This is a genomic window from Stutzerimonas sp. VN223-3 (assembly GCF_045999685.1).
GTDB lineage: Bacteria > Pseudomonadota > Gammaproteobacteria > Pseudomonadales > Pseudomonadaceae > Stutzerimonas > Stutzerimonas stutzeri_AR.
The window spans coordinates 1,146,660-1,258,964 of sequence record NZ_RBEC01000002.1; the positions used below are offsets into that span (position 1 = coordinate 1,146,660).

General features: G+C 62.0%; 111 protein-coding genes, 1 pseudogene and 2 riboswitches (2 of these 114 running past the window's edge). Of the genes and pseudogenes, 53 read left to right on the forward strand and 59 right to left on the reverse strand.

Features of this window, described 5'->3' with window-relative positions:
- The 4 genes from D7241_RS13895 to D7241_RS13910 form a co-directional block, all read right to left on the reverse strand.
- Positions 1-1,724: the 5' portion of a molecular chaperone gene (locus tag D7241_RS13895; protein ID WP_408102004.1), read on the reverse strand. Its footprint begins 94 nt before the window's first position; the window shows 1,724 of its 1,818 coding nt (coding positions 1-1,724); it begins with the start codon at positions 1,722-1,724; the stop codon falls past the left edge of the window.
- A gap of 160 nt (positions 1,725-1,884) precedes the next feature.
- The gene (gene asd / locus D7241_RS13900; protein WP_255977555.1) at positions 1,885-2,787 is read right to left on the reverse strand and encodes an archaetidylserine decarboxylase; all 903 of its coding nucleotides are present in this window, start codon (positions 2,785-2,787) and stop codon (positions 1,885-1,887) included.
- The gene (locus D7241_RS13905) at positions 2,784-3,614 is read right to left on the reverse strand and encodes a rhodanese-like domain-containing protein (protein ID WP_408102005.1); all 831 of its coding nucleotides are present in this window, start codon (positions 3,612-3,614) and stop codon (positions 2,784-2,786) included. The genes asd and D7241_RS13905 overlap by 4 nt, the downstream gene beginning before the upstream one ends.
- A gap of 45 nt (positions 3,615-3,659) precedes the next feature.
- On the reverse strand, positions 3,660-5,171 hold the full coding sequence (locus D7241_RS13910) for an HDOD domain-containing protein (RefSeq protein WP_408102006.1): 1,512 nt from the start codon (positions 5,169-5,171) through the stop codon (positions 3,660-3,662).
- Positions 5,172-5,336: 165 nt separating this feature from the next.
- Here D7241_RS13910 and motA point away from each other — a divergent pair, with 165 nt between their 5' ends.
- Entirely contained in the window at positions 5,337-6,188 is an 852-nt protein-coding gene (gene motA, locus D7241_RS13915) for a flagellar motor stator protein MotA (protein WP_408102007.1), read from the forward strand.
- An 11-nt stretch (positions 6,189-6,199) separates the two neighbouring features.
- Positions 6,200-7,219, forward strand: coding sequence for a flagellar motor protein MotB (gene motB / locus D7241_RS13920; protein ID WP_408102008.1), 1,020 nt, complete (start codon positions 6,200-6,202; stop codon positions 7,217-7,219).
- 59 nt (positions 7,220-7,278) lie between these two features.
- On the opposite strand, the gene rsgA is transcribed toward motB, so the two are convergent.
- Positions 7,279-8,301 (reverse strand): small ribosomal subunit biogenesis GTPase RsgA, encoded by a 1,023-nt coding sequence (gene rsgA / locus D7241_RS13925; RefSeq protein ID WP_408102009.1) that lies wholly within the window; start codon positions 8,299-8,301, stop codon positions 7,279-7,281.
- A 128-nt stretch (positions 8,302-8,429) separates the two neighbouring features.
- Between rsgA and D7241_RS13930 the strand changes: the two genes are divergently transcribed.
- Both D7241_RS13930 and orn read left to right on the forward strand, forming a co-directional pair.
- On the forward strand, positions 8,430-9,236 hold the full coding sequence (locus D7241_RS13930; protein ID WP_408102010.1) for a class I SAM-dependent methyltransferase: 807 nt from the start codon (positions 8,430-8,432) through the stop codon (positions 9,234-9,236).
- Between the two features lie 28 nt (positions 9,237-9,264).
- Positions 9,265-9,807, forward strand: coding sequence for an oligoribonuclease (orn, locus tag D7241_RS13935; protein ID WP_408102011.1), 543 nt, complete (start codon positions 9,265-9,267; stop codon positions 9,805-9,807).
- 86 nt (positions 9,808-9,893) lie between these two features.
- Here orn and D7241_RS13940 read toward each other — a convergent pair whose 3' ends face one another.
- The 3 genes from D7241_RS13940 to D7241_RS13950 form a co-directional block, all read right to left on the reverse strand.
- A complete protein-coding gene (locus D7241_RS13940) occupies positions 9,894-10,535 on the reverse strand; it encodes an oxidoreductase (RefSeq protein WP_408102012.1) in 642 nt (213 codons plus the stop codon).
- A gap of 19 nt (positions 10,536-10,554) precedes the next feature.
- On the reverse strand, positions 10,555-12,234 hold the full coding sequence (locus tag D7241_RS13945) for a C13 family peptidase (protein WP_408102013.1): 1,680 nt from the start codon (positions 12,232-12,234) through the stop codon (positions 10,555-10,557).
- Between the two features lie 77 nt (positions 12,235-12,311).
- On the reverse strand, positions 12,312-12,767 hold the full coding sequence (locus D7241_RS13950; protein WP_255977534.1) for a MaoC family dehydratase: 456 nt from the start codon (positions 12,765-12,767) through the stop codon (positions 12,312-12,314).
- A gap of 183 nt (positions 12,768-12,950) precedes the next feature.
- Between D7241_RS13950 and D7241_RS13955 the strand changes: the two genes are divergently transcribed.
- The 3 genes from D7241_RS13955 to D7241_RS13965 are packed head-to-tail and all read left to right on the forward strand — an operon-like array spanning position 12,951 to position 14,629.
- Positions 12,951-13,313 carry a CidA/LrgA family protein gene (locus D7241_RS13955; protein ID WP_255977532.1) on the forward strand — a complete coding sequence of 121 codons (363 nt, stop codon included), beginning with the start codon at positions 12,951-12,953 and terminating at the stop codon, positions 13,311-13,313.
- Positions 13,310-14,029, forward strand: a complete 720-nt coding sequence (locus D7241_RS13960; RefSeq protein WP_255977530.1) for an LrgB family protein — start codon at positions 13,310-13,312, stop codon at positions 14,027-14,029. The genes D7241_RS13955 and D7241_RS13960 overlap by 4 nt, the downstream gene beginning before the upstream one ends.
- Positions 14,030-14,038: 9 nt before the next feature.
- Positions 14,039-14,629 (forward strand): LON peptidase substrate-binding domain-containing protein, encoded by a 591-nt coding sequence (locus D7241_RS13965; RefSeq protein ID WP_408102014.1) that lies wholly within the window; start codon positions 14,039-14,041, stop codon positions 14,627-14,629.
- Positions 14,630-14,659: 30 nt separating this feature from the next.
- Here the strand turns inward: D7241_RS13965 and D7241_RS13970 are convergent, their stop codons facing one another.
- Positions 14,660-15,979 (reverse strand): bifunctional DedA family/phosphatase PAP2 family protein, encoded by a 1,320-nt coding sequence (locus D7241_RS13970; RefSeq protein WP_408102015.1) that lies wholly within the window; start codon positions 15,977-15,979, stop codon positions 14,660-14,662.
- A 280-nt stretch (positions 15,980-16,259) separates the two neighbouring features.
- Here D7241_RS13970 and D7241_RS13975 point away from each other — a divergent pair, with 280 nt between their 5' ends.
- The 11 genes from D7241_RS13975 (at position 16,260) to lipB (ending at position 26,392) form a co-directional block, all read left to right on the forward strand.
- On the forward strand, positions 16,260-17,525 hold the full coding sequence (locus tag D7241_RS13975) for a glutamate-5-semialdehyde dehydrogenase (RefSeq protein ID WP_408102016.1): 1,266 nt from the start codon (positions 16,260-16,262) through the stop codon (positions 17,523-17,525).
- Entirely contained in the window at positions 17,525-18,184 is a 660-nt protein-coding gene (gene nadD / locus D7241_RS13980) for a nicotinate-nucleotide adenylyltransferase (RefSeq protein WP_408102017.1), read from the forward strand. Before D7241_RS13975 ends, nadD begins: the two co-directional genes overlap by 1 nt.
- 14 nt (positions 18,185-18,198) lie before the next feature.
- A complete protein-coding gene (gene rsfS / locus D7241_RS13985; RefSeq protein ID WP_021209688.1) occupies positions 18,199-18,558 on the forward strand; it encodes a ribosome silencing factor in 360 nt (119 codons plus the stop codon).
- Positions 18,559-18,567: 9 nt separating this feature from the next.
- Positions 18,568-19,035 carry a 23S rRNA (pseudouridine(1915)-N(3))-methyltransferase RlmH gene (rlmH, locus tag D7241_RS13990; protein ID WP_255977517.1) on the forward strand — a complete coding sequence of 156 codons (468 nt, stop codon included), beginning with the start codon at positions 18,568-18,570 and terminating at the stop codon, positions 19,033-19,035.
- A gap of 16 nt (positions 19,036-19,051) precedes the next feature.
- Positions 19,052-20,941, forward strand: a complete 1,890-nt coding sequence (mrdA, locus tag D7241_RS13995) for a penicillin-binding protein 2 (protein ID WP_408102018.1) — start codon at positions 19,052-19,054, stop codon at positions 20,939-20,941.
- A complete protein-coding gene (gene rodA, locus D7241_RS14000) occupies positions 20,938-22,083 on the forward strand; it encodes a rod shape-determining protein RodA (RefSeq protein WP_408102019.1) in 1,146 nt (381 codons plus the stop codon). The genes mrdA and rodA overlap by 4 nt, the downstream gene beginning before the upstream one ends.
- Before the next feature lie 14 nt (positions 22,084-22,097).
- Positions 22,098-23,108: a lytic murein transglycosylase B gene (gene mltB / locus D7241_RS14005; RefSeq protein WP_408102333.1), complete on the forward strand. Its 1,011-nt coding sequence runs from the start codon at positions 22,098-22,100 to the stop codon at positions 23,106-23,108.
- A complete protein-coding gene (locus D7241_RS14010) occupies positions 23,105-24,088 on the forward strand; it encodes a septal ring lytic transglycosylase RlpA family protein (protein ID WP_408102020.1) in 984 nt (327 codons plus the stop codon). Before mltB ends, D7241_RS14010 begins: the two co-directional genes overlap by 4 nt.
- Before the next feature lie 70 nt (positions 24,089-24,158).
- A complete protein-coding gene (locus D7241_RS14015) occupies positions 24,159-25,316 on the forward strand; it encodes a D-alanyl-D-alanine carboxypeptidase family protein (RefSeq protein WP_408102021.1) in 1,158 nt (385 codons plus the stop codon).
- Between the two features lie 61 nt (positions 25,317-25,377).
- A complete protein-coding gene (locus D7241_RS14020) occupies positions 25,378-25,662 on the forward strand; it encodes a DUF493 domain-containing protein (protein ID WP_408102022.1) in 285 nt (94 codons plus the stop codon).
- Between the two features lie 73 nt (positions 25,663-25,735).
- Entirely contained in the window at positions 25,736-26,392 is a 657-nt protein-coding gene (lipB, locus tag D7241_RS14025; RefSeq protein WP_408102023.1) for a lipoyl(octanoyl) transferase LipB, read from the forward strand.
- 92 nt (positions 26,393-26,484) lie between these two features.
- Here lipB and lipA read toward each other — a convergent pair whose 3' ends face one another.
- The 6 genes from lipA to leuS all read right to left on the reverse strand — a co-directional run bounded on the left by lipA (position 26,485) and on the right by leuS (position 33,791).
- Complete coding sequence (lipA, locus tag D7241_RS14030; protein ID WP_408102024.1) at positions 26,485-27,537, reverse strand: lipoyl synthase; 1,053 nt, start codon at positions 27,535-27,537, stop codon at positions 26,485-26,487.
- A gap of 289 nt (positions 27,538-27,826) precedes the next feature.
- Positions 27,827-29,128, reverse strand: a complete 1,302-nt coding sequence (locus D7241_RS14035) for a lytic murein transglycosylase (protein WP_408102025.1) — start codon at positions 29,126-29,128, stop codon at positions 27,827-27,829.
- Between the two features lie 60 nt (positions 29,129-29,188).
- Positions 29,189-29,347, reverse strand: a complete 159-nt coding sequence (gene arfA, locus D7241_RS14040; protein ID WP_255977501.1) for an alternative ribosome rescue factor ArfA — start codon at positions 29,345-29,347, stop codon at positions 29,189-29,191.
- Between the two features lie 117 nt (positions 29,348-29,464).
- On the reverse strand, positions 29,465-30,493 hold the full coding sequence (gene holA / locus D7241_RS14045; RefSeq protein ID WP_408102026.1) for a DNA polymerase III subunit delta: 1,029 nt from the start codon (positions 30,491-30,493) through the stop codon (positions 29,465-29,467).
- Between the two features lie 43 nt (positions 30,494-30,536).
- Positions 30,537-31,139: an LPS assembly lipoprotein LptE gene (lptE, locus tag D7241_RS14050; protein WP_255977497.1), complete on the reverse strand. Its 603-nt coding sequence runs from the start codon at positions 31,137-31,139 to the stop codon at positions 30,537-30,539.
- A 45-nt stretch (positions 31,140-31,184) separates the two neighbouring features.
- On the reverse strand, positions 31,185-33,791 hold the full coding sequence (gene leuS / locus D7241_RS14055) for a leucine--tRNA ligase (protein WP_408102027.1): 2,607 nt from the start codon (positions 33,789-33,791) through the stop codon (positions 31,185-31,187).
- 257 nt (positions 33,792-34,048) lie between these two features.
- On the opposite strand from leuS, the gene D7241_RS14060 reads away from it, so the two are divergent.
- Positions 34,049-34,501 carry a hypothetical protein gene (locus D7241_RS14060; RefSeq protein ID WP_408102028.1) on the forward strand — a complete coding sequence of 151 codons (453 nt, stop codon included), beginning with the start codon at positions 34,049-34,051 and terminating at the stop codon, positions 34,499-34,501.
- 72 nt (positions 34,502-34,573) lie between these two features.
- The gene (locus tag D7241_RS14065) at positions 34,574-35,353 is read left to right on the forward strand and encodes a YdcF family protein (RefSeq protein WP_408102029.1); all 780 of its coding nucleotides are present in this window, start codon (positions 34,574-34,576) and stop codon (positions 35,351-35,353) included.
- A 38-nt stretch (positions 35,354-35,391) separates the two neighbouring features.
- Here D7241_RS14065 and lnt read toward each other — a convergent pair whose 3' ends face one another.
- From lnt to D7241_RS14115, 10 genes are all read right to left on the reverse strand, one after another.
- On the reverse strand, positions 35,392-36,903 hold the full coding sequence (gene lnt, locus D7241_RS14070) for an apolipoprotein N-acyltransferase (RefSeq protein ID WP_408102030.1): 1,512 nt from the start codon (positions 36,901-36,903) through the stop codon (positions 35,392-35,394).
- A gap of 105 nt (positions 36,904-37,008) precedes the next feature.
- On the reverse strand, positions 37,009-37,857 hold the full coding sequence (locus tag D7241_RS14075; RefSeq protein WP_255977486.1) for an HlyC/CorC family transporter: 849 nt from the start codon (positions 37,855-37,857) through the stop codon (positions 37,009-37,011).
- Between the two features lie 38 nt (positions 37,858-37,895).
- Positions 37,896-38,363, reverse strand: a complete 468-nt coding sequence (ybeY, locus tag D7241_RS14080; protein WP_408102031.1) for an rRNA maturation RNase YbeY — start codon at positions 38,361-38,363, stop codon at positions 37,896-37,898.
- Positions 38,356-39,363, reverse strand: coding sequence for a PhoH family protein (locus D7241_RS14085; protein WP_408102032.1), 1,008 nt, complete (start codon positions 39,361-39,363; stop codon positions 38,356-38,358). Before D7241_RS14085 ends, ybeY begins: the two co-directional genes overlap by 8 nt.
- 146 nt (positions 39,364-39,509) lie before the next feature.
- Positions 39,510-40,850: a tRNA (N6-isopentenyl adenosine(37)-C2)-methylthiotransferase MiaB gene (miaB, locus tag D7241_RS14090; RefSeq protein ID WP_408102033.1), complete on the reverse strand. Its 1,341-nt coding sequence runs from the start codon at positions 40,848-40,850 to the stop codon at positions 39,510-39,512.
- 149 nt (positions 40,851-40,999) lie between these two features.
- Entirely contained in the window at positions 41,000-41,542 is a 543-nt protein-coding gene (locus D7241_RS14095; RefSeq protein WP_408102034.1) for a tetratricopeptide repeat protein, read from the reverse strand.
- Between the two features lie 121 nt (positions 41,543-41,663).
- Positions 41,664-42,293, reverse strand: coding sequence for a hypothetical protein (locus D7241_RS14100; RefSeq protein ID WP_408102035.1), 630 nt, complete (start codon positions 42,291-42,293; stop codon positions 41,664-41,666).
- Positions 42,293-43,582: a glutamate-1-semialdehyde 2,1-aminomutase gene (gene hemL / locus D7241_RS14105; protein WP_408102036.1), complete on the reverse strand. Its 1,290-nt coding sequence runs from the start codon at positions 43,580-43,582 to the stop codon at positions 42,293-42,295. Before hemL ends, D7241_RS14100 begins: the two co-directional genes overlap by 1 nt.
- Before the next feature lie 70 nt (positions 43,583-43,652).
- Positions 43,653-44,294, reverse strand: a complete 642-nt coding sequence (gene thiE, locus D7241_RS14110) for a thiamine phosphate synthase (RefSeq protein ID WP_408102037.1) — start codon at positions 44,292-44,294, stop codon at positions 43,653-43,655.
- 7 nt (positions 44,295-44,301) lie between these two features.
- Positions 44,302-45,096, reverse strand: a complete 795-nt coding sequence (locus D7241_RS14115) for a hydroxymethylpyrimidine/phosphomethylpyrimidine kinase (RefSeq protein WP_408102038.1) — start codon at positions 45,094-45,096, stop codon at positions 44,302-44,304.
- Between the two features lie 266 nt (positions 45,097-45,362).
- Between D7241_RS14115 and D7241_RS14120 the strand changes: the two are divergent.
- From D7241_RS14120 to amn, 3 genes and pseudogenes are all read left to right on the forward strand, one after another.
- Positions 45,363-47,288 (forward strand): annotated as a pseudogene (locus D7241_RS14120) (7TM diverse intracellular signaling domain-containing protein); the annotation flags it as partial.
- Between the two features lie 281 nt (positions 47,289-47,569).
- Positions 47,570-49,219, forward strand: coding sequence for an acyl-CoA dehydrogenase family protein (locus D7241_RS14125; protein ID WP_408102039.1), 1,650 nt, complete (start codon positions 47,570-47,572; stop codon positions 49,217-49,219).
- Between the two features lie 186 nt (positions 49,220-49,405).
- On the forward strand, positions 49,406-50,878 hold the full coding sequence (amn, locus tag D7241_RS14130; protein WP_408102040.1) for an AMP nucleosidase: 1,473 nt from the start codon (positions 49,406-49,408) through the stop codon (positions 50,876-50,878).
- Between the two features lie 97 nt (positions 50,879-50,975).
- Here the strand turns inward: amn and D7241_RS14135 are convergent, their stop codons facing one another.
- The 5 genes from D7241_RS14135 to D7241_RS14155 form a co-directional block, all read right to left on the reverse strand.
- Complete coding sequence (locus tag D7241_RS14135) at positions 50,976-51,548, reverse strand: HupE/UreJ family protein (RefSeq protein ID WP_408102041.1); 573 nt, start codon at positions 51,546-51,548, stop codon at positions 50,976-50,978.
- A gap of 181 nt (positions 51,549-51,729) precedes the next feature.
- Positions 51,730-52,344, reverse strand: a complete 615-nt coding sequence (ureG, locus tag D7241_RS14140; protein ID WP_255977462.1) for an urease accessory protein UreG — start codon at positions 52,342-52,344, stop codon at positions 51,730-51,732.
- A gap of 232 nt (positions 52,345-52,576) precedes the next feature.
- Positions 52,577-53,254, reverse strand: coding sequence for an urease accessory protein UreF (locus D7241_RS14145; RefSeq protein ID WP_408102042.1), 678 nt, complete (start codon positions 53,252-53,254; stop codon positions 52,577-52,579).
- Positions 53,251-53,751, reverse strand: coding sequence for an urease accessory protein UreE (ureE, locus tag D7241_RS14150; RefSeq protein WP_255977457.1), 501 nt, complete (start codon positions 53,749-53,751; stop codon positions 53,251-53,253). Before ureE ends, D7241_RS14145 begins: the two co-directional genes overlap by 4 nt.
- 165 nt (positions 53,752-53,916) lie before the next feature.
- On the reverse strand, positions 53,917-54,399 hold the full coding sequence (locus D7241_RS14155; RefSeq protein WP_408102334.1) for a GNAT family N-acetyltransferase: 483 nt from the start codon (positions 54,397-54,399) through the stop codon (positions 53,917-53,919).
- 319 nt (positions 54,400-54,718) lie between these two features.
- Between D7241_RS14155 and D7241_RS14160 the strand changes: the two genes are divergently transcribed.
- The 3 genes from D7241_RS14160 (at position 54,719) to D7241_RS14170 (ending at position 57,756) form a co-directional block, all read left to right on the forward strand.
- Entirely contained in the window at positions 54,719-55,591 is an 873-nt protein-coding gene (locus D7241_RS14160; protein ID WP_408102043.1) for a DMT family transporter, read from the forward strand.
- Positions 55,592-55,688: 97 nt separating this feature from the next.
- Positions 55,689-56,552: an oxaloacetate decarboxylase gene (locus tag D7241_RS14165; RefSeq protein ID WP_408102044.1), complete on the forward strand. Its 864-nt coding sequence runs from the start codon at positions 55,689-55,691 to the stop codon at positions 56,550-56,552.
- 52 nt (positions 56,553-56,604) lie between these two features.
- Complete coding sequence (locus D7241_RS14170; protein ID WP_408102045.1) at positions 56,605-57,756, forward strand: MFS transporter; 1,152 nt, start codon at positions 56,605-56,607, stop codon at positions 57,754-57,756.
- A 13-nt stretch (positions 57,757-57,769) separates the two neighbouring features.
- Here D7241_RS14170 and D7241_RS14175 read toward each other — a convergent pair whose 3' ends face one another.
- Entirely contained in the window at positions 57,770-58,489 is a 720-nt protein-coding gene (locus D7241_RS14175) for a TorF family putative porin (protein ID WP_408102046.1), read from the reverse strand.
- Between the two features lie 307 nt (positions 58,490-58,796).
- Here D7241_RS14175 and D7241_RS14180 point away from each other — a divergent pair, with 307 nt between their 5' ends.
- Entirely contained in the window at positions 58,797-59,063 is a 267-nt protein-coding gene (locus D7241_RS14180; RefSeq protein WP_255977446.1) for a DksA/TraR family C4-type zinc finger protein, read from the forward strand.
- Here D7241_RS14180 and D7241_RS14185 read toward each other — a convergent pair.
- From D7241_RS14185 to D7241_RS14215, 7 genes are all read right to left on the reverse strand, one after another.
- Entirely contained in the window at positions 59,060-60,532 is a 1,473-nt protein-coding gene (locus D7241_RS14185) for an NCS1 family nucleobase:cation symporter-1 (RefSeq protein WP_408102047.1), read from the reverse strand. The genes D7241_RS14180 and D7241_RS14185 overlap by 4 nt on opposite strands.
- 433 nt (positions 60,533-60,965) lie before the next feature.
- The gene (gene ureC, locus D7241_RS14190; protein WP_408102048.1) at positions 60,966-62,666 is read right to left on the reverse strand and encodes an urease subunit alpha; all 1,701 of its coding nucleotides are present in this window, start codon (positions 62,664-62,666) and stop codon (positions 60,966-60,968) included.
- A gap of 148 nt (positions 62,667-62,814) precedes the next feature.
- A complete protein-coding gene (locus tag D7241_RS14195) occupies positions 62,815-63,120 on the reverse strand; it encodes an urease subunit beta (RefSeq protein WP_408102049.1) in 306 nt (101 codons plus the stop codon).
- Positions 63,117-63,626: an N-acetyltransferase family protein gene (locus D7241_RS14200; RefSeq protein ID WP_408102050.1), complete on the reverse strand. Its 510-nt coding sequence runs from the start codon at positions 63,624-63,626 to the stop codon at positions 63,117-63,119. The genes D7241_RS14195 and D7241_RS14200 overlap by 4 nt, the downstream gene beginning before the upstream one ends.
- A gap of 55 nt (positions 63,627-63,681) precedes the next feature.
- Positions 63,682-63,984, reverse strand: a complete 303-nt coding sequence (ureA, locus tag D7241_RS14205) for an urease subunit gamma (RefSeq protein ID WP_102837432.1) — start codon at positions 63,982-63,984, stop codon at positions 63,682-63,684.
- 78 nt (positions 63,985-64,062) lie between these two features.
- Positions 64,063-64,896 carry an urease accessory protein UreD gene (locus D7241_RS14210; RefSeq protein WP_408102051.1) on the reverse strand — a complete coding sequence of 278 codons (834 nt, stop codon included), beginning with the start codon at positions 64,894-64,896 and terminating at the stop codon, positions 64,063-64,065.
- Between the two features lie 307 nt (positions 64,897-65,203).
- Positions 65,204-67,447, reverse strand: a complete 2,244-nt coding sequence (locus tag D7241_RS14215) for a DUF6351 family protein (RefSeq protein ID WP_408102052.1) — start codon at positions 67,445-67,447, stop codon at positions 65,204-65,206.
- Between the two features lie 412 nt (positions 67,448-67,859).
- On the opposite strand from D7241_RS14215, the gene D7241_RS14220 reads away from it, so the two are divergent.
- The 5 genes from D7241_RS14220 to D7241_RS14240 are packed head-to-tail and all read left to right on the forward strand — an operon-like array spanning position 67,860 to position 72,378.
- On the forward strand, positions 67,860-68,723 hold the full coding sequence (locus D7241_RS14220; RefSeq protein WP_168424288.1) for a branched-chain amino acid ABC transporter permease: 864 nt from the start codon (positions 67,860-67,862) through the stop codon (positions 68,721-68,723).
- Positions 68,723-69,751 carry a branched-chain amino acid ABC transporter permease gene (locus D7241_RS14225; protein WP_408102053.1) on the forward strand — a complete coding sequence of 343 codons (1,029 nt, stop codon included), beginning with the start codon at positions 68,723-68,725 and terminating at the stop codon, positions 69,749-69,751. The genes D7241_RS14220 and D7241_RS14225 overlap by 1 nt, the downstream gene beginning before the upstream one ends.
- Positions 69,744-70,511 carry an ABC transporter ATP-binding protein gene (locus D7241_RS14230; RefSeq protein WP_408102054.1) on the forward strand — a complete coding sequence of 256 codons (768 nt, stop codon included), beginning with the start codon at positions 69,744-69,746 and terminating at the stop codon, positions 70,509-70,511. Before D7241_RS14225 ends, D7241_RS14230 begins: the two co-directional genes overlap by 8 nt.
- A complete protein-coding gene (locus D7241_RS14235) occupies positions 70,498-71,205 on the forward strand; it encodes an ABC transporter ATP-binding protein (protein ID WP_408102055.1) in 708 nt (235 codons plus the stop codon). Before D7241_RS14230 ends, D7241_RS14235 begins: the two co-directional genes overlap by 14 nt.
- A 24-nt stretch (positions 71,206-71,229) precedes the next feature.
- Positions 71,230-72,378: an ABC transporter substrate-binding protein gene (locus D7241_RS14240; protein ID WP_408102056.1), complete on the forward strand. Its 1,149-nt coding sequence runs from the start codon at positions 71,230-71,232 to the stop codon at positions 72,376-72,378.
- A gap of 121 nt (positions 72,379-72,499) precedes the next feature.
- Here the strand turns inward: D7241_RS14240 and urtE are convergent, their stop codons facing one another.
- The 5 genes from urtE to urtA all read right to left on the reverse strand — a co-directional run bounded on the left by urtE (position 72,500) and on the right by urtA (position 78,521).
- Entirely contained in the window at positions 72,500-73,198 is a 699-nt protein-coding gene (urtE, locus tag D7241_RS14245; protein ID WP_255977419.1) for an urea ABC transporter ATP-binding subunit UrtE, read from the reverse strand.
- A 105-nt stretch (positions 73,199-73,303) separates the two neighbouring features.
- The gene (gene urtD / locus D7241_RS14250) at positions 73,304-74,158 is read right to left on the reverse strand and encodes an urea ABC transporter ATP-binding protein UrtD (protein ID WP_408102057.1); all 855 of its coding nucleotides are present in this window, start codon (positions 74,156-74,158) and stop codon (positions 73,304-73,306) included.
- The gene (gene urtC, locus D7241_RS14255; RefSeq protein ID WP_408102058.1) at positions 74,155-75,234 is read right to left on the reverse strand and encodes an urea ABC transporter permease subunit UrtC; all 1,080 of its coding nucleotides are present in this window, start codon (positions 75,232-75,234) and stop codon (positions 74,155-74,157) included. Before urtC ends, urtD begins: the two co-directional genes overlap by 4 nt.
- 163 nt (positions 75,235-75,397) lie before the next feature.
- Complete coding sequence (gene urtB / locus D7241_RS14260; protein ID WP_408102059.1) at positions 75,398-76,969, reverse strand: urea ABC transporter permease subunit UrtB; 1,572 nt, start codon at positions 76,967-76,969, stop codon at positions 75,398-75,400.
- A 283-nt stretch (positions 76,970-77,252) separates the two neighbouring features.
- Positions 77,253-78,521, reverse strand: coding sequence for an urea ABC transporter substrate-binding protein (urtA, locus tag D7241_RS14265; RefSeq protein WP_408102060.1), 1,269 nt, complete (start codon positions 78,519-78,521; stop codon positions 77,253-77,255).
- Between the two features lie 338 nt (positions 78,522-78,859).
- Here urtA and D7241_RS14270 point away from each other — a divergent pair, with 338 nt between their 5' ends.
- On the forward strand, positions 78,860-79,489 hold the full coding sequence (locus D7241_RS14270; protein WP_408102061.1) for a pseudouridine synthase: 630 nt from the start codon (positions 78,860-78,862) through the stop codon (positions 79,487-79,489).
- A gap of 21 nt (positions 79,490-79,510) precedes the next feature.
- On the opposite strand, the gene D7241_RS14275 is transcribed toward D7241_RS14270, so the two are convergent.
- From D7241_RS14275 to D7241_RS14290, 4 genes are all read right to left on the reverse strand, one after another.
- A complete protein-coding gene (locus D7241_RS14275) occupies positions 79,511-79,729 on the reverse strand; it encodes a DUF2788 domain-containing protein (RefSeq protein WP_255977409.1) in 219 nt (72 codons plus the stop codon).
- 161 nt (positions 79,730-79,890) lie between these two features.
- On the reverse strand, positions 79,891-80,370 hold the full coding sequence (locus D7241_RS14280) for an Lrp/AsnC family transcriptional regulator (protein WP_255977407.1): 480 nt from the start codon (positions 80,368-80,370) through the stop codon (positions 79,891-79,893).
- A gap of 305 nt (positions 80,371-80,675) precedes the next feature.
- Positions 80,676-81,608, reverse strand: coding sequence for a cation diffusion facilitator family transporter (locus D7241_RS14285; RefSeq protein WP_255977405.1), 933 nt, complete (start codon positions 81,606-81,608; stop codon positions 80,676-80,678).
- Complete coding sequence (locus D7241_RS14290; RefSeq protein WP_408102062.1) at positions 81,608-82,024, reverse strand: polyribonucleotide nucleotidyltransferase; 417 nt, start codon at positions 82,022-82,024, stop codon at positions 81,608-81,610. The genes D7241_RS14285 and D7241_RS14290 overlap by 1 nt, the downstream gene beginning before the upstream one ends.
- 169 nt (positions 82,025-82,193) lie before the next feature.
- On the opposite strand from D7241_RS14290, the gene hrpB reads away from it, so the two are divergent.
- Positions 82,194-84,725 (forward strand): ATP-dependent helicase HrpB, encoded by a 2,532-nt coding sequence (hrpB, locus tag D7241_RS14295; RefSeq protein ID WP_408102063.1) that lies wholly within the window; start codon positions 82,194-82,196, stop codon positions 84,723-84,725.
- Positions 84,726-84,802: 77 nt separating this feature from the next.
- On the opposite strand, the gene D7241_RS14300 is transcribed toward hrpB, so the two are convergent.
- The gene (locus tag D7241_RS14300; protein WP_408102064.1) at positions 84,803-85,546 is read right to left on the reverse strand and encodes a substrate-binding periplasmic protein; all 744 of its coding nucleotides are present in this window, start codon (positions 85,544-85,546) and stop codon (positions 84,803-84,805) included.
- Between the two features lie 216 nt (positions 85,547-85,762).
- On the opposite strand from D7241_RS14300, the gene D7241_RS14305 reads away from it, so the two are divergent.
- Complete coding sequence (locus D7241_RS14305) at positions 85,763-86,605, forward strand: SDR family oxidoreductase (RefSeq protein ID WP_408102065.1); 843 nt, start codon at positions 85,763-85,765, stop codon at positions 86,603-86,605.
- Here D7241_RS14305 and D7241_RS14310 read toward each other — a convergent pair.
- Entirely contained in the window at positions 86,602-87,036 is a 435-nt protein-coding gene (locus D7241_RS14310; protein ID WP_408102066.1) for a VOC family protein, read from the reverse strand. The genes D7241_RS14305 and D7241_RS14310 overlap by 4 nt on opposite strands.
- A gap of 65 nt (positions 87,037-87,101) precedes the next feature.
- Positions 87,102-87,782 (reverse strand): YciC family protein, encoded by a 681-nt coding sequence (locus D7241_RS14315; RefSeq protein WP_408102067.1) that lies wholly within the window; start codon positions 87,780-87,782, stop codon positions 87,102-87,104.
- Positions 87,783-88,047: 265 nt separating this feature from the next.
- On the opposite strand from D7241_RS14315, the gene D7241_RS14320 reads away from it, so the two are divergent.
- From D7241_RS14320 to D7241_RS14330, 3 genes are all read left to right on the forward strand, one after another.
- Positions 88,048-88,524, forward strand: a complete 477-nt coding sequence (locus tag D7241_RS14320; RefSeq protein ID WP_408102335.1) for an NYN domain-containing protein — start codon at positions 88,048-88,050, stop codon at positions 88,522-88,524.
- A gap of 243 nt (positions 88,525-88,767) precedes the next feature.
- Complete coding sequence (locus D7241_RS14325) at positions 88,768-90,093, forward strand: DEAD/DEAH box helicase (protein ID WP_408102068.1); 1,326 nt, start codon at positions 88,768-88,770, stop codon at positions 90,091-90,093.
- A gap of 232 nt (positions 90,094-90,325) precedes the next feature.
- Positions 90,326-90,631: a DUF2845 domain-containing protein gene (locus tag D7241_RS14330; RefSeq protein ID WP_408102069.1), complete on the forward strand. Its 306-nt coding sequence runs from the start codon at positions 90,326-90,328 to the stop codon at positions 90,629-90,631.
- A 96-nt stretch (positions 90,632-90,727) separates the two neighbouring features.
- On the opposite strand, the gene D7241_RS14335 is transcribed toward D7241_RS14330, so the two are convergent.
- On the reverse strand, positions 90,728-91,963 hold the full coding sequence (locus tag D7241_RS14335) for a TIGR03862 family flavoprotein (RefSeq protein WP_408102070.1): 1,236 nt from the start codon (positions 91,961-91,963) through the stop codon (positions 90,728-90,730).
- Between the two features lie 46 nt (positions 91,964-92,009).
- Entirely contained in the window at positions 92,010-92,930 is a 921-nt protein-coding gene (locus D7241_RS14340) for a histone deacetylase (RefSeq protein WP_408102071.1), read from the reverse strand.
- 78 nt (positions 92,931-93,008) lie between these two features.
- Between D7241_RS14340 and D7241_RS14345 the strand changes: the two genes are divergently transcribed.
- The 3 genes from D7241_RS14345 to D7241_RS14355 all read left to right on the forward strand — a co-directional run bounded on the left by D7241_RS14345 (position 93,009) and on the right by D7241_RS14355 (position 95,108).
- Complete coding sequence (locus D7241_RS14345; RefSeq protein ID WP_408102336.1) at positions 93,009-93,572, forward strand: GNAT family N-acetyltransferase; 564 nt, start codon at positions 93,009-93,011, stop codon at positions 93,570-93,572.
- A 76-nt stretch (positions 93,573-93,648) separates the two neighbouring features.
- Positions 93,649-94,518: an acyl-CoA thioesterase II gene (gene tesB, locus D7241_RS14350; RefSeq protein ID WP_255977311.1), complete on the forward strand. Its 870-nt coding sequence runs from the start codon at positions 93,649-93,651 to the stop codon at positions 94,516-94,518.
- A complete protein-coding gene (locus D7241_RS14355; protein ID WP_408102072.1) occupies positions 94,515-95,108 on the forward strand; it encodes an HAD family hydrolase in 594 nt (197 codons plus the stop codon). The genes tesB and D7241_RS14355 overlap by 4 nt, the downstream gene beginning before the upstream one ends.
- A 213-nt stretch (positions 95,109-95,321) precedes the next feature.
- On the opposite strand, the gene trxA is transcribed toward D7241_RS14355, so the two are convergent.
- The 4 genes from trxA to D7241_RS14375 all read right to left on the reverse strand — a co-directional run bounded on the left by trxA (position 95,322) and on the right by D7241_RS14375 (position 97,985).
- A complete protein-coding gene (trxA, locus tag D7241_RS14360) occupies positions 95,322-96,191 on the reverse strand; it encodes a thioredoxin (RefSeq protein ID WP_408102073.1) in 870 nt (289 codons plus the stop codon).
- A gap of 88 nt (positions 96,192-96,279) precedes the next feature.
- Complete coding sequence (gene thpR / locus D7241_RS14365) at positions 96,280-96,810, reverse strand: RNA 2',3'-cyclic phosphodiesterase (protein ID WP_408102074.1); 531 nt, start codon at positions 96,808-96,810, stop codon at positions 96,280-96,282.
- Positions 96,811-96,876: 66 nt separating this feature from the next.
- Positions 96,877-97,560 (reverse strand): class I SAM-dependent methyltransferase, encoded by a 684-nt coding sequence (locus D7241_RS14370; RefSeq protein WP_408102075.1) that lies wholly within the window; start codon positions 97,558-97,560, stop codon positions 96,877-96,879.
- Positions 97,557-97,985: a YbaY family lipoprotein gene (locus D7241_RS14375; RefSeq protein ID WP_408102076.1), complete on the reverse strand. Its 429-nt coding sequence runs from the start codon at positions 97,983-97,985 to the stop codon at positions 97,557-97,559. The genes D7241_RS14370 and D7241_RS14375 overlap by 4 nt, the downstream gene beginning before the upstream one ends.
- Positions 97,986-98,099: 114 nt before the next feature.
- Here D7241_RS14375 and nrdR point away from each other — a divergent pair, with 114 nt between their 5' ends.
- Positions 98,100-98,567, forward strand: a complete 468-nt coding sequence (gene nrdR, locus D7241_RS14380; RefSeq protein WP_255977298.1) for a transcriptional regulator NrdR — start codon at positions 98,100-98,102, stop codon at positions 98,565-98,567.
- Positions 98,564-99,673, forward strand: coding sequence for a bifunctional diaminohydroxyphosphoribosylaminopyrimidine deaminase/5-amino-6-(5-phosphoribosylamino)uracil reductase RibD (gene ribD / locus D7241_RS14385; protein WP_408102077.1), 1,110 nt, complete (start codon positions 98,564-98,566; stop codon positions 99,671-99,673). The genes nrdR and ribD overlap by 4 nt, the downstream gene beginning before the upstream one ends.
- Positions 99,674-99,709: 36 nt before the next feature.
- Here the strand turns inward: ribD and D7241_RS14390 are convergent, their stop codons facing one another.
- The gene (locus D7241_RS14390) at positions 99,710-100,459 is read right to left on the reverse strand and encodes a hypothetical protein (protein ID WP_408102078.1); all 750 of its coding nucleotides are present in this window, start codon (positions 100,457-100,459) and stop codon (positions 99,710-99,712) included.
- 394 nt (positions 100,460-100,853) lie between these two features.
- Positions 100,854-101,130: riboswitch (FMN riboswitch) on the forward strand.
- Positions 101,131-101,248: 118 nt separating this feature from the next.
- Here D7241_RS14390 and D7241_RS14395 point away from each other — a divergent pair.
- From D7241_RS14395 to D7241_RS14440, 10 genes are all read left to right on the forward strand, one after another.
- Positions 101,249-101,911 (forward strand): riboflavin synthase, encoded by a 663-nt coding sequence (locus tag D7241_RS14395; protein WP_408102079.1) that lies wholly within the window; start codon positions 101,249-101,251, stop codon positions 101,909-101,911.
- A gap of 13 nt (positions 101,912-101,924) precedes the next feature.
- Positions 101,925-103,004: a bifunctional 3,4-dihydroxy-2-butanone-4-phosphate synthase/GTP cyclohydrolase II gene (gene ribBA, locus D7241_RS14400; RefSeq protein WP_255977290.1), complete on the forward strand. Its 1,080-nt coding sequence runs from the start codon at positions 101,925-101,927 to the stop codon at positions 103,002-103,004.
- 236 nt (positions 103,005-103,240) lie between these two features.
- The gene (ribE, locus tag D7241_RS14405) at positions 103,241-103,717 is read left to right on the forward strand and encodes a 6,7-dimethyl-8-ribityllumazine synthase (protein WP_408102080.1); all 477 of its coding nucleotides are present in this window, start codon (positions 103,241-103,243) and stop codon (positions 103,715-103,717) included.
- Positions 103,714-104,199: a transcription antitermination factor NusB gene (gene nusB, locus D7241_RS14410; RefSeq protein WP_168424258.1), complete on the forward strand. Its 486-nt coding sequence runs from the start codon at positions 103,714-103,716 to the stop codon at positions 104,197-104,199. Before ribE ends, nusB begins: the two co-directional genes overlap by 4 nt.
- A 13-nt stretch (positions 104,200-104,212) precedes the next feature.
- Positions 104,213-105,172, forward strand: a complete 960-nt coding sequence (gene thiL, locus D7241_RS14415; protein WP_408102081.1) for a thiamine-phosphate kinase — start codon at positions 104,213-104,215, stop codon at positions 105,170-105,172.
- A 39-nt stretch (positions 105,173-105,211) separates the two neighbouring features.
- Positions 105,212-105,712, forward strand: coding sequence for a phosphatidylglycerophosphatase A (locus D7241_RS14420; RefSeq protein WP_408102082.1), 501 nt, complete (start codon positions 105,212-105,214; stop codon positions 105,710-105,712).
- 87 nt (positions 105,713-105,799) lie between these two features.
- Positions 105,800-106,447, forward strand: a complete 648-nt coding sequence (locus D7241_RS14425) for a TIGR02281 family clan AA aspartic protease (RefSeq protein ID WP_408102083.1) — start codon at positions 105,800-105,802, stop codon at positions 106,445-106,447.
- 146 nt (positions 106,448-106,593) lie between these two features.
- Positions 106,594-107,211 carry a GTP cyclohydrolase II gene (ribA, locus tag D7241_RS14430; RefSeq protein WP_255977279.1) on the forward strand — a complete coding sequence of 206 codons (618 nt, stop codon included), beginning with the start codon at positions 106,594-106,596 and terminating at the stop codon, positions 107,209-107,211.
- Entirely contained in the window at positions 107,208-107,627 is a 420-nt protein-coding gene (locus tag D7241_RS14435; RefSeq protein ID WP_408102084.1) for a hypothetical protein, read from the forward strand. Before ribA ends, D7241_RS14435 begins: the two co-directional genes overlap by 4 nt.
- On the forward strand, positions 107,624-108,427 hold the full coding sequence (locus D7241_RS14440) for a cobalamin-binding protein (protein WP_408102085.1): 804 nt from the start codon (positions 107,624-107,626) through the stop codon (positions 108,425-108,427). Before D7241_RS14435 ends, D7241_RS14440 begins: the two co-directional genes overlap by 4 nt.
- A gap of 23 nt (positions 108,428-108,450) precedes the next feature.
- Here the strand turns inward: D7241_RS14440 and D7241_RS14445 are convergent, their stop codons facing one another.
- Both D7241_RS14445 and dxs read right to left on the reverse strand, forming a co-directional pair.
- Positions 108,451-110,340 (reverse strand): TonB-dependent receptor domain-containing protein, encoded by a 1,890-nt coding sequence (locus tag D7241_RS14445; protein WP_408102086.1) that lies wholly within the window; start codon positions 110,338-110,340, stop codon positions 108,451-108,453.
- A 99-nt stretch (positions 110,341-110,439) separates the two neighbouring features.
- A riboswitch (cobalamin riboswitch) is annotated at positions 110,440-110,655 on the reverse strand.
- Between the two features lie 335 nt (positions 110,656-110,990).
- Positions 110,991-112,305, reverse strand: the 3' portion of a protein-coding gene (gene dxs / locus D7241_RS14450) for a 1-deoxy-D-xylulose-5-phosphate synthase (RefSeq protein WP_408102087.1). It continues 596 nt past the right edge of the window; only the last 1,315 of its 1,911 coding nucleotides appear in the window; the start codon falls outside the window, past its right edge; the stop codon is at positions 110,991-110,993.

The following is a 112,305-nucleotide window of genomic DNA, read 5'->3' on the forward strand; positions in this document are numbered from 1 at the left end:
AGCCCGACCAGCTGGTATTCAAACTGGTTATAGCTGCCGGAACCTGTCTGGCGCCGGCAAAGTAGTGCGCGGTGTTCTTCTCCATTCTGGTTGATCTGTACCTTCTGCCCTTCCTGGAACGGTAGGCTCGGAACGATGAGCGCCGCCGGACGTGAAATCACGCTGATTTCCGGTAGCAGCAGGGCGCGCAAATATTCGCTGCCTTGATCGACCTTGCGTAACAGGCGCAAACCGCAAGGTTGCGCATAGGGAGCGATCAGCTCCACACCGATCTGCGGACCACCGCCGCGCACCTGGCGAATCCAGCGTACTACCGCGATGCTCCAGTTCTGGCTGGTGCCATCCTGCAGGCCGAGCAGTTCGCCCGCCTGGAGCTGCGCCGGGACCTCGCCCGCCCAGGAGAGGCAGAATCCGCCAGGGCTGTGGTTGACCAGTTGCACCTCGAACGTTGGATAGGGATTGTCGACGGCTGGTGGCGCTGACGCTTCCTCTTCCTCTGCGTTTGCAATGACGGGGCGGACGAATTCGATATCTTCGCGCGGCAGGAGAGCGTCCTCGTTGACTACCTGCGCATCGAACGCAATTGCCCAGATGTCGGGCTCAGCGTTGTTCAGTTTGAATACAGCGGATCGAGCGGCTTCCGGTCGTTTCAACAGCTCGCCAAACAGGCGCTGCCCAGCGAGATAGTAATGTAGTGCGCTCATGCCGATGCAGATGTTCATCTGGCCTTGCGCGGGGGTGCGCTGGAAGCTGCGCTCGGAGATGTCGCCCCAGGCCGCACTTACGTGTTGCATCAGGTCGAGGCTCAGCCCCTCGGGCACCGCAAGCGCTGACTCTCCGGGCGCATTTGGCGTGGAGTCCAGATGCGCCCGGAGCGCTGCAACCAATGCATGCGGATCAATGCCGAGCAGGTTTGGCAGCTCCTTGGGCGTAAACATGGATCGATAACGCGGCGGCCCGTCGATCCGGGGCGACACGCCGAACAGGCTGGACGAATTCTGTGCCGATTGCAGGCGAACCAGCGCGCTCCAGGGTTCGAGTACCTGCGCCAGTTGCGCGATGTTTTGCTGGCGCATCTGGTTGCAGCGGGCGCTGCCGATCATCAATGCGACGATATAGCTCTGCTCAGCGCTCAGGCCATTGATCTGATAAGCCAGGTCGTCACGCACCAATGTGCGGTGCACGCCATGCTCGGCGGCGATGGCGTAGAGCTGATGGAGCTCAAGCCATAGGCCATTGGGTGTCGGACTGTATAGTTGGGTGGAACGAACCAGCATCGCGCAGAGGCTGCGGATCGCTCGCTGCAGCGAGATGGTGAGTAACTGCAGGCGTTCACGACCGGCCTGCGGAGCCAGTTCGACCGATATCAGTTTGTAGCCGATGGCCAGGTGATTCTGCAGCGCCTGGCATAAGCTGGCCACCTTGCGCGGGCGCTCGCTGAGAACGATCGGCTGGTTGACGAAGTAACGTTCCAGTTCTCTGCAGACGAAGTGGATTTCCGGTCGCAGCAATTCGAGCAACTGCAGACGATCTTGGGCAGTCGTACGCAGCTGGTTGAGTTCCAGTACTGCCTGATACAGCAGGCGCGCAGTTTCGCCGAGGTTTGCTTTGGGCAGCCCGGCAAGCCAGCGTCTGACGCCGCGCACGCTGGCCTCGCAGAAAGACAGCCCCTGGCAATCCGGCGTCGGTACGCGCAACAGCAGTGGCTGACTGTGGTTTTCCAAACTACGAACTCCGCGACATGATCCCTGGCGCTCCGCCTACGACTCTGGCAGTGCGTCCACGCACTCGTCGCCCTCGATGATGGCAATATGCAATCGGGACGACGATATCATAACGGACACGAAGGGCTTGGCTAGCGGCAACCGACCACTGGTTTAGGTTCTATGGCTGAGCCTGGCCAGGATCCGGTGCGACAAAGTGCTGGGCCGGCGTGGCCTGACCGAGCCCCTCGCCCATGCACACCGGCGTCAACGGGGACAGTTGTTCGGCCCAACTGACCTGATCCGGCCCGAACAGTAGGATCACTGTGGAACCCAGTTTGAAACGGCCCATCTCGGCGCCTTTTTCCAGATGGATGGGGGCTCGGCTGGCTTCGTCGTAGCGCATCGTCTTGAGGGTGCGCTTGGGTGGCGTTACCAGTCCGGCCCACACGGTTTCGATACTGGCGACGATCATTGCACCGACCAGCACCATGGCCATCGGGCCGCGCTCGGTATCGAACAGGCAGACCACGCGCTCGTTGCGGGCGAACAGCTCCGGCACGCCTTCAGCGGTGACGGTATTCACCGAGAAGATGCGGCCCGGCACATAGACCATCTCGCGCAGGGTGCCAGCCAACGGCATATGCACCCGGTGATAATCCTTGGGCGACAGGTATACGGTGGCGAAATCGCCGCCCATGAAGGGCGCGGCACGCTCATGGTCGCCGCCGAGCAGCTCCGTCACGCTGTAGCTGTGGCCCTTGGCCTGGAAGATGCGGCCCTGCTCGATCCGGCCGAGCTGACTGATTGCGCCATCACAGGGATTGAGGATCGCGCCGGGTGTCGGGTCCAGCGGTCGCGCGCCGTCTTTCAGTGCGCGGGTGAAGAACGCGTTGAAGTGCTCGTAAGCGGTCGGGTCTTCAGTCTGAGCTTCACGCATATCTACCTGAAAATGCCGAACGAACCACTTGATGAAGGTGTTCTTCACCCAAGGTAAGCGGCTCTCGGCCAGGCAGCCGGCGAGACGCGAGATCAGGTGATGCGGGAGCAGGTACTGGCTGAATACGAACAAGCGATCTTTCATGGGTGACCTTTTGATTGCTGGATCGGAGTGTCGGGCAGGTTGCCCCATTCGCCCCAGGAGCCGGGGTATCCCTTGATTCGCGGATAGCCCAGGGCTTTGACCAGCAGGTAGGTGAAGCCGGAGCGGTGATGCGTCTGGCAGTGAGTGATGATTTCTTTGTCTGGACTGATGCCGAGCGCCTGCAGCCGTTCGGCGATGTCTTCGCGGATACGCATGGCGCGCGCCGGATCCATCGCCGCGGTCCATTCGAAGTTGATCGCGCCGGGGATATGCCCGGCGCGCGCGGCAAGCGCCTTCTCGCCGTGATATTCCTCAGGTGATCGGGCGTCCCATATGACCAGATCCGCAGCGCCGAGCCGGCTCTCGATGTATTCGCGGGTCGCGCTGGGTGCGTCGTGAAGCTGCAGCGTTACCGGCTCGGACACTGTGGCGGGAATGTCGTGTGATAACGGTCGTTGCTCAGCCAGCCAGGCGTGCAGGCCGCCATTCAGATAGTGGTAGCGATGATGGCCGATTACATCCAGCAACCAGATGAAGCGCCCGGCCCAGCCACCACCTTCATCGTCGTAAACCACATAGGCTGCGTCGGAGCGATGCCCGATTGAGCCAAAAAGGGCTTCCAGCTGGGCCTTGCCGGGCAGCCGTCCCGGTGCCGGCGGTTGGCCGAGTTGGGTCAGCTTGGGATCAACGAATCGTGCGCCGGGCAGATGACCTTCGGCATAGCGGGCCGCACTGGTCAGGTCGACCAGTATCAGCTCGGGGGCGTTCAGGCGCTCGGCCAGATCGGTCGGTTCGATTACCAGGGGCAGGGTTGAAAAGGCGGACACGGCAAGCCTCGGTCGGACGGAAAGAGCAAAGTCTAGCGAAAAAGATCAACGCCCGCGCTTGCTGAACGTCGCCAGCGCACGCTCGATGCACTGCACCGTCTTGGTGAACGCTTGCAAACCCATTTCGCTGAACGCCGTGTTGTCTTGATCGGCCATTACCAGCATGACTACGCGGCCGTCGTGACCGATGGAGCGCAGCAGTACGTGTTCGCTTGGGAACAATGCCTTCAGCGCTCCTGGCAACAGCGCAGAGAACTGCGCCATGTTGTCCGGGTTGAGTCGCAGCAATGCAGGCTTTTCCAGCAATCTGCGCAGCACTTGGCTCTGCTCCGATTCGACTGACAGCCTGGCAGCCTCGCGTGGGAGGCCAAAGGTTTGCTGGCTGACCAGGCGATTGTGCTTGCGGTCGACGAGCATCAGCAGGACTCGTTGCATTCCGGCGCAGTTCAGGGCTTTAGCGGCGGTCGCAGTTAGTTGCACCACGTTGTCGTACGGGCAGCGTTCGCTGAGCAGTTCGCGACAATGCGCACGCCATTCCGTCAGTGTTTCGGTGCTGGGCAACTTCGCCGCCTTTTCTACCTGAAACACACTCTCCCATGGCCACAGCAGGCCTTGGGCCGGGTGCCAGAGGTCTGTATGGCCGATTGCTTGCGCACTGGCGGCGGCGTGCTGATGCACCATCTGCTGTAGTTCAGCCAGTGGAATCTGGAGGTATAGCCCGGCGAGTCGCTGCCAGCGGAGACTATGAATGCCGCTCCAGCTGTTGTGCGCCGAAAGCGCCAGGCCATTGGCAAGCACGATGGTGTTGCTTGGCAGGGTGAGCCAGCGACGTAGATCGGGATCGGCATCGAGCATCTGCTGCTGGTGCAGCGGGTGCTCGTTGTCACGGGCAATGTGTAGCGCCTTTATCAACATTCGCCGATTGTCGCTAAGCAATCGATACCCCTGGACGATCCAGCCGGGCAAACCCCAATGTTCAGCAACCGCCACGCAGAGATCCAGCAGCGCTACGCCCAGCAGCGATTGTTCGACCTGGCGGGCTGGTTCGCGCTTGACCAGCACACGCTGTTCCCAGGCTTCGAGCAGTTCAGGGTGAGCCGCGACCAGCGCCCAGACCGGCGAGAGGAATAGCAGACTGCTCCAGTGGATTTCCTGCCAAAGGCGTGCAAGGCGGGAGGCAAACAGCCCGTTGGCCTGCTGGCTGGCATGGCGGCTGATGAGTACCATCTGCCGCAGCGGTGCAGGAATGTCCCGAGGCTGGGCCGCCGGAATACGGGCAAACAAGGCTTCGGCGCGTTTCAGGCCGATGCGGCTGAGCGCAACTTCCAGACTCTCGGCCGGCCTGGTCGCGGCGGCGTTGCGATTGGCTTCGCGGATCACGCTGAGCGCCATGACCGGGCTTTCCTGGATCAGCTCGGCGATCTGCCGCATCGACATGCTGCTGTCGCGCAATGCCAGCTGGACGCGCGCGTACGGATCGGCAAACACAGGCAGCACAACGGCGTCTAGCGCCTTGATCCAGGCGGGAAGCGTGCGGGGAAGTGGGGTCGTTGTCATTATGCCGCCGAACTAGCATTTCATCGGGATGGCCTTTAGTCTGGCGCAAAAGTTCCGATAACCAGAACAATTCTTTCATACGCCCCGCCTGTAACCCATGCGAGCGCGCGATGTAGCGCGGCTTGTCCCAGGTGCCCTGCGATCAGGTTTTAGACGTACCTTTCTATGGCAAAAATTATTGGCATCATCGTGGTATTCGCCAGCGTTCTGGGCGGATTCGTACTGTCTGGCGGCAAGATCGGGGCGCTCATGCATCCTTTTGAGGTCATGATCATCGGCGGCGCTGCGCTGGGCGGTTTCTTGCAGGCCAACCCCGGCAGCACAATCAAAATCGTTTTCAAAAAATCGCTGCAGATGTTCAGCTCGCGGTTTACCCAAAAGTACTACTTGGAAGTGTTGGGGCTGCTGTACGAGATTCTCAACAAGAGTCGTCGGGAAGGCATGATGGCCATCGAGGCGGACCTTGAGGACCCCTCTGCGAGCCCGATCTTCAGTAAATACCCGGCGATTCTCAAGGATGAGCGGATGACCGCATTCATCTGCGATTACCTGCGCATCATGTCCTCCGGCAACATGGCGCCGCATGAATTGGAAGGCTTGTTCGATATGGAATTGAACAGCCTGAAGGAAGAACTCGAGCATCCTTCCCACGCAGTCGCGCGGGTCGCAGACGGACTCCCGGCCATGGGTATCGTGGCGGCGGTGCTGGGCATCGTAATCACAATGTCGATTCTCGCCGAAGCGAACAACGCGATGATTGGAGAAAAGGTCGCCACCGCGTTGACCGGTACGTTCCTGGGGATTCTTGCGTCCTACGGTTTCTTCGGCCCGCTGGCCGCCGCGCTGGAGCATGACGCCAAGGAAGAGCTGAATCTCTACGAGGGCATCAAAGCGACCCTGGTGGCTTCGGCCTCCGGCATGCCGCCGACCTTGGCGGTTGAGTTCGGCCGTAAAGTCCTGTTACCCGCGCACCGGCCAAGTTTCGCCGAGCTCGAACAAACCATGCGTGGTAGCTAGGTAGCCTAACCATGGACAACAACCAGCCGATCATCGTCAAACGGGTCAAGAAAACCGCTGCGGGCCATCACGGCGGCGCCTGGAAGATTGCTTTTGCCGATTTCGCGGTAGCGATGATGGCGTTCTTTCTGGTGATGTGGCTGATGAGTTCGGCGACACCCGAGCAGAAGAGGGCTATTTCCGGTTACTTTCAGGACCCGATCGGCTTTACCGAGAGCGCCAGTCCGCATGTGATCGATCTTGGCGGTACGCCTACACCATCGCGGGATCGGACGCTCAACGAAGAAGTCGATCCGGTGATCGAGCAGAGCGAGTCGAAGATCGACGCCGACCAGGCGGAAACCTTTGCCGAGCAACTGGAACGCGAGCGACTGGAATTGCTGTTGCAGGAGTTGCAGAACAAGGTTGACGAGGATCCGGACCTGACCCGCTTCAAGGACCAGATCCTATTCGAAATCACTCAAGATGGTCTGCGTATCCAAATCGTGGATGCGGAGAATCGCCCGATGTTCGCCTTGGGCAGCGCCCAGCTGCAGCCTTACTTCGAAGACATTTTGCTGGCTATGGCAGACACCATTCGGGCAGTGCCGAACAAGATCAGCATCAGTGGGCACACCGATGCCAAGCCTTACGCTGGGCGCGGCGAGTTCGGTAACTGGGAACTGTCCGCTGGGCGCGCCAATGCGGCCCGACGTGCACTCGTCGCTGGGGGCTATCCAGAAGATCAGCTTGCCCGTGTGGTGGGTTATGCATCGTCGGCCTTGTTTGATCGCGCTGACCCGCTGAACCCGGTCAACCGCCGCATCGACATCCTGGTGCTGACCAAAAAGGCACAGCGCGACATCGAAGGGGAGCAATCGGACACGGGCGCGGCTGGCACCTCCGCTGATTCGCCAGCGCCAAGTGCTACGCAGGCCGGTCTCGACGAGGCACCGGCGATCGATACAACCGAACCGCTACCACCGACGCAGTTGCGCGAGCGACTGAACATCTTCGAGGACGGAGTGCTGAAGTTCGATGAGCCAGGCTAAGAGTTGCAAGTCCTAAGATTGTAAGAAAAGCCGCCCGGCTACGTGGCTTGACGCTGCTGCTATTTCGGCAGGCCGCTGATGATATGGCGGTAACTGGCCATCCGTTGTGGTTGGATCTGCCCTTGCTCCAGTGCGTTCAGCAGCGCGCAGCCAGGCTCGCGATCGTGCTTGCAGTCGCGAAAGCGGCAATGCCCCAACAGATCCTGAAACTCGATGAAGCCGGCTTCGACATCGGCGCGGCTGACGTGGCCCAGGCCGAACTCCCGAATGCCGGGTGAGTCGATCAGCTCGCCGCCGCCGGGAAAGTGAAACAGCCGCGCGGTGGTGGTGGTGTGGGTGCCCTTGCCGGTCATTTCCGACAACGCGCCGACGCGGGTATCGACACCCGGCAACAAACTGTTCACCAGCGACGACTTACCAACGCCGGACTGGCCGACGAATACACTGACGTGGCCGTCGAGTCGAGCTTTCAGTGCGTCCATGCCGGCGCCGTCATGAGCGGATACTTCCATCAGCGGGTAGCCCAGCGTTCGATAGACCGATAGCAGTGCGTTGAGCGCGCGTTCATTCTGCGCATCGATCAGGTCCGCCTTGTTCAGTAGCAGTAACGGCGTGATGCCCGCATGCTCGGCGGCGATCAGATAACGATCGATGAGATTGGCGTGTGGCTCCGGCAAGGGCGCGAAGACGATGACAATGAGGTTTACGTTGGCCGCTACCGGCTTGAGCTGGCCGCGAGTGTCGGGCCGGCAGAGCTCGGATTGGCGCGGTAGTTGCGCGACGATGACGCCGATGCCCTGATTGCCCGGTCGCCAGACCACTTGATCGCCCGTGACCAGAGCCGGCAGGTTGGCGCGCAGATGGCAGCGAAATATCTGGCTCTGATGCTCGCCCTCCTGCGCCTCGACTTCAACCTGTACGCCAAAGTGGGCGATGACCAGGCCAGTCTGCTCCGGGCCGAGATCGCCGCCCTCCAGCTCTTCGATCGCACGTGATTCCCGGCGCGCTGCACGCGAGGCGCGCTCCTCCTGGATCTTCTCGATGCGCCAGCTTTGCCGGCGGTTGAGTTGGCGTTTGGCCATTTGAATGCGGTGCCCGGGCTGGAAAAGTAGGCGAGTCTAGCATGCCGATTACCCCTCGCTGCCGGCCTGTATGCGGTACTTGAGGACAGTTAAACTCGGCGTCGTATCCCGTCGACAAGCGAGCTTCCATGCCTGCTTCTGCATCACGATTCCCGGCGTTGCTGGCGCTGTTCAGCCAGGTGACGTCGCTGCTGCTCACCTGGCTTCTGTTGCTTGCGTTGGCACGAGTGGCGGGTTGGCACGTCACCTCGCTGATCGCTGCTTGCTTGCAAGGCTTGCTCGCCGCGTTGATGGGACAGTTGCTAGGCCTTTCGCGCTGGTGGCTGCCGATCAATGCGGGCTTCGTGCCGGGCCTGGTGCTGTTACAGGACCACACCCTGCCGCCCTGGCTGTTGCTGTCCGGCTTCATCGTGCTGCTGATGCTGAACTGGAATGCTTTGGTTGAGCGGGTGCCGCTTTATTTGACCGGTACGGCGGTCGAGAAGCGTTTGATCCAGCGGCTGGCACAGCTGCCCGACGGCTTTCGCTTCATTGATTTGGGTAGTGGTTTCGGCGGGACGTTGCTGCGGTTGGCGCGGGCTTATCCGGAGGGGCGCTTCGTCGGTGTCGAGACCGCACCGCTGACCTTCGCCCTGTGCTGGTTGCGCTGCCTGTTTCAGCGCAATTGTCAGGTGCGCTATCGCAGTCTCTGGCGCGTGTCGCTGGCCGAATATGACGTGGCCTACTGCTTCCTTTCTCCGGCGCCCATGCCGGCGTTGTGGCAGAAGGCATGCACCGAGATGCGGTCGGGGGCGTTGTTGATCAGTAATAGTTTCGAGGTGCCGGGTGTCGAGGCGCAGGAAATACTTCCGGTCGATGACTGGCGTCATTCGCGCCTGCTGGTCTGGCGGCTTGGGGCTGATGCGCCACCTGACGGCTATCATGCGAGCGGCTAAACTGCGCGCCACAGTCAAGGAGTTCACCATGCAGAACCCGCAGAATCTCATCTGGATCGACCTGGAAATGACCGGTTTGGATCCGGATAACGACGTCATTATCGAGATGGCGACCATCGTTACCGATAGCCAGCTCAACGTCCTCGCTGAGGGGCCGGTCATTGCCATCCATCAAAGCGACGAGATTCTTGCCGGGATGGATGAATGGAACACGCGCCAACATGGCGGCTCCGGGCTTACCCAGCGAGTTCGCGAGAGCCGGATCTCCACCGAGAAGGCCGAGGCGCAGACGCTGGCGTTTCTCGAGCAATGGGTGCCCAAGGGCAAATCGCCGATCTGCGGCAATAGCATCTGCCAGGACCGCCGTTTCCTTTACCGGCGCATGCCCGGCCTGGAAGCCTATTTCCACTACCGCAACCTGGATGTCTCCACCCTCAAGGAGTTGGCCGCGCGCTGGGCTCCGGATGTGCTCGCCAGCTTCAAGAAGGGCGGCACGCATCTGGCGCTGGATGACATTCGTGAGTCAATCGCCGAGCTGCGTCACTACCGCGAGCATTTCATTAAAGGCTAAAAACAGCTGCAAGCGGCAAGCTAGGAGCTGCAAGCAAGGCGGAAAGCCATAGCAGCTTGGCTAGTCCTTGCCAGGTTTGCAGCTGTTTACCGTCCTAGTCGTCTCAATTCGTCCGACTCGACCACTCGCGTGCCGTCGTCTTCTTCCAGCGCCAGGCGCCAGAGCGCGCGGGCGAGGATGCAGGCCGAGATGCCGCGGTATTTGCCAGGTAGAAGGTATGAGAGCGGGGCGGTCAGGCGCTCCACCGGCCGTACTTCCATACGCGGACCCAATAGCTGTGAAGGGCGCACGATGGTCAGTTGCGGCCAGTCCTGAGCGCGAAGGGCGTCTTCCATCTCGCCTTTGACTCGGCAGTAGAAGATCGAACTGTCCGGGTTGGCGCCCAGCGCGCTGATCACCAGCAGATGCCGCGCGCCCAGTTCACGGGCCCGTTTGGCAAAGTCCACGACCAGGTCATGATCGATGGCGCGGAAGGCTTCCTGGCTTCCCGCTTCTTTGATTGTGCTGCCCAGGCAACAAAACGCTGTGTCGATGCCCTCTGGGAGCTGCGGCAACAGAGCCTGCAGCGGGCCGACCGGGTTCTCGAGCCGAGGGTGCTCGGCCAGAGGCTTGCGACTGGGTGCCAGAACGCATTCCACGGTGGGTTCGTTGAGCAGGCGGTCGAGCAGGTGCTCGCCGGTCAGCCCGGTGGCGCCGGCAAGCAAAATACGCTGTGGCGTCAAATACATGGTTTGGCTTCCTGTGCGATCAGTCGGTCGGCGTCGGCTGTTGTTCATGCAGCATCCGCCAGTGTTCGACAACCTGGTCCGGTGCCCAGAGCTGGGGCTCCGAAGCTTGATAGTGGTCGGCCTGCTCTCGTTCGGCAACCCTCGCCTGCGCCAGCGTGAAGGCCTGCACAATATCGTTGGTTTCCTGTAGCGCCTCGGCGAACAGCGCGCGGCCGAAGTAGGTGAAATCACTTTCTTCGGAGCAGCCGAACGACACCCGGTCGGCGCGAGCTGCGGTCATGACCAACGTATTCGGGCTTTTCAGCGGCTCGATGAACCCACCGGAATAGCAAGCGGAAATCACTATCACCTTGTTGCGTCCAGCAAGCGGCTGCATCAGCGCCGCCAGGTCCGCTGCCGGCAAGTCTTCCAGCGCCAGCCGTGGCTGGGTCAGCGCTAACTGGTGGTCGGCCGAGCCGTGACTGGTGAGATAGATGAAGATCAGGTCTTCAGGTCCGCTGCGTTCAGCCAGTTTCTGAATGGCGCGTGACAAATTCTCGCGGGTCGCCAGTGGTCTATCGGCCAGGTGATCACGGTGGTTGACCAGGCTGATTTGGCCGTAGGCGGCGAAGCGCTCGGCTAACAGCTTGTCGACATAGCCGGCTTCGCGAAGGAACACACTCTGCTGCCCGTCGCCTGCGAAGGTCAGGCTGTAGAGCTCCGCAGCCGGGGTCGACACCGGTACCGCGTCAAGTGCCTCGGCGAGCAGTTGCCCTTGGCGTAACAGGCCGACTTCCAGCGGGTCGGCCAGTCGGCTGCCCGTATGGTCATGAGTAAGTCGATCGGCGCGCCAAGTACCGGCCTGCTCGGTGCCGTCGGCGAGCGTAAGGGTGCCTGGACCATCGAAGCGGCCGGCGCGAAAGGCACCTTTGTACTGGCTGCCATCTGGCGATTGCAGATGGCCCTCGCCGTGATACTGCCAATGCTTGAACTCACCGCTGTAGCGGGTGCCGTCGGCTCCAGCATAGTGGCCTTCGCCGCTGAGCTCGCCGTGCTTGAACGAGCCTTTCCAGACATTGCCGATGGCGTCTTCGTAGCGACCCTGGCCATGAAATAGGTCGTTTTTGAAATTGCCCAGATAGTGCTCGCCGTTGCTGCCGCGATACAGACCTTCACCGTTCAGGCTGCCCTCGACGAAGGTGCCGTTGAGTTTGCCGCTCTCGTCGCTGCGGGTGCCCTCGCCATGGGGCTGGCCAGCGACGAAATCTCCTTCGTACGTCGCGCCATCTGCGCCCTGCAGCTTGCCGGTGCCGTGGTAGAGATCGTTCTTGAAGTCGCCCTCGTAGGTCATGCCCTGCTCGGTGTAACGGCCTTTACCGTTGAGGCTGCCGCGCAGGAAATGCCCTTCATAGACACCGCCGGCGGCATAGCTGAAGCGCCCCGGACCATCGAACAGGCCTTGCTTGAATTCACCCTCGTAGCGATCACCGTTGGCGCCTTGCCAGACGCCATGACCATTCCATTGGCCGTCCTTGAACGAGCCGCGGTAGCTGCTGCCGTTGGGGTAGTCGATACGCCCTTCGCCCTGCAATAGACCGTCGACCACCTCGCCTCGGTAGCGGCCACCGTCCGGCAGCACGGCATCGGCGGGTATCAGCGGTTCGCCATCACCGCAAGCGGTGAGGAAGCAGGCGAACAGGATCGGGGCGATGTGACGCATGCGGCTAACCAGAAAAATACGATGTCCGCAGTATGCCGCAAACGCAGCGAGGTGCGACAACGGCGCACCCCTTTGGATCAGACGATGCAGAGCGCCAGGGTTTCGGCGATGTAGGCGGGTTTCTCCACGCCTTCGATCTCCATTACTGCGCGGCACTTGAGTAGCCACTGACCCGGATTCTTTTCGTACGCGTCGAGTAGCGTCGCGGCCAGGCGCACCCGCGATCCGACCCGCACCGGCTGGATGAAGCGCAGACTGTCGAGCCCGTAATTGACGCCCATCTTGGTGCCTTCGGGTCTGACCATCAGGTCTCCCATCAACATTGGCAACAACGATAGGGACAGGAAGCCATGCGCGATGGTCCCGCCGAACGGCGTCTGTGCAGCTTTTTCTGGGTCGATGTGGATGAATTGATGGTCGCCGGTGCAATCGGCGAACTGGTCGACGCGCTGCTGATCGACGGTGAACCATTCGGAGCGGCCGAGCTCCTTGCCAATGTAGTTCTTGAGTTCTGCTACGGGTACCTGCGGCATATGTCCTCCGGGGATTTGTTGTTCTTCTAATGAAAGCGCGATGGCTAGATCAGCATGCGGCCGGAGACGAATCAACCAAGCATCGTTGTCGCGAATGGTGGGATATAGGCTGGGCCAGCGCGTGCAGCGGGTTTCGTCGCGGGAGGATGCTTATAATCGCGCATCTTTGCTTCGGAGACGTCCATGCTGCTACGCGGGTTAACCTGGCTGGTGCTGTTCCAATTGCTCGGCACCGCGATCAACGTGATGGTCCTGCCCATGATGCCGGGGCCGATCATCGGGCTGCTACTGCTGTTCGTGGCGCTGTTGGCGCGCGGCCAGGCCAGCGAGTCGTTGCAATTGGCGGCCAGGAGTCTGTTGCGCTATCTGCCGCTGCTGCTAGTTCCGCCAGCCGTGGGCGTGATGGCCTACACCGAGGCGATTCTTGAAGACTTCTGGGCCATTGTCGGGGTGCTGGTGCTTTCGCTGGTGGTGTCTCTGGTGTTCACCGGCTGGCTGATGCAGATGTTGATTCATCGCCAGCAGCGCAAGGCGGGCCGCGCATGATTGCGGTGCAATGGCAGGCGGCTTGGGACGCGGTGATTCACCACCCGCTGTTCGGCGTGGCAATTACCCTGGCGGCTTTCCAACTTGCTTTCGCCGCCTACGAAAAGACCCGTTGGGTCTTCCTACAGCCAGTTCTGGTCTCGATGGTTGTGGTCGTCGGCATTCTGGTGGCCTGCGGCCTCAGTTATGACGAATACCGCGACAGTGCACAGATGCTCACCGTTCTTCTCGGGCCGGCCACCGTGGCGCTGGCGGTACCGCTGTATCTTAACCTGCGGCGGATTCGCGAACTGTTCGGGCCGATCATGCTAACCCTGCTGTTTGCGGGCACTGGCGCGACGGCACTAGGCATGGCGCTGGCGTGGGCTTTTAACTCCGATCCGATGATTCTGATGACCCTGGCGCCGAAATCCGTGACGTCGCCCATCGCCATGCTGGTAGCTGAGCAGATCGGCGGAGTGGTGGCCTTGGCGGCAGTGTTCGTGATGATCACCGGAATCATTGGAGCGATCGTCGGTCCGGAACTGTTGCGTCGCTTTGGCGTTCAGCATCCTGCGGCTCGAGGCATGGCGTTGGGGCTGACCGCTCACGCCGTGGGCACCGCGCAGGCGTTGCAGGAAAGCGATGAATGCGGTGCTTTTGCGGCGCTGGCGATGAGCCTGATGGGTGTAATGACGGCGGTACTGCTGCCGCTGGCCGTGACGCTGTTGTTCTAAGGAGGCTGAATGAAGCTGCCGTTGTTTCCGCTCGACACCGTGTTGTTTCCGGGATGCATGCTCGATCTGCAGATATTCGAGGCCCGCTATCTGGATATGGTCAGCGGCTGCTTGAAGGCGGGGCATGGCTTTGGTGTCGTGCGCCTCATCGAGGGCAGCGAGGTGGGACTGGCGGCCAGCGAATATGCCCTGACCGGTTGCGAGGCGCTGATCCGGGACTGGCAGCAGCGCCCCAACGGCTTGCTGGGAATCCGCGTCGAGGGCGGTCGTCGCTTCGATGTGCTCTCAGCCGAAGTGCAGCGCGATCAACTGACCGTTGCCGAGGTCAGTTGGCGCGACGAAGGTGAAGACCTGCCTTTCGGCGATGAGCACGCCGACTTGGCGTTATTGCTGGAAGCGCTAGGACAACACCCGATGGTCCAGGCGCTGGGCATGGGCTGCGTGGCGCAGGGGCAGCGCTCGCTGGCGCAACAGTTGGGGTATTTGTTGCCATTTCAGCCGGAGCGGAAAGTCGAGTTGCTACAGCTAGACGATCCGCAGCTGCAACTGGAGCGCATCCAGCGCTGGCTTGAGGAGTTGCAGGGCGATGCGCTCGAATAACAAGCAGTGCAACAGCCGCATTTGACGCAACTATTGATAGCGATACAGCAATATGGCACCCGGCAGCGCCCAGATCGCAAAAGCGCCAATCAGTCCCAGCGTTGCGGGCAGAATCAACCACCACACCCTGGGCGACAGCGCCTGCATTGGCCTGCGCCATTGCACGATGGTCAGGCTCGCCGCGCATATCGTGCTCGCCAACACTGCGCCAGCGATCACATCGGTCGGCCAGTGCACGCCGAGATAAACGCGCGACAAGGCAATGGCTGTCGCCGGTAATCCAGCCAGCAGTACCCAGGCCAGGCGCAGGCGAGGTGGTTGCCCACGCCCAGCGAGGACTCCGAGCGTAAGAAAAAAAGCGAACGCCGCCGAGCTATGGCCGCTGGGGAAACTGAAAGTGTGAAGGGGTTCGAGAAGGATCTCCGGTCGGATTCGCCCGAACGTCGCTTTCAGCGCGCCATTGGCCAGCGCTGTACCCAGCAGCGTGAGGATGGCGAAGACTGCTGCGCGCATCTGCTTCAGCGCAATCAACAGCAGGCTCAACAGCACCGCGGCCCACAGCTGCGTGTGGAAGTCGCCGGCACGCGTGACCACTACCATGAAGTGGTCGAAGATCGGGCTGCGTTCGCCCTGGACCACTTCCATCAGCCCTTCGTCGAATTCCACCAGATAAGGCCAGCCGAAGAACAGACCAAGCAGAATGGCCGCGCTGAGGCCTGCCGCCAGCGGCGTGACCCAACGCAGCTGGCGCAGGCTGCAATGCACGACGCCACCGACGAGTAGCAGCAGTGCAACAAGGACGATTCCCGCCTCGCCCCAGAAACCCTCCGGCAGCGGCAGTCGCACGGCAGCGCCTGCAGTCCAGCCCGGCAGCAGGTAGGCCATCGACCAACCGGCTGCGGCCACCAGGCTGACCAACAGAAAGCGCCCGAACGGCATGTCGAGCATGCCGGCGGTAAGCGGCAGCATGGGCCGCAGGGGGCCGATAAAGCGGCCCACGAGAAGGCTCGCGATGCCGTAACGATCGACATACAGCTCGGCCCGTGTCAGCCATTCAGGATGATCGCGCAAGCCGCGCATACTGCGAATGTTCTGGTGGTAACGTCGCCCAAGGCCGTAGGACAGCAGATCGCCGAGCAGGCCGCCCACATAGCCCAGCAGCAACGTCTCGCCGAGGCTCAGCACACCACTGCCGGCGACCACGGCGATAGCAAACACCAGCACGGTGCCAGGCATCAGCAAACCGACCACGGCCAGGCATTCCAGGCAGGCCACCAGAAACAGGCTCAGGCCCAGCCACTGCGGGTTTTCAGAGAGCCAGCCAGTGAGCGCAGAGAGCCATTCGGGCATGGTTTTTTCCTTGAATCGAGACGGCTTTCGACTCGGCGACAGCCGCGCCGGTTTCAACGGCCGTCATGATAACGCTGGATGCATTTGCGACAGGATGTTGATTGGGGCAGCGGTTCGTTGGTGCGAGCGATCGCGGACGGGTAGTCGCAAGGCGTCGTACGGCCATTGGTGCGCATCTGCGACCGCTGCGCTTTCCCAGCCATTCGCCGGGAGCCGCTGTGCGGGAAGCTCATGGGTGGCTATAATCAGCCGCTTTCCCTTCAGCTAGGCCAGCCAGCCCATGACCGAGTCCGTTCTCGATTACATGACCCGCCTCGGTCGCGCCGCGCGCGAGGCGTCGCGCGTGCTCGCGCGCGCTACCACCGCGCAGAAGAATCGAGCATTGCAGGCTGCTGCGGCAGCGCTTGACGCAGCGCGTAGCGATCTGGTCGATGCCAACCGGCAGGATCTGGCGGCCGGGCGTGCCAGTGGTCTGGACGAGGCCATGCTCGACCGCCTGGCGCTGACCCCGGCGCGAATCGACGACATGATCGAAGGGTTGCGACAGGTCGCAACCCTTCCCGACCCCATCGGCGAGATTCGCGACATGCGTTACCTGCCGTCGGGTATCCAGGTCGGCAAGATGCGCGTGCCGCTCGGGGTAGTCGGGATCATTTACGAGTCGCGTCCCAACGTGACCATCGACGCTGCCAGCCTGTGTCTGAAGTCCGGTAACGCCACCATCCTGCGCGGCGGCTCCGAAGCGATCCATTCGAATCAGGCGATTGCCCGCTGCATCCAGTTAGGGCTGGCGGAGGCTGGATTGCCGGCGGCTGCGGTACAGGTTGTGGAAACCACAGACCGTGCCGCGGTGGGTGCGCTGATCACCATGCCGGAATTTGTCGATGTGATCGTGCCGCGCGGCGGCAAGGGCTTGATCGAACGCATCAGCCGCGACGCAAAGGTCCCTGTGATCAAGCACCTGGACGGCATCTGCCATGTGTTCATCGACCAGGCTGCCGATATCGACAAGGCCATTCGCGTCGCCGACAACGCCAAGACCCAGCGCTATGCACCGTGCAATACCATGGAAACGTTGCTGGTACATACGGCCATCGCGGAGCGCGTACTGCCGCCGCTGGCTGCCATCTATCGCGACAAAAGCGTCGAGCTGCGTGGTTGCCCGCGTACGTGCGAACTGCTCGGTGGCGATGTGCTAGCCGCTAGCGAAGAAGATTGGTCCACCGAATACAACGCACCGATTTTGTCGATCCGCGTGCTCGACTCGCTGGATGAAGCGATCGAACACATCAACCGCTACGGCTCGCAACATACCGATGCGATCGTCACCGAGAATTTCACCGATGCTCGCCGCTTCATCACCGAGGTCGATTCCGCGTCGGTGATGGTCAACGCCTCCACCCGTTTCGCCGACGGATTCGAGTATGGCCTGGGCGCGGAGATCGGCATTTCCACCGACAAGCTGCACGCACGCGGACCGGTTGGCCTGGAAGGCCTGACCAGCGAGAAATACGTGGTCTTCGGCGACGGCCACGTGCGTACTTGATGAGTTCGACTCGCACTCCACGGCGCATCGGTATTCTCGGTGGCACCTTTGATCCGGTGCACATTGGGCACCTGCGAGGCGCGCTGGAAGTGGCAGAAATGATAGGGCTCGCTGAGGTTCGCCTGGTCCCCAATTTCCGCCCGCCGCACCGTGAGGCGCCCAACAGCTCCGCGCAGGACCGCTTGGCGATGGTCCGATTGGCGGTGCAGGATCTGCCGTCGTTGACGGTCGATGCCCGCGAGCTGGAGCGCGACAAGCCGTCATACACCATCGACACGCTGGAATCGCTGCGCGATGAACTGGCAGATGACGATCAGATTTTTCTAATAATGGGTTGGGACGCGTTTTGCGGGCTACCCAATTGGCATCGCTGGGATGAGCTTCTTGATTACTGCCACATTCTCGTGATGCAGCGCCCTGATGCCGACAGCGAGGCCCCGGAAGCTCTGCGGGACTTGTTGGCGGCACGCAGCGTGCACGACCCGCAGGCACTTGCTGGCAGCGGTGGGCAAATTGCCTTCGTCTGGCAGGCCCCTCTGGGGGTGTCTGCAACCCGAATTCGTCAATTTCTGGCCAGCGGCCGGTCGGTCCGTTTCCTGGTGCCCGACGCCGTACTGGCTTATATCAACGCGCACGGACTGTACCGGGCGTCGAACTGAGGTTGTTTCAAGCTATGCAAAATGATTCTTTGGTCCAGCTGGCCGTTAGCGCTCTGGAAGATCTGAAAGGCGCGGACATCACCACCATCGATGTCCGCGGCAAGACCAGCGTTACTGATTTCATGGTGATCGCCAGTGGTACCTCCAGTCGCCACGTGAAGTCCCTGGCAGACAACGTGCTTGAGAAGGTCAAGGAGCAAGGTGTTCGCCCGCTGGGCAGTGAAGGCCTGGACGGTGGCGAGTGGGCACTGCTCGACCTGGGTGATGTAGTGGTCCACGTGATGCAGGTCCCGACTCGCCAGTTCTATGACCTTGAGCGTCTCTGGCAGGGTGCCGAGCAGAGCCGTGCACAGCACGCTGGCGAGCAGGAATAAGGTCGATCCGTGCGGATCAAGCTGATCGCTGTGGGTTCGAAGATGCCGCGTTGGGTGGAGGATGGTTGGCACGAATACGCCAAGCGTCTGCCCTCCGAGCTGCCTTTGGAACTGCATGAAATATCGCTCAACACTCGCGGCAAGAATGCCGACGTGGCGCGATTGATTCGTCAGGAAGGCGAGGCCATGCTGGCCAAGGTGCAGCCCGGCGAACGCATCGTCACGCTGGAAGTGACGGGGCGACCTTGGAGCACCGAGCAATTGGCCGCCGAGCTGGAGCGTTGGCGACTCGACGCGCGCAACATTAACTTGATGGTTGGCGGTCCCGAAGGACTGGCTCCTGAAGTTTGTGCACGTAGCGAGCAGCGCTGGTCGCTGTCGCCGCTGACTCTGCCGCATCCGTTGGTGCGCATTCTCATCGGCGAGCAGATCTACCGCGCCTGGACGTTGCTGTCGGGTCACCCTTACCACAAGTAGTACAGCCAAACCCAAGATGTCTCAGCCGATTCCCCTCAAAGACCACGAAAAGGACGCCCGTCTGGTGCGTCAGCGCGTGCTGGTGGGCGGCGCCTTTGTGTTGTTGCTGATTGGCGTGTTGATTGCGCGCCTTTACTACCTTCAGGTCGTGCAGTACGAGCACCATTCGACGCTCTCGGAGAACAACCGCGTCCATGTTCAGCCCATTCCGCCTAATCGGGGACTGATTTTCGATCGGACCGGCAAGATCATCGCCGACAATCGCCCGAGCTTTAGTCTCACGGTGACGCGCGAGCGCGCCGAGGATTGGCGCAAAACGCTTGATACGGTTGTCGAGGTGCTGGATCTGTCAGCCGAGGAGCGCGAGCTGTTCGAGAAGCGCGTATTGCAAGGGCGGCGGCCATTCGAGCCGGTGCCGATCATGTATGAACTGTCCGAGGAACAGATCGCTCGCATCGCCGTCGATCAGTTCCGCCTGCCTGGTGTGGAGGTCGCGGCGCAGTTGGTCCGGCATTACCCGGAGGGTGAGCATTTCGCGCATTCGGTCGGCTATGTCGGCCGGATCAACGAGGCGGAGCTCAAGCAGCTCGATCCGGTCAATTACAGCGGCACGCACCACATCGGCAAGACTGGCATCGAGCGATTCTACGAAGACGTGCTGCACGGGCAGGTGGGGTACGAGGAAGTCGAGACCAACGCCCGTGGCCGAGTGTTGCGGGTACTCAAACGCACCGATCCGGTACCGGGAAAGGACATCACTCTGACCCTTGACCTGGAACTGCAACAAGCGGCCGAGGCGGCGCTGGCTGGCCGGCGCGGCGCTGTGGTGGCGCTGCAACCTGCTACCGGCGAAGTGCTGGCAATGGTCAGCCAGCCGAGTTTCGACCCTAATTCGTTCGTCACCGGCATCAGCTTCAAGGCTTATGGTGAACTGCGAGACTCGATCGACCAGCCGCTGTTCAACCGTGTTCTGCGTGGCTTGTACCCGCCAGGGTCGACCATCAAGCCGATGATGGCGGTAGCCGGCCTCGATGCCGGGGTCGTCACTGAAGAGAGTGAGGTGTTCGATCCTGGATTCTTCCAATTGCCGAACGTGAAACACAAATACCGCAACTGGAATCGGGGCGGCGACGGCTGGGTAGATCTGGAGAAAGCGATCATGCGCTCCAATGACACCTATTTTTACGATCTGGCCCACAAGATGGGTATCGATCGGATGCACGAATACATGACGCGCTTTGGCATCGGTCAGCGTGTATCGCTGGATATGTTCGAGGAAACCGCCGGCCTGATGCCCTCGCGAGAGTGGAAGCGCACACGTTATCGTCAGCCTTGGTATCCAGGTGAGACGGTCATCCTTGGCATCGGGCAGGGTTACATGCAGGCTACGCCGCTACAGCTGGCCCAGGCGACCGCACTGATGGCCACTCATGGTAAATGGATTCGGCCGCACTTGGCGCAGAGTATCGAGGGCGTTTCACCGGTCGATCCAGAACCGATGCCGGATATCCAACTGCGCGACCCTCGCTATTGGGATGCCGCCATCAACGGCATGGAGCAGGTCGTGCACGGGGCTCGCGGCACCGCGAAGAAGGTTGGCGATACGGCGAGTTATCGCATTGCCGGCAAGAGCGGCACCGCGCAGGTTGTGGCAATCAAGCAGGGCGAGCGTTATGACAGCGACAAGCTTGCCGAGCGGCATCGCGATCACGCATTGTTCGTGGCCTTCGCGCCGGTGCATGACCCTCAGATCGCAGTGGCGGTGATGGTTGAGAATGGTGAATCCGGCTCCGGTGTCGCGGGCCCGGTTGCCAAACAAGTCATGGATGCTTGGTTGTTGAACGAGCAAGGCGAGCTGAAGGCCGAATATGCGCCGCCGCTAGCGGCTGAGGTGGGTAAGCCATGAGCGGGACATTCGATCGCACGCTTTCCACTACCGACGTGATGCGCCGTCGGGCGACGCTTCTGCAGCGCATGCATATCGACGGTGTACTTTTGCTGCTCTTGCTGCTGCTGGCTGCGGGCAGCCTGTTCGTTCTCTACTCGGCTGGCGGCAAGAACTGGGATCTGTTGATCAAGCAGGCAAGCTCGTATGGTATCGGGCTGAGCGCCATGCTGGTCATCGCACAGTTGGAGCCGAGATTCATGGCGCGCTGGGTCCCGCTTGGTTATCTGGCGGTTGTCGCATTGCTGCTGGCGGTGGAGTTCGTCGGCTATACCGCCATGGGCGCGACCCGATGGATCAGTATCCCAGGGGTGATTCGCTTTCAACCGTCGGAGTTCATGAAAATCATCATGCCGATGTCGATTGCCTGGTACCTGTCCGCCCGTGCGTTGCCGCCGGGTATCAAGCACACCATGGTCAGCCTGGGCCTGATCCTGGTGCCCTTCGTGCTGATTCTGAAGCAGCCGGATCTGGGCACCTCCCTCCTGGTACTGGTTTCCGGTGCCTTCGTGCTTTTCATTGCTGGCCTGCGCTGGCGCTGGATTCTGGGTGCGGTTGCGGCGCTGGTACCTATCGCAGTAGCCATGTGGTATTTCGTTCTGCACAACTATCAGAAACAGCGCGTGCATACATTTCTCGATCCCGAAAGCGATCCGCTGGGCACTGGCTGGAACATCATCCAGTCCAAGGCTGCGATCGGCTCGGGTGGCGTGTTCGGCAAGGGCTGGTTGCTCGGCACCCAGTCGCACCTGGATTTTTTGCCCGAAAGCCATACGGACTTTATCATTGCCGTCTTGGCCGAGGAGTTCGGCCTGGTTGGCGTCTGTTTGCTGTTGCTGATTTATCTGCTGTTGATTACGCGTGGTCTGGTGATTACGGTTCAAGCGCAGACCTTATTTGGCAAGCTGCTCGCCGGCGCGCTGACGATGACATTCTTCGTTTATGTTTTCATCAATATCGGTATGGTCAGCGGGCTGCTGCCGGTAGTAGGGGTACCGTTACCCTTTATCAGTTTTGGTGGAACTTCATTGGTGACCCTGTTATCAGGGTTCGGGGTTTTGATGTCGATCCACACCCATCGCAAGTGGATCGCGCAGGTTTGATTAGAGTGAATTTCTTGAACCCATTACGGCATAGCTGGTTGGCACGAGCGCTCTGCGGAGCGGGTCTATTCGGTGTTTTCAGCGGTACTCAGGTGGTTTTCGCTGCCGATTACCAAGGCGAAAAGGTGGCCGAGTTCGTTCGCGAGATGACTCAGGATTATGGGTTTGCCAGTGAGCAGTTGGTTGAACTGCTGGCTCAGGCAGAACGCAAGCAGGTGATCCTCGACGCGATCTCGCGGCCGGCAGAGCGCGTCAAACCGTGGAAGGAATATCGACCGATCTTCATCACCGACTCGCGGGTAGCGCAGGGCGTCGATTTCTGGCGCGAGAACCAGGCAGCGCTGGAGCGCGCCGAGAAAGAATATGGCGTGCCGGCCGAGGTGGTCGTTGCGATTATTGGCGTCGAGACCTTCTACGGGCGTAATACCGGCAGTTATCGGGTCATCGATGCGCTGTCGACGCTGGGCTTCGATTATCCACCGCGCCAGCCGTTCTTCCGTCAACAGCTCAAGGAATTCCTGTTGCTGGCTCGCGAAGAGCAGGTCGATCCGCTGAAGCTTACCGGCTCCTACGCCGGAGCCATGGGCCTGCCGCAGTTCATGCCGAGCAGCTTCCGCGCCTACGCGGTAGATTTCGATGGCGACGGTCATATCGACATCTGGAAAAACCCGGTCGATGCCATTGGTAGTGCCGCCAATTATTTCAAGCAACATGGCTGGGTAGCCGGCGAGCCGGTCGTCGCGCGGGCCACCGTCAAGGGTGAGCAGCATGCAGAAGGCCTTACCGAGGGCCTGGAGCCGGTCAAGAATGCCGCGCAGTTGCGTGAGCTGGGCTGGCAGACGGAGGCGGAAATTGCGGATGACACGGCGGTGACAGCCTTCCGTCTGGACGGTGCCGAAGGAGATGAATACTGGATAGGACTGCCTAATTTCTATGTCATTACGCGTTACAACCGCAGCGTGATGTACGCCATGGCCGTGCACCAGCTTGCCGCGCAACTTGCCGAAGCGCGGGGCACACAATGACGGTCCGCTTGCTCGCAGCGGTAGCCGCCGTTGCGCTAATCGCAGGTTGTTCGTCGTCACCGACGTCGCAATCGCCTTCACCTGCCGAAAGCGGTGGCATCAGTGGCCCCGACGATTACTCCCGGCCACACAAGGATGGCGCGCCCTGGTGGGACGTCGACGTATCGAGCATCCCTGACGCGACGCCGACGCCGCATACTGGCCCGTTCAAGGCCAACCCCTACACGGTTCTGGGCAAGACCTACTATCCGATCGGCGATGGACGCAACTACCAAGCGACAGGCACTGCCTCTTGGTACGGCACCAAATTTCATGGCCAACCTACCGCCAACGGCGAGAAGTACGATCTGTACGGCATGAGCGCGGCGCACAAGACGTTGCCACTGCCCAGCTATGTTCGAGTGACCAACCTCGACAACGGCAAGGCGGTCGTGCTGCGGGTCAATGATCGCGGCCCGTTCTACTCGGACCGGATCATCGACCTGTCATTCGCTGCGGCAAAAAAACTGGGATACGCCGAGACGGGAACTGCTCGGGTCAAGGTCGAGGGTATCGATCCCGAACAGTGGTGGGCCGAACGAGGCCGTCCGGCACCGATGGTTTTGGCCCAACCACAGAAAGTCGCCAGCAAACCCGTTGGCAGCTCGCTTTCACAACCCGTTGAGCAATACACGCCGCCGCCAGCACAGCACGCGGGGGCGACGCTGCCGGTCCAGATCCACAGCACCGACAGAGTCGCCGTTGCCGGAGTGTTCCTGCAAGTCGGTGCGTTTGCCAATCCGGACGCCGCTCAGCTGCTGCGCGACAAGCTCAGCAAGTTGACTGCCGCACCGGTATTCGTCAGTTCAGTGGTTCATCAGGAGCAGATCCTGCACCGGGTCCGCCTCGGGCCGATCGATTCCTTGGATGAGGCAGCGCAACTCGAACAGAGCGTGCGTCTCGCCAATTTGGGAAACCCTCGGCGAGTGCGTGCCGATTGATGTCGCGCCATGCTCGGGATGAACGAGCTGATTCAAAAGAACTGTTTGCCCACCAATTTCTGAGAGAGCAATGACTATCACCACCTTCGTGCACCGCCTGTTTCTTCTCACTTTGCTGGCGGTAGCGCCGGTAACCTGGGCCGAGCCGATCATTCCGTCAGCACCGCAGTTGGCGGCGAAATCGTACGTTCTGATGGACGCCGCGAGCGGCAAGGTGCTGGTCGAAAACGCGGGCGATGAGCGTCTGCCACCGGCCAGTCTGACCAAACTGATGACCGCCTACATCGCCACGCTTGAAATCAAGAAAGGCCAGATTTCCGAGAGCGATATGGTCACCGTCAGCGAAAAGGCTTGGCGTACAGGCGGTTCGCGGATGTTCATTCAGGTCAACACTCAGGTATCCGTCGACGACCTCCTGCACGGCATCATCATTCAGTCGGGCAATGACGCCAGCGTGGCCATGGCCGAGCATATTGCCGGCAGCGAGGAGGCCTTCGCCGACCTGATGAACAGCACTGCTCAGCGGCTGGGCATGGACAATACCCATTTTATGAACGCCACCGGACTTCCACATCCGGAGCATTATTCCTCTGCAGCCGATATGGCCAAGCTGGCCCGAGCGATTATTTATGAGGACCCGGCGCACTACGGCATCTACGCGCAGAAGGAGTTCTTCTGGAACAACATCAAGCAGCCGAACCGCAACCTGCTTTTGTGGCGTGACAAGACCGTCGACGGTCTGAAAACCGGTCATACGGAAGAGGCTGGCTACTGCTTGGTGGCATCTGCTATGCGCGATGGCATGCGCCTGATCAGTGTCGTGTTCGGTACCAATAGCGAGCAGGCGCGCGCGGCCGAGACGCAGAAATTGCTAACCTACGGCTTCCGCTTTTTCGAAACGCGCACTTTCTACCAGAAGGGCATCGAACTGGCGACTTCCCGGGTCTGGAAAGGCCAGCAGGACCAAGTCAGCGCCGGGCTTGCTAACGACCTGACCATGACCCTGCCGCGCGGGCAGATGGACAAGCTGCAGGCGGGCATGACCTTCAACCCCGAGTTGACTGCACCGATCCAGCAGGGCGACGTGGTCGGTAAGGTCGAGGTCACTCTCGATGGTCAGGTGTTGCAGAGTACGGACCTGATTGCCCTGCAGGCTGTGGAAGAAGGTGGGCTGTTCAGTCGTTTCTGGGATAGCATTCAGCTGTTCTTCTTCAATCTCTTCAACTGATACCACCTGCGCGCGCCCTGGCTACCTGCCGGGCGCGCTTGCGGATCACGAGTCCGTTGTCATGACCGAAAGCAAAAGCGAAACACAGCCACCTAAAATTGAATTCCCCTGCGAACGCTATCCGATCAAAATTATCGGCGATGCCGGTGAAGGCTTCAGCGAGACGGTAGTGGCGGTGATCCGGCGACATGCGCCGGATTTTGACGAAACCACACTGGTGACCCGCGACAGCCGCAACGGGCGCTTCCTCTCCGTGCAGGTGCTAATCACTGCGACCAGTGTCGAGCAGTTGCAGGCGATTCACGTCGATCTACGCGCTACCGGGCGCGTGCACATGGTGCTCTGATGAGTGCTTCGTCATTTAAGCGCTGTCCGAACGTCCTGCGATATGTATACGTTTCGTACTTGGGTATACGTTGATGGGGGCCGTTATGCTCGGCGTGCGGGAGCTCGGGTTGGTCGAATACCAGCCCGCCTGGCAGGCCATGCAGCGCTTCACCAATGGTCGCGACCCGGCCACGGATGATGAAATCTGGTTGCTGCAGCACCCACCGGTGTTCACGCAGGGGCAAGCCGGCAAGGCGGAACACCTGCTACTGCCCGGCGATATTCCAGTGGTCCAGGCCGATCGGGGCGGACAGGTTACCTACCATGGCCCCGGACAGCTGGTGTGTTATCTGATGCTGGACGTCCGGCGGCTGGGAATCGGCGTACGTGACCTAGTCAGTCGCATCGAACAGAGTCTGATAGAGTTGCTGGCCAGCTACGATGTACAGGCCATCGCCAAGCCCGACGCGCCAGGTGTCTATGTCGGGGGGGCAAAGATCGCATCGCTCGGTCTGCGTATCCGTAACGGGCGCTCGTTCCATGGTCTGGCGCTCAATGTGGATATGGATCTGGAGCCCTTCAGACGAATCAATCCTTGCGGCTACGCCGGCATGACCATGACCCAGTTGGCCGATCTGGTTGCTGGGCCTATAGAGTTTTCCGAGGTCAGTGCCCGCCTGCGTGAACAGCTGGTCAAGCACCTCGGCTACGCGCAGCAGCAGACGCTGATGGGCGCAATAGACGGCTAAGCCGGGCGCTTGCTTATCGGGTGTGAGCTGGGCATGGCGGATATAAAACGCTGCCCCAGGCGAAGCCTAGGGTCAGGCGTTGATCGACCCGATCAGTTCAGATTGAGGGTCGGAATCAGGCTGCTGTCGAACGGCTGGCCCGGCACTGGCACCGGGGCGGCCAGGCCCAGGTTGTTCTTCTCGAACACCCGGTCGGCTCGGTAGCTGGAGCGCACCAGCGGGCCGGCAGCGACTTCCATGAAGCCCTTTCCTAGACCGATGTCGCGCAAACGGTTGAATTCTTCCGGGCTGACCCAGCGTTTGACCGGCAGGTGGTGGCGGGTCGGCTGCAAGTACTGGCCGAGGGTGAGGATGTCCACGCCGATGGCGCGCAGGTCATCCATGGTCTGCAGCACTTCCTCGTCGCTTTCGCCCAGGCCCAGCATCAGGCTGGTCTTGGTCAGCATCTCCGGGCGATGGCGCTTGGCATGCTCCAGCACGCGCAGGGTCTTCTCGTAGCCAGCGCGGGGGTCGCGCACTTCATGGGTCAGGCGCTTGACCGTCTCGACGTTCTGCGCAAAGACTTCCAGGCCAGAGTCCGCTACGCGTTCGATGGCGTGCAGGTCGCCGTCGAAGTCCGGGGTCAGGGCCTCGACTACCACCTGTGGGGTGCGCTCCTTGATGGCGCGCACACAGGCGGCATAGTGTGCGGCACCGCCGTCGTCCAGGTCATCGCGGTCCACCGAGGTCAACACGATATAGCGCAGCGCCATCAGCTCTACCGACTTGGCGGTGTTCTGCGGCTCATCCTGATCCAGCCAGCCGTTGGGATTGCCGGTATCCACCGCGCAGAAGCGGCACGCGCGGGTGCACACCGAGCCCATCAGCATGATAGTGGCGGTACCGTTGGACCAGCATTCGCCCATGTTCGGGCAGTGGGATTCCTGGCATACGGTGCTCAGACGGTGTTCGCCGACATTGCGCTTGACCGCTTCGAAGCGGCTGCCGCTGGGTGCCTTGACCCGCAACCACTTGGGCTTGGGTTCGAACACTTGGGGTTCGCTTGAGGCGCGGCGCTTCTGCCCGTCCTTGATCGCGGTGATGCCCTGAGTGGTGCGGAATTTTTCGCCGCTGGCAACGGTTTTGGGCTGGGAGGTATCGGACATCGGCTTTCTGGGCTCCGCTAGAGGCTCCGGGGACGGGGCGGCTCGTGGCCGCCGCGCAGTTTATCACAGGCACTGACCGCACAGTCCGTCTAGCGAGGCGTGCAGCCGGTTGCCGGGGCCACCGCAGCGGCTTGCCCGAGTTGTCCCGCGGCTGAGCTACCGGCCGGCGTTTCACGTGCATTATCGGAAGGAGATACTGCCGACCAGGATGGGCTTCGAAGCCGCGTGACCTGCCTGCGGAGATGGGCGGCGCGGGGCAGAGCATGGCCGAACAGTTCGGCCATGCTCGCTAAGGCTCTGCGCGCAGCCGGCCGAGCAACTCCTGCGTCGGATGGCCGTCGGCAGGCCAGCCCAGCTGTTGCTGGAAACTACGGATGGCACTGCGGGTGTTGCCGCCGATGATGCCGTCTGCAGCGCCTGGATCGAAGCCTTGGTTCGACAGGCGTTCCTGCAGCTCAAGACGCTCGGAACGACTCAGGGGCTGTTCACCCTGTGGCCAGCTTGCGCGCACCTTGCCTGCGCCATCGAAGCGCTCGGACAGCAGACCGATCGCGAGCGCATAAGATGACGAATTGTTGTAGCGCAATATTGCGCGGAAATTATCCAGGATCAGAAACGCCGGACCGCGATAACCAGCGGGAAGCAGCAGACTGGCGGTCGCGTCATCATTGCCGGCCGGCAGGTTTGCCAGGCCGAGGCGACGCCACTCCGCCAACGGCTTGCGTATGCTGCTGTCGGCAAGGGCATAGTCGAATTCTGTCGGCAGCGCGACCTCGAAGCCCCACGGCTGTCCAGCTTTCCATCCGGACGCTTGCAAGTAATGGGCAGCTGACGCCAGGGCATCGGCTGAGCTGTTCCAGATGTCCCGGCGGCCGTCACCGTCGAAGTCCACGGCGTGGGTGTTATAGGTGGTCGGGATGAACTGAGTCTGCCCCATGGCGCCGGCCCAAGACCCGCGCAGTTGATCGGCGTCAATGTCGCCGTGATCAAGAATTTCCAATGCCGCCAGCAACTGGCTCTTGGCGAAGCCCGGGCGGCGGCCTTCGTGTGCAAGTGTCGCCAGGGAGCGAATGACTGATTTGTCGCCCATTATCTGCCCGAAGCTGCTCTCTAGCCCCCAGATTGCTACCAGCGTATTACGATCGACGCCGTAGTGCGTTTCTATACCGTCCAGTGTCGCTGAATGTTGGTTCAGCAATCGCTTGCCGCCACTGACGCGCTGCTCCGAGAGGGCCCCCTCCAAATATTGCCAAACGGGCCGAGTGAACTCCGGCTGGCTGCGATCGGCCGAGATGATGCTTGGGTCAGGGGTAACGCCGGCAAACGCGCGATCGAACAGTTCCGCCGGTATACCAGCCTGCAGCGCTTCGAGCCTGAAACTGTCGCGCCACTCGTCGAAACTTTGCTGTGGAACGGCAATATCCGGCTCGTTGGATACAGCGAGCACTGTGCCGGTTGATGCTTCCTGTTGCTGTGGCATGCTCGGTGTGGCTTGGGCTGGGCGCTCTGCGGCGCAGGCGACCAAGATGCTCATGGCTGATCCGGCAATCAGGGTACGCAGCAGCAGTACGGGAACGAAGGTGTAAAGCATGTACCACACTCGGCAAATCATTGGCACGTGACCTTAACACGCTTTGAATTGCTTGGCTTTTCAAGCCGCCAGAAGGACCGAAGCCTCCCAGTTGTTGGACTGGGAGGCTTCACGGCGATAGCTGCCTTTGCCTTTTTTCGGCTGTTCCTGGCGGCTGCGGAATAATGGTTGTGCCACCAGGGACTTGGCCTTGTTCGGCCGCTTACGGTTCTTTGCCATGTTGTCGCCCTCATGCTATGGATCAGCACGGCGCATCATAGGTGTTGTTCAAAAAATGTCCAGCAGACTCACAGCGACTTAGGTTCCTGAACAGGCTGGCTTGCCGCTCGCATCTAACTAAACACCGATGCGCTGACCGCTCAGTTGCAGGCAGAGCTTGGTCAAGCCGATCCAGGGATCACCCTCGGCCTGCCCTTTGATCTGCTCGTCGATGCGCTGCGCATCCATGAGCAAGCGCTGCCAGCCAGCCGCGTCGTGGCGCTGCAACGCCTTGCTCACCAGCGGCTTGCGCTTGTCCCAGACAGGCGGGCGGGCCTGGCTAAAGGCGCGGTCGAGTGGGACGCCCTGGCCGTACTGTTGGGCAATATTGGCCAGTTGGCGGACCTCTCGAGCCATGGCCCAGAGAATCACAGGCGCTTCGACACCTTCGCCGCGCAAACCGGTGAGCATTCGTAGAATGTGTTCGGGGTGGCCCAGCAGTGCTGCGTCGATCAGGCCGAAGACGTCGTAGCGGGCGCTGTCAGCGACGGCCGCCTGTACGGTCTCGGCCGTTACCTGGCCACTGTCGGCAAGGAGCTTAAGCTTTTCGACTTCCTGTGCCGCGGCCAGCAGGTTGCCCTCGACGCGAGCGGCAATCAGCTCCACGGCTTCCTGGTCGGCAGCCAGCCCGGCTTGGGAAAGTCGTTGGCGAATCCACTGCGGGAGCTGCTGTGCGTCCACCGGCCATATCTGCAGGAATTGCACCTGCTTGCCGTCGATCAGCGCCTTGGCCCACTTGGTCTTCTGCGAATTGCCGTCGAGCTTGGGCAGACTGATCAGCAACACGGTGTCTTCGGCGGGGCGCGCGAGGTAATCGATGATTGCAGCAGCGCCCTTGTCGCCGGGCTTGCCATTGGGGATGCGCAGCTCCAGCAGGCGCTTCTCTGCAAACAACGAAAGGCTGGCGCCGGCTTCGATGAGCTGTCCCCAATCGAAACTGGTCTCGACGTTGAGCACCTGACGCTCGCTGAATTCCTGCTGCCGACAGGCGCTGCGAATGGCATCACAGGCTTCCTGGCAGAGCAGATGCTCATCGCCGGTGACCACATAGACAGATGCGAGCGGACCTTGCAGATGCTTGGCGAGTTGGGCGGGGGAGAGCTTCATGGTATCGGGAGACCGAGAGCCACCAAAAGTGGCTCTCGGTTCATCACTGAATTGGCAATTCGATTGGAGATTGCTGCGGTTGCGAGCTCTGCTCGCGTATCTGCGCCTCGATGGCCTCGGCTTCGGCGCGTTTTTTTGCCTCGGCTGTCTGCTGCAGTTGGTCGAGCTGCGCAGGTGTAATGCCGCGGATACGCATGCTCAACTGTTGCAAGAGCTCTCGGCGCATTTCCTGGCGCAGCTGATTGGCCTCCTGGTCGGAGCCGATCAGGTTGCTGCTGTCGTGTACGTAAACCTTCTGTACCTCGACGCTGTCTTGCAGCAAAACGGTGTTCTGCGGGCCGCGGAATTCATAATCGAGCACGCTGGTCAGTTCGTACTCGGCACTGCGCGCCGAGCTGGTGTAACTGGCAGTACGCTGACGATTCTGCTCGCGGATCAGGTCCAGGGTGTAACGCGCGCCCGGGTAGACCCGTACGCCGTTATCCTTAAGCAGCTCCTCGAGCTGCTTGGCGGTTTCCCCATAGCTGTTGCGTGCCTGCAGATCGAGCTCCTCGAGCGCGAAGCTGGTGTCGCCGGTTCCGCGTAGCTGGAAGCCACAGGCACTCAACAATAGGGCCATGCCGACTACCACGAGATTGCGTTTCATATTGTTATCTCCTTGCCAGCCTCGGCGCAGCGCGCCAGAGCAAAATCAGTTAGCGACGATATTGACCAGTTTGCCCGGCACCACGATGACCTTGCGGATCGTCAGGCCTTCGGTGAAACGCACCACGTTCTCGTTGGCTCGCGCACTAGCCTCTACCTCGTCCCGTGAGGCGCTGGCTGGAACCTCGATTTGTCCGCGCAACTTTCCGTTTACCTGCACCACCAGCGTCAGGTTGTCCTGCACCAGTGCCGCCTCGTCGACCACCGGCCAGCGCGCATCGATGACGGCGTCATTGTGGCCGAGGTTGCGCCAGAGCTCATGGCAGATGTGCGGCGTGATCGGTGCCAGCAGCAGGGCGACGGTTTCCAGTCCTTCCTGCATCAAGGCAAGATCCTGCTCGCTGGCGGTAGCGGCTTTCTCCAATACGTTCATCAGCGTCATCACCTGGGCGATAGCGGTGTTGAACTTGTGGTGCTGACCAACATCCTGGCTGGCCTGCTTGATTGCCAGATGAATGGCACGGCGTACAGCCTTCTGCTCGTCATCGAGACTGGCGACGTCCAGCTTGCCGACCGCACCGGCGTTGACATGGGCATGTGCCAGGCGCCAGACGCGGCGCAGGAAGCGGCTCGCGCCTTCGACGCCGGAATCGGACCATTCCAGGCTCATGTCCGGCGGCGAGGCGAACATCATGAACAGGCGGCAGGTATCGGCGCCGTAGCTGTCGATCATTGCTTGCGGGTCGACGCCATTGTTCTTCGACTTGGACATCTTCTCGGTGCCGCCGATTTCCACCGGCAGGCCATCGCTGGCGAGCTTGGCGCCGATGACCTTGGCCTTGGCATCGCGTTCGACGATGACATCGGCCGGGTTGAACCAGTCCTTGCCGCCATTTTCCAGGGTGCGGTAGTAGGTATCAGCGATGACCATGCCCTGGGTGAGCAAATTCTTGAACGGCTCATTGGAGCTGACCAGCCCCTCGTCGCGCATCAGCTTGTGAAAGAAGCGCGCATAGAGCAGGTGCAGAATGGCGTGCTCGATACCGCCGATGTATTGGTCCACCGGGAGCCAATGGTTGGCCGCGGCCGGATCGACCATGCCCTGGTCGTAATGCGGAGATGCGTAGCGAGCGAAGTACCAGGACGACTCGACGAAGGTGTCCATGGTGTCGGTTTCGCGCTTGGCTGCGGCGCCACACTTGGGGCAACTGCAATCGTAGAATTCCGGCATGCGCGCCAGCGGCGAGCCGGCGCCGTCCGGAACCACATCTTCGGGCAGGACCACCGGCAGCTGGTTTTCCGGCACCGGCACGTCGCCGCAGGCTTCGCAGTGGATGATCGGGATCGGGCAGCCCCAGTAGCGCTGACGGCTGATGCCCCAGTCGCGCAGGCGAAACTGGGTGCGTGCCTGGCCGAGGCCCTTTTTCTGCAGGGCGACTTCCATGGCATCGAATGCACCATCGAAATCCAACCCGTCGAATTCACCGGAATTGATCAATTCGCCGTGCTCGCCATACGCGTCATTCCAGGGCGCAGGCGTCTCTTCACCCGCGCTAGTGCGCACGACTGGTTTGATCGGCAGGTCATACTTGGTGGCGAAGGCGAAATCGCGCTCGTCGTGGGCCGGCACAGCCATCACAGCGCCTTCACCGTAGTTCATCAGCACGTAGTTGGCGACCCACACCGGCAGCAGTTCGCCAGTCAACGGGTGCTGTACCTTCAAAGCCGTGGCGAGGCCTTTCTTTTCCTGGGTGGCGATATCGGCTTCAGCCACGCCACCACGCTTGCATTCGTCGATGAAGGCTTGCAGCTCAGGATTGTTCTGAGCAGCGAGGGTGGCGAGTGGATGCTCGGCTGCCACGGCAACATAAGTAGCGCCCATCAGCGTATCGGGGCGGGTGGTGAAGACCTTCATCACGCCTTCGTCGCCGATGCTGGCGATGTCATAAGGGAAGCTGATTTCCATGCCGCGCGATTTGCCGATCCAGTTGCGCTGCATGGTCTTGACCTGTTCCGGCCAGCCGTCGAGCTCGTCCAGGCTCTCCAGCAGCTCATCCGCGTAGGCGGTGATCTTGAAGTAGTACATGGGGATTTCGCGCTTTTCGATCAGCGCGCCGGAGCGCCAGCCACGGCCGTCGATGACCTGCTCGTTGGCGAGTACGGTCTGGTCCACCGGGTCCCAGTTGACGGTGCCGTTCTTGCGGTAGATCACGCCCTTTTCATACAGACGGGTGAACAACCACTGTTCCCAACGGTAGTAGTCGGGCTTGCAGGTGGTGACTTCACGCGTCCAGTCGACAGCGAGGCCCAGGCTTTTCAGCTGGGTGCGCATGTAGTCGATGTTCTCGTAGGTCCACTTGGCCGGCGCGACCTTGTTCTTCATCGCGGCGTTTTCGGCCGGCATGCCGAACGCGTCCCAGCCCATCGGCTGTAGCACGTTCCTGCCCTGCATGCGCTGGTAACGGGCGATCACGTCACCGATGGTGTAGTTGCGCACGTGGCCCATGTGCAGCTTGCCGCTGGGGTAGGGGAACATCGATAGGCAATAAAAGGTGTCCTTGCCTGGCTGTTCGCTTACTTCAAAGGATTTCTGCGCATCCCAGTGGGACTGCGCGGCGGCTTCGATTTCGCGGGGCTGATACTGTTCGTGCATGGCTACTGGCATTGAAAAGAGGCTGGCTGTTCGCGGAGCAGCGACGGGGCTGCGGTAATGCCCAGTTGAAACCTGGCTAAGACGGCGGCACAACGGGCTGGATGCGAAAGCATGGAAGCGCCGTAGCATACATGACCCCCCGCAACCGAGGGAAACCTGATTTGCCGCGGCTAAGCGGCCCCGTTGGTCGCGGGCGGCGTGGATGTTCGAGTCTGAGCTACGCTTGTACTGGGGGTGGGACGAACAAGAGGTGAGTCATGGGTAGAGAGCGTCAAGCGAACGAGGGCAATCTGTACGGACGCGTGCTGCAGCGGCTGACGCTGGCCCTGGAAGAGGCAGAGCGAACAACCGACGCAGATACTGGTGCGGCGACCGAACTGGAGGTTGGTGGATTGACGCCCGCCGAGTTCGAGCTGATCCGCGCCTATCTGCAGCAGGATTCGCAGTGGCTTTCAGGCTGGCACGCGGCTGCCGAAGAGCAGGCGCAGCTGGTACGTCAGGCGACGCGGCCGGCCCTGCGCAATGTCCTGCGGCATCATCCGGGCAAGCGTTGCAAACAGACGCCGCCTGCGCTGCAGCAATCCATGAGTTGTGCGCTCTGTGGCGCCAGCGTGCACTGGCCAGAAGGTGCCGGTGCGGTCGCCTGTTCGGCCTGCGGCTCGCAATTGCTACGCGCGCGGCAGCGGTTGCATACCTACCCAAAGCATTAATGGCGTCCGTGTTGCCGACAAGTGGACGCCTCGGCAGGTAAAGTTGTAGCGACCGACACGCGGGAGCTGCACATGCCAATTCGCTATTTCTTTAAACAGTTGCTGCTGCCGCCGGGTGGCCTGCTGTTGCTGTTGCTCGTTGCCTGGTGGCTACGGCGACGCGCGCCACGGTTGGCAGCGCTTTGCTTTGTGCTGGGGTTCGGCGGACTGTGGCTGATGAGCTTGCCGGCGACCGTGGAGTGGGCGGCGCGGATGCTGGAAAGCGAGGTGGCATTGGATCCGGCAGATTGGCGCAATCTGGACCGGACAGCGCAGGCCATCGTGGTGCTTGGTGCCGGTCGCGAGCAGGCCGATCCGGGCTGGGGATCGGATCAGCCCAGTCATATCGCCCTCGAACGGCTGCGTTACGCGTCGCGACTGGCCAAGGCCTCAGGCCTGCCGATCCTTGCCAGCGGCGGGCTGCACTATGGCGAACCGCCGAGCGAAGCCTTGCTCGCAGCCGAGGCGCTGCAGCGCGACTTCTCCACTCCGACGCGCTGGCTAGAAGAACGTAGCCGCACCACATGGGAAAACGCGCTGTATAGCGCCGAGATGCTCAAGACCGCGGGGGTCGAGCGGATCGTGCTGGTGACTTCGGCCTCGCACATGCCACGGTCGCGCTGGTGTTTCGAACAGGTGGGACTGCAAGTGATCGCCGCGCCCATGGGCTTTCTGGGCGTGCCCAACGGGCGCCCTTTCGGCGGCTGGCTACCCGAGTCGAAAGCCGTCTGGCAGAGCGGCATGCTGCTCAACGAAGCCGTGGGGATGCTGATCTACCCGCTGGTCTATAGCGGTCGCGACAAAGCCGGATGATGGCCAGTCATCATCCGGTCAGGGATAGCATGCGTACTTCAGGCAAGCCGTCGACGGACCAGGCCCCAGCCAAGCAAAAATACACAGATCGCGATCAGTGGCCATGAGCGCCACTGCAGGAATGGCGTCAGTCCCTGCATGGGCGTGACTTCGCCGTAGAGCACGGCTTCTTCGAATGCCGGGATCCGCTCAACGATGCGGCCATACGGGTCGATCAGCACGGTGACACCATTATTAGTGGCGCGGATCATCCAGCGCCCCGCTTCCAGCGCACGCATCTGCGCCATCTGCAGATGCTGCAGCGGCCCGATCGAGTGGCCGAACCAGGCATCGTTACTGACCGTGAGCAGAATGTCGCTCTGCGCCGCAAGGCCGGCTGCGAATTCTGGATAGACCACTTCGTAACAGATGAAAGGCGCTATCGCGTAGCCCTTCGCCTGTAATAGCGCCTGCTCTGGCTCGCCGCGTGCGAAATCGGACATCGGCAGATCGAAGAAGGCGATCAGGCCTCGAAGCAGATCCTGTAACGGCACGTACTCACCGAATGGCACCAGCTTCTGCTTGAGATAGGTGCCCTGCGCATCGCCTGCGGTTGTCAGACCGTTGTAATAACGTAGCTCGCCGTTAGCATTGGGTTGGCGTACCGGCACGCCAGTAATCAATGCCGACTGCCGCTCCTGTGCGAAGCGGCTCATCATGGTCAGGTAGCCGGCGGCGTGCTCCTTGAGGATCGGCACGGCGGTTTCTGGCCAGACGATGAGATCGGCAGGGCGGCTACGGAAGGTCATGTCGCGATAGAGCAGCAATTGCATCTCGAGCTTTTTCGGGTCCCACTTGATGCTCTGGGCGACGTTGCCCTGCATCGCGGCGACCGTGATTGGCTCCGCCTTGGCTGTCGTCCAGGCGTGTTTGCCAACGCCGAGTGCCCCACCCCAGAACACAATCAACAGTGCCAGCGCGCCGATTAGCGATGTTCTGTGCTCCACCAATCGAGGCAATTCGATCAGTAGCGTTGCGGTCAGCACAACCGCAAAGCTGAGCAACCAGACGCCGCCAAGGGGCGCGAGCCCGGCCAGTGGCCCGTCAAGCTGGCTGTAGCCGGCATACAACCAGGGGAAACCTGTCAGTATCCACCCGCGCAGAGCATCCAGTGCGAGCCACAGCGCGGCGAACACCAGGGCGTTGAGCCACGGCGCTGCTGTCTGTCTCAAGCAACGTGACCAGATCCAGCCGAGCAGTGCGAAGAACAGTGCCAAGCCGGCGACGAAGCCTAAAGTCAGCGCCCCGGCCAGGATCGGCGGCGCGGCGCCGAAGTCGTGAATGCTGACGTAGACCCAGCTGACGCCCGAAGCGAACAGGCCGAAGCCGTAGCACCAGCCGCGACCGGCGGCCTGCTTCGGAGCCAGTTGGCGTAGCCCGAGGTAGATCAGTCCGATCGACAGCAAGGCCAGCGGCCAGATGTCGAAAGGCGCAAGTGACAGCGTAGTCAAAGCCCCTGCGGCGAGTGCCAGCAGGTTACCCGGCCAGCCGGGGCGGGTGATCCAGTGCATCGAGACTCCTGAAAACAGCGGCAAGCCTCAAGCCTCAGCTGCAAGTTAAAGCAGAAGCTTCACAAGCCCTTTGGCGCCAGCCCACACAGTGATCGCTTGCAGCTTTTATCGATTTTCGCCTGTCGTGCGTGTGAGCCGCAGCATGTGCACCCGTCGGCTATCGGCGTTGAGGACCCGGAAGCGGAAGTCACCGATCTCCACCACTTCGTTGCGCTTGGGCAAATGGCCGAAGCTGTTCATGACCAGGCCGGCCACCGTATCGAATTCTTCATCGGGGAATTCGCTTTGGAAGAATTCGTTGAAGCTGTCGATCGGCGTCAGCGCCTTGACCAGGAAGTCGCCGCTGGGCAGCGGGCGAATGTAGCTGTCTTCCTCAATGTCGTGCTCGTCTTCGATATCGCCGACGATCTGTTCGAGAACGTCTTCGATGGTCACCAGGCCGGCAACACCGCCGTACTCATCGATGACGATGGCCATGTGGCTGTGGTTGGCGCGGAACTCGCGCAGCAGCACGTTGAGGCGCTTGGATTCGGGCACGAAAGTGGCTGGACGCAGCAGATCCTTGATGTCGAAGGTGTGCTGATCGTCCTGCAGAATCAGTGGCAGCAAATCCTTGGCCAGCAGCACGCCAATCACTTCGTCGAGGCTGTCGCCAACAACCGGATAGCGCGAGTGTGCGGCGGAAATGATTGCTGGGAGGAACTCCTTAGGCGACTGGTCGGCCTTGATGCTCATCACCTGGGAGCGCGGCACCATGATGTCGCGGACCTGCAGGTCTGCGACCTGTATGGCGCCCTCGACGATCGCCAGGGCTTCGTTATCCAGCAATTTGTTCTGGTGGGCGCTGCGCAATACGTCCAGCAGCTCCTCACGGGTTTTCGGCTCATGGGCAAAAGCCTGGGTGATTTTTCCAAACCAGGACTTTTGCCCGTTGCTCGATCGGTCTTCGCTCATGTCTTTGACTCAGTGGTCCTTGCAATTGCCCGTGCGGGCTATTCGTCGGCGTAGGGGTCGGGGTGACCCAGCTCTGCCAGTAGTTGACGTTCGAGGCTTTCCATTTCTTCGGCTTCGTCGTCTTCGAGGTGATCGTAGCCGAGCAGATGCAGGCAGCCATGAACGACCAGGTGCGCCCAGTGCGCCTGCAGCGCCTTGCCTTGTTCGGTCGCTTCGCGCTCGACCACCGGCACGCAGATCACCAGATCGCCAAGCAGCGGAATATCCAGCATCGGAACGCCGCCCGGCCCGTCTGGCACATCGGCGGGAAAGGACAGCACGTTGGTGGCGTAGTCCTTGCCGCGATAGTCGCGGTTCAGCTGACGCCCTTCCGCTTCGTCTACCAGGCGAATGGTCAGTTCGGAATCCGCGGTGCGCTGGCGCAAGGTTAACTCGCACCAGCAGCGCAGTTCCGCTTCGTCAGGTACCGCACCATTGCTGGCGCATTGCAGATCGAGCTCAATCACCAGTGCTTTCCTGCGCTGCGCGCCTTCTGACTTGGTCCTGGTTACCTTCGAACGCCTCATAGGCTTCAACGATGCGCTGTACCAGTGGGTGACGCACGACGTCCTTGGGCTTGAAATGAGTGAAGCTTATGCCGTTGACGTCCTTGAGCACATCGATCACATGGGTCAAGCCGCTCTTGGTGCCCCGTGGCAGGTCGACCTGGGTAATGTCGCCTGTGATCACCGCCGTGGAGCCGAAGCCGATACGAGTAAGGAACATCTTCATCTGTTCCAGCGTGGTGTTCTGGCTTTCGTCAAGAATGATGAAGCTGTTGTTAAGTGTGCGGCCGCGCATGTAGGCCAAAGGCGCGATCTCAATGACCTGCTTCTCGATCAATCGCGCTACATGTTCGAAACCGAGCATCTCGTACAGCGCGTCGTACAGTGGGCGCAAATAGGGATCAATCTTTTGCGCCAGATCGCCGGGCAGAAAGCCGAGCTTTTCGCCGGCCTCGACCGCCGGGCGTACCAGCAGAATGCGGCGAATCTGCTCGCGTTCCAGTGCGTCGACGGCGCAGGCAACAGCCAGATAGGTCTTGCCGGTACCGGCCGGGCCGATGCCGAAGTTGATGTCGTTATCGAGGATGGCTTGCACGTAGCGCTGCTGATTGGCGCCGCGCGGGCGGATATTGCCCTTGCGCGTGCGCAGCGAAATGTTCGGCGTGGTGGATGGATTGACCATTTCTTCCATGCCTGATTCCTGCAAAAACAGGTGGACCATATCCGGCGACAGCTCGGTGCTCTTGGTCTCGCGATACAGGCGGCGCAGGAGGTTTTCCGCGGATTTGGCCACATCGGTCGGGCCGATCAGTTCGAACTGGTTGCCGCGGTTGCGGATTTCCAGCTCCAGGCGCTGTTCGATCAGGCGCAGATGCTCGTCGAACTGACCGCAGAGATTGGCGAAGCGGTTGGCTTCAAAAGGTTCAAGGGTGAAACGGTGGGGTTCTATGGGGGCGTTCAAGGGCTTTTGATTGACCTGCTCTGCATAAGGGTTTGGTGAGAATAGCGCCGCGTGGCGAAAAAAGCATCGGCGTACCGGCCATGACAATCCAGGGTAAACAGGCGGCTGACGCTCGCTTGAACGTCAGTTGCAGCGCCGGCCTGCTTTCAGCCCACCGCCTGCTCATGCAGCGTGCCGCGCAAGGAATGTGGCAGAGCGTCGTCGATATGCACATCGACGAACTGACCGATCAACCGCGGATTGTCACAACGGAAATTAACAATACGGTTGTGCTCGGTACGGCCCTGAAGCATGCCTGGGTCTTTCTTAGAGTAATCCGTGACCAGAATGCGCTGGCGGGTACCCACCATCCGTCGGCTGTTCTCGAAGCCTTGTTGATTGATCCGCTGCTGCAGGATCGCCAAGCGCTGCTTCTTGACTTCGTCCGGCGTCTCGTCTGTCAGATCCGCTGCCGGTGTGCCGGGCCGCGAGCTGTAGACGAAGGAGTAGGAGAAGTCGAAGCCGATGTCTTCGATCAGCTTCATGGTCTGCTCGAAGTCTTTCTCCGTCTCGCCGGGGAAGCCGACAATGAAATCCGAACTGATCAGAATGTCCGGCACCGCCGCCTTGAGTTTGCGAATGCGGGATTTGTATTCCAGCGCCGTGTGGTTGCGCTTCATCGCTGCGAGAATACGGTCAGAGCCGGCCTGTACCGGAAGATGCAGATATTTCACCAGTTCCGGCACCTCGGCATGGGCCTGGATCAACGCGTCCGAAAATTCCAGCGGGTGGCTGGTGGTGTAGCGGATGCGGTCGATGCCATCGACGGCTGCTACCACGCGGATCAGTTCGGCGAGGTCGGCGACTCGCCCGTCATGGGTAGCGCCACGGTAGCCGTTGACGTTCTGACCGAGCAGCGTGACTTCGCGGACGCCGTTTTCGGCCAGGTGAATCACCTCGGCAAGCACGTCGTCGAAGGGCCGGCTGACTTCCTCGCCGCGGGTGTAGGGCACAACGCAAAAGGTGCAGTACTTGCTGCAGCCTTCCATGACCGAGACGAAGGCTGTTGGGCCGTCGACACGTGGCTCCGGCAGACGGTCGAATTTTTCGATTTCCGGGAAGGAAATGTCCACCTGCGGTTTTTTCGTGGTGCGTGCCGCGTCGATCATTTCCGGCAGGCGGTGCAAGGTTTGCGGGCCGAACACCACATCTACGTAGGGCGCACGGTCGCGGATCGCCGCGCCTTCCTGGCTCGCCACGCAGCCGCCGACACCGATGACCAGCTGCGGGTTGTCCAATTTCAGTTCACGCCAGCGTCCCAGCTGAGAGAAAACTTTCTCCTGTGCCTTTTCACGAATCGAGCAGGTGTTGAGCAGGATCACGTCGGCTTCTGCCGGATTTGTAGTGATCTCGAGGGGTTGCTGCTCGCCCAGCAGATCCACCATGCGCGAGCTGTCATACTCGTTCATCTGGCAGCCGTGGGTTTCGATATAGAGCTTGCGGGTCATGTTACGGGCCGGCGTTGTGCAAAAAATGACCGGCGATTATACGGCCAGGACGTGGACGATAAAAGCGAAAGCGCAGGAGGCTGAAAGCTGAAACGAGTAAAGAGGCTCGAACACATGGAAAGCTCTGATGCGGTCAAGCCTCAAGCCCGTTACTGCTCGAAAGGTTTGTTCTCGCCAGCGGTTTGCAGGTCCGTCAGGTAGTCGCGGAAGATCTGTCCTAGCACCTGAGTGGCGATTTCCAGCTCGTCGCGGCGCATCTGCGCCGATACGCGATCAGCGGTGTCGAGTGCTTCCTCTTCGCCGTTGACCGCCGACATTTTCAGCACCACGTAAGCTTGTACGTTATTTGCCGGCACGCCTTCGCCGCGAAAGAACATCACGCCGAGGCGGTGTTGGGCGAGAGCGTGGCCTTGTAACGAGGCCTGCTCGAACCAGTGCAACGCTTTGGTCAGGTCGCGAGGCGTGCGGCGACCGTCGTAATGGTACTCGCCGAGCTCGTAGGCAGCCTGTAGGTCGCCTTCGCTGGCGGCCTGCTCACAGGCGCGCAGGGCTTCATGCATCTCTTCCGGGACGGTGTTGAGAGCGCAACGGGAAGTCGTCGGGATCAGCAACGAATTGCCACCCGCCATGGCCAGCGGGGGCGAGAGAAGCAGCAGGCAGCCAAGGGCCAGGCTGCGGCCGGTGCGAGTCATGAATCAAGGCGCCTCGAAGATCAGGGCGGTGACTGAAAGTCCGGCGCAAAACGAGCCGACCGTCACATTATGGATAAGCTATCGCCGGCTTACAAAGGCTTTGATGGTCGCGCCCAGCTTTTTATGCGGGTGTGGGGGTTTCCTCGCGAAGATTGCCAGGCAGGTGTAGCAACAGCCAGGCGATGATGGGGCTCGCCAGCGCCAGACAGAACTGCTGATAACCGCCGAGCGGGTTGTTGCCGATCGATAGTCCGGTCCAAGGCAACAGTGCCAACATCAGAGCGCCGCCCGCCACGCCAGCGAAGGCTTGCAGGCGCGCCGGCCATTGCAGCAGGCCTGCATAAATCACCAACAGCGCACTGAGCAGGCCTAACGAAAAGGCGTACGGTGCGCTCCAGCCGAACTGCCGGGCGAGTTCGAAAAAAGCGCACAGGCCGATTACTACGCGGCCCCAGGTCGGCCGGCTCCAGATCCATTTGCGGCCCAGGGTCAATGCGACCACACCGACCAGTGGCAAGCCGAGCAGCAGGGTTGCCTGCAACAGCCAGCGCTCTGCTTCGAGGGTGTCGAGGCCTAACGCTAGTCTTGCGACGGCACAGGCTCCTGTTCCGGCCGCCAGGCTGAAAGCGAGCAGAGCGCAGAACAGTGCGGGCTGGTCGGGTTCGCCGTAGCCGCGCCGCGCACTACCGATCCAAATTGCACTGACCAGCGCGGCCAATGACAGCAACGAGGCTTGCAGCAGCTCGGGCATCAGGCTGATTTCAGTTTGGCAAAGGCGCGCTCGGCGGCATCGAGGGTCAGCTGAAGCTCCGTGTCGCCATGCGCGATAGAAGTGAAGCCGGCCTCGAATGCACTCGGTGCCAGATAGACGCCGCCCTCGAGCATCAGATGGAAGAATCGCTTGAAGCGCCCGGCATCGCTGGTCATCACGTCGTCGAAGGTGACGATGTCGTCCGCCTCGCTGAAATACAGGCCGAACATGCCGCCGACCTGGGTAGTAACGAATGGGATACCTGCTGCCATCGCACGCTCCTTGAGGCCTTGCAGCATGCGGGTGGTGTAGTCGGTAAGTTCGTCGTGAAAGCCGGGGCGATTGATCAGCTTGAGCGTGGTCAGGCCAGCGGCCATCGCCAGCGGGTTACCGGACAGGGTGCCGGCCTGGTAGACCGGGCCGAGCGGAGCGATGCATTCCATGATTGCGCGCTTGCCGCCGAAGCAGCCGACCGGCATGCCGCCGCCGATGATCTTGCCGAAGGTAGTCAGGTCAGGGGTCACGCCGTAGTAGGCCTGAGCGCCACCGAGGGCGACGCGGAAACCTGTCATTACTTCGTCGAAGATCAGCACCACGCCGTGCTTGTCACATTGCGCGCGCAGCCCCTGCAAAAAGCCAGGCGCCGGCGGCACGCAGTTCATATTGCCGGCGACTGGCTCGACAATGATGCACGCCACATCGCTGCCAACCTCGGCAAGCATTTGCTCGACTGCCGCAAGATCGTTATACGGCAGCGTCAGGGTGTGTTTGGCGAACGCGGCCGGCACGCCAGCGGAACTGGGCACGCCTTGGGTCAGGGCACCGGAACCGGCCTTGACCAGCAGGCTGTCGGAGTGACCGTGATAGCAACCTTCGAACTTGATGATGCTGTCGCGGCCGGTATAGCCGCGGGCCAGACGGATCGCGCTCATGGTCGCTTCGGTACCGGAGCTGACCATACGCATCATGTCCATCGACGGAACCAGGCTGCAGACCAGTTCGGCCATCTCGGTTTCCATGGCGGTCGGCGCGCCATAGGACAAACCGTGCTCGAGCTGGCGGCGCACCGCATCGAGCACCTCGGGATGGCTGTGGCCGAGAATCATCGGACCCCAGGAGCCGACGTAATCGACATAGCGCCTGTCGTCCTCGTCCGTGACGTAGGCGCCTTCGGCGTGTTTGAGAAACAGCGGTGTGCCGCCGACGCTCTTGAATGCGCGTACCGGCGAATTGACGCCGCCCGGGATGTAGTTCTGGGCATTGGCGAAGAGGGTTTCGGAACGGGACATGCGGAGCCTCTCGATACGGGAATACAGAAATACAGGTTGTTGGGGGCAACGATTGCAGTCGGGCAAATGGTCAATGCCCCACGAACAGCTCACTGAACGCGCGTGCGCGGCGTTCGACTTCGCTCGCCGACTCGGCCGCAAACAGTGCGTGCACCACAGCGATCAGACTGGCGCCGTGGGCAATCAGATTCGGCGCGTTTTCCAGTTTCACGCCGCCGATCGCGGTGATCGGCAGGTTGAAACGCTGGCGCGCCTGCCCGAGCAGTTCCAGCGTGGCTGCCGGAGCGCCGGGCTTGGTGTTGGAGTCGAAGAATCGGCCGAACGCGATATAGCTGGCGCCTTCGGCAACGGCCTGTTCGGCCAGCTCCAGTTGCGCATGGCAAGTCGCGCCGATGATCGCCTTGCGCCCGAGCAAGGCACGTGCAGCGGAAAGCGATCCGTCTCCCTGCCCCAAATGCAGCCCAGCGCCAAGACGCGCGGCCAGCTCGGCGTCATCGTTGATGATCAGTTGCGCGCCGTGGCGGTCGCACAGTTCGCGAAGCGCCTCGGCCTCACGCAGGCGACGGGCGTCATCGCTGGATTTGTCGCGGTATTGCAGCAGGCAAGCGCCGCCTTTCAAGGCCGCTTCGGCGTACGGCAGCAGACGTCCATCGGCTAGCAACGTGCTGTCGGTAATGGCGTAGAGGCCGCGCAGCTTGGTGTTGTCTTTCATTTCAGCCTCAGCTCAAGTCCAGCGGCAGCCGGCGCGGAATGTACTGTCCGCGGCCCGGTGCTTCGGCGTCACGCAAGGTGCGCCAGGTGTAATCGAGGGCGGACTTCACTGCGCTGGCAAGCCCTTCGCCAAGGGCCAGGCGGCCGGCGAGAGCGCTCGCCAGGGTGCAGCCGGAGCCGTGGTAACTACCCGGGAGGCGTTGGCAGCTGAAGTCGTGCTGACTACCGTCGCGGGAATAGAGGCGGTTGTGCACCTCGGTCTCGTCGCCATGTCCGCCGGTAATCAGCAGGTGGCGGATATAGGGAAGCAGCTTTTCGGCGCATTCATCGGCGCTGCCTTCAGGCAACTCGGCGAGGATTCGCGCTTCGGGCAAGTTCGGGGTAGCGATGGTGGCCACTGGGAACAATTGCTCGCGCATGGCATAGCCGACTTCGTCTTTGCCCAGGGCGCCGCCGCCACCGGCGCGCAGCACCGGGTCGCAAATCAGCGGCACGCCGGGTAGCTTCTGCATGATTTCAAGTACCGTCTCGACCATTTCTACCGAGCCGAGCATTCCCAGCTTGACCGCGGCAACCGGCAAGTCTGCGATGACGGCATTGGTCTGGGCCAGCACCCAGTCGCGATCGAGAACGCGGAAATCGCTCACATCGACGGTATCCTGCACGGTCAATGCAGTGACGGCCGGGGCCGCATGACAACCCTGAGCGATCAGGGCTTCGATGTCTGCCTGTAGTCCGGCACCGCCACTCGGGTCGTGGCCGGAAAGGCAGAGAACGACAGGGCGGGAGCAAGGGCCGGTCATCGAATGGGTTCCCCGATATGTGCGTAGTGGGATTGGCCGGGGCGAGGCACAGCCAGATTTTCGTGGCGTGCGAGCTTATCACCAATCATCCTGGCCGGCTTGGGCAGACGATTGGCGATGTTGCCAAATTCAACCGCTAGGCAGGACAAAGCTTGCTGCTGGTTCGTTGGTTAAAAGGTCATGCTAAAGTGCCACCATTTTTTAGGGCCTCGTGTCTTCAGGGGAGCCGGATTCTCCTGACGCGGCTCGACAGGTTTTTCATTGCCATGCGCCACTTCCTTATATTCATTCTCGGTCTGCTGCCGACTCTGGCGAGCGCAGTCGAGCTCGACGAAAGCACCCGGCGCTTGCCGTTGGGACAGGTAATGGCTGTGCTGGAAGATCCCACCCGGGACGCCAGCATCGACGACGTGCTTGCGCTCGATGAGGCCGGGCGCTTCGTCGACCATCACGAGGACGTGCTCAACGCGGGTTATTCGCGTTCGGCCTTCTGGTTGCGTGTCGATCTGCAATACCGCGTCGATCGATCCAGCGAGCGCAGTCGCTGGTGGCTGGAACTGGCTTACCCGCCGCTGGATCATCTGGACCTGTATCTGCCGGATGGCCAAGGTGGTTACCACCTTGCCCAGCAGAGTGGCGACGCGCTGCCGTTCAGCGAACGGCAGATCAAACAGCGCAATCATCTATTCGAATTGGAGCTGCCGCCCAATCAACCGCAGCGCGTCTATCTGAGGTTGGAAAGCCAGGGTTCGATCCAGGTGCCGCTGACATTATGGGCGCCGTTGGCCTACCTGGAAGAGCAGTCGGCGCATATCTATGTGCTGGCGGTCATCTACGGTGTGCTGCTGGTGATGCTGGTTTACAACCTGTTCATCTATCTCAGCGTCCGCGACGGCAGCTACCTTTATTACATTCTTTATATCGGCTCGTTCGGCCTTTACCAGGTGTCGGTCAACGGCTTGGGCGTGCAGTATTTCTGGCCGGACTCACCGTGGTGGGCCAATGCATCCACACCGTTTCTGATCGGTGCGGCTGGCGTCTTCGGTTGTCAGTTCGCCCGCAGTTTTCTGCACACCCGCACGCACAGCCCATGGATAGACGGGACGCTGATAGCGCTGATGGGCCTCGGTGTGCTGACGATGGTGCTGTCGCTGACCTCCAGCTACGCGCTGGCGCTGCGTCTGGCGACCTTCTTGGCACTGTGGTTCATCCTGGCGATCTTCGTTGCGGGCATCGTTGCCTGGTATCGGGGAATGCGCGTCGCGCGCTATTTCCTGATCGCTTGGACGACCTTTCTGATCGGTGGGCAAATCAACACCCTGATGGTCCTGGGCTATCTGCCGCATAACTTTTTCACTATGTATGCGGGGCAGATCGGCTCCGCCATCGAAGTGGCTCTGTTGTCGCTCGCGCTGGCCGACCGGATCAACGCGATGAAGGAAGAGCGCGCCCTGATGCTGGAGGAGACGGGCCGCCAACTGGAAGAGATGAACCGTGAGCTGGCCGAAAGCAACCGCCTCAAGGATCAATTCCTGGCCAACGTAACCCATGAATTGCGCACCCCGATGCATGGAATTATTGGCAGTCTCGACCTGATGCGAACGCTGGAGCTGAACAGCGAACTGGAGCAATACCAGCGCATCGCGACCGGCTCGGCGCGCGATATGATGCGGCTGGTCAACGACATACTCGCCCTGACCGAACTGCAGGCAGGAAAGCTCCAGGTGCGCAAGGAGCCGTTCGGGCTGCGGACGATGGTCGACGAGCTGTACATGCTCTACGGGGCCCGTGCGGCTGCGCGCGGGTTGAACTTCGATCTTCAGATGAGCAATCAACTGCCCGATGCCCTGGTGGGCGATGTTGCCAAACTGAAGCAGAGCCTCGGTTACCTGCTCGACAACGCCATCAAATTTACCCTGCAGGGTGGCGTGACGTTGGCGATGAATGGGCATGAAGAAGATCAGTCCCGGTTCGTTCTGGAGGTGGAGGTGATCGATACCGGCGTCGGTTTCGAAGCGCCCACCGACGACTCGCTTTACCAATACTTCCGCCAGCTGGACGGCAGCATGACCCGACAGTACGGTGGCCTCGGTATTGGCCTTTCGCTGTGTCGGCAGCTTATCGAGTTGCAGGGCGGAAGCATTGCGTACCATTCCGAGCCGGGCCGCGGCAGTCACTTTCAGGTGCGCCTGCCGTTCCAGCTGTCCTGAAGGCTCGACCGGCACTCGCCCGATATAAGAGTTGCAAGGAATTGCGTGGCGTAACCGCTGAGGCGAATTCGCTTCGCAGGTTGGCCGAAACCGCGCTTTTTCAACGCGATCATGCGTGCTTCACTTCTTCTCGTGGATCGTCGCGAGAGCTGGTCCGCATCGGCCCGGCAATGATCAAACGGTGAGCGGAGCAATTCCCGGTAACACCGCAGCGCGTCTTCAGCCAGGCCGATTTGTCGCTTCCGCCTGCCGAGGAGACCGCCATGAGCTTGCATCAATACGCCGAAACCCACGAGGTGCTGAATCAGGTGCCGCCACTGGACGGCGTAAACCTGTATCGCCTTGATCTGCCGTTGCAGGAATGGGTGCGACGTTACAAGGGCGGCTGGGCCGAATCGCGGCTCGACACCTATGGCGCGCTGGCAGGCGGCCCCTTGATGACGGCGGGCTTTCTCGCCAACGAAAACAAGCCGGTATTCAAAAGCCATGACCGCTACGGTCATCGCATCGACTTAGTGGAATTTCATCCGGCCTACCACGAGTTGATGCGCACGGCGATCGCCCATGGCATCCCCTCGCTGCCTTGGACCGACCCACAACCCGGCGCCCAAGTGGCGCGTGCAGCGTTGATGTATCTGCACAACCAGGCCGAATCCGGCAGCAGCTGCCCGCTGACCATGACCTACGCCAGCGTGCCCGCGCTGCGCCTGCAAGCCGGTATCGGCGATCTCTGGTTGCCGAAAATACTCAGCCGTGAATACGACCCGCGCAACCTGCCGATGGAGCAGAAGGCCGGCGTGACCATCGGCATGGCCATGACCGAGAAACAGGGCGGCACCGACGTGCGCGCCAACACCACGCGTGCCCACGCGGTCGGCGCTGCAGGCCCGGGGCAACTCTACGAACTGATCGGGCACAAGTGGTTTTGCTCGGCGCCGATGTGCGATGCCTTCCTCACCCTGGCGCAGACCGACAACGGCCTGTCCTGCTTCCTGCTGCCGCGGCACCGCCCTGATGGTACCCGCAACCAGTTCTACATCCAGCGGCTGAAAAACAAGCTGGGCAATTGGTCGAATGCCTCCAGCGAGGTCGAGTATCGCGGTGCTCTAGCCTGGATGATCGGCGAGGAAGGGCGCGGCGTGCCGACCATCATCGAGATGGTTTCCTCGACCCGTTTCGACTGCATGATCGGCTCCAGTTCGTTGATGCGGCAGGCATTGACCCAAGCCATGCACCACTGCGCGCATCGCCAGGTGGGCGGTCGCGTGCTGGCCGAGCAACCGCTGATGCAAAACGTGTTGGCTGATCTGGCCCTGGAAAGCGAGGCCGCGTTGGCGCTGACCATGCGCATGGGCCGCGCGCTGGATAATTCCTTCGACGAACAAGAAGAAAAGTTCGCCCGGCTGGTTACGGCGATCGGCAAATACTGGATCTGCAAGCGCGCGCCAGAAATGATCGCCGAGGCCAGCGAATGCCTGGGCGGCGCCGGCTACGTCGAAGACACCATCATGCCGCGGCTGTATCGCGAGGCGCCGGTGAACTCCATCTGGGAGGGTTCCGGCAACGTGCAGTGCCTGGACGTGCTGCGCGCGCTATCGAAGGAAACCGGTGTGCTCGACGTGCTGTTCGCCGAACTCGGTGATGGCCACGGCGATGCGCGGCTGCAGGCACATATCGGCCGGTTGCAGACTGCCTTCGCCGATACCGGCGACATCCAATACCGCGCCCGTCAGCTCACCGAAGACGTCGCCGTCGCGCTGCAGGCCAAGCTGCTGCTCGAAGCCGGAAACAGCGCGGTATCTGATGCCTTCATCGCCAGTCGCCTGGAGGGGCATGGGAGGGCGTACGGGACATTGCCGCGCGGAGTGGATATCAGCGCGTTATTGGCACGAAGTGCGCCGTTTATCGAGTGACTGGACCGCAGCGACACGGCGTCCTTGGCAAGGATGCGGACGCACCGTGTCGATATTGATGGGTGCGATGCTTAGGTCGAGGGAGTGCTACCTCCACGCTCGCCGATAAACAGTCGGCCGTCGGTGCTACCGCTGTCATCAAGCAGCAGGCAAGATGGCTTCAACGACTGAACAAGGAAGCCCATCATGAATCTAGCCGGCGATACCTTTCGCATTGCCACCTGCGCTGCAGCGGCCGTGGACTACCTTGCCGAGCTGCATCAGCAAGCCACCCGTTCGCTAAACCAGGCGCTTAAGCGCTACGTCAAGACGCGTGAGGAGCCGAGCGCAGCCGAGCGCGCGCTGTTCCGCTATCCCGAGTTGCGCCTGACCTACGAATGCCATGGCGAAGTGCCTGCCTCCACGCGTGCCTACGCCAAGGTGCAGGCGCCGGGTGTCTACAGCGTCACCGTGACCCATCCGGCGGCGTTTCGCAGCTATCTGCTCGACCAGTTGCGACCGTTGATGCGGGACTTCGGCGTGAAGGTGGAGGTCGGCATCAGCGCCCGCAACATTCCCTATCCCTATGTCATCGAGCAGGGCGACGAGCTCGCCGGCACTGGTGTGACCGCCGCGGAGCTGGCGCGGGTATTCCCCAGCACCGATCTGTCCGCCGCCACCGATGACATCGCCGATGGGCTGTACGATTGGGAGCACGCCGACCCTTACCCGCTGGCCTTGTTCGACGGCGCGCGGGTGGATTTCTCCCTGCGCCGGCTGGTGCATTACACCGGTAGCGACTGGCGCCACGTGCAGCCATGGATTCTGTTGACCAACTACCACCGCTATGTCGACCAGTTCATCCGCCACGGCCTGGACATGCTGCGCGACGATACCCGCTTCGTGCGCATGGTATTGCCGGGCAATGTGGTCATCGAGCGAGGTATGGAAGAGGGCGAAGCCCAGGCGATCATCGGCAGCGTGGTCTGGCATCGCTACCAGATGCCGGCCTATCACTTGCACGCAGACGATGGCGACGGCGTCACCCTGGTCAACATCGGCGTCGGTCCGTCGAATGCGAAGAACATCACCGATCACCTGGCCGTGCTGCGCCCCCATTGCTGGTTGATGATTGGCCATTGCGGCGGGCTGCGGCAGTCGCAGTCGATCGGTGATTACGTGCTGGCCCACGCCTATATGCGCCGCGACGGCATTCTCGACCGCGTGCTGCCGCCGCACATTCCGCTGCCGGCGCTGGCTGAAGTGCAGCAAGCGCTGCAGGAAGCCGCCGCGCAGGTTACTGGTGACAAGGGCGAGGCGTTGAAGAAGCGCCTGCGCACCGGCACCGTGCTGACTTATGACGACCGCAACTGGGAATTGCGCTGGGCACAGGAGCGACCGCTGATCAACCTTTCGCGTGCCGTGGCGGTGGATATGGAAAGCGGCACCATTGCTGCCCAGGGCTATCGCCTGCGGGTGCCCTACGGCACGTTGCTATGCGTCTCGGACAAGCCGCTGCACAGCGAGATCAAGCTGCCGGGCTCGGCCAACGCGTTCTACGAACGCGCCGTGACCCAGCACTTGAAGATCGGCATCGCCGCGCTCGATCTGCTGCGCAATCAGCTCAACTCGTTGCATTCACGCAAACTGCGCAGCTTCGACGAGCCGCCGTTCCGCTAGCGGCAAACGGCACACATGGAAAGCAGAAAGCCCGAGAAAAACTCGGGCTTTCTGCTTCGTTCGCATCGCCACTAGAAGCGAGTGTCTTGTCGCCGTTTCACGCGGCCAGCAGCCAGGCACCGGTCAATGCCGAGGCGGCGCCAGCGATTCGCACCAATGGTGCGGCCGCTAGCGGCAGGTTGCGCGCGATGGCGTAGCCGGCGGTATGCAGCGCGGCGGTGGCTGCAACGAAGCCGGCCGCATAGCCCCAGGGGCTGGACAGCGCCGGCAGTTCCAGGCCATGAGCCACGCCATGGCTGAGTGCGAACAGTGCGGTCAGTCCCGCTGCAACCGTCAGCGGCGGACGTACCGCCAGCGCTACCAGCAGCCCGAGCGCCAATACCGAGCCGGCAATGCCGGTTTCCATCAAGGGAATTTCGATCCCTGCAAAACCGAACAGACCACCGAGCAGCATGGTAGCGACGAAGGTCAACGGCAGCGCCCAGCGCGCCTTGCCTTGTTGCTGGGCCGCCCAGAGGCCGACAGCAATCATTGCCAGTAAATGATCGAGACCGAAGATCGGGTGGGCGATACCGGAAATCAGACCTGCGTGATCGTGACCGGGATGGGCGAAAGCCAATGCCGGGCTGAGCAGCAGGGCGGACGTGACAATAATTCTTTGCAGGTTCATGCGGTTTTCCTCTGGTTTTGCATGGAAGGTGGCTAGGGAACGCCAAGCTGTTATTGCGAAGCCCGGCACACCCGCTTCGAGCCAGCTCGCCTCTACAGGCCAGTAGTGGTTGTTGTAGGAGCAGCTTGCTGGCGAAGCTCTTCGAGCGGATCTCGGCCACTTTGCGAGCAGATCAAATGGGTCAGGCGGCGCTGAGCATTCCCTGTTTCTCGATGAAAGCGATGATCTCGTCGAGCCCCTGGCCGACCTTCTGGTTGCTGAACACGAAGGGCTTGTCACCGCGCATCTTGCGGGTATCGCGGTCCATAACCTCCAGCGAGGCGCCGACCATTGGCGCCAGATCGATCTTGTTGATCACCAATAGATCGGACTTGCAGATGCCCGGCCCGCCCTTGCGCGGCAGCTTGTCGCCCGCCGAGACGTCGATCACGTAGATGGTCAGATCGGACAGTTCAGGGCTAAAGGTGGCGGAAAGATTGTCGCCGCCAGATTCGACGATGATCAGGTCGAGGCCAGGGAAGCGCCGGTTGAGCTGGTCGACGGCTTCCAGGTTGATCGAGGCGTCTTCGCGGATTGCCGTGTGAGGGCAACCGCCGGTTTCAACGCCGATGATTCGTTCCGGTGCCAGGGCCTCGTTGCGCACCAGAAACTGGGCGTCTTCCTGGGTGTAGATGTCGTTGGTTACTACTGCGAGGTTGTAACGCTCGCGCAGGGCGAGACACAGGGCGAGGGTCAGCGCGGTCTTGCCTGAGCCGACCGGGCCGCCGATGCCGACACGCAGGGGTTGGGTGTTCATGGTCTGTTTCCTCTTTTGAAAGCTGCACTCAGCGGGGGCGCGTCGGTGTACGGTTTTCTCGCAATTAGGTTTTGGTAGGAGCGAGCATGCTCGCGAACCGGGTTTGCGCGCGACGGATGTTCGGGGCGCCGCAACAACCATGGCAGGCGTATCAGATTGCGTCGGGTCAGACGCACAAGGGGGGCCTGCTCTTGCCCATTCGCGAGCAAGCTCGCTCCTACAATCGGGGTAATCACGACCTGAACAGCCGGCTGTATTGACGCTCATGCGCCATGCTCGCCAGCGCGAACCCGAAGGCGGCGCTGCCCCAATGTTCCGGCGTGATATCGCTCGCCTCGCGCTGTGCCCGCTGCAGCGTAGGCAGCAATTCGGACGTCAGCCGTTGGGCCGCTTGCTGTCCCAGCGGCAGCGTTTTCATCAGCACCGCCAACTGATTCTCCAGCCAGCCCCAGAGCCAGGCGCCGAGCGCATCTTGCGGGGCGATGCTCCAGGCGCGAGCGGCGAGCGCCCAGCCCAGCGCCAGTCCGGGTTCCTCGATGCGTTCGAATAGCGTCCGCGCCGCGTCGTCCAGTTCCGGCAGGTTGTTCAGCAGCTGCTTCAACGAGTAACCCATCTGCCGGCTTTCCAGGCGCAGCTCTCGGGTTTCACGGCTGGCGCGATGGCGCGCTGTCAGGTGTTCCAGCTCGCGCCAGTCTTCGGCTGCGGCGGCTTCGCAATGGGCCAGCAACAGCGGTGCTTCGAAGCGAGCCAGGTTGAGCAGCAACTGGTCGGCGAGCCATCGGCGGGCGCTGGGCTCGTCATGCACCAAGGCACGTTCCACGGCGATTTCCAAGCCCTGGGAGTAGCTGTAGCCGCCAATCGGCAGCTGCGGGCTTGCAAGTCGCAGCAATGCGAACGCAGCCGGATTCACGTGCGCACACCAAACTGGTGCAGGCGCGGCGCGTAACTGAATTCGGCTTCGCCGGCATGGGAATGGTGATGGCCACCACCGTAGGCGCCGTGTTCCGGCTGGAAGGGCGCTTCGAGGGCTTCGACGCTGGCGCCGAGCTGCAGCAGCATGTCCTTGAGCACGTAGTCGTCGAGCAGGCGCAGCCAGCCGTCACCGACTTGCAGCGCGACGTGGCGATTGCCCAGATGATAGGCGGCGCGAGTCAGCTCGAAGGCACTGGCGCAGGTGACATGTAGCAACTGCTCGGGCCGCGCGCGCACTGCAACGACGCGGCCGTCTACGGCCAGCAGGAGCTCGCCGTCGCACAGCGGCGGCTGGCCGCGTTCGAGAAAAAGGCCGACGTCTTCACCTTGAGTGGTGAAGCAGCGCAGGCGTGACTTGCTGCGCGCCTCGTAGGTCAATTCCAGTTCGGCGTCGAAGTGAGCTTGTGGGGCAGTGCGTTGATGAATGACCAGCATGGGCGGTTCCGGTTGTACCAATGGGTACAAGCAGAGCAAGGCCCTTGCCAACCTTGTGTGACGGATGCGTCATGCGGGTTCCGGCAGTACGGAATGCGTGAAAATGGGGCTCGTGCTGTTTCGCCATGGTGCGCGTGGCGCCGTAGCGCATCATATTGGTGCGAATCAGTGCAGCGCTCGCACCATGTAAACCGCGGGAATTTGATAACTAGCGAGGTTGCTCGCCTGCGGTTGCTCCAGCTCGGTGTGCGCGGCATAGCCGAGGCGGGACCAGAACGCTTCCGAATCTTGCACGGAAACCAGCGCCGAATAACGCAACTGCTGGGTCTTGGCTTGCTCGAGGTTTTTCTGCACCAGCGCCGGGCCGATGCCACGACCGCTGGCGCGACGGGAGACGGCGAGGTCGTGCAGATACAGGCAGTCGGCTTCATCGTGGCGCTGGAATGCGCCATCCAGCGGAGTCACCTTGCCTACGCGTGAGTGATAGGCGAAGAGATAGGCACAGACGCCAAGGGCATCTTCGGCCACCCAGGCCAACTGAGGGCAGGCGGCGAGGCGGGCGCGGATCACCGCTTCGTCTTCGAGGATTTCGGCGGCGTAGGATTCTTCCTGAATCGACATCACGGCAGGAATATCGCGTACCTGCATCGCTCTCAACTTGAACATTTGAAAAAAACTCGAACGGACTCGGGCCGCCAAAGCGGCCCGCGAAGGGCCGGCGATCATACGCGATTGGTTGCCAAATGGTGAGCCAGCCGACGGAGGGCCGCCAATTCGCGGTGCGGAGCCGGCAGGTACTTGATGAGCTCGAGCCTGACGATGTCGTGAAGATTCCCCTAGCGCATATAGCGCAGCGCTAACGCTTTTCCCATTCGACGCCTGGTTGGTTCATTGAACGTGACGACTGACGTGATGCCGATTTGTAGGCATAATGGTTAGGTTGCTACCTATCGTCGCGGTTCTCCCTTTGAACAACTCGCACCAGCCGTTGCTTGGCGTCCTGCTCATCCTCTTCTCGTGCATGATCCTCGCCACGCACGATGGGCTGTCCAAGTACCTGACGCAGCTCTACCCGGTCTTTCTGGTGATCTGGGCGCGCTACATGGCGCAGACGATTCTGATGTTCACGCTTTTCACGCCGCGCATGGGTCGCCGCGTGTTCCATACGCTGCGCCCAAAGCTGCAGCTGTGTCGCGGGCTGAGCCTGGTCTGCGTGAGCATGCTGTTCATCAGCGGTTTGCATTACATTCCGCTGGCCGAGGCCACCGCGGTCATCTTCCTGACGCCGTTGCTAGTGACCATCGCCTCGGCATTGTTGGGCGAACGCGTCAGCCGCAGTCAGTGGTTCGCGGTGGGTTGCGGTTTGCTCGGCGTGATGATCATCGTGCGGCCCGGCGGTGCGCTATTCACCCCGGCGATTCTGCTGCCGTTCAGCGCGGCGCTGAGTTTTACCGTTTATCAATTAATTACGCGCCGGCTCAGCGCCACCGATCACCCGGTGACCAGCAACTTCCTCACCAGCCTGGTGGGCAGCCTGGTGATGAGTGTGCTGGTGATTTTCAACTGGCAGACGCCGACGCTGCATGACGCGCTGATGATGGCGGCACTGGGCGCCATGGCCATGAGCGGCCATCTATTGCTGACCAATGCGTTCCGCTTTGCCAGCGCGGCTGCTCTGGCGCCGTTTACCTATTCGCAGATTATTTTCGCTGGAGTGGTGGGTTTGATTGCCTTTGGCCACGTGCCGGATCTCGGCGCGATTGTCGGCATGGGGATCATTATCGCCAGCGGGTTGGTCATGGCCTATGTACAGGGCCGCCAGCCACGACCACCGATATGAAATACGCGGATGTGCCGTTGGGCCATCCGCGCGGCTTCCAACACTTGACCGAACGAGGGCGACTGGCCCTTGCGTGCGCTTTATCAGGTAGAAAAACATGCAACGAATTTCTCATCACACCTTGCGCAGCGAATTTCGTCGGCTTCTGGCCTCGGACCGCTGCTACCACACCGCTTCGGTATTCGATCCGATGTCCGCACGTATCGCCGCCGATCTCGAATTCGAAGTCGGCATTCTCGGCGGCTCGGTCGCCTCGCTTCAGGTACTGGCGGCGCCGGACTTCGCGCTGATCACCCTCAGCGAATTCGTCGAGCAGGCCACCCGTATCGGTCGCGTATCGCGCTTGCCGATCATCGCTGACGCCGATCACGGCTACGGCAATGCGCTCAATGTAATGCGCACCGTGGTCGAGCTGGAGCGCGCCGGAATCGCTGCGCTGACCATTGAGGACACTCTGTTGCCGGCCAAATTCGGCCGTAAGTCCACCGACCTGATCGGCATGTTCGAGGCGGTCGGCAAGATCCGTGCGGCGCTCGAGGCGCGCATCGATCCCGAGTTGAGCATCATTGCTCGCACCAATGCCGGAGTAATCGGCCTGGAAGAAGTGATCGCCCGCGTGCAGGCCTACGAGGCGGCCGGGGCCGACGGCATTTGCCTGGTTGGCATCGAAGATTTCGAGCAGCTCGAGCAGGTTGCCGCAAAGCTCAGCGTACCGCTGATGCTGGTCACCTACGGCAACCCGCGCCTGCGCGACAATGAGCGGCTGGCCGCCCTCGGCGTGCGCATCGTGGTCAACGGCCACGCCGCCTACTTCGCCGCGATCAAGGCGACCTACGACTGCCTGCGCGAGCAACGCCAGATCGACGCGTCGGATCTGAATGCTTCGCAGCTGTCGGTGAAATATTCCACCGCCGACGAGTACATGGTCTGGGCCGAGGAATACATGCAGGTCAAGGAATAACCACCCCTGCGCTCAGAGCCACCGCACTGCCGCCACCGTTAATGGAGATCCGATGAGTCCACGCCTGCTGACCTTCATGGTGGCTTTCGCCGCGTTTCTCGGACCCTTCACCCAGACGGTTTATGCGCCGATCCTGCCGGAGTTGGGAGCGGCGCTGCAGACCACGCCGTTTCTGATCAACCTCAGCATCTCCATTTTCACGCTGGTGCTGGCGGTTATGCAGATCGTCTATGGGCCGGTGGTCGATCGCAGCGGGCGCAAGCGCATCCTGCTCATTGGGTTGGTGGTGTACATCATCGCCTCGCTGGGCTGCTTTCTTGCGCCAAATATCGAGACGCTGCTGGTGTTTCGCGCGCTGCAGGCGGTGGGCATCGCCGCGGGAGCGGTGGTGGCGGTCACGGTCATCGGCGACCGCTTCGAAGGCGCGGCTCGCGGACGGGCGATGGGCTCGTTCCAAATGATGGTGGCGCTGGGGCCGGTGGTTGGCCCGGTGGTAGGCGGCTTCATCGGCGAGCACGTGGATTTCCACTACGTCTTTCTGCTGCTGGCCGTGGTGGGTGGCGTTGCGCTGCTGGCTAATGCGATCTGGCTGCAGGAGACGCGTCCTGCAGGCGGAGCTCCAAAAGCTTTTCATCCCGCCGAATATCTCGATGTACTGCGCAACCGCCCAGGCCTGGCGATCATGCTGCTGAGCTTCGTGCAGTACTACGCCTTCTATAACTACTTGGTGTTCATGCCGCGCGTCCTCGATACCACCTATGGCCTGAGTGCCAGTGAGAAGGGGCTGGTATTTCTGCCGCTGTCGATCGCCGTAGTGGTCGGCAGCTTCCTCGGCGGTCGGCTACTGGGGCGCTGGCGACCGCAGCCGATGCTGGTGACGACGGCTGCGTTGAACGCGCTCAGTCTGTTGCTGTTTCTCGGTGTCGCGCAGTGGTCGCTTGCCGCATTAGTCGTGGCGGTCAGCGCGTTCGGCCTGTTCCTCGGGCTGTCGCTGCCGGTGCAGACCAGCCTGCTGATGGATCTGTACCAGCACAATCGCGCCACCGCCGTAGGCAGCTACAACTTCTTCCGCTTCATGGGAATGGCCACCGGCCCGGTGCTGGGGTCCTGGCTATACCAGGGCGGCAATCTCAGTCTGCTCTACGGCTTTGCCGCCGCGGCGTTCCTGCTGGCCGTGCTCCACGCGCGGATGCGGCTTCGCTAACGGCGCATCAGCTTCAGAACAGCGAACGCTCGGCCTTGAGCATCACGAAGCCCTCGCAGTAGGCGTTCTGCCCGGAGTAGACGCCGCATTGCGGTCCGCTCAGGCTGGAATCGCTGTAGGACAGGTCCAGTTGCATGCCCAGCAGCGGGCGGGACAGATTCAGCGACCAGTCGTTGAATACCTCCACGCTGCCGCCGATGTGATACATCGGGCTGTCCATCGAATGGCTGGCGTATTTCAGGCGCACCCCGACATCGAATGGCCGAACCGATCCCAATTCCAGGAACAGCGTGCTGTCGGTGCGCCCCGGCGAGCTGCTCAGCGCCCCGCCCAGGCGACTACCGGCCAGATTGATCCCCGCATAGTATTCGTGGCGATCCCAGTCTTCGAGTTCGGGGAAGCTGTAGCGAATCACACCCAGTTCGAACCCCGGTGCGTCGTCGAAGCGCTGCTGGGCGTAGCCGATGTAGTTGTCCAGCTCCAGCTGGTTGCCTTCGAGGATGCCCATGCTCGGTGCCCATTGACCGACATACCAGCCACTGGCATGGGTGAGATCCAGGCCGCCGCGGAAGGTGCTCGCGGCGGTCGGACTGACCAGGCCCTGCGCCATGCTTCGGGTCGGTGCCGTGCCGAGTTTAAGATCGAACTGTCCGACCTCGCGCTCGAGGACTTCCGATTGGCTGGCGCATCCGCCCAGGCCGAGCATCAACGCCATCAGGAGTTTCTTGTTCATACACCGTTTCACTGGCGGATATTGTTATCAGGCGATCAGTGGCGACTACCTAGGCAAGCCCCGATTCAGAGCATCTGAACGCGGTGTCGGGATCGGTTTGCTTATCGATCGGCTGGAAGGGTAGTTCATGCGCTCGCCTGTCGAGCTCCGCTCGTCGTTTTGACGCCAAGTAAACGACAGGCGGTGCCGATTAGTTGGCGACTCGCAATGGTGCCGATGGCCTGGCGTGGTACTGAACGGCTGCCGCCGCTGCAGTTCCAATCCACTGAAACATTGATGAACTGCGCGAGGCAGGTAGGAGGTTGCAATGGCCACTGGTTGGGCAAACGAAGGTGCTGTGCAGGAGCAGATCGACAGCACCATTGAAGATGCCGTTCAGCGTGCACGTAGCCGATTGGGCCGAGGAGAAAGCCTGACGCACTGCGAAGAGTGTGGCGCGAAGATCCCGGAGGCACGCCGGCAGGCGGTTCCAGGCGTGCGACTCTGCGTGGCGTGCCAGACGGAGCAGGACAAGCACGAAGCGAAGTTCAGCGGCTACAACCGCCGTGGCAGCAAGGACAGCCAGCTGCGTTAGCCATGCGGCGTCAGGGTGGGTGCCGCGCTCGACGGTAATGGCTGCTTGCGCATCAATAAGTAATGGACCACGCCACCAAGCAGCGCACCGAGCAACCAGGCGAAGCCCGAGAGGCTTTCCAGGCCGGGCGTCCATACCGAAGCGACTGAGAACAGCGAGCTGACGCCGAAGGCTAAGATCGCCTTACGATTCCAGCCAGCGCTGAAATAGTAAGTTGAGCCCGGCTCGGCCGAGAACAGCTGTTGAACGTCCAGCCGCTGCCGGCGAACCAGGTAATAGTCGGCCACGATGATGCCGTATAGAGGCGCTAGCACGGCGCCGAGCGTATCGACGAACGCGGCGATGCCGACCGCGCTAATGAACGATACCCACAATGCGCCGATGAAGAACGCGATAGCCGCGGTGATGAAGCCGCCGGTGCGCGCACTGATACGAGCCGGCGCCAGGTTGGCGATGTCGTAAGCCGGTGGGATGAAGTTGGCGACCAGGTTGATGCCCACCGTGGCGGCGAAGAAAGTCACGGCCGCGATCAGGGTCAAGCCGACATTGTCGATGCGCGCGACAATATCGGTTGGGTTGGTCAGCGTCTCGCCGAACACCACCACAGTGCCGGCCGTGATCACCAAAGCGATCAGCGAGAAGATCGCCAGGCTCACCGGAAGTCCGAGAAAGTTGCCGATGCGCATCTGCCGCTCGCTCTTCACGAAGCGGGCGAAATCGCCGTAGTTGATCACCACCGCCGCGAAGTAGGCGACCATGGTGCCCACCACCGTGGCGAACGCGACGAGCGGGCCACCGTCGTAATTGCCGGTGCCGCTGAAAATGGTGCCAAGCGCGCCCGCAAGGCCCGGCCCGGCCTGGTAACAGATGGCGATCATCATCGCGATCATCACCAGATAGACCAGCGGGCCGGCCCAATTAAGGAACCGCGTGATCCATTCCACGCCACGCACGAAGAGCGCTACCTGGAATACGCAAACGATTACGTAAGCGAGCCAGTCGATGGCAGTCAGGCCCAGCAGCGTCGCGTCCGAGCCAGGTCCGATCAGCGTGCGGATCAACAATGCTACCGCCGTCGAGGCGAAGTAGGTCTGCACGCCATACCAGAAAATCGCCACGATGCCGCGTACCACTGCAGGGAAGTTCGCCCCACGAACGCCCATACTGGCGCGTGCCATGACCGGGAACGGGATGCCATATTTGACGCTGGGCTTGCCGGTCAGCTGCACCAAACCCATGACGATGAAGCCGGCCAGCACGATACCAGCCAGCACCGCCCAGCCGTTCAGGCCGTAGCTGATGAACAGGGTGGCGGCGAGCGTGTAGCCGAACAGGCTTTGGATATCGTTGGACCAGACGTTGAATATTTCGAACCAGCCCCATTTGCGCTTCGCCGGGTGAAGCGGCGCCAGATCGGCGTTGTGCAGACTGGGGTCGATCTGCTTGATCTGAAAGTCGTCGTGGTTCATCGATGTGCCCTTTGTATGCAAGACAAGGTGGCATTTGTGTATGCAGTTCTTGTTCCGCGTACGGCACAGCCCGTGGAGAGGGGATGACGATTACAGGCTCGGATCGTCTTCCTGACTAGAAGCCTAGACGGCCCGCCAGATGTTGAAAAATTATGTGAGCGTGTTGTGACAGCTTCGCCCTGTCATGCAGCGCGAGCGCCCGCAATGCCCCAACGAGGTGCCTGGCTCGATCTGTGGTGAGGCGGGCTTGCTCTTCGTCTCTTTGCAGGGTGGGTTTCAACCCACCACAAATACGTTATCCAACGTCACTCTGCGGCGGTGGGCTGAAGCCCACCCTACAGCTGAAGCGGAGCGCCGTCTTACCGCTGCGCCCAGACGAGCGTAGGGCGGGCTTCAGCCCACCACCAAAGGGCAGCCTGAGCAGAGATCGCTGTCAGAACAAAAAATACCGCTGCGCCATCGGCAGCACCTCGGCCGGCTCGCACCAGAGCAGTTGGCCGTCCGCCTTCACTTGGTAATTCTGCGGGTCGACGTCGATCTGCGGTGTGTAGTCGTTATGGATCAAATCCTTTTTCTGCACCGTCCGGCAGCCCTTCACCACACCGATTTTCTTCCTGAGCCCCAATTGCTCCGGCACGCCGGCCTCGGCTGCGGCCTGGCTGATAAAGGTGAAGCTTGAAGCGTGCAGGCTGCCGCCGTAGCTGCCGAACATCGGCCGGTAGTGAACCGGCTGCGGCGTCGGGATCGAGGCGTTGGCATCGCCCATCAGGCTCGCAGCGATGACGCCGCCCTTGAGTATCAGCGTTGGTTTGACGCCAAAGAACGCCGGCCGCCAGAGAATCAGGTCGGCCCACTTGCCGACTTCGATGGAGCCGACTTCATGGCTGATTCCGTGGGTGATTGCCGGGTTGATGGTGTACTTGGCGATGTAGCGTTTGACACGGAAGTTGTCGTTGCCCGGGCCGTCGCCGGGCAGGGCGCCGCGCTGCTTCTTCATCTTGTCGGCGGTTTGCCAGGTGCGGGTGATGACCTCGCCGACGCGGCCCATGGCTTGGCTGTCAGAGCTGATCATGGAGAAGGCGCCGAGATCGTGGAGGATGTCCTCGGCAGCGATGGTTTCACGGCGGATGCGGCTTTCGGCAAAGGCCACGTCCTCGGCGATGCTCGGGTCCAGGTGATGGCAGACCATGAGCATGTCCAGATGCTCGTCAATGGTGTTGCGCGTGAACGGCCTGGTCGGGTTGGTCGAGCTGGGCAGCACGTTGGGGAAGCCGCAAGCCTTGATGATGTCCGGCGCATGACCGCCGCCCGCACCCTCGGTGTGGTAGGTGTGAATGGTGCGGCCCTTGAACGCGCCGAGAGTGGTTTCGACGAAGCCGGATTCGTTGAGCGTGTCGGTGTGGATCGCCACCTGGATATCGTACTGGTCAGCCACCGACAGGCAGTTATCGATGGCCGCCGGGGTGGTGCCCCAGTCTTCGTGCAGCTTGAGGCCGATGGCGCCGGCCTTGACCTGTTCGATCAACGGCTCTGGCAGCGAGACATTGCCCTTGCCGGTGAAGCCGATGTTCATCGGGAAGGCCTCGGCGGCCTGGAGCATGCGCGCCATATGCCAAGGGCCGGGCGTCACGGTGGTGGCGTAGGTGCCAGTGGCGGGTCCGGTGCCGCCGCCGATCATGGTGGTGGTTCCGCTCATCAGCGCTTCTTCGATCTGCTGCGGGCAGATGAAGTGAATGTGGCTGTCGATGCCGCCCGCAGTGAGAATCATGCCCTCGCCAGCGATCACTTCGGTGGCGCCACCGATGGCGATGGTCACGTCCGGCTGGATGTCCGGGTTGCCGGCCTTGCCGATGGCGGCGATACGGCCGTCCTTGAGCCCGACGTCAGCCTTGACGATGCCCCAGTGATCGACGATCAGCGCATTGGTGATCACTGTGTCGACCACATCGGCCGCGCACAGCTGGCTCTGGCCCATGCCGTCGCGAATGACCTTGCCGCCGCCGAACTTCACCTCGTCGCCGTAGGTGGTGAAGTCCTTCTCGACTTCGATCCACAGCTCCGTGTCGGCCAGGCGCACCTTGTCGCCGACGGTGGGGCCGAACATGTCGGCATAGGCTTGTTTGCTGATCTTCATCGGGGCTCCTTGGCCGGTCCCTGCATTTGATTTGCCCTCACCCCAACCCTCTTCCGAAGGGAGAGGGGCTGATTGGCGCTGGTCTGTCCCGTCGCGGCGGGCTGCTTTTCTCCCTCTCCCTATGGGAGAGGGCCGGGGTGAGGGGCTCTCAGAGCGCGCCCATTACCCGGCCGGCGAAACCGAACACGCGGCGATTGCCCGCCAGTTCGACCAGCTCGACCTCGCGGCTCTGCCCCGGCTCGAAGCGCACCGCGGTGCCCGCCGGAATGTTCAGGCGCATGCCGCGCGCGGCGTCACGGTCGAAGGTGAGCGCATCGTTGGTCTCGAAGAAGTGGTAATGCGAGCCAACCTGAATCGGCCGGTCGCCGCTGTTGGCCACATTCAGGGTCAGGGTGCGACGGCCGGCGTTGAGTTCGATTTCGCCAGCCTGGATCTGGTATTCACCGGGGATCATGGATTGGACGTCCTGTTCAGGTTCAGTTGCATCATGGTCAGGTCCAGCCAGCGGCCGAACTTGCAGCCAACCTGACGCATCTGCCCGACATGGATGAAGCCGAGCTGCTGGTGCATGTGGATCGATGCACGGTTCTCGCTTTCGATGAAGGCGACCATCACGTGCTTTTCAAGCTGTCGAGCGCGTTCTATCAGTGCCTGCATCAGGCGGCGGCCAATGCCGCTGCCGCGATGGCCCGGGCCGACGTAAACCGAGTTCTCCACGGTGTGGCGAAAGCCATCATGGGGGCGCCAGGGGCCGAACGAGGCGTAGCCGGCTACTTGTTGCTCGTCGTCGATGGCGACCAATACCGGGTAACCCTGTTCGTGGCGTTCAGCCAGCCAGGCGCGGCGGTTGTCGAGATCGACAACCTGGTCGTTCCAGATCGCCGTGCTGTTCTGCACCGCGTCGTTGTAGATCTGCAGGATGTCTTGGAGGTCGGCGTCCTGGGCGTCACGTATTTGCAAGTTGAAATCCTCAATTAAGGGTTCAAGGTCGCTGTAGTAGACATCGACGCGCGTTTCAGGGAATAGGTTGGTGCACGGTGACCAGCTTGGTGCCATCGGGAAAGGTCGCTTCGACCTGGATCTCCGGGATCATCTCCGGCACGCCTTCCATGACCTGCTCGCGACTGAGCAGGGTGGTGCCGAAATGCATTAGCTCGGCCACTGTTTGCCCGTCGCGCGCACCTTCGAGCAATGCGGCGGAAATGTAGGCCATGGCCTCCGGGTAGTTGAGCTTCAGTCCGCGCGCCAGGCGCCGCTCGGCGACCAGTCCGGCGGTGAAGATCAGCATTTTGTCCTTTTCTCTCGGTGACAAATCCATAACGGCTCCATTCGTAGGGTGGATGTCGCTTTTCACATCCACCGGCTTGTGGTGGAAAACGCGTTGCGTTTTTCCACCCTACGTACTCCAGATTCGCGGTGGCAGCGCCTCGCGCCCCAACAACGCCGGACGCAGCAGGCGCCACAGATCGATCAGCCACGCCCGTGCATGCAAGGCTTCGCTGGTCAGGCAGCGGCCGATGACAAGGCCGGGCAGTTGCGTCAGATCACCGCGCACTTTGCTCGGGATTTCGCGGCAACGTTCCATCAGCTCGGCATCGATCTCGCCGGTGACAATAAGCGTGGCGAACACCGGGTTGCCGTCGAGGCCGACCGGCGAATCAAGCAACCCATCGCCACCGTTCACACGCTGGCGTTCGTGCCAGAGCAACTCACCGTCTCGGCGGATATCCAGCCGCGCCTGGAAATGACCGGCATCGAAGCGCTCGTCGCTGGCCGGTCGACCCAGCGCCACCATGTCCCAGTAGAACAGCCGCGCATCGCCTTCCAGTTCGATAAGCGTGTTCAATTCGGCCTGTGCCGCGGCGTAGACGATGTTTTCCTGCGGCAGCCATTCGAGGGTGGCACCGGCTTCGACGTGCAATGTCAGAGTTTGAAAGGCCGGACCGGTTGCGCGATACCACTTGGCTGCACCGGGGCTGGTCAGTTGAGCCCAAGCGTTGGCACCCACGTTGGCTCTGATATCCAGCCGGTCGCCGCCAGCAATGCCGCCGGGTGGGTGGACGATGATGTGCTGACAAACCTCTGGACCTTCCGCATACAGGTGCTTCTGTACCCGCAGCGGGCCTTTGTGACGACGAAGCACGGGCCGCGTCGCATCGCCCAGACGCGCATAGCCGAGTTCGAGCTCGGCCTGCCAGTGAGGGGTGAAGACGGGAGTCAGTGCGGTCATCTGCTTGCGCGGGTCTGTGGTTGATAGACCTGCTTGAGCAATTGTCGTGCCTCTTGCGCTATTGCGGTGCGCTGCGGGCATTCCTCGGCTTCTTGTCGGGTCCAGGCGGCCAAGAGAGGTTCTCGGTGTGTTTGATCGCTGCACCGTTGCGGTGCGGTTGCGCGAGATAAGCGAGCAAATGGCTTATGTTGGTGCGCTCGGGAATCCATCAGCGCAACCACGCTCCGCGCCGTTGGGACGCGGAGCGTGGGAATCATCCAACGACGCCGAACCTGCACTTACGCAGGACATCCGTGCGACCAAAGCCTCAACGGCGGTGGGGCAACCTGTCCCGGTGGTAGCGACCGACGCCGGTGTATTCCAGCCAGGTGCCGAGCAGGCGGGTTTGACCCACGCCAGGAGCGTCCCAGTTGCATACGCCGTTCGGGAAAATGCCGGTCAGCCGTGCATATTCATTCCCGCTGAACGCCACGCTGTAGTCCCGGTGGTCGATGGCCTTGAGCTCACACTTGATGATGTCCGAGGCCAGCGGGCCGCCAGCGACCATGCGCGGCGAGGGGAAAGCCGGGTAAAGGTCGTTGCAGGCGGAGGTGCCGGGCCCGCCGAAGCGCTGCGGCTCTGGAATGAAGTCGGGCCTGGACTCGCGGGTCCAGCAGCCGTCCTGCAAGTTGGCAGGCTTGTTGCGCACCACCTTTGCAGCGCGAGACCTGTTGCTCCGATCCGCGACAATAGCGGCCAGCCAGCGATCCATCGCCTCCAGCGCACGGTCTTGGATATAGGCGACGCGGCCAGGGTATGCCGCGTCATCCGCTGCGTTGCTGCCACCGCTCCACATCACATGGTTGTAGACGTGACCGTTCGCCTTGCGCAACCGTTCGCGGGTGGAGAAATGGTGGAACTTGAGGTGGATGTCACCGCCGGGCTGCAGGTCGGTGTAGAGCTGGTCGTAATCCAGGATTGGCATCGAAGCCAGTCCGCCGCCGCCATTAAGCATGCGCCCGGTCCGGTAGGCCGCGAACGTGGCGCGCAGATCTGCGGTCATGCGCTGCGATATGAAGTTGGCGTCGATGTCCATGCCGCCAATTTTCTCGTTCAGGTCGAGGAATTGCGCCTTGCTGATCTGCCCGGTATTCAGCGCCTCGAGCCCGTACTGGATGCCGACGTTGTCCAGCGGCCGGCGGGCGAAGCCGGTCTCGCGGTCGATGCCGTAACTGTTCACCGCGTGGTCGTAGATGGTTGCCCGGGCGCCGCGTGGGTTGTCGGTTGGGTGGTAGCGCAGCGAAGGATCGACCGAGGCGTCGAACTCGGCTGAAGCTCGATCGGGACGGCCAGGCACCGGGTCCAGGCGCGCGGCGCCATTGTCCAGGTTGGGAATGGTGGCGAATACGCCGAAGCCGGAGGCTGCTCGTAATTGTTCCTCGGTCCAGTCCACTCCGGCGTTCTGGTAGTAGTGCCAGAGCAGACGCGAGTCGGCGAGCGTATGGGCGGTGCCGAAGGCGACTTCCGGGAAGCTGCAGGACGGGATGATGCCGTCGAGCAGTCCTGGATAGTTGTCGCCGATCTGATGCTGCTGGTACGAACCGCCCGAGCAGCCCCAGCCGATGGTGTAGCGCGGCCGGCCATAGGTTTCGATGAAGCGCTCTTTGACCATCATCATGGTCTCCGCGGCCAGCAAATCGTCGCAGTTGTTGCCGAACACGTTGAGCGAGGCCGACGCAGTAGCGAAGCCGCGCGATAGCTCGCGATGATCCAGCACGCCGCCGGTGCCGTTGCCCTGGCGGTACCAGCCGGAGCGACAGCCGCCTCCGAAGTTGTAGACCAGCCGGCCGTTCCAGGCACCGTCGCGATTGAATATCGATGGCCCAGGCACGCCCGGGTTGTCTAGCACGGCGGTCTGGTAGATGGCGCGGTTGATCGTGCCGGTTTCCAGCCGCACCACGTAGGGCACGGTGGCGCCGTCGAGCGTAGTGGTCACGGCAAGGTCGCCAGGTGGCACTGCCGGATTGTACGGACGGAACGCGCCGGAGGTCGTGCGGTACAGGTAATCGACGCGGCGCTGAACCGTGCAGTTTTCATCCAGCGGTGTGCCGAGCGTACCGCCGCCGGGGTAGACCTGAAACTCAGCGGATTCGCAGACGAAGGGCTCCTGCTTCGGCCCGGCGAAGACGGGGCCTGAAAGCGGATGCGATACCAGTTCCAATCTGGCCGGGATTGCTCCTCTGGCATGCGCGACGAGCCGGTTGCGTCCGTCCCGCAAGCCCTCGACGAGACCGATCAGCGCACGCCCGTCCGAACTCGGCCGGAACGCCGCGCTCACGTCGGTATCGTTAAGCGTGACGCGCAGGCGTTTGGCGGCGGCTGGTGTCGGCAGGCCGATGCGGATCAGCACATCGCCACCGCTCAGTTTGTCGGGTCGGTTGGACAGGCTTTCCAGGGTCAGGCGGGATGCGGCCCCTACCTCGCCGGCCAGCATGAGCAGTGAAAGGGATACCAGCCCACACCGAACACCACGGCGCATGCGCCGGATATTTCCGCTTTTTGTTGTTTTCATCGGAGTTTTCCTCTGTCTTGCCAAAGGGATGCTACGGGCGTCACTGCACCGAAACAGCCGAATGCACGCGAGGTCTGGCTTGGTTGTCTGCCTGCGATTCAGCGTAGAAGCTGAAGAAAGCGCCGTTGGACGGGGCGACCGCCGGCTGGGTTGGGCGGTCGGTCTTGGGCGGGCAGGCGAAGCGAGTCGTCACGCTTGTGGCAAGGCGCCAGCATCACTCATTTTTATGAGCTCGTATCTGCTCGTTTGACGGGCCTGTCAGTGGATGCCAATGTCAATCAGGCGAACAGCCCGCTCGGCCTTGAGCGGTTACAGGTACCGGCCGGACATTCGGTCGTGCTCGTTGCTCCGGGCCGGCCGGCAATCGCTCGGTGGTGGCACCCATAACAACAAGATCCACGGAGACGCTGCTTTGAATCTATTGTTTCAGCAAGTGCTCAACGGTCTGACCCTGGGCAGCATCTACGGCCTTGTCGCCCTCGGCCTGACACTGGTCTACGGCATCCTGCACATTCCCAACTTCGCCCATGGCGCGCTGTATATGGTTGGGGCGTTCGCGTCGTACTTCTTCATGACCGATATCGGGCTGCATTACTGGATCGCCATGCTGGCGTCCGGCGTAGTAGTGGCCGTGCTGGCGGTGCTGTCCGAGCGGTTGGTGTTTCACCCGCTACGCAATGCGCCGCCGATCCACGACAAAATTGCTGCGATCGGCATCCTGCTGTTTCTCGAAGCGGTGGTGCAGATGCTCTGGGGATCGGACTTCCGCCGCATGGCCTCGCCCTACGGCGGCATCCTCAACTTCGACGGCTTGATCATCCCCGAGCAGCGCCTGTTGATCATCGTCGGCGCCTTTACCCTGATGCTGGCGCTGCATCTGTTCCTGCGCAAGACGATGCTCGGCTCGACCATCATCGCCATGGCGCAGAGCCGCGAGGGCGCGTTCCTCGTCGGCATCGATGCCAACCGCGTAGCCATGCTGACCTTCGCCATTTCCGGCATGCTCGCCGCCTTTGCCGCGACGCTCTATGCACCGATCAACCTGGTGTACCCGGCGATGGGGCACCTGGTGATCATGAAAGCCTTCGTCATCATCGTGCTCGGCGGCATGGGCAGCATCCCCGGTGCCATCCTCGGCGCGATGATTCTGGGCTTCGCCGAAAGCTTCGGTGGCTTCTACCTGTCGTCGGACTACAAGGACATCATCGCCTTCTCGCTGCTGGTGGTGATCCTGTCGTTGCGTCCAACCGGACTGTTCGCCAAGGGGGCTCACTGATGCATCGCTTCGCATCCTTACTGACCGGTCGCGGCTGCAAGCTGGCGCTGCTGGCGTTCGCCCTGGCATTCCCGCTGTTCGCCAAGAGCGAGTATCAGGTTTACGTGATGGCCAGTGCCTTCATCTGGGCCATCGCGGTCTACGGCCTGAACATCATTACCGGCTACTGCGGCCAGCTGAACCTGGCCCACGGTGGCTTCTTCGCCATCGGCGCCTACACGCTGGCGATTCTCACCGCCGACCATGGCTGGAATTTCTGGCCGGCGTTTGTGGCGGCTGCGCTGGTTTCAGCGGCAGTCGGCGCGCTGGTCGGTATCGTCTCGCTGAGGCTGAAGGAACACTTCTTTGCAATCTTCACGCTCTGCGTCGGCTTCATCATCTATCTGCTGATCGACAAATGGGAGGAGCTCACCCACGGCGCCATCGGTATTCGCGGCATCGCTGCGCCGGACGGGTTCGGGCTGGTGGATTTCAGCCAGACGGTGCCGTTCTACTACCTGGCGTTGCTGTTTCTGGTGTTGGCGATCTGGTTCGCCGGGCGTCTGGCCTCCTCGCTGTTGGGGCGTACCTTTATGGCGATCCGTAATGGCGATGCACTGGCCCAATCGCTGGGCATCGACCTGATGCGCAACAAGCTGCTGGCCTTCGTCCTGTCGACCACCTATGCCGGTGTCGCCGGAGCGCTCTATGCCTCGATGATCCGCTTCATCGGTCCGGAGGAGGCCAACCCCAACCACACCTTCGACATGATCACCTACCTGCTGGTGGGCGGCTTCGGCACCTTGTTCGGGCCGCTGGCCGGCACTGTGGGCGTCGTCTGGATCACCCAGTCGCTGCAGTTCCTCGAGGATTACCGGATGATCATCTTCGGCCCGCTGATCGTGGTGCTGGTGATCTTCATGCCTCGCGGCGTTGTTGGCACCTTCCTCGGCTGGAAGCTGCGCAAGGACACCGCAGCGGCGCGAGCCAAGGGCCCGCGCGCCGGTACCAAAGTCACTCCAGGCAGCGAGGTGAACAACAATGCTTAAGGTCGAAAACCTGACCAAGATGTTCGGCGGGCTGGCGGCGGTGCACGACGTCAGCGTCGAGTTCGAGGCGCGCAAAATCAACGCCATCATCGGTCCCAACGGCGCTGGCAAGAGCACCTTTTTCAACCTGATCTCCGGCGTGCACAAGCCCAGCTCCGGCCGCATCCTGATCGACGGCCACGATGTGTCGCGGATGCGCTGCGACCGCGTCGCCCGGCTCGGCGTCGGCCGTACCTTCCAGACCACACACCTGTTCGAGCAGGCGACGGTGCTCGACAACCTTATCGTCGGCCATCGCTTGCGCACCCATTCGGGGCTGTGGGACGTGCTGATCAACTCCAAACGACTGCAACGCGAGGAGCGCGAGTGCCGCGAGAAAGCCCGCGCCGCGCTGGACTTCGTCGGGCTCGCGCATCTGGAAAATCGCGTGGTGCTGGATATTTCACAGGAAGAACGCAAGCGCGTCGCTTTCGCCCTGGCGCTGGCCACCGAACCGAAGCTGGTGCTGCTCGACGAACCGGCCGCGGGCGTCAACCCGGAGGAAACCGAAGGCTTGGCACAACTGATCCGCAAGATGCCCGAGCATGGGCTGACGGTGTGCCTGATCGAACACAAGATGGACATGATCATGGGCCTGGCGGACAAGATCATGGTGCTCAACTACGGTGAGAAAATCGCCGAAGGCACACCCGCCGAGATCAAGGCGAACCCGGCTGTCATCGAGGCCTACCTGGGGAGTGACTACGATGCTGCAGCTTGATCGGGTCGATGTCTGCTATGGCAGTTTCAAGGCGCTCACCCAGGTTTCCATGACGGTTGGTGCTGGCGAGCTGGTGGTGCTGCTCGGCGCCAACGGCGCGGGCAAAACCACCTTGTTCAACACCATCAGCGGGCTGCTCAAACCGACCACCGGCACCATCGGGCTGGAGGGCAAGCGGATCGACGGGCTCAAGCCTTCGGGGCTGGTTGCTGCGGGTGTGGTGCACTGCCCGGAGGGGCGCAAGCTGTTCCCGCAAATGTCGGTCTCGCAAAACCTCGCGCTTGGCGCCTACCTGCATCGGCGTGACGGTGAGGGAAACAAGCGCAATCTGCAGGAAGTGCTCGACCTGTTTCCCATTCTTCACGACAAGCGTCACCAGCCGGCCGGCTCACTGAGCGGTGGTCAGCAGCAGATGGTGGCGATCGGTCGGGCGTTGATGAGCCGACCGCGTCTGCTGATGCTCGACGAGCCATCGCTCGGGCTGGCGCCGCTGGTGGTCAACCAGATGTTCGAGGTGATCTCGCGCATCAATAAATCCGGAACCAGCGTGTTGCTGGCCGAGCAAAATGCCTTCGCGGCATTGAAGATCGCCCACCGCGCCTACGTCATCGAGGGCGGTAGCCTGGTGATGGAAGGCGACCAGCAGGCCATGCTGGGTAACGAAGCCGTGCGCAAAGCCTATATCGGCGCCTGATCAGTCATGACCAAGGAGACAACAATGAAAACGCTCAAAGCGCTTGGATTGGCGATTGCCACCCTGACCGCGGCCCAGGCCAGCGGCGTATATGCCGAGCAGACGCTCAACATCGGCTTTACCGGCCCGCTCAGCGGCGGTGCTGCGTTGTATGGCGAGAACACCCTGTCGGGCCTGCGCATGGCGGTGGACGACACCAACGAGGCGGGTGGCATCAAGATTGGAGATGAGACCTACAAGGTCAATCTCATCAGCCTGGACGACAAGTATTCACCGAGCCAGGCGGCCACCAACGCCAAGCGCTTGGTGAAGGAATCGAACGCCGCGGCCGTCTTCGTTCCGCATACCGGCGGTGTATTCGCCCTGCAGGATTTCAACGTCGCCGATGACTTCCTGATCATGGCCTATACCAGCGTGCCCTCGGTCACCCAGCAGGGTAATCCGCTGACCGTGCGCATCCCGCCGGAATTCACCGGCTACGTAGATGCGTTCTCCGACTACGCACTCAAGCACTACGGCAAGAAACTCGGCATCGCTGGCGCGACCCACGAGTACGCCAAGATCTGGACCGACATGATGACCAAGGCCTGGGAGCAGAAGGGCGGGGAAATCGTCGAAAGCAATCCCATGGATTACAACAAGTCGACCGATTTCTATACCGGCGTGAGCCGCGTGATCGCCTCGAACCCAGACGTGATGTTCGTCGGCGGTGCTTCGGAACCCACCGGGCTGGTCATGCAGCAGGCGCGTCAGATGGGCTTTCAAGGCGGCTTCATCGTCATGGATCAGGCCAAGCTCGACGAGATCGCCGTGGTTACGGGCGGCCTGGAAATGCTCGAAGGCTCCGTCGGCGTCGTGCCGCTTTCGGAGTACGACAGCGAGGTCGCCAAGGTCTTCGTGGATCGGTATCAGAAGGCGCACGGCAAAGTGCCGGGCTCCGAGGCTGCTTACAACTACCTAGCCTTCCACGCGCTGGCCAAGGCCATGGAGCTGGCCGGCAGCATCGAGCCGCAGCAGGTGCGAGCAAAGATGGGAGAGGCGCTTAAGGCCATGGACCCGAAGTTCAACCTCTACTCGGTGCAGGGCATGACCGAAAACGGTGGCTTCATTACCCCGACCACCATGGCGGTGGTGGAGGACGGCAAGATCGTTAGCAAGGAGATCGGTGACTGAGGGGGTCGGCAGCCGCACCGTAGGAGCGACTTGCTCGCGAACCGCGTTGAAAAGCTTCGCCAAGGACTAGGCGTCCCCTGGCTCCTACATAAAGCGGCCTGGTGGATAGGCTGCCGTCTCGTCAGATCGCCACCAGCCCGCGCACCCCATCGGCTTCCATGGCCTCGCCACGACCTTGCTGGATAATTTCGCCGCGGCTCATCACCAGGTACTGGTCGGCCAGCTCGGCGGCGAAGTCGTAGAACTGCTCGACTAGCAGAATCGCCATGTCGCCACGGGCAGCGAGCTTCTTGATCACGGCGCCGATTTCCTTGATGACCGAAGGCTGGATGCCTTCGGTAGGCTCATCGAGGATTAACAGGCGCGGCTTGCTCGCCAGCGCGCGGCCGATGGCCAGTTGTTGCTGCTGACCGCCCGACAGGTCGCCGCCGCGGCGATGCTTCATTTCCTTGAGTACCGGGAACAGTTCATAGATGAAGTCAGGCACTTCCTTGGCTTCCTTCGCGCCGAAGCGTGAAAGCCCCATCAGCAGATTCTCCTCGACGGTGAGCCGGCCGAAAATCTCACGCCCCTGGGGCACATAGGCGATGCCAGCGTGCACGCGCTGGTGCGGCTTGAAGCCGGTGATCGGCTTGCCTTCCCAATTTACCGCGCCTTCCTTTGCTGGGATCAATCCCATCAGGCATTTGAGCAGCGTAGTCTTGCCGACGCCGTTACGCCCGAGCAGGCAGGTGACTTCGCCGATTTTGGCATCGAACGACAGGCCGCGGAGGATGTGGCTGCCGCCGTAGTACTGATGCAGTTGCTGGACTTGGAGCATTTTCAGGCACTCGATCTTTTGGAATGGTGGGCCGTGTTCGCGAGCAAGCTCGCTCCTACAGATTCAGAGGCGCCTTGTAGGAGCGAGCTTGCTCGCGAAGCGGGGTTAACGTCCGAGATACACCTCGATCACCCGCTCATCGTTCTGCACAGTCTCGAGCGACCCCTCGGCCAACACCTGGCCCTGATGCAGCACGGTGACGTGGTCGGCGATGGTGTCGACGAAGCCCATGTCGTGCTCGACCACCATCAGCGAGTGCTTGCGCGCCAGGCTTTTGAACAGCTCGGCAGTGAACTCGGTTTCGGCGTCGGTCATGCCGGCGACGGGTTCGTCGAGCAGCAGCAGTTGCGGGTCCTGCATGAGCAGCATGCCGATCTCAAGGAACTGCTTCTGGCCGTGCGACAGCAGTCCGGCCGGGCGATTGCGCGAGGTCTCCAGTCTGATAGTCGTCAGCACTTCGCCAATGCGGTCCCGCTGCTGGCCGTTGAGCTTCGCTTTCAGGCTGGCCCACACCGATTTGTCGGTCTTCTGCGCCAGTTCGAGGTTCTCGAACACGGAAAGCGCCTCGAACACCGTGGGCTTCTGGAACTTGCGACCGATGCCGGACTGGGCGATTTCGACTTCGCTCATGCGCGTCAGGTCGAGGGTGTCGCCGAAGAATGCCGTGCCGCTGTCCGGGCGGGTCTTGCCGGTGATGACGTCCATCATGGTGGTCTTGCCGGCGCCGTTAGGGCCGATGATGCAACGCAGTTCGCCGACGCCGATGTAAAGGCTGAGGTTGGTCAGCGCCTTGAAACCGTCGAAGCTGACGTTAATGTCTTCGAGGCTGAGGATCGTCCCGTGGCGGGCATCCAGGCCGGCGCCTTTCACCCGGCCGAGGCCGATGGCGTCACGACCGCTGCCGTTGATATCGGACGGGTCGACCGGGTCGATGAGTTCAGGTACGGGTACGGTTCTCATTGTTCGCCCCTCCGGCGCAGCAATCCGATGACGCCTTTCGGCAGGTACAGGGTGACGATGATGAACAGCGCGCCGAGGGCGAACAGCCAGTACTCGGGGAAGGCCACGGTGAACCAGCTCTTCATGCCGTTGACGATGCCGGCGCCGAGCAGCGGTCCGATCAGCGTGCCGCGACCGCCCAAGGCGACCCAGACAGCGGCCTCGATGGACTGCGTCGGCGCCATTTCGCTGGGATTGATGATGCCCACCTGCGGCACATAGAGCGCTCCAGCCAGGCCGCAGAGCACCGCAGACAGCGTCCAGATGAACAGCTTGTAGCCGCGAGGATCGTAGCCGCAGAACATCAGGCGGTTTTCCGCATCGCGCAGCGCCGTCAGCACCCGGCCGAACTTGCTGCGTGCTAGCTGCCAGCCGAGCAACAGGCTGCCGACGAGCAAGGCGGCTGTGGCGAAAAACAACGTGGCGCGGGTGGCCGGGGCCGAGATCGAGAAACCGAGAATGGTCTTGAAGTCGGTGAAGCCGTTGTTGCCGCCGAAGCCGGTTTCGTTACGGAAGAACAACAGCATTCCGGCAAAGGTCAGCGCTTGGGTCATGATCGAGAAATACACGCCCTTGATTCGCGAACGGAAGGCGAAGAAGCCGAACGCGAACGCCAGCAGCCCTGGCGCCAGCACCACCAGGCACATCGACCAGAGGAAGCTGGAGGTGCCGTACCAGTACCAGGGCAGCTCGGTCCAGGCGAGGAAGCTCATGAACGCGGGCAGGCCGTCGCCGGCGCTTTCACGCATCAGGTACATGCCCATCGCATAGCCGCCAAGGGCGAAGAACAGACCGTGACCGAGCGACAACAGGCCCGCATAGCCCCAGACCAAGTCCAGCGCCAGGGCGACGATGGCGTAGCAGAGGATTTTGCCCACCAGCGTCAGGGTGTAGGCCGAGACATGGAAGGCGTTGTCGGCCGGCAGCAGGTGCAGCATCGGCATGGCCAGCAGTATGGCGAGCACAAGGCCCAAGGCGACGGCGGTGAGTTTTGGGCCGGCTTTCTGCGCGGCCGTGAGAGTGAGTGGTTGATTCATACGAGGCCGTCCTGCCGAGGGTTGATGGCGATTCCTGCGCTTGCGGTCTTTTGTAGGAGCGAGCTTGCTCGCGAACAGAAGGTAAATATCGATGGAGCGGTGGGGTGCGATTCGCGAGCAAGCTCGCTCCTACGGATGAAGACGGTCTGGCGGGGGGACGTTATCAATCGATCACCCTCCCTTTCAGCGCGAACAGGCCCTGCGGACGCTTCTGGATGAACAAAATGATCAGCGCGAGGATGAGGATCTTGCCCAGCACGGCGCCGATCTGCGGCTCGAGAATCTTGTTGGCGATACCCAATCCGAAGGCGGCGAAGATGCTGCCGGCGAGTTGACCCACGCCGCCGAGAACCACGACAAGGAAGGAGTCGATGATGTAGCCCTGGCCGAGATCAGGGCCGACGTTGCCGATCTGCGACAGCGCCACGCCACCCAGTCCGGCGATGCCGGAGCCCAGCCCGAAGGCCATCATGTCGATGCGCCCGGTGGGCACGCCGCAGCAGGCGGCCATGTTGCGGTTCTGCGTCACGGCGCGCACGTTCAGGCCGAGGCGAGTCTTGTTCAGCAACAGCCAGGTCAAGAGCACCACGAACAGCGCAAAGCCGATGATGACCATGCGGTTGTACGGAAGCACCAGGTTCGGCAGCACCTGCAACCCGCCGGACAGCCAGCCGGGGTTGGCGACTTCCACGTTTTGCGCACCGAACAGCACGCGAACCAGCTGAATCAGAATCAGGCTGATGCCCCAGGTGGCCAGCAGGGTTTCCAGTGGGCGGCCATAGAGGTGGCGGATTACGGTGCGTTCCAGCGCCATGCCGATAGCCGCGGTAACGAAGAAGGCCACCGGCAACGCCACCAGCGGGTAGAACGCCAGGGCGTCGGGCGCGAGTCGAGCCATCAGCACCTGCACCATGTAAGTGGTGTAGGCGCCGAGCATCAGCATTTCGCCGTGGGCCATGTTGATCACGCCGAGCAGGCCAAAGGTAATGGCGAGGCCCAGCGCAGCAAGCAAGAGGATCGAACCCAGCGACAAACCGCTGAAGGCCTGGCCGAGCAGTTCGCCGATCAGCAGCTTGCGTTTGACCTGCGCGAGGCTGGTCTCCGCTGCTTTGCGCACGCCGGGGTCGGTTTCGGCTTCATCGGCCAGAAGGTTTTCCAGGCGAACCCGAGCCAGCGGCGCGCCGGTTTCGCCGAGCAGGCGGACGGCAGCCAGGCGTACGGCGGGGTCTGTAGCGCTGAGCTGCAGATTGGCCAGGGTCAGGGTGAGAGCTTCGCGCACGGCCGGATCGTCTTCGGCTTCGAGGCGCTGCTGCAGGAGCGGTAGCTGTTCCGGCTGGCCGCTGCGCTGTAGGCGCTTGGCAGCGCTGAGGCGTTGCGAGAGATCGTCGGAAAACAGCTTGTGGCTGGCGAGTGCGGTGTTGAGCAAGCCGCGCAAACGGTTGTTCAGGCGCAGCTTCTTCGGCGTGCCGACGGGTTCGGCGTCGCCTTCGAGGGCGCGGAAATCACCGTTCTCCTCGATAAAGGGCGTTTTGTTCTTATCGATCACCACGCGGCTGGCACGCAGCGCTTCGATCAGCGGCAATCGCTCGGGAACCGGCGCAATGGCCCAGTCTTCAAGCAGCTTGGCCTGTTTGGCCGGGCTCGCCTTGGCGTAGTCGGCTGCGTCTCCGGCATGGGCTGCCCAGGGCAACCCGAGCAGAAGCAGCAAAAACAATCTATGAAGGGCAGCGTTCATCTTTGCATTTCCCAGGGCGCTGCGTGCTCTCTTGGCGGAGCTGGCGGCTGTCGTAGGTGTGTTGTAGGGTGGGCTTCAGCCCACCGATGACGTTACTGGTGGGCTGAAGCCCACCCTACGGACTGTGCGACATCTACTGGTGGGCTGAAGCGGAGCGCCGCCCGGCCCACCCTACAAAAGCCGTATGGCATTGCTATCACGCCGATCAGTTTTGTAGGGTGGGCTTCAGCCCACCGATCCACCGTGCTGGTGGGCTGAAGCCCACCCTACGGTTTCAGTAGCCTTAGTTCGACTTCACCGCGTAATCCGGCTTCTTGTCGTTGCCAGGGATGTACGGACTCCACGGCTGCGCGCGGACCGGGCTTTCGGTTTCCCAGACCACCGAGAACTGACCGTCATCCTGAACTTCGCCGATCATTACCGGCTTGTGCAGGTGATGGTTCTTCTCGTCCATGGTCAGGGTGTAGCCGCTCGGTGCTTCGAAGGTCTGGCCGGCCAGTGCGTCGCGCACCTTGCTGACGTCGGTGGTGCCGGCTTTCTCGACCGCCTGGGCCCACATGTGGATGCCCACATAGGTGGCTTCCATCGGGTCGTTGGTCACCGCTTTGTCGGCGCCCGGTAGGCCTTTTTCCTTGGCGTAGGCCTTCCATTTGCTCACGAACGCTTCGTTGACCGGGTTTTCCACCGACTGGAAGTAGTTCCAGGCGGCCAGATGGCCGACCAACGGCTTGGTGTCGATGCCGCGCAGTTCTTCTTCGCCGACCGAGAAGGCCACGACCGGGACGTCAGTGGCTTCCAGGCCCTGGTTGGCCAGTTCCTTGTAGAACGGTACGTTGGAGTCGCCGTTGATGGTCGATACCACAGCGGTTTTTCCGCCTGCGGAGAACTTCTTGATGTTGGCGACGATGGTCTGGTAATCGCTGTGACCGAAGGGGGTATAGACCTCTTCGATGCTGGATTCCGGAACGTCCTTGCTGATCAGGAATGCACGCAGAATCTTGTTGGTGGTGCGCGGGTAGACGTAATCAGTGCCGAGCAGGAAGAAGCGCTCGGCGGCGCCGCCGTCTTCGCTCATCAGGTACTCGACGGCTGGGATGGCCTGCTGGTTCGGTGCTGCGCCGGTGTAATAAACGTTGGGCGACAGCTCTTCGCCTTCGTACTGGACGGGGTAGAACAGCAGGCCGTCGAGCTCTTCATAGACCGGCAGCACGGATTTGCGCGAAACCGAGGTCCAGCAGCCGAAGGTCACCGCGACCTTGTCCTGGGTCAGCAGCTGACGGCCCTTTTCCGCAAACAACGGCCAGTTGGACGCAGGATCGACCACCACCGGCTCGAGCTGCTTGCCGAGCACGCCACCCTTGGCGTTGATCTCGTCGATGGTCATCAGTGCCATGTCTTTCAGCGACGTTTCCGAAATCGCCATGGTGCCGGACAGCGAATGCAGGATGCCGACCTTGATGGTTTCGGCAGCCTGCACGGTGAACGGGAACAGACCGCTGAGCATCAGGGCACTGGCGGCGAGGGTGGACTTCAGTAGGGGACGGCGTTTCATTGTGGGCGGCTCCTTGGCTGTCCATGCGCAACTGTGGGTTGGTCCTTTGGGACATGGAGCGCTATCGCAGCATCCGTGCCAATTCACCTTTAAGCCCTCTGTTACGGTGCTTTGCGGCCAATTCTGGAGGCGCGGCTTATCGGGGCGTGGACGTGGCGTTGTCCGATAACGGTGCGCCTGGCGACGTCATGGCGCACGCCATGCGCTTTTGTGGTGCTGAGCGGCCCCAGCGGTGAACAGGTCGGTTTTGCTGCCTATCCAATCGCTCGATCACTCTGGCCCTTGCTGGCCGGCAACGCCCGTCCTAGCATGGCCGGCCTGCTATCGAAGGCTCTGCCATGCCTCGCATTTCTCATCCCCGTCCACCGCGCCCCGCTAATGGCCGCATGCAGCCCCGTCGTGTGGCCAAGGCGCCGCCTGCCGAGCCGCGTCTGCTGCTGTTGAACAAGCCCTTCGACGTGCTCACCCAGTTCAACGATGCCGATGGCCGCGCTACGCTCAAGGACTTCGTGCCGGTGCCGGGCGTATACCCGGCCGGTCGTCTGGACCGCGACAGCGAGGGCCTATTGCTGCTGACCAACGATGGGCAACTGCAAGCGCGCATCGCCGATCCCAAGCACAAGCTGGCGAAGACCTACTGGGTGCAGGTGGAAGGTGAGATCACGGCCGAGCAGCTGCAGCGTCTGCGCGATGGCGTCGAGCTCAACGATGGCATGACGCTGCCGGCCGAAGCCCGCTTGCTCGACGAACCGGCGCTGTGGCCGCGCAACCCGCCGGTGCGATTCCGCAAGAGCGTGCCGACCAGTTGGCTAGAGCTGGTGATTCGGGAGGGGCGCAACCGTCAGGTACGGCGGATGACCGCGGCGGTCGGGCTGCCGACGTTACGGTTGGTGCGGGTCAGGATCGGACCCTGGACGCTGGACGGACTGCAGCCAGGCGAATGGCGGGATGTGCCGGCGCATTTGTGAGGCGCCGGCCGCTTCACTGGATCAGTGCGGAATGCCCTGCGAGACTTCGATGATGTAGCCAATGATCGGCTTGGCAAGAAACGCGAACAGGCACAGACCGAGGCCCAGAAACAGAATGGTGGTGCCGAGACGTCCAGCCTTCGACTTCTTGGCAAGATCCCAGATGATAAAGGCCATGAACACCATCAGGCTGCCGACCAGGACGATCATCATCCACTTTTCGAATACTTCGGGTTCCATTGAACGCTCCGCGTGCAAGTCTGGTTTAACGACAACAGCTATGACAACGGGCGAGCGTTTATGGGTGAGCGAGGCTCGTTTTATGACGCGCGGGGCATAGCAAAGCGGCGGCGAGTATACGCCAACCGCAGCCTGGTGATGCCTGGCAGCGGCAATGGGCCTCAGGTGCGCAGGTGCTCCAGGGGCAACTCGGTGCTGGACGAGACCTGACGCAGAACGAAGCTCGACCGCACGCTGGAGACGCCCTCGATACGGGTCAGGGTGCCGAGCAGGAAGGCTTGATAGTGCTCCATGTCCGGCACCACGACCTTGAGCTGGTAATCCGCGTCCATGCCGGTGACCAGACTGCATTCGAGCACTTCGGGGCATTTGCCGATCACCCCTTCGAAATGTTCGAAGCGTTCCGGCGTGTGGCGGTCCATGCCGATCAGCACGTAGGCGGTCAGGGTCAGGCCGAGTTTCTTGCGATCCAGCAGGGCGACCTGGCGGGCGATGTAGCCGTCGTCCTCAAGCTGTTTGACCCGTCGCGAGCAGGGCGAGGGCGATAACCCGATGCGTTCGGCCAGTTCCTGATTGGAGATGCGAGCGTCGTGTTGCAGTTCGTGCAGGATGCGAAGATCGTAGCGATCTAGTTTGCTCATTTTGGATACCTTGCGTCGTTTGGTTGCGAAGAACTATGCCTCGGTGCGCATGGATTGCGCAATTGGTGCGCATTTGAGCAATCTTCGCAAACATCTGTCGTCAGGCGGGGCGTAAGCTTTATTCAACTTCAGCCCCCCGGCAGAATTGACGCGGTATTTATCCCGCCGCGCCAACCGCCGACCTTATCGAGGTCATCGGTCCGGGCCAGCATCGCTCACAAGGCGCTGCCGAAGAATCCGCCACAAGCGGCAGCGCATTCAGAGCAGTATTGAAAAAAGACCACGTCTCGCCACGTGGTCTTTTTTTATGCGTTGCCGGCTGGTGTCCGATGTGGTCTCACCACTTCAAGCGGGTCGGCATGTACCAGTACCTCGGCACGCGGGTAACGCTTGTGAATTGCCGCCTCGACTTCATCACACAGGGCATGAGCCTTGATCAACGGCAGCTCGCCGGGCAGTTCCAGATGCAGCTGCACGAACCAGCGGGTGCCCGAGACGCGGGTACGTAAATCATGGCAGCCGACCACGCCCGGCACATCGCAGGCCAGCTGGTGCATGTGCTCGCTGATTTCCGGTGGCAACTCGGTATCCATCAGCACCGCACCGGCTTCGCGAACGATGCTCAGCGCGCTCCAGAAGATATACACCGCAATAACGATGCCGAAGACCGCGTCCAGGCGATCCCAGCCGTAGCCGGCAAGTATTAGTGCGACGAGAATGCTGGTGTTAAGCAGCAGGTCGGAGCGGTAATGCAGCGAGTCGGCGCGGATCGCTGTGGATCCGGTTTCGCGCACCACATGGCGCTGATACATCAGCAGCGCCACGGTCAGGGCCAGCGACAGCAGCATGACCGCAATGCCCAGCGCCGGTGCGCCCAGCGGCTGGGGATGCAGCATACGGTCGACGCCCTGGACGCAGACCAGGATTGCACTGACCGAGATGAAAGCGCCCTGGCCGAGGCCGGCCAAGGCTTCAGCCTTGCCGTGACCGTAGCGATGATCCTCATCGGCGGGGCGCAGCGAGTAATGCACCGCCAGCAGGTTGAGCAGCGAAGCCGCGCCGTCCAGCAGCGAATCGGTGAGACCGGCCAGTAGGCTGACCGAACCGCTGAGCCACCAAGCCAGGGCCTTGCTGACCGCCAGCGTCAGAGCGACAGCCAGCGCGAGCCGCGTAGCGCGACGCATCAGCCGCGCATGTTCGGGGCTGACGCCCTTGCGCCGCTCGCTCGTCTTCTGCATCAGGCGGCCGGGCGCAATCCGAACGCGGCGAGTTGCTCGATGCTGCCGTCGTGCTGGATCAGACGCGGATCATCCAGCGGCAGGCTACGGCCGGTTTCTGTTTCGATGATGGCCTTGAGCTTGGCCTGATCGATCACGCCGTCGGCACCGATGGCTTCCTGAAGCTTTTCCGGGGCCATGGAATATTCATCGTCGGGTAGATAGATGGCGCCAGTGGCGAAGTCGATGCCGAAGGCGATCAAACCGGGGATTACATAAAACAGCAGGCCCACGGCATTGGCTACCGCGATGGCTGGATCGATTTTGCCGTCGATCTGGCCGCGGCGATCGGGATAGAACAGCGTGCCGCAGGCAGTCAATTGGGTGAACAGGGAGACGGCCAGCACGCCGCCGATGACACGGGAACGAGTACGCATAAGGACCTCCGGAAAAAGTGGCGCAACTATACAAGGGCTGCATGATGTTTTCTCGACATCAGACAGCTAGGCCGGGCGCTCTGTTCGGCCTTGCCAGATAACGCCGGTATAGGTGCCGCTCGGCCGTACCCAGGGCCGTTATAATCGCCGCCCTGAAAGCGGAGTCTCCATGATCGCCCTGCCTATCGACCAAGCCCTGCCAGCCCTGCGCCAAGCGCTGAGCGAACGTGACGAAGCGGTGCTTGAAGCACCACCCGGCGCCGGCAAGACCACCCGCGTTCCGCTGGTGCTGCTGGGTGAGCCGTGGTTGGACAGGCAAGTCATTCTGATGCTCGAGCCTCGGCGTCTGGCTGCGCGCGCAGCGGCCGAGCGCCTGGCTAGCGAGTTGGGTGAAAAGGTCGGCGAAACCGTCGGCTATCGCATCCGCCTCGACAGCAAGATCGGGCCGAACACTCGTATCGAGGTGGTCACCGAAGGCATTCTGGCGCGCCGCCTGCAGGATGATCCGGCCCTCGAAGGCGTGGGGCTGGTGATCTTCGATGAATTTCACGAGCGCAGTCTGGATGCCGATCTGGCCCTGGCGCTGACGCTCAACGCGCGCATGCTGTTGCGCGATGAACCGCTCAAACTCCTATTGATGTCCGCCACCCTCGAAGGCGAGCGGCTGTCCAGTCTGCTCGATGATGCGCCTGTGGTGCGCAGCGAAGGGCGCATGTATCCCGTCGTCCAACGTTGGGGGCGGCCGTTCCAGCCAGGCGAGCGCATCGAGCCGAGAGTGGTGCAAACGGTCCTGCAGGCGCTGGATGAAGAAACCGGCAGCGTGCTGGTCTTCCTGCCCGGCCAGGCCGAAATCCGCCGCGTGAACGACGCGCTGGCCGAGCAACTGGCGGATCGAAGCGAGGTAATGCTGTGCCCCTTGCATGGCGAACTGGAGCTGGCCGCCCAGCGTGCGGCTATCGAACCGGCGCCTGTCGGCAAGCGCAAGGTTGTGCTGGCGACCAACATCGCCGAAACCAGCCTGACCATAGAAGGCGTGCGGGTGGTGGTCGATGCCGGATTGGCGCGCGTGCCGCGTTTTGATCCCGGCAGCGGTATGACCCGCCTGGAAACTCGACGCATCTCCCGGGCTTCGGCGACACAGCGTGCCGGCCGTGCCGGACGCCTGGAACCGGGTGCGTGCTACCGGCTGTGGTCGGAGGATCAGCATGCGCAGCTGGCCGCCTATGGCGAAGCGGAGATTCTGCAGGCCGATCTGGCCGGGGTGGCGCTGCAGCTGGCGCGTTGGGGCGTCGAGCCGGATGAACTTGCCTGGCTGGATGCGCCGCCGGCTGCCGCTTATGCGCAGGCGCAGGACCTGCTTCAGCGCCTGGGCGCGCTCAGCCGTAACGCTCGCGGCAGTTGGCAATTGACTGCCCACGGCCAGGCCATGGCCGAGCTGCCGGCGCATCCGCGCATCGCCCACATGCTGTTGCGCGGACAGGCGCTGGGTCTCGCACAGCTGGCGGCCGACCTCTCCGCATTGCTGGTCGAGCGTGACATCCAGCGCGGCGGCCAGCGTGGCGGCGGTACGGACATCTCTACGCGTCTCGGGCTGCTCGACGGCAGCGCGGGACGGCATGCCGGTGCGCAGCGGGTGCGCCAGCTCGCCCGGCAGTTTCGTGGCCTGCTACGTGGCGCATCGGGGGCGGCGCCGGCTGATCCCACCGATCATCGCTGGCACGGCGCTCTGCTCGCGTTCGCCTATCCCGACCGGATCGCCCGGCAGCGCCGTGAGGGCAGCGGCGAATATCGCCTGGCCAACGGTCGGGCAGCGGTCTTCGGCGAACCGGATGCGCTGATGAAGGAGCCCTGGCTGGTGATTGCCGAGCTGGGCAGCCGTCAGGGCCAGCGTGAGGAGCGCATCTACCGCGCCGCGGCGTTGGATCCGAAATTGTTCGACGAGGTGCTGGCCGAGCAGGTCAGCCAACGCGACGAGCTGGAATGGGACGAGCGCGAGGGCGTGCTGCGTGCCGAGCGGCAGCGGCGGGTCGGCGAATTGGTGCTCAGCCGTGAGCCCTTGCCTGGGCTGGATGACGAAGCGCGAGGCCGCGCCCTGCTCGGACTGGTCCGCCGCAAGGGCCTGGAGCTGCTGCCGTGGACGCCGGAACTGCGCCAGTGGCAGGCGCGCATTGCCCTGCTCCGACAGATCGATCTGGATACCAGCGGCGCCAGCGAGTGGCCCGACGTCAGCGACGCCGCGCTGCTGGCGCGGCTGGAGGATTGGCTGCTGCCGTACCTGGGCAAGGTTTCACGGCTGGCTCACTTCGCTCAGTTGGACCTGCGAAGCATGCTCGCCACCCTGTTGTCCTGGCCGTTGTCGCAGCGTCTCGACGAGCTGGCGCCGGTCGCCATCGCCGTGCCTTCCGGTTCGCGGGTGCGGCTCGATTACAGCGAGTCGCCACCGGTGCTGGCGGTGCGGCTACAAGAGCTGTTCGGGCTGGGCGACACGCCGCGCATCGCCGGTGGCCGACAGGCGGTCAAGCTGCACCTGTTGTCGCCGGCGCGCCGACCAGTGCAGGTGACTCAGGATCTGGCCAGCTTCTGGGCCAATACCTACAGCGACGTGAAAAAAGACCTCAAGGGTCGCTACCCCAAGCATTATTGGCCGGACGATCCGCTGGTCGCCGAGCCTACCGCGCGAGCCAAGCCGCGCGGGACGTAAAAAAAGAATTTTGAAGCTAGAAGCGAAAAGCTTGCCGCTTCCCAGCGGTCATTCATGCTTACCTGCTTCCCGCTGCATCATTCCGGCAGACTCAGGTCTTCGCCAGCCGCGGCCATTTCGGCGTAGGCGCGATCCAGCGCGTCGATGACGGCCTGGCTGTCGGTCAACCGACGCGACACGATGAAGCGAATCGGCATCTTGTGGATCTCCACGTGCGGTAGCGCCTGCATACCGAGGCGCTGCAGCGCCTGGTTCACCGGAATCTGGTAGTCGAGCAGATAGTCGGCGCGTCGGTGCCGCAGCATCTCCAGCGCGGAGGCATGGCTGCTGGTGCGGTGCAGGCGAATATCCAGCTGCGGGTCGTGCAGCATCTGGTTCACGGCGGGCCAGTAGTTATAGCCATTGATGACGATGACGCCACGCTTGGCGAGGCTTTTCGGCACTTGGGGCGGTGGAGTGTCGGGCCGGTGATAAAGATTGAGGCTGATCTGCGCGAGCGTTTCCTGACCCACGAGCGTGTCGGCAGCGAGCTCAGGTTTGCCCGGCGCACCCGGCCAGAGATCGATGGAGCCATCCTTCAACGCCGCATACAGGCGCGCACTCGGCAGCGCGCGGAACCGCGCCCGATAACCGGACTGGGTAAACACACGGTGGACGAGGTTAACCAGCGGCCCCTGCGGTCGGCCTTGCGCATCGCTGTAGATGGCCGGCGGAAAATCGTAATAACCGACGGTTAGGGTTCGCGGGGTTCCAGGCGCGGATGCCGCGAAGCAAGGCCCCGACAGAAAGATTGCGAACAATATGCAGAGTAAAGGCTTCAAGGTAATTCGCTGCCCCTTGTGGTTTGCGCCAACCAAGCATGGTTGGCAGGTGCTGTGCTGTCTAGTGGCCTGTTTGGCTAGTCCCGTTAGTCAATTCCGCTGCACACCGGGCCGGGTGATTGCCAGCAGGCGGGGCGGGGCATTGCCAGGCTGACTATGCTGGAGTATGAGGGCACCCAGCTCTAGCGCCCTGTTCAGCCCCGGATGGAGTGGTTTATGTATCGCAAGGTATTCGCCAGCAAGGTGTTCGATCGCAAGGTCGTACTGATCACAGGCGGCTGCGCGGGAATCGGCCGCGCTCTGGCCGAGCGGATGGCCCAGGCTGGCGCGCGGCTGGTGATCTTCGATCTCGATCAGAACGCACTCGATGGCTTGGTACAGCATCTGGCCGACCACCACAACGCCGACGCACTGGGACTGCGCTGCGATGTATCAGACGTGATCGCCGTTCAGCAGGCGGTGGCGCTGATGGTCGAGCGCTTCGGCGGTATCGACGTGCTGGTCAACAATGCGGGCATCACACACCGCAGCCGTGTCGCCGACACCCATTTGGGAGTATTCGAGCGGATCATGGCGGTCAACTTCTACGGCGCCTTGCATTGCACCCAGGCCGCACTACCAAGCCTGCTGGCGCGTCGTGGGCAAATCATCGTGCTCAGCTCGCTTTCGCAATACGCACCGGTACCTGATCGCGGCGCTTACAACGCCAGCAAACATGCACTGCATGGCCTGTTCGAAACGCTGCGTAGCGAGCTGACGGATACGGGCGTTAACGTGATGCTGGTTTGTCCGGGCTACACCGCCACCGATCTGCGCAAGAACGTGCTGGTCGGCGACGGCTCTACTGCGCCGCAGCCGGCGCTGACCATGGGCCGTGTGGCGGCGCCGCAGGATGTTGCCGAGGCCATCTATCAGGGCGCGCTGAAGAGGCGCCGGTTGCTGGTGTTATCCAACATTGATTGGCGCGCACGGCTAGTGGCGCGCTGGTTTCCGCGACTGTTCGAACACCTGCTGCTGCCACGTCTGGCCAGTTCGAGGAGCTCACAAGGCGCCAGTTAACTCGTCGATGCGTCGCCGTACAGCTGCTGGACAAGTTCCATATCCCAATACGCCGCTTCGATCTTGTGACCGTCGAGGTCGCGCAGGAAGCAGCCGTAATAGGGCGCACCGTATTCCTCTCTCGGTCCAGGGGCGCCTTCGTCGGTTGCGCCTGCGGCCATCGCGGCACGATGGAATGCATCGACGGATGCCTTGTCCGGGGCGAAGAAGCCGATATGCGTACCGTTGCCGACATTGGCTGGCTGGCCGTCGATAGGCGTTTGCACCCAGAATTCCGGATATTCGCGGCCCCAGGCTACCGCGCCTGGGTGGGCCAGGATGCGTTTGCAGCCAAGCGCGGCGAGGGCTTGATCGTAGAAGGCGCAGGCCTGCTCGAAGCGGTTGCTGCCGAGGGAGACGTGGGAAAGGATGCTGGGATTCTGTTCGGCCATGGCGGAGTCCTCCGGAGATGGACAGCCAAGCCTAGCTCGGTGGGTCGCCGCTTGCCGCCTGGCCGCTAGTTTTTTTCCTCAAGGCGGACGGCCGGCTCGCTGCACAGCATGAAGCAGCGGAACAGGACCACCGTCGCCAGCAGCTGGACCAGCCCGACGGCGCTATCGACCAGCACGGCAAGCAATCCGGGCGGAGTCTCGCCGGCCCAGAAATGTGCGGCAAGCCAGGCTTCGAGAATCCATAGCGGCAGCAGCACGGCGAGGATGCAGCCGAGCAGCAGCAGAAAATGCCCGCGAGTCTGCAGGAAACTCTCTTTCAGCGCGGCCAGCGGGCTCAAGCCGCGCAGCACCAGGAGATACTCGGCAAAGGCGATCTTGACCATGATCCAGAGCCCAGGCAGCACGAACAGCGAAGCGCCAAGCATGATCAGCAGCGTGCCCAGCCCGGCCAGCACCGCCAAGGACGGCCAGAGCGGCAGCGCACGAGCCAGCACCTCCCGCAGTGGCGGCGCATGGCCGCGGCTACGGGCGTCGAGAAACAGAATCAACGCGCCGATGTACAGCGGATAGAACACCATGCCGACCAGCAGCTCCTGCGCCGGCAACGCACCCTTGCCGAACCAGTGCTCGACAATAAGCCTGGTGCAACTCTCCAGCGCAATCAGCGGCAGGCAGAGGCGTGCGATGGAAGCCAGATTGCGGGAATAGAAGAACCAGGCGTCGCGGAGGATCGATAGGACATTCATTGCAGTCGAAACAATCTCGGAAAATCAAGGCGCGCACTTTAGCAGGTCGTCGATAGCAACTGCGCTGGGCTATGCCGCGTCTCAAGATGCTCTCTATAGGAATGTGAGTCGTGCTCTTTTTCCATAAGCGCACGTGATCGTGACTCGGTCAGATGCAGGGCGGACACACAGCCATTTTGCCCATAGGCTGCAACTGCAGGGTACCGACGACAGCAACGATTTTGCCGTCCATACTGGCCGACCTCCCAATCGTTCAGGCCGCTGCGTGAAAAAGATCGCCTTGTTTGCCGATGTGCAGAACCTCTATTACACGGTGCGCCAGGCCCACGGCTGCCATTTCAACTATTCCGCCCTGTGGGCTGAGGTCAGCGATCGCGGCGAGATCGTCGAGGCCTATGCCTATGCCATCGACCGCGGCGACGCCAAACAGCAGCAATTCCAGCAGATCCTGCGCAACCTCGGCTTCACCGTGAAATTGAAGCCCTATATCCAGCGCAGCGATGGCTCGGCCAAGGGCGACTGGGATGTCGGCATCACCATTGATGTACTGGACGCCGTCGGGCGCGTCGACGAAGTGGTGCTGGCCTCCGGCGATGGTGACTTCGACCTGCTGCTCGATCGCGTGCGCGCCGGTGGTGCGGAAGCCACGGCTTACGGCGCGCCGGGCCTGACAGCAAATTCACTGATCCGCGCCGCGACGCGTTATGTGCCGATCGAGGGCAGGTTGCTGTTGAAGTCATAAATGCCGAGAAAAGCGCTGGAGGCTGGAAAGGCTGGACGCGAAGAGCGGTTCTCAACGTGAAGCGTGAAGCCTTCGTTCGCTTCCGCGCCGGAGCAGCTCCCTCTCCCCTGCGCCATGTTCCGGTCAAAACACGTTGCGTAGTCGGGGAGAGGGTTGGGGTGAGGGGAAACAGCTTTGAGCCTCCAGCCGCTAACCTTTTTCCGAGTAAACTGCCCACCTCGTTTTTATCGTCCGGTTCTTGCCATGACCTTCGCCTCCCTGGGCCTGATCGATCCGCTGCTGCGTACCCTCGAATCACTCGATTACACCAAGCCGACGCCGGTTCAGACCAAGGCGATCCCGGCCGTGCTCAAGGGCCGCGATCTGATGGCCGCCGCGCAGACCGGTACTGGCAAGACTGCCGGGTTCGCCTTGCCGCTGTTGCAGCGCCTGACCCAGCAAGGCGCGCAGGTCACCAGCAATTCGGTCCGCGCACTGGTGCTGGTGCCGACCCGTGAACTGGCCGAGCAGGTGCACGAAAGCTTCCGCACATACGGGCAGAACCTGCCGCTGCGCACTTACGCTGTGTATGGCGGCGTCAGCATCAATCCGCAGATGATGGCCCTGCGCAAGGGCATCGACGTGCTGGTGGCGACCCCGGGGCGGTTGCTGGACCTGTATCGGCAGAACGCGGTGAAGTTCAACCAGGTCCAAGCGCTGGTGCTGGACGAAGCCGACCGCATGCTCGACCTCGGCTTCTCGGAAGAGTTGGACGCGCTGTTCAGCGCGCTGCCGAAAAAGCGCCAGACCCTGCTGTTTTCAGCGACCTTTTCCGATGCGATCCGACAGATGGCTGGCGAGTTGCTGCGCGACCCGCTGTCCATCGAAGTCAGCCCGCGCAACGCTGCCGCCAAGACGGTCAAGCAGTGGCTGGTGCCGGTGGACAAGAAGCGCAAGTCCGAGCTGTTCCTGCATCTTCTGGCGGAAAAGCGCTGGGGCCAAGTACTGGTGTTCGTCAAGACGCGCAAGGGTGTCGATCAGCTCGTGGATGAGTTGCAGGCGCAGGGGATTTCCAGCGATGCGATCCATGGCGACAAGCCGCAGGCTTCGCGATTGCGCGCACTGGAACGCTTCAAAGCCGGTGAGGTGCAGGTACTGGTCGCAACCGACGTGGCGGCGCGTGGGCTGGATATTCACGATCTGCCGCAAGTAGTTAACTTCGACCTGCCTATCGTCGCTGAAGACTACATACACCGGATTGGCCGCACCGGCCGTGCCGGTGCTACAGGTGAAGCGGTGTCGCTGGTCGCCGCCGACGAAGTCGATCAGCTCGCGGCAATCGAGACGCTGATTCAACAGGTCTTACCGCGGCACGACGAACCGGGCTTCGTCCCCGACCACCGGGTGCCGGCCACCCAGCCCGGCGGGCTGATCATCAAGAAGCCGAAGAAACCGAAAAAGCCCAAGGAAGCCGCTGGCAAAGGCCGTGTCCATTTAGGCAACTGGTTTGACGAAAGCGAGAAGCCCAACGCCAAACCGATCCGCAAGGTGCCGAGCCTGGGCGGGGCGAAGCCCGCGAAGAAGCGCTAGTAAATTCGGGCAGGTTGAATGGCGATGCCAGCCGTGTCATGGGTTCCGACGCGGAGCCAGGGCGGCGATCAATCGGTAGGCCCCCCGGTCGCGCTCTGCTTCAATCCACCCATAAGTCCTGCTCCGATAGCTCTTCTTGACGGTGGGCTGAAGCGGAACGCCGCCCGACCCACCCTACGAGCCGAGTATTTGTGGGACGATGCACCGAGGTCAGGGTTCGAGGTGATGAGATATGGGAAGCAAGACGATTGCGGTGATCCTGTTATCCGGCTCGTTCTTCTGCACCGGTGCACAGGCATCCATGAGATGTGGCATCGGCCTGGTTCAGCTGGATGATACGAGCGAGCAGGTCGAGGCCAAGTGCGGCCCCGCCGACGATCAAACCTCCGAGGGGCCAGTGCTGCGAAGCGACGGCGTTCCTCAGTGGGGCGCCGTCAAGGTTGATCGCTGGGTATATGGGCCGAGAAATGGCGCGTACTACCATCTGCGCTTTATCGACGAGCGACTGGTTGAAATCCGGATGGAACGGGAGAGGTAGACCGTGGAAATGGCGCAGCGGGGTGACGTTGGATAACGTATTTGTGGTGGGTTAAAACCCACCCTACGGGGTGAGTTCTGCGGCGTTTGCGCTGGTCTACCCGCGTGCGCGCAGCCAACGCAATATCCCCTCGGCCGCCGCACGTCCGCTGGCGAAGCAGGCGGTGAGCAGATAGCCGCCAGTGGGGGCTTCCCAATTCATCATTTCGCCAGCGCAGAACATGCCCGGGAGCTGGCGCAGCATCAGATTTTCGTCCAGCGCTCCGAACTGTACGCCGCCCGCGCTGCTGATGGCTTCATCCAATGGGCGCGGGCGCAGCAGCGTGATTGGCAACGCTTTTATTGCGTTCGCCAGGCGTTGCGGGTCGTCGAAGGCGTCCGCTGGCGCCAGTTGGCGCAACAGGGCGGCCTTGGCGCCATCCAGGCGCAGCTGGCGGTGCAGGTGCTTGGCCATGGAATGCGAGCCGCGCGGTTTGGCCAGGGCGGTGGCGATCTGTTGCTGCGAGCGATCCGGCAGCAGGTCGAGCAGGATGCTGGCCGAGCCTTGCTGGTTTATGCGCTCGCGGATTTGCGCCGAGAGTGCGTAGACCAGGCTGCCTTCGATGCCCTTTGCGGTGAGAACGAATTCGCCCTTGCGCGGGGTTTCGCCGAGCAGCGCGAGAGTGACGGTCTTCAGCGGGGCGCCAGCGAAGCGTTCGACCAGATGTGCACTCCAGCCGGCCACCTCGAAACCACAGTTGGCTGGCTGCAGCGGTGCGATGGCGATGCCGCGAGCCTGCAGCAGCGGCACCCAGGCGCCGTCGGAACCCAGCCGCGCCCAGCTGCCGCCGCCCAGGGCGAGCAGCGTGGCATCCGGGGCGAGCAGGCTTTCGCCATTGGGACCGGCGATACGCAGCCGTCCGTCTTCGCTCCAGCCCAGCCAGCGCTGGCGAGTATGGATATGCACGCTGTTTTCGCGCAGGCGCTTGAGCCAGGCGCGTAGCAGCGGCGCAGCCTTCATATCGGTGGGGAAGACGCGGCCGGAGCTGCCGACGAAGGTGTCGAAACCCAGGCCGTGTATCCAGTCGCGCAACGCGTTGGGGCCGAAGGCTTCGAGCAACGGGCGCAGCTCGCCGGCCCGTTCGCGGTAGCGGCCGATGAACGCGGTGAAATCCTCGGCATGGGTGATGTTCATGCCGCCGACGCCGGCCAGCAGGAACTTGCGGCCCACCGAGGGCATGGCGTCGTACAGGTCCACCGCCACGCCGGCCTGGCTCAGCACCTCGGCCGCCATCAGGCCGGCGGGGCCGCCGCCAATGATGGCGATGCGGGAGGAAGGGGCTGGCGGTGTCATGGCAGTGGCCTGGCGAACGTCACGGGACGGGCATTGTAGCGGCTGTTCAGCCCAGCCCGTAGCGCTGCCATGCCTCGGCCGCGCTGAAATGCAGCTGTGCATGGCGTCGGGCGAGCAAGGCGCGGTCCTTGTCGTAGCCGCCGCCGATCACGCCGACCACCGGAATGCCACGACCCAGGCAATGCTCGATCACCGCACTGTCGCGCATCGCCAGACCTTCGTCGCTGAGGTTGAGCAGACCCAGCGCATCGTCACGGTGTACGTCGACGCCCGCGTCATAGAGCACCAGATCCGGCTGATACAGCGGCAGCAGGTAATTGAGCGTGTCGTCGACTACCTTTAGATAGTCGGCGTCGCCGAGTCCGGCAGCCAGACCGACGTCCCAATCGCTTCGCGCCTTGCGTGTTGGGAAGTTCTTCTCGCAGTGCAGTGAAACCGTTACGGCGTCGGCGATATTTTCGAGAATCCGCGCGGTGCCGTCGCCCTGATGCACGTCGCAATCGAAGATCAGCACGCGACCGACACGGCCGCTTTCGAGCAGCGACAACGCGATCACCGCCAAATCATTGAAGATGCAAAAACCCGAAGCATGATCGTAATGGGCATGGTGGGTGCCGCCGGCCAGATGACAGGCCAGCCCGTGTTTCAACGCGAGTTCCGCAGCCAGCAGCGAGCCGCCCACCGCACGGACGGTGCGCTGCGCCAATTGCGGACTCCAGGGCAGGCCCAGGCGACGCAGCTCCTCGCGGCTCATGTCGCCGCTGCAGTAGCGTTCGACGTACGCCCGATCATGGGCCAGCGCGAGAACATCAATCGGACAAAGTTCAGGGCGCAACAGCGCTTCGTCTGTTGTCAAACCGCTATCGACAAGGTGATCGCGCAGCAGCCGAAACTTCTCCATGGGGAAGCGATGCCCTGGCGGCAGCGGTGGGCTGTAGTCGTCGTGAAACACCAACGGTAAAGACATTGATCGGCGCCCGAATGGTCAGCCGCAAGTATGCCGATTCGGCAGCAAACCCCTCAAGGACACAGCATGGAAGAACCGATGGAGCGCATTGAACTGGAAACGCCACGCCTGCGATTACGTGGCTGGCGAGATGCTGATCTCGATTCATTGGCGCAAATGTGCGGCGATCCGCTGGTGATGCGTTATTTTCCGGCGCCGCTTTCACGCGACGAAAGTGCGGCAACGATGGCGCGCTGCCGTATACATTTCGCTCGCCACGGCTTCGGTTACTGGGCGCTGGAGCGCAAGGATGACGGGCGCTTCGTCGGTATGACGGGGTTGGCCTGGAGCCGCCTGCAATTGGCCTTTTGCCCGGCAGTGGAAATCGGCTGGCGGCTCGCTCATGAGTATTGGGGGCAGGGTCTGGCGCGCGAAGCGGCCGGGGCGGCGCTGGCCTGCGCATTCGAGCGGCTACGGCTTCCTGAAGTGGTTGCGTATACCGCTGGGCTCAACGAACCGTCCTGTCAGTTGATGTGCGCGCTCGGCATGCAAAAGGACCCGCTAGGCGACTTCGAGCATCCAGCACTTGCAGAGGGGCATCCGTTGCGCCCCCACGTGTTGTATCGATTACAGCGCGACAATTGGATAGATACGCGACGATAAGCGCAATTGCTGGAGCGCATCCGGAGGAATCCGTAACATTGCCGGCTTGCCCCGTGCCCGTATAAAGGAAGAACCCATGACCGACACACTCGATACCCTGGTGAACCTGCTGTCGCTGGAACGCATCGAGGAAAACCTGTTTCGCGGCGCTAGCCAGGATCTGGGTTTTCCGCAGCTGTTCGGCGGCCAGGTAGTCGGTCAGGCGCTGTCTGCCGCCAGTCAGACGGTCGCGCCGGAACGGCATGTGCATTCGATGCACGGGTATTTTCTGCGTCCCGGCGATTCACATCTGCCGGTGGTCTACGACGTCGACCGGGTTCGTGACGGCGGCAGTTTCACCACCCGCCGCGTGAGTGCCATTCAGAAAGGCCAGACCATCTTTACGTGCAGTGCCTCGTTCCAGGCGGACGAGACGGGTTTCGAGCATCAGTTGCAGATGCCTGAGGTAGTCGGTCCGGAGAACCTGCTCAGCGAGTGGGAACTGATGCACAAGTTGGCGCCGCTGGTGCCCGAGCGAGTCGCCGAAAAACTGCGTCGGCCCAAGCCTATTGAAATCCGCCCAGTGACGCTGCAGGACCCAACCAACCCCCAGCCGATCGAGCCGATCCGTCACGTCTGGTTCCGTGCCGATGGCTCGCTGCCGGAGAATCCGGCGCTGCACAAGTATCTGATGGCCTATGCCTCGGACTTCAGCTTCATCGGCACCGCGCTGCAGCCCCACGGCGTCAGTTCGTGGAGCAAGTTTATCCAGCTGGCGAGCCTCGACCATGCGCTCTGGTTCCACCGCGAAGTCCGCGCCGACGACTGGCTGCTGTATTCGATGGACAGCCCATGGGCCGGCAACGCCCGCGGATTCGCCCGTGGCAGCATCTTCAACCGCGCCGGCCAATTGGTTGCTTCGGTGGCTCAGGAAGGGCTGATTCGCGTGCGTGAGGACTGGAAGTGAATTTTGCTCAGGCGCGGCATTGGGTGTTCGATATGGACGGCACCCTGACCATCGCCGTGCATGACTTTCCGGCGATCAAGCGGGCGCTGGACATTCCCGAAGACGACGACATCCTTCATCACCTCGCCGCACTGCCGGCTGACGAAGCGGCAGGCAAGCGCGCTTGGCTGCTGGAACACGAACGGGAATTGGCCTACGCCGCCACGCCTGCACCGGGCGCGCTCGAACTACTACATGCGCTACGTGATCGTGGCTGCCGCCTCGGTGTGCTGACGCGCAATGCTCACGAGCTGGCCTTAGTGACTTTGCAGGCGGTGGGCATGGGCGACTGCTTTGCGTCCGAAGACATCCTCGGCCGTGACGAGGCACCGCCCAAACCCGATCCGGGCGGTTTGTTGCATCTCGCCGAAAAATGGTCGGTGCCGCCGCGCGAACTGGTGATGGTGGGTGACTACCGCTTCGATCTCGAATGTGCGAAGGCGGCTGGCGCTCGTGGCGTGTTGGTCAACGTCCCGGAAAATCCTTGGCCCGAGCTGACCGATTTGCATGCCCGTGATTGTGCGGAGCTGCTTCGAAAGATGGGAATCTAGAACAGGGCGAGTATCGGCGTAGTCAGTAGGCCCTGGCTTACGGCGATCCTGCAGGGGGCTGCGTTCGCGAGCAAGCTCGCTCCTACGAAAGAGGATGGTTGTTGTCCTGTAGGAGCGAGCTTGCTCGCGATTTAAGACGCAGCATCATCGGCAGCGTCAGCACGTAACTTCTACGGACAAGCCTGCAGCGCTCATGTACGCAAGCATTTCAGCTCAATAAATCGCCTGATACAGCTTGCGCCGGTAAGTCGTGACCAGCGGGTGGTCGGTGCCCAGCAGGTCGAACACCTGCAGCAGCGTCTTGTGCGGCAGGCCGTCGGCGTAATTGCGGTTGCGCACGAACAACTTTAGCAAGCCGTCCAAAGCCGCTTCGTGTTGCTGGCGTGCCAGCTGCTGGATCGCCAGCTGGTAGGCCGCCTCATCATCTTCGGCATTCTGCGCCAGACGGCTCTTGAGATCGGCGACTTCCGGTAGGTCATTGGCTTGGCGAAGGAATGCCAGCTGAGCGCGGGCGCCAGCCAGGGCCTGTTTATGCTCGTCGCCCTTGACCGCGCCGAGCACCGTTTCCGCCTCGCCCAGCTCGCCGCGTTCGGCCAGGCAGCGCGCGTAAAGAATCAGCGCGGCAGCGTTCTCGTTGTCCTCGCTGAGGAGCTGCTTAAGCAGGCTTTCCGCCTCACCGATGCGGCCTTCGGCGAACAGCGCCTGGGCAGCTTCCAGCAGATCGGCATCCGGCGCAGCTGGGAGTTGCACGTGGGGTTCGAGCATGGCGCGGATGGCCGACTCCGGTTGAGCTCCGGCGAAACCGTCGACCGGTTGACCGTCCTTGAATAGCACCACGGTTGGCAGGCTGCGCACGCCGAAGCGGGCCACGACATCCTGTTCGATATCGCAGTTGACCTTCGCCAGCAGCAGCTCGCCCTGATACTCCTCGGTGATCTTCGCCAGCAGTGGCATCAGCGCTTTGCAGGGCGCGCACCACTCGGCCCAGAAGTCCACCAGCACCGGCTTGTGAAAGGAGTTTTCCAGCACCAGTTGCTCGAAGTTGGCGCTGCTGACGTCGAAAATGTAGGGAGTCTGGCTCATCGGAGGTCTCGGAATGGGCGCATGCGAAAGAGGCGTGCATGTTAAGTGGGGGCGCGCCGAAGCGGAAGCAAGTGGCGCGAGCCGGTCTTCAGCCGCTCGGCGCCGTCAGCGGCCAGTTCTCCAGCTCGCGGTAGTGCACGCCGTTTTCGGTGTTTTCAGACAGGAAGAGACCGAAGCGTTCCACCGACCATTTGAATGCGGGGGGATTGGCGCCTGGCCGCACCTGCGCCTCGCGCGACAGCGTCACGTGCGGCAGAAAAGGCCGCGAATCGAGGGCGAAACCGTGGACGCAGAGCCCAGCATGCAACTGCTCGACCAGTTGGCTCAACGGTGGCGGTACCTGGCTCGGTATCAGGCAGGTAAAGCCATGGCCGATCGTCTGCAACTGGTCCAGCCGCAGCATGAATGCGTCGGCGCGCAGATGACTGCCGAGCTGCTTCAGGCCGTCCAGCTTCGCAGCCGGCTGGCCGCCAAGAAAGGCCAGCGTGAGGTGCAGGTTGGCCGGCGCGACGGGGCGACCGTCGAAGTGTTGGCTGTCGCGCCAACTACAGATGGCCTCCACCAGCGCGGGCGGGCAGGGGAGCGCGAAGAACAGACGCAGGGGCTTCTCGGTGGTCATGACGTCCTCCTTTGGTGCTCGCCTCATGCAGCAGTGACGAAAGACGCCGACTGCCAGCGGTAGACCTCAGCCGACAGCCAGGGATTTAGCCTCGGCGTGTCTCTCGGCGTGGTAAAGGCTGACCCGGCGGAATTCCGCTGGCTCGGCCAAATCCGGCCAGGTGCATGCATCGAGTATTTCCAGGCGGCTGTACAACGGGTGCTTGAAGTCGCGCACCCGTGAATCTGCAACCAGCGCTTCGCGGCCGCGGCTCAGGAACTGGTCCAGCAGTGGCAGGTTGGCGCGGTCGTAGAGTACATCGGCGACGATGATCAGGTCGTAGCGATCGGCCTCGGCGAAAAAATCATCGGAATAACTCAACTGGACGCCATTGAGCTCGGCATTCGCCCGGCAGGCAGCCAGGGCCAGTGGATCGAGATCGCACGCGACCACTTCCGCCGCGCCCGCCTTGGCTGCGGCGATCGCCGCGACGCCGGAGCCCGCGCCGAAATCCAGCACACGCTTGCCGCGCACCCACTCGGGGCGCTCCGCGATCCAGCGCGACAGCACCAGGCCGCTGGCCCAGCAGAAACACCAATAGGGCGGCTCGTTCATGATTCGCCGGGTTTCCTCTGGGCTGAAAGCACGGTCCATGTTCGCGGCATCGATCAGCCACAGGCGAATATCGGTGTCAGGCAACCTCTCGACGCTTAAACGGGCCTCGCCGAGTAGTTCGGCCAGCGCCTTCTGCAGCGCAGCGGGCGGCGTCAAGGTGCGGGTACCAGTCGTAGCGGGCCCAGGGATTGGCTGGCTGGGCTGCTCACCAACACGGCCGGCAGACGCATGATCAGTTGCCCCGAGCGGGTTACTCGGCCTCGCAGCTCGGCCTGTTTGTTCTTGGGGAAGTTCTCAGCGTTGAACTTGAGAATGAACGGCAACTCACCGCCACGACCTTTCAATTTCACGTTGCTTAATAAACGATCGGGTTGGTCACGGCGGTTGACTTCCAGCAGGGCCAGTTCGACTTCGCTGTCGGCCGGGACGCCGATCAGGCTGCCATGCAGCTCGTGCATCGGGGTGGTCGCCTGAGGCGGGTCCTCGAAGGTGACGGGCGCGGTGGGGCGCTGGGCCTCCTGGCTCGAACAGCCAGCCAGCAGCAACAGCAAAGCGGGCAAAACAAAGGGGCGTAACCGCACGGACAGCTCCTGAAGATGGCTTTAACACGCGCCTGTATAGCAACAATCCGCTCGATTTGTCTTGCCGACGGGATGCGCTACCATGGCTCTCCCGACGTCTGACAGCTCTAAACCATGCATTGTCCCTTCTGTGGTGCACATGACACCAAAGTCATCGACTCGCGCCTTGTGGCCGAGGGCGATCAGGTGCGCCGCCGCCGTGAATGCCTCGCCTGCGGCGAGCGCTTTACCACCTTCGAAACCGCTGAACTGGTGATGCCGCGGCTGATCAAACAGGACGGCAGCCGCCAGCCGTTCGACGAGGAAAAGCTGCGCGCCGGCATGCAGCGCGCACTGGAAAAGCGTCCGGTCAGCGTCGAGCGTCTGGAAGAAGCGATCGCGCACATCAAACACAGGCTGCGCGCCACCGGCGAGCGCGAGATCAAGTCACGGGTGCTGGGCGAGCTGGTGATGGTCGAGCTGCAGAAGCTCGATGAAGTCGCCTATATCCGCTTCGCCTCGGTTTATCGGCGCTTCCAGGACCTCAACGAGTTCCGAGAGGAAATCGAACGTATATCCCGCGAGCCCGCAAAGAGCGAATGAACACTTCCGATCACGCCTGGATGGCCCGCGCGCTGCAACTGGCGCGCAAGGGGCTGTATTCGACGCATCCCAATCCCCGCGTCGGCTGTGTGATCGTTGCCGACGGCGAGCTGGTTGGTGAAGGCTGGCATGTGCGCGCTGGCGAGCCACATGCCGAAGTACATGCACTGCGTCAGGCAGGCGAGCGCGCAAAAGGCGCGACGGCTTACGTCACGCTCGAACCTTGCAGCCACCACGGACGGACGCCGCCCTGCGCCGAAGCGTTGGTCGAGGCTGGTGTCGCACGTGTAGTCGCTGCCATGCAGGACCCCAATCCGCAGGTGGCCGGCCGCGGTCTGGCTCGGTTACGTAGCGTTGGCATCAAGGTCACCAGCGGCGTACTGGAAAACGAAGCGCGGGCACTGAACGCCGGCTTCGTCAAGCGTATGGAAACCGGTCTGCCTTACCTGCGCGCGAAACTTGCGATGAGCCTCGATGGCCGCACCGCCATGGCCAGTGGCGAAAGCCAATGGATCACCGGGCCGGCCGCGCGTGCGGAAGTACAGCGCCTGCGTGCTCAGTCCAGCGTGGTGCTGACAGGTGCCGACACGGTGCTGATGGATAGCGCCCGATTGACGGTACGCGCTACTGAGCTGGGGCTGGATGAGGAGCTGACTGCGCTGGCCTTGCAGCGCCCGCCGCTACGCGTGCTGGTCGACGGTCGTTTGCGAGTGCCGCTGGATGCGCCTTTTTTTCAGGCCGGTCCAGCATTGGTGGCGACCTCCGCTACCGGGCGCACCGAGGATTACGTTGCTTCTGGCCACGAGCTATTGACGCTGGCGAGCCCCGATGGTCGCGTGGATCTGCGCGGCCTACTGAGCGAACTGGCCAGTCGTGGAACCAACGAAGTGCTGCTCGAAGCCGGCCCGCGCCTGGCTGGCGCCTTCGCTGCTTTGGGCCTGATCGACGAATACCAGATATTCGTCGCTGCCAAGTTTCTCGGTTCGTCGGCTCGGCCGCTGCTCGATCTGCCACTGGCGCGCATGAACGAGGCGCGTGAGCTGAAGATTGAGGATGTCCGCGCGTTCGGTGATGACTGGCGGATCATCGCCCGTCCGGCTGGCTGACCCCGCGTAGACGACCGAGCACTGTCGGTCCAGTACTCAGTTTGCCGGCCGCAACCCGTTGTGATCCAGCTTGGCGCGCCGCTTGTTCGTTCCGAGCACCAGCCGGGCGAGCAGGCTGTCATGGTGAGGGTTGCCGAAGTGAAACAGGGCGGTGGCGCGGAGCATGTCGGGGTCGCATTGGTCGTTGGCATGCAGACTGCGGTAGCCCCAGAACAGATAGAGATTGCCCGGTACCAACTTCAGCCGGATCGGCCGCAACCAGCCGCGCCTGACGGCCAACGCAATCATTTTCTGGCTGGCAGTGTTATGCATCAGTGCCTTTTCGATCACGTTACGCAGTGCGTTGAAGCGAACCCGCCGGATGTTCGGGAAGATGATCAGGTCGCCACAATGCTCGCCCTCGGTCGGAATGAACAATGGAAGCAGGGCGGTGATCGCCGTCGCGTCGAAGTGGTAGAAATGCGATTGTTTGAGGCCGCTTGTGCCTTGCAGACAGCGAATCACCGGGAAGACCTGTTCGGTTGGTGACGGCTCCTTACCGGTCTGCGCTCGGTAGAGCTCAACGAGCATTTCTCTGAGTGGCGCGGAAGCGGCAAGTGTCGCCAGCACGCTGCCGTTCATTGCCTCAATGCCGTGAACGGCGAAATATTCACCCAGGCGGATTTCTGCCTGTTGCTCAATAAAGGCCTGGCCTTGTTCGAGCAGCTCTGGGGACAAGAAATTTTCCAGGACTGCAAAGCCATTGCTGTCGATTTCAACCGCTCGTTGCGCAGCCGTCATATCCATAGTCGTATCCCCTGACATATCCATCCTCTCGGCACATGTAATGGTCCGGAGCGTGTTCCTGATCTCGGCCTGATCTACGCGGGGGGATCGCCAAACTACGAGCTGATCCTGGCTCGGCGTATCGGTACGACGTAATGCCGGAGCGACGTTCCATCCTGATCGTCTTGCTGTCATCGCCTGGACCGTCGCGGCGGCCGCTTCCGTATGGGGCGATGCGATGCTTATGGACAAACAAGCACAACGGGAGTTTCACGTTGCGCTTGAAAGTTGTTTGGACAGCATCGCGGGCTCGGATCGAGCTCGATTATTTTTTTCTGCTGCACAGTCAAACGGTCGTTTGCCGGCTGCAGAGTCGGCTCATCTGTGGTAAAAACTGCGCCGGGTCCTAACCGACCCACGTTCTCAGGGCGGGGTGAGATTCCCCACCGGCGGTAATGGCGCAGCTACAAAGGTTGAAAGCTAGCGAGCTCAGGGCAGGCAAGGCGTGGTTCGACGAGAAAGCGGAGTTTACTGCGGTAAATGAGCATTTCGAGGAGGATCACAACGAAGCATGCCGTGGGCGCAGCAGCTTTCAATGGCGTCTAGCCCGCGAGCGCTTGTCTACGACAAGGTCAGCAGACCCGGTGTGATTCCGGGGCCGACGGTATAGTCCGGATAAAGAGAGAGCGGGATGCCTTGACGGCGCCTTCCGTGCGCGCGTCCACTCCCTATCGATCTGCAGCGCCCTGTTTTATCCAAAACAGGAGTTGGTCATATGCATCGTTTCAACCGCCTTCCACGGGAGGCCGCATGTTCACAGGAATAATCGAGTCCATCGGGACCATCCGCGCCATGACGCCCAGGGGCGGCGACGTCCGGGTGCTGGTCGAAACCGGCAAGCTGGACCTGGCCGACGTCAAGCTCGGCGACAGCATCGCGGTCAATGGCGTCTGCCTGACTGCCGTGGAATTGCCGGGCAATGGATTCTGGGCTGACGTCAGTCGCGAAACCTTGGCCCGTACTGCCTTCGTCGATCTCAAGGCTGGCAGCCGGGTGAACCTGGAAAAGGCCCTGACGCCGTCCAGCCGCCTCGGCGGGCATCTTGTTAGTGGCCATGTCGACGGCGTCGGCGAAGTAGTTGCGCGTGAGGAAAATGCCCGCGCCGTTCAATTCCGCATCCGCGCGCCGCGTGAGTTGGCCAAGTACATCGCGCTTAAAGGTTCGATCACGGTCGACGGCACCAGCCTGACGGTAAATACCGTGAACGGCGCGGAGTTCGAGCTCACCATCGTCCCGCACACGCTGGCCGAAACCATCATGGTCGACTACCGCCCCGGGCGGCAGGTAAATCTGGAAGTGGATCTACTGGCGCGTTATCTGGAGCGCCTGCTGATGGGTGACAAGGCGGCCGAGCCGAATGCCTCGGGCCTGACGGAAAGCTTCTTGGCCGAACACGGCTACCTGAATAAATAAGGACTCGGCCACCATGGCTCTGAACACCGCTGAAGAACTGATCGAAGACATCCGCGCTGGCAAGATGGTCATCCTCATGGATGACGAGGATCGCGAGAACGAGGGCGACATCATCGTCGCCTCCGAATGCGTGACCGCCGAGCACATCAACTTCATGGCCCGTTTCGCACGCGGCCTGATCTGCATGCCGATGACTCGCGAGCGTTGCGAACTCCTTCAACTGCCGCTGATGGCGCCGCGCAATGGCTCCGGGTTCGGCACCAAATTCACCGTATCCATCGAGGCCGCGGTTGGCGTGACCACCGGCATCTCCGCTGCCGACCGCGCGCGCACCGTACAGGCCGCGGTGGCGAAGGATGCCCAGGCCGAGGACATCGTCAGCCCCGGTCACATATTCCCGCTGATGGCTCAGCCCGGCGGCGTACTGGCGCGTGCCGGTCACACCGAAGCCGCCTGTGATCTGGCGCGTATGGCCGGTTTCGAACCGTCCGGAGTGATCTGCGAAATCATGAACGACGACGGCACCATGGCGCGTCGCCCGGAGCTGGAGCTGTTCGCCGAGCAACATGGGCTGAAGATCGGCACCATCGCTGACCTGATCCACTACCGCATGATTCACGAACGCACCGTCGAGCGGGTTTCCGAGCAGCCGCTGGAAACCGAGTTGGGTCAGTTCAAGCTGGTCACCTACCGCGACGGCGTCGAAGACACCGTGCACATGGCGCTGACCCGTGGCGATATTTCGCCGGAGAATCCGACGTTGGTGCGCGTGCATAACATGGAGCCGCTGCGCGATCTGCTGCTGGTGACCGTGCCGGGACGCTGGAGCCTGCGAGCGGCAATGAGCGAAGTGGCCAAAGCCGGTAGCGGCGTGGTGCTGCTGCTGGGCAACCCGCTGACCGGTCCGCAGTTGCTGGCGCAACTCAACCGTCAACAACTGCCGACTCCGGCAACCTACAGCACCGTCGGTGCCGGTTCGCAGATTCTGCGTGACCTCGGCGTGCGCAAGATGCGCCTGATGAGTTCGCCGATGAAGTTCAATGCGATATCCGGCTTTGATCTGGAAGTTGTAGAATACCTGCCCGCTGAGTAAGGGCTGCCGCGCTACTGCGCTTGGACATACTGCGTTGAAAATAGGCTCGGCTTGCTCATTTACAACAGTAAACTCCGCAGCCTCGCCTGTTTGATTCGCTGCGCTCACCCTTCGGGCCAGCCTTTGGCTGTTACTCCCGTTGGTCGTTGCGCCTTGTCTGTCCTGCGCTCGCTACGCGCTGCTCCGCCGGGCTGCCTATTGCCCAAAGCTCTTTAACGCTATATGAGATTGTTTCCATGACACTGAAGACCATCGAAGGTACCTTCATCGCCCCGCAGGGCAAGTTCGCCCTGGTCGTTGGCCGTTTCAACAGCTTTGTCGTCGAGAGCCTGGTCAGCGGCGCTGTCGATGCGCTGGTGCGCCACGGCATTCGTGAAGATGCCATCACCATCATCCGTGCGCCGGGTGCCTTCGAAATTCCGCTGGTGGCGCAGAAAGTCGCCCAGCAGGGTGAATACGATGCCATCATTGCCCTCGGCGCGGTCATTCGTGGCGGCACCCCGCACTTCGAATACGTCGCCGGCGAATGCACCAAAGGCCTGGCCCAGGTTTCCATGGAGTTCGGCGTGCCGGTCGCTTTCGGCGTGCTGACTGTCGATTCCATCGAACAAGCTATCGAGCGCTCCGGCACCAAAGCCGGCAACAAAGGCGCCGAAGCCGCACTCTCCGCTCTGGAAATGGTGAGCCTGCTGGCGCAGCTGGAGGCCAAGTGAGCCTCAATCACGACGACAGCCAGGACGCCCCGCAGCCGAAGGCCAAGGGCAAGATCGCGACGCGCCGCGTCGCGCGCAGCCTGGCGATGCAGGCGCTGTACCAGTGGCACATGGCGGGCCAGAGCCTGAACGAAATCGAGGCGCAGTTTCGCGTCGACAACGATTTCTCCGGCGTCGATGGCAACTACTTCCATGAGCTGCTGACCGGTGTCGCGCGGGCCAAGACCGAGGTCGACGGCGCCATCGTGCCGCATCTCGATCGCCCGCTGGAAGAACTCGACCCGGTGGAGCTGGCCGTGCTGCGCCTGTCCACCTACGAGCTGATGCACCGCATCGATGTGCCGTACCGCGTGGTGATCAACGAAGGTATCGAGTTGGCCAAGGTGTTCGGGGCCACCGACGGGCATAAGTTCGTCAATGGCGTACTGGACAAGCTGGCACCCAGTCTGCGCAGCGCCGAGGTCAGCGCTCACAAGCGCTGAGCCTGCCCGAGCGATGGGTGAGTTCGAGCTGATCCGCCACTATTTCGCCGCCGCCGCTTGTGCTAGGGCTGGCGGCGAAGTCGTGTTGGGCATCGGTGATGATTGCGCCTTGCTGGCGCTTTCGGCTGGTGAGCAACTCACGGTATCTACTGACACCCTGGTCGCCGGAGTACATTTCCCCGACCCTTGCGACCCCTATCTCCTTGGTCAACGCGCGCTCGCTGTATCGACCAGCGATCTTGCCGGAATGGGCGCTACACCGATCGGTTTTACCCTTGCGCTGACGCTTCCTACGGCCGACTCCGGCTGGCTTTCCGAGTTTGCTCGCGGTCTGGACGCGATGGCGACAGGCTGCGCCATGCGCCTGATTGGCGGCGATACCACGCGCGGCCCGCTGAGTATGACGTTGACGGTGTTCGGTCGGGTGCCGGCTGGTCAGGCGCTGGTGCGCAGCGGCGCGCAGCCGGGGGATTTGCTCTGTGTAGGCGGAACTCTTGGCGATGCGGCCGGCGCGCTGCCGATCGTATTGGGCGAGCGAAAGCAGGGGACGGCCGAGGCGGCGATATTGCTTCGGCACTACTGGTTGCCACAACCGCAGCTGGCGCTGGGTCAAGCGTTGCGCGGCAAGGCGACTTCGGCGCTGGATATTTCCGATGGTCTGTTGGCCGATTGCGGGCATATCGCCGCCGCGTCCGGTGTCCTGTTGTGCATCGAACAGGAAAAACTGCCGGTGTCGGATGCGCTGGTGCGGTTCTGCGGGCGCAACCAGGCGCTGCAGTACGGGCTGGCCGGCGGCGATGATTACGTGCTCGCATTTACCTTACCCAGCGATGAGCTGCCTGCATTGCTGGCCGCCGGCTGGCCGATTCACGCGATCGGTCGCGTTGTGACGGGTAAAGGCGTGCAGCTGCTGGCTGCCGATGGCAGAGCCATCACGTTCGCCAGTCAGGGTTACAACCATTTCAGTGGCTGAGCGGCTCGATAGCTCCGTCAAAACAGAGAGGACAGCCGCTTGACTGATTCCCTGCAGCCTACTGCCGAGCCGATTCCGCTATCGGTGTGGAGCAATCCCTGGCACAACTTGGCGTTCGGATTGGGCTCCGGAACATTACCCAAAGCGCCCGGCACCTGGGGTTCGCTGCTGGCGCTGGCTTTCGTACCGCTGTGGCAGATGTTGCCGCCTTGGGCTTACGGGCTGTTGATTCTCGCCAGCATGCTGTTCGGGGTCTGGTTGTGCGGCAAGGTTGCCCAGGATCTGGGCGTACATGACCATGAAGGCATCGTTTGGGACGAATTCGCGGGTATCTGGATCACCTTCTGGTTGGTGCCAGAAGGCTGGTACTGGCTGGTGCTTGGATTCGTTGTGTTTCGGGTGCTGGATATCGCCAAGCCCTGGCCGATCAGTTGGGTCGATCGCGATGTGCACGGAGGGCTGGGGATCATGCTCGACGATATTCTGGCCGGCTTCGCCGCGTGCGGCCTGATGCATCTTGCGGTGATGTTGCTGAGCTGAGTTCGACCTGTGCGTCTGGTCGCTGTATCGATGATGGTGCTCATGGAAGAATGCCGTTCTGCCTCGTTTTCAAGGAAGTCGCCACTGATGCGTTCCGTAGCCCTGATGCTCACTGCCACTTTGGCGCTGCTATCGTTCGCCGGCGCGGCCGCGCCACGGGTACAGGTGGTCGGGCTATTTCCAGGTGCCGCCGTGGTGAACGTGGATGGCCAGCGCAAATTGGTCCGGGTCGGTCAGGTAGGTCCGGGCGGTGTCGAGGTAGTCAGCGCCGACTCGAGGGGCGCGGTGTTGCGCATCGAGGGTGTCGAGCGTAGTTATGGGCTCAGTCGTGAATTGAGTACCGGCTTTGCCGAGCCTGATCGCAGGCAGCTAAGCATCGCCCAGGGGCAGGGCGGCCACTACTGGGTCGCCGGCTCGATCAATGGCCAGCCGGTGCAGTTTCTCGTCGATACCGGCGCCACCTCGGTGGCGATCAATGAAATTCAGGCGCGGCGTCTGGGTATCGATTACCGCGTCGATGGCAAGCAGATGGTAGTCAGTACTGCCAGCGGGACGGCAAAAGCCTGGCGAGTGAATTTCAACAGCGTAAAGGTCGGCGCGATTGATGTGCTGGGCGTCGAAGCCGTAGTAGTCGAAGGCGCGTCGCCGTCCGAGGCGTTGCTCGGAATGAGCTTTCTCGGGAGGGTTAGCTGGCGCGAGGATCAGGGTGTGCTGAAGCTCGAATCCAAAATTTGAAAGTTGAAGGAAGTCGGTAGCTTGAAGCATCGCTACGGACGAGCTTTGTAGTAAATGGCGTATCGGCGAATCCTTGGGCTGGCCTGAGCTTCAAACTTGTATCTGCTGTTACAATGTCCGCTTTTCCCCTTTCTGGAGTCCCTCCGGTGTCTGTCGTGTTCGTCGCCGCTTCCAAACTGCCGACGCCGTTCGGCGTGTTCACCATGCATGGTTTTCTCGATCAGGACACTGGTAAGGAACATGTCGTACTGACGCTGGGTGATGTCGCAGACGGCAAGCCCGTACTGGGTCGTCTGCATTCAGAATGCCTGACGGGTGATGCTCTGTTCAGTCTGCGCTGCGATTGCGGTTTCCAGCTGGAAGCTGCGCTGCGTGCGATTTCCGAAGAAGGACGCGGCGCGCTGCTTTATCTGCGCCAGGAAGGCCGTGGTATCGGCCTGCTGAACAAGATCCGCGCCTACGAACTGCAGGATGCCGGCGCCGACACTGTCGAAGCCAACGAGCGTCTCGGCTTTGCCCCCGACATGCGCGACTACGCGATCTGCCTGCCAATGCTCGAACATTTGGGTATTGCCGAGATCAAGTTGATGACCAATAACCCGCGCAAAGTGAAGGCGTTGCAGGGCTTCGGCATCCGCGTTGCCGAACGCATGCCGCTGGAGGTTGCGCACAACCCGCACAACCGCAAATACCTCGCCACCAAAGCCGGCAAGCTCGGCCATATGCTCGGCGAGATTCACCAGGGCGAAGCCGAGCAGTCGTGAACCGCACTGCCGCGCGCCGCCAGCTGTCACGTGATGGTTGGCTGTATCTGTTATTTATCGTCATACCCGTGTTGATCACCAGCCAGCTTCCCGAACTGGCTGGCCGCCTCGGTGAACGTCTCGCCTTGCCCCTGTTCGTAATCGGCCTCGCCACGCTGTTTTTCAATTTGCCCCGTTTTACCGCCTACAAGCATGCGTTGATCGCTACTGAGAAGGCGCTGAGCAGCGATGCCGAGCCCGCGGCTTGGGCCGCATTGCGTGCCATCCGGCTACGCGCCTTGCGGGTCGCGGCTTTGCCGGCCTGGCTGGCCGCGATCGGCGCGCCACTCGGACTCGAACCTGTCGCCCAGTTGCTGCTGGTCTGTGGCAGCCTCGCATTACTGGTGCTCTATCGCGTTCCGCGTCAGTTGCAATGACGCGCGCGCTGCTGCTGTTCGTTGCGTTGCTGATTTCGCCTTTGCTGACAGCGGCGGAGCGGGTTGTCAGCCTGGCACCTTCTCTTAGCGAAATCATGTTGGAGCTGGACGCAGCCGATCTGTTGGTCGGCGTGCTCGACGGTGGGCATCGACCGACAGCGCTGACCGGAGTGCCTTCGGTAGGGCGGATCGGTCAGCTGGAAATGGAAAGCCTTCTCGCGCTGCAACCCACCTTGGTACTGCTCTGGCCCGACAGCATCAGCCGCGCGCAACGCGACCAGCTCACGCAGTTCGACATTCCGGTGCTCGTTGCGCAACCGACCTCGCTCGAGCAATTGGCTGGGCAGTTCGCGCTGATCGGCGAGCGGGTTGGACGGGCCGAGCAGGGCCGCAAATTACAGAAGCAGTTCGCCGAGGGCCTGGATCAACTGCGCCAGCGCTATCACCGCGAGCAGCCGCTGGCGGTGTTCTATCAAATCTGGAATCGCCCGCTGTATACAGTCGGCGGGCGGCAAATCATCAGTGACGCTATCGAAGTCTGCGGCGGCCGCAATGTGTTCGCCGATCTTCGTCTGCCGGCGCCGCAGGTCAGCATCGAGTCGGTGCTTTCGCGCAATCCGGACGTGATCTTCGCTGGAAGCGGCGCGCAGTTATCCGAATGGACGGACTGGCCGCAGCTTGCAGCGGTACGAAAGGGCCAGCTGTGGGAAGTGCCTGACAAGGGACTGGAGCGGCCGAGCTTCCAGATGCTCAAGGCGATTGAAAAGCTCTGCGAGGTGATGGCGCAGGCACGACCCTGAAGGGGTGCCTGCGCTGGCTACGCTTAGAGCGATGGGGTCCAGGTTACTGCGAACAAAGCCGTGCGGCCTTCGGTGTTGTAACCCAGGCCATTGGAGTAGGTCGCTTCCACGTAGTCCTTGTCGAACAGATTGTTCAGCTTGGCTTCCAGGCTGACCTCACGGCTCGCCTGCCAGCTGCCACGCAGACCAACCAGACCATAGCCACCCAGTTCGATGGTGTTGGCTGCATCATCGTAGCGCCCACTGACAGCGCGCCAGTTGGCGCCAATTGTGAAGTCTCCGAACTGGCGATCCAGATCCAGACTGAGCGTGCGCTTGGCGCGGCGCGGCAGGATATTGCCGCTGTCGCGGTCGCGCGGATCGATCAGGCCGAGCGCAAGGTCGGTTTGCCAGCCAAACAGTTGCTGCCTGAGCGCGGCCTCGAACCCGTTGATGCGGGCCGTCTGAACGTTGTAGGGCAGCCAGCCGGTACTGGCGTCCGAGACGATGGCGTCTTCGATGTCGGTACGGTAGATCGACAGTTCCAGCGAGCCGCTATCGCTATAGCGGTTGCGCCATTGCAATTCATAGCTTCGGGAATGCTCAGGCGAAAGGTCTGGATTCGCACTGGAAAAACAGGTGCCGAAATAGCACGCATCGGGATAGTAGAGATCGTTGAACGTCGGGGCGCGGAAGCCTTCGCTATAAGAGACGATCAGATCGTTGCGTGGGTCCAGAGGTACGGTCAGGGCGGCATTCCAGCTGTTCTCGCTGCCGTACTGCTGGTTCTTGTCATGCCGCAGCCCTAGTTCGGTAGAAAATGCGGAGCTGTTGTAACGGTGCTGGATAAATCCGGCGTGGTTCCAGCGCGACTCTTCGACAAAATCGATGGTGCTATGCAGGCGGTCTTCATACCAATCGGCGCCGAGGAGGAGCTGATGATCGTCGTTGAGGGTCAGCGTGTTGACCCAACTGGCCGAGTCCCGATAAGTGCCGAAGCTGTAGAACATGTCCTCAGTGGCACCTGATAGCTCATTGCCGGTGTCGCGCTTGTCTTCGCTATGACCTGCCTCGAAGCGGCTGCTCCAATAGTCGTTGATCCGCAGGTCGACGAAACCGGACAGCGTGCTGAGTTGAAACTCGGTTGTGGGTCGGGAGGGACCAAAGACGTCGTCATATTCGATTTGGCCGCGCTGGTCGAGCGCGCTTACCCCGGCCTCCAGAGTTTCGTTGAAACGATGCGCCAGGTTCACGCTGAGAGAGCGGTTGCGATAGGCATCGTCGTCACGGTTCAGACTGTCACCGTGACGTGTCGCGTCGATGCCGTCGGTTTCGTTCAGCGAGGCACCGACGTTGAAGCGGGTCTGGCCGTTGCCTCCGGACAACCCCAGGTTGCGTTCGAAGGTGGAATGGCTACCCGCGCCGAGGCGCATATAAGGGTTGAGCCCCGCACCGTTCCCTTGCCGAGTAAAAATCTGTACCACGCCGCCAATCGCGTCGGAGCCATACAGCGCGGAACGCGCACCGCGCACGACTTCCACCCGTTCGATCTGGTCGGGGCTGAGAAACTCGAGGCTGCTGGTGCCGCTGGACGCTGCGGCGATGCGTTGGCCATCGACCAGAATCAGCGTCTGCCCGCTGGCAGTGCCGCGAACGAACAGACTGGTAAGGCTCCCTGCACCTCCGGTGCGTACGACGTTGACGCCGGGTACACGCTCGAGCAGCTCGGCCACGCTGCGTACCTGCAAGCGATCTATGTCGGCGCGGTTGAATACGGTCGTTGCAGCCGCCGCCTGCGTTCGCAGTTGCGGTACACGGTTGGCGGACACAACGGTATCGCTGAGCTTCAGCGCCTCTTCGCGGCTCGGCGTCTGGGCGAATGCCGGAACGCCGGGCAGCAGTGCCACAGCCAAAGCAAGACGGGTCAGTTTCATCAGAATCAATCCTCAAAAGTTCATCGCTTTTGAGGAGGGCAGGAACAAGCGAGGGGCGTAATGACAGGCGACCGCGCTTGACGGTGCTGCCCTCCGCAACACCAGTCGAATCCGTCAGGCCGGTCTCCGGGCTTTCGACGCGCACCGCGCTCGCCTTCCCGTGTCTGGGCACAGTGGCGGTTGAGCGGGCGGTGATCCGTGGATCACGGTCGATTACCGTTGCGGGGGCAGCGCCGGCCTTGCTCGTTCGAGCGCACCGGCTTCCCGTTTAATGCGGACCTTGCGGTCGTGCACACCTGGGCGGATAGGAAAAACGCGCGAACCTTACGGCCTGGACGAGGGAAAGACAAGCGGCAGAATGGGGTGCCTCAGAGTAAGGCATTGATGGTCAGAGCAGACCGTTTGGGTCTGGATGCGGCTTTCGGCGCTAGCGGATTGGTGAGCGTAGGGTGGGCTTCAGCCCACCGAATCGAGGTGCGGTTGCGTTCACTATTGAACGAGCGCGGCAGTTCAATCAGATGCCCGCCACATAGGGTTGTCAAAGCATTGGTGGGCTGAAGCCCACCCTACACAAACCCTTTACCTACCGAGCATAGTAAAGGCGAGCAACCCGCTTCGCAGCCATCCGTGGCGACGTGATGGCTCTGAGGCTACGCGCCCAAAGCCGCCAGGCGTGCGCGTATCGATGCCTCGATACCCGCGGCGTCCAGCCCGCACTCCGCGAGCATCTCGCTGGGCTTGGCGTGCTCGACGTAGTAATCCGGCAGGCCCAAATGGAGGATCGGCGTCTGCGAATTCTCGGCAGCGAGAAATTCGCTCACAGCACTGCCGGCACCGCCCATGATGCTGTTTTCCTCGACGGTCACCAGCAGTTCATGAGAGTCGGCCAACTGGCGCACAAGCGCCTCGTCCAATGGTTTGACGAAGCGCATGTCGACTACCGTTGCATCGAGGCTTTCGCCGACCTGCAAGGCTTCGGGCAGTTGTACGCCGAAGACCAGCAGCGCAACCCGACGGCCGCCGCCGTTGCTGCCTTCGCGGCGCACGACGCCCTTGCCGATTTCCAGCGGTTCGAGGCCGGGCTCGATCGTCGCGTTTGGGCCTGTACCACGCGGATAGCGCACCGCTGCAGGGCCTTCGAAATGGTAGCCAGTGGTGAGCATTCGGCGCATCTCGTTCTCGTCGCTGGGCGTCATGATCAGCATGCCGGGGACGCAGCGCAGATAGGTCAGGTCGAAGCTGCCAGCGTGGGTCGGGCCGTCTTCGCCGACCAAGCCGGCGCGGTCGATGGCGAACAGCACGTCCAGGTTCTGCACGGCGACGTCATGGATCAGTTGGTCGTAGGCACGCTGCAGGAACGTCGAATAGATCGCTACCACCGGTTTGGCGCCTTCACAGGCCATGCCGGCCGCCAATGTCACGGCGTGCTGCTCGGCGATGGCGACATCGAAGTAGCGATCCGGGTAGCGCTCGCTGAAGTCGACCAGGTCGGAGCCTTCCTTCATGGCCGGAGTAATGCCTGCCAAGCGCGGATCGGCGGCGGCCATGTCGCATAACCATTGGCCGAAGACGTTGGAGTATTTCGGGCCGCTGGGCTTTTTAGGGGCCGCTGGAGCACCGACGGGGTCCAGCTTGCTGATCGCATGCCAGGTAATCGGATCGACTTCCGCCGGAGCGAAGCCTTTGCCTTTCTTGGTCACCACATGCAGGAACTGCGGCCCAGCGAGGTCGCGCATGTTGCGCAGCGTGGCGATCAGCGTCGGCAGATCGTGGCCATCGATGGGGCCGATGTAGTTCCAGCCAAGCTCTTCGAAAAGGGTGCCGGGAACCAGCATGCCCTTGGCGTACTCCTCGGTACGGCGGGCGATCTCCCAGGCGCCCGGCAGGCGCGACAGGACCTTCTTGCTGCCTTCTCGCATGCTCGTATAGGTGCGGCTGGAAAGAATTTTGGCGAGGTAGTTGGAC

Coding starts and splice junctions, on each gene's coding strand:
- asd (WP_255977555.1), bottom strand. CDS start 2,787: ATGAAAGATCGCTTGTTCGTATTCAGCCAGTACCTGCTCCCGCATCAC.
- D7241_RS13910 (WP_408102006.1), bottom strand. CDS start 5,171: ATGACAACGACCCCACTTCCCCGCACGCTTCCCGCCTGGATCAAGGCG.
- motA (WP_408102007.1), top strand. CDS start 5,337: ATGGCAAAAATTATTGGCATCATCGTGGTATTCGCCAGCGTTCTGGGC.
- motB (WP_408102008.1), top strand. CDS start 6,200: ATGGACAACAACCAGCCGATCATCGTCAAACGGGTCAAGAAAACCGCT.
- rsgA (WP_408102009.1), bottom strand. CDS start 8,301: ATGGCCAAACGCCAACTCAACCGCCGGCAAAGCTGGCGCATCGAGAAG.
- D7241_RS13930 (WP_408102010.1), top strand. CDS start 8,430: ATGCCTGCTTCTGCATCACGATTCCCGGCGTTGCTGGCGCTGTTCAGC.
- orn (WP_408102011.1), top strand. CDS start 9,265: ATGCAGAACCCGCAGAATCTCATCTGGATCGACCTGGAAATGACCGGT.
- D7241_RS13940 (WP_408102012.1), bottom strand. CDS start 10,535: ATGTATTTGACGCCACAGCGTATTTTGCTTGCCGGCGCCACCGGGCTG.
- D7241_RS13945 (WP_408102013.1), bottom strand. CDS start 12,234: ATGCGTCACATCGCCCCGATCCTGTTCGCCTGCTTCCTCACCGCTTGC.
- D7241_RS13950 (WP_255977534.1), bottom strand. CDS start 12,767: ATGCCGCAGGTACCCGTAGCAGAACTCAAGAACTACATTGGCAAGGAG.
- D7241_RS13955 (WP_255977532.1), top strand. CDS start 12,951: ATGCTGCTACGCGGGTTAACCTGGCTGGTGCTGTTCCAATTGCTCGGC.
- D7241_RS13960 (WP_255977530.1), top strand. CDS start 13,310: ATGATTGCGGTGCAATGGCAGGCGGCTTGGGACGCGGTGATTCACCAC.
- D7241_RS13965 (WP_408102014.1), top strand. CDS start 14,039: ATGAAGCTGCCGTTGTTTCCGCTCGACACCGTGTTGTTTCCGGGATGC.
- D7241_RS13970 (WP_408102015.1), bottom strand. CDS start 15,979: ATGCCCGAATGGCTCTCTGCGCTCACTGGCTGGCTCTCTGAAAACCCG.
- D7241_RS13975 (WP_408102016.1), top strand. CDS start 16,260: ATGACCGAGTCCGTTCTCGATTACATGACCCGCCTCGGTCGCGCCGCG.
- nadD (WP_408102017.1), top strand. CDS start 17,525: ATGAGTTCGACTCGCACTCCACGGCGCATCGGTATTCTCGGTGGCACC.
- rsfS (WP_021209688.1), top strand. CDS start 18,199: ATGCAAAATGATTCTTTGGTCCAGCTGGCCGTTAGCGCTCTGGAAGAT.
- mrdA (WP_408102018.1), top strand. CDS start 19,052: ATGTCTCAGCCGATTCCCCTCAAAGACCACGAAAAGGACGCCCGTCTG.
- rodA (WP_408102019.1), top strand. CDS start 20,938: ATGAGCGGGACATTCGATCGCACGCTTTCCACTACCGACGTGATGCGC.
- D7241_RS14010 (WP_408102020.1), top strand. CDS start 23,105: ATGACGGTCCGCTTGCTCGCAGCGGTAGCCGCCGTTGCGCTAATCGCA.
- D7241_RS14015 (WP_408102021.1), top strand. CDS start 24,159: ATGACTATCACCACCTTCGTGCACCGCCTGTTTCTTCTCACTTTGCTG.
- D7241_RS14020 (WP_408102022.1), top strand. CDS start 25,378: ATGACCGAAAGCAAAAGCGAAACACAGCCACCTAAAATTGAATTCCCC.
- lipB (WP_408102023.1), top strand. CDS start 25,736: ATGGGGGCCGTTATGCTCGGCGTGCGGGAGCTCGGGTTGGTCGAATAC.
- lipA (WP_408102024.1), bottom strand. CDS start 27,537: ATGTCCGATACCTCCCAGCCCAAAACCGTTGCCAGCGGCGAAAAATTC.
- D7241_RS14035 (WP_408102025.1), bottom strand. CDS start 29,128: ATGCTTTACACCTTCGTTCCCGTACTGCTGCTGCGTACCCTGATTGCC.
- arfA (WP_255977501.1), bottom strand. CDS start 29,347: ATGGCAAAGAACCGTAAGCGGCCGAACAAGGCCAAGTCCCTGGTGGCA.
- holA (WP_408102026.1), bottom strand. CDS start 30,493: ATGAAGCTCTCCCCCGCCCAACTCGCCAAGCATCTGCAAGGTCCGCTC.
- lptE (WP_255977497.1), bottom strand. CDS start 31,139: ATGAAACGCAATCTCGTGGTAGTCGGCATGGCCCTATTGTTGAGTGCC.
- leuS (WP_408102027.1), bottom strand. CDS start 33,791: ATGCACGAACAGTATCAGCCCCGCGAAATCGAAGCCGCCGCGCAGTCC.
- D7241_RS14060 (WP_408102028.1), top strand. CDS start 34,049: ATGGGTAGAGAGCGTCAAGCGAACGAGGGCAATCTGTACGGACGCGTG.
- D7241_RS14065 (WP_408102029.1), top strand. CDS start 34,574: ATGCCAATTCGCTATTTCTTTAAACAGTTGCTGCTGCCGCCGGGTGGC.
- lnt (WP_408102030.1), bottom strand. CDS start 36,903: ATGCACTGGATCACCCGCCCCGGCTGGCCGGGTAACCTGCTGGCACTC.
- D7241_RS14075 (WP_255977486.1), bottom strand. CDS start 37,857: ATGAGCGAAGACCGATCGAGCAACGGGCAAAAGTCCTGGTTTGGAAAA.
- miaB (WP_408102033.1), bottom strand. CDS start 40,850: ATGACCCGCAAGCTCTATATCGAAACCCACGGCTGCCAGATGAACGAG.
- D7241_RS14095 (WP_408102034.1), bottom strand. CDS start 41,542: ATGACTCGCACCGGCCGCAGCCTGGCCCTTGGCTGCCTGCTGCTTCTC.
- D7241_RS14100 (WP_408102035.1), bottom strand. CDS start 42,293: ATGCCCGAGCTGCTGCAAGCCTCGTTGCTGTCATTGGCCGCGCTGGTC.
- hemL (WP_408102036.1), bottom strand. CDS start 43,582: ATGTCCCGTTCCGAAACCCTCTTCGCCAATGCCCAGAACTACATCCCG.
- thiE (WP_408102037.1), bottom strand. CDS start 44,294: ATGAAAGACAACACCAAGCTGCGCGGCCTCTACGCCATTACCGACAGC.
- D7241_RS14115 (WP_408102038.1), bottom strand. CDS start 45,096: ATGACCGGCCCTTGCTCCCGCCCTGTCGTTCTCTGCCTTTCCGGCCAC.
- D7241_RS14125 (WP_408102039.1), top strand. CDS start 47,570: ATGAGCTTGCATCAATACGCCGAAACCCACGAGGTGCTGAATCAGGTG.
- amn (WP_408102040.1), top strand. CDS start 49,406: ATGAATCTAGCCGGCGATACCTTTCGCATTGCCACCTGCGCTGCAGCG.
- D7241_RS14135 (WP_408102041.1), bottom strand. CDS start 51,548: ATGAACCTGCAAAGAATTATTGTCACGTCCGCCCTGCTGCTCAGCCCG.
- ureG (WP_255977462.1), bottom strand. CDS start 52,344: ATGAACACCCAACCCCTGCGTGTCGGCATCGGCGGCCCGGTCGGCTCA.
- ureE (WP_255977457.1), bottom strand. CDS start 53,751: ATGCTGGTCATTCATCAACGCACTGCCCCACAAGCTCACTTCGACGCC.
- D7241_RS14155 (WP_408102334.1), bottom strand. CDS start 54,399: ATGCAGGTACGCGATATTCCTGCCGTGATGTCGATTCAGGAAGAATCC.
- D7241_RS14165 (WP_408102044.1), top strand. CDS start 55,689: ATGCAACGAATTTCTCATCACACCTTGCGCAGCGAATTTCGTCGGCTT.
- D7241_RS14170 (WP_408102045.1), top strand. CDS start 56,605: ATGAGTCCACGCCTGCTGACCTTCATGGTGGCTTTCGCCGCGTTTCTC.
- D7241_RS14175 (WP_408102046.1), bottom strand. CDS start 58,489: ATGAACAAGAAACTCCTGATGGCGTTGATGCTCGGCCTGGGCGGATGC.
- D7241_RS14180 (WP_255977446.1), top strand. CDS start 58,797: ATGGCCACTGGTTGGGCAAACGAAGGTGCTGTGCAGGAGCAGATCGAC.
- D7241_RS14185 (WP_408102047.1), bottom strand. CDS start 60,532: ATGAACCACGACGACTTTCAGATCAAGCAGATCGACCCCAGTCTGCAC.
- ureC (WP_408102048.1), bottom strand. CDS start 62,666: ATGAAGATCAGCAAACAAGCCTATGCCGACATGTTCGGCCCCACCGTC.
- D7241_RS14195 (WP_408102049.1), bottom strand. CDS start 63,120: ATGATCCCCGGTGAATACCAGATCCAGGCTGGCGAAATCGAACTCAAC.
- ureA (WP_102837432.1), bottom strand. CDS start 63,984: ATGGATTTGTCACCGAGAGAAAAGGACAAAATGCTGATCTTCACCGCC.
- D7241_RS14210 (WP_408102051.1), bottom strand. CDS start 64,896: ATGACCGCACTGACTCCCGTCTTCACCCCTCACTGGCAGGCCGAGCTC.
- D7241_RS14215 (WP_408102052.1), bottom strand. CDS start 67,447: ATGAAAACAACAAAAAGCGGAAATATCCGGCGCATGCGCCGTGGTGTT.
- D7241_RS14225 (WP_408102053.1), top strand. CDS start 68,723: ATGCATCGCTTCGCATCCTTACTGACCGGTCGCGGCTGCAAGCTGGCG.
- D7241_RS14230 (WP_408102054.1), top strand. CDS start 69,744: ATGCTTAAGGTCGAAAACCTGACCAAGATGTTCGGCGGGCTGGCGGCG.
- D7241_RS14235 (WP_408102055.1), top strand. CDS start 70,498: ATGCTGCAGCTTGATCGGGTCGATGTCTGCTATGGCAGTTTCAAGGCG.
- D7241_RS14240 (WP_408102056.1), top strand. CDS start 71,230: ATGAAAACGCTCAAAGCGCTTGGATTGGCGATTGCCACCCTGACCGCG.
- urtE (WP_255977419.1), bottom strand. CDS start 73,198: ATGCTCCAAGTCCAGCAACTGCATCAGTACTACGGCGGCAGCCACATC.
- urtD (WP_408102057.1), bottom strand. CDS start 74,158: ATGAGAACCGTACCCGTACCTGAACTCATCGACCCGGTCGACCCGTCC.
- urtC (WP_408102058.1), bottom strand. CDS start 75,234: ATGAATCAACCACTCACTCTCACGGCCGCGCAGAAAGCCGGCCCAAAA.
- urtB (WP_408102059.1), bottom strand. CDS start 76,969: ATGAACGCTGCCCTTCATAGATTGTTTTTGCTGCTTCTGCTCGGGTTG.
- urtA (WP_408102060.1), bottom strand. CDS start 78,521: ATGAAACGCCGTCCCCTACTGAAGTCCACCCTCGCCGCCAGTGCCCTG.
- D7241_RS14270 (WP_408102061.1), top strand. CDS start 78,860: ATGCCTCGCATTTCTCATCCCCGTCCACCGCGCCCCGCTAATGGCCGC.
- D7241_RS14275 (WP_255977409.1), bottom strand. CDS start 79,729: ATGGAACCCGAAGTATTCGAAAAGTGGATGATGATCGTCCTGGTCGGC.
- D7241_RS14280 (WP_255977407.1), bottom strand. CDS start 80,370: ATGAGCAAACTAGATCGCTACGATCTTCGCATCCTGCACGAACTGCAA.
- D7241_RS14285 (WP_255977405.1), bottom strand. CDS start 81,608: ATGCAGAAGACGAGCGAGCGGCGCAAGGGCGTCAGCCCCGAACATGCG.
- D7241_RS14290 (WP_408102062.1), bottom strand. CDS start 82,024: ATGCGTACTCGTTCCCGTGTCATCGGCGGCGTGCTGGCCGTCTCCCTG.
- hrpB (WP_408102063.1), top strand. CDS start 82,194: ATGATCGCCCTGCCTATCGACCAAGCCCTGCCAGCCCTGCGCCAAGCG.
- D7241_RS14305 (WP_408102065.1), top strand. CDS start 85,763: ATGTATCGCAAGGTATTCGCCAGCAAGGTGTTCGATCGCAAGGTCGTA.
- D7241_RS14310 (WP_408102066.1), bottom strand. CDS start 87,036: ATGGCCGAACAGAATCCCAGCATCCTTTCCCACGTCTCCCTCGGCAGC.
- D7241_RS14315 (WP_408102067.1), bottom strand. CDS start 87,782: ATGAATGTCCTATCGATCCTCCGCGACGCCTGGTTCTTCTATTCCCGC.
- D7241_RS14325 (WP_408102068.1), top strand. CDS start 88,768: ATGACCTTCGCCTCCCTGGGCCTGATCGATCCGCTGCTGCGTACCCTC.
- D7241_RS14330 (WP_408102069.1), top strand. CDS start 90,326: ATGGGAAGCAAGACGATTGCGGTGATCCTGTTATCCGGCTCGTTCTTC.
- D7241_RS14335 (WP_408102070.1), bottom strand. CDS start 91,963: ATGACACCGCCAGCCCCTTCCTCCCGCATCGCCATCATTGGCGGCGGC.
- D7241_RS14340 (WP_408102071.1), bottom strand. CDS start 92,930: ATGTCTTTACCGTTGGTGTTTCACGACGACTACAGCCCACCGCTGCCG.
- D7241_RS14345 (WP_408102336.1), top strand. CDS start 93,009: ATGGAGCGCATTGAACTGGAAACGCCACGCCTGCGATTACGTGGCTGG.
- tesB (WP_255977311.1), top strand. CDS start 93,649: ATGACCGACACACTCGATACCCTGGTGAACCTGCTGTCGCTGGAACGC.
- trxA (WP_408102073.1), bottom strand. CDS start 96,191: ATGAGCCAGACTCCCTACATTTTCGACGTCAGCAGCGCCAACTTCGAG.
- thpR (WP_408102074.1), bottom strand. CDS start 96,810: ATGACCACCGAGAAGCCCCTGCGTCTGTTCTTCGCGCTCCCCTGCCCG.
- nrdR (WP_255977298.1), top strand. CDS start 98,100: ATGCATTGTCCCTTCTGTGGTGCACATGACACCAAAGTCATCGACTCG.
- ribD (WP_408102077.1), top strand. CDS start 98,564: ATGAACACTTCCGATCACGCCTGGATGGCCCGCGCGCTGCAACTGGCG.
- D7241_RS14390 (WP_408102078.1), bottom strand. CDS start 100,459: ATGGATATGACGGCTGCGCAACGAGCGGTTGAAATCGACAGCAATGGC.
- D7241_RS14395 (WP_408102079.1), top strand. CDS start 101,249: ATGTTCACAGGAATAATCGAGTCCATCGGGACCATCCGCGCCATGACG.
- ribBA (WP_255977290.1), top strand. CDS start 101,925: ATGGCTCTGAACACCGCTGAAGAACTGATCGAAGACATCCGCGCTGGC.
- ribE (WP_408102080.1), top strand. CDS start 103,241: ATGACACTGAAGACCATCGAAGGTACCTTCATCGCCCCGCAGGGCAAG.
- thiL (WP_408102081.1), top strand. CDS start 104,213: ATGGGTGAGTTCGAGCTGATCCGCCACTATTTCGCCGCCGCCGCTTGT.
- D7241_RS14425 (WP_408102083.1), top strand. CDS start 105,800: ATGCGTTCCGTAGCCCTGATGCTCACTGCCACTTTGGCGCTGCTATCG.
- D7241_RS14440 (WP_408102085.1), top strand. CDS start 107,624: ATGACGCGCGCGCTGCTGCTGTTCGTTGCGTTGCTGATTTCGCCTTTG.
- D7241_RS14445 (WP_408102086.1), bottom strand. CDS start 110,340: ATGAAACTGACCCGTCTTGCTTTGGCTGTGGCACTGCTGCCCGGCGTT.